The 102,822-nt window shown below is 74.8% G+C and carries 100 protein-coding genes and 1 tRNA gene; 56 read left to right on the top strand and 45 right to left on the bottom strand.

Annotated elements, in window-relative coordinates:
• Positions 1-315: helix-turn-helix domain-containing protein (locus tag BLS21_RS21765; RefSeq protein WP_139177001.1), on the bottom strand; the 315-nt coding region annotated here is incomplete at its 3' end.
• Positions 316-528: 213 nt separating this feature from the next.
• On the opposite strand from BLS21_RS21765, the gene BLS21_RS21760 reads away from it, so the two are divergent.
• The 4 genes from BLS21_RS21760 to BLS21_RS21745 all read left to right on the top strand — a co-directional run bounded on the left by BLS21_RS21760 (position 529) and on the right by BLS21_RS21745 (position 4,797).
• Complete coding sequence (locus BLS21_RS21760) at positions 529-2,034, top strand: AlkA N-terminal domain-containing protein (RefSeq protein ID WP_091223421.1); 1,506 nt, start codon at positions 529-531, stop codon at positions 2,032-2,034.
• Complete coding sequence (locus tag BLS21_RS21755; RefSeq protein ID WP_091223419.1) at positions 2,031-2,552, top strand: methylated-DNA--[protein]-cysteine S-methyltransferase; 522 nt, start codon at positions 2,031-2,033, stop codon at positions 2,550-2,552. The genes BLS21_RS21760 and BLS21_RS21755 overlap by 4 nt, the downstream gene beginning before the upstream one ends.
• Positions 2,553-2,661: 109 nt before the next feature.
• Positions 2,662-3,780 carry a DNA recombination protein RmuC gene (locus tag BLS21_RS21750; RefSeq protein ID WP_091223418.1) on the top strand — a complete coding sequence of 373 codons (1,119 nt, stop codon included), beginning with the start codon at positions 2,662-2,664 and terminating at the stop codon, positions 3,778-3,780.
• A gap of 222 nt (positions 3,781-4,002) precedes the next feature.
• Positions 4,003-4,797, top strand: a complete 795-nt coding sequence (locus BLS21_RS21745) for a DUF6542 domain-containing protein (RefSeq protein ID WP_091223416.1) — start codon at positions 4,003-4,005, stop codon at positions 4,795-4,797.
• Positions 4,798-4,972: 175 nt separating this feature from the next.
• Here BLS21_RS21745 and BLS21_RS21740 read toward each other — a convergent pair whose 3' ends face one another.
• Positions 4,973-5,947, bottom strand: a complete 975-nt coding sequence (locus tag BLS21_RS21740; protein WP_091223414.1) for a 4-hydroxy-3-methylbut-2-enyl diphosphate reductase — start codon at positions 5,945-5,947, stop codon at positions 4,973-4,975.
• A 205-nt stretch (positions 5,948-6,152) separates the two neighbouring features.
• On the opposite strand from BLS21_RS21740, the gene BLS21_RS21735 reads away from it, so the two are divergent.
• The 3 genes from BLS21_RS21735 (at position 6,153) to BLS21_RS21725 (ending at position 9,223) form a co-directional block, all read left to right on the top strand.
• Positions 6,153-7,679: a hypothetical protein gene (locus tag BLS21_RS21735; RefSeq protein WP_091223412.1), complete on the top strand. Its 1,527-nt coding sequence runs from the start codon at positions 6,153-6,155 to the stop codon at positions 7,677-7,679.
• Between the two features lie 108 nt (positions 7,680-7,787).
• Entirely contained in the window at positions 7,788-9,002 is a 1,215-nt protein-coding gene (gene xseA, locus BLS21_RS21730; RefSeq protein ID WP_091223410.1) for an exodeoxyribonuclease VII large subunit, read from the top strand.
• A gap of 2 nt (positions 9,003-9,004) precedes the next feature.
• Positions 9,005-9,223 (top strand): exodeoxyribonuclease VII small subunit, encoded by a 219-nt coding sequence (locus BLS21_RS21725; protein ID WP_091223443.1) that lies wholly within the window; start codon positions 9,005-9,007, stop codon positions 9,221-9,223.
• On the opposite strand, the gene BLS21_RS21720 is transcribed toward BLS21_RS21725, so the two are convergent.
• Positions 9,211-9,804, bottom strand: coding sequence for a DUF4245 domain-containing protein (locus BLS21_RS21720; RefSeq protein WP_091223408.1), 594 nt, complete (start codon positions 9,802-9,804; stop codon positions 9,211-9,213). The genes BLS21_RS21725 and BLS21_RS21720 overlap by 13 nt on opposite strands.
• 72 nt (positions 9,805-9,876) lie before the next feature.
• Between BLS21_RS21720 and glpX the strand changes: the two genes are divergently transcribed.
• The gene (gene glpX / locus BLS21_RS21715; protein WP_217636236.1) at positions 9,877-10,929 is read left to right on the top strand and encodes a class II fructose-bisphosphatase; all 1,053 of its coding nucleotides are present in this window, start codon (positions 9,877-9,879) and stop codon (positions 10,927-10,929) included.
• Positions 10,930-11,171: 242 nt separating this feature from the next.
• Here the strand turns inward: glpX and BLS21_RS21710 are convergent, their stop codons facing one another.
• The gene (locus tag BLS21_RS21710) at positions 11,172-11,858 is read right to left on the bottom strand and encodes a DUF1707 SHOCT-like domain-containing protein (RefSeq protein ID WP_091223406.1); all 687 of its coding nucleotides are present in this window, start codon (positions 11,856-11,858) and stop codon (positions 11,172-11,174) included.
• 216 nt (positions 11,859-12,074) lie between these two features.
• Between BLS21_RS21710 and BLS21_RS21705 the strand changes: the two genes are divergently transcribed.
• From BLS21_RS21705 to BLS21_RS21690, 4 genes are all read left to right on the top strand, one after another.
• Positions 12,075-13,493 (top strand): class II fumarate hydratase, encoded by a 1,419-nt coding sequence (locus BLS21_RS21705; RefSeq protein WP_091223404.1) that lies wholly within the window; start codon positions 12,075-12,077, stop codon positions 13,491-13,493.
• A 91-nt stretch (positions 13,494-13,584) separates the two neighbouring features.
• Positions 13,585-14,901 (top strand): citrate synthase, encoded by a 1,317-nt coding sequence (locus BLS21_RS21700; RefSeq protein ID WP_091223402.1) that lies wholly within the window; start codon positions 13,585-13,587, stop codon positions 14,899-14,901.
• A gap of 172 nt (positions 14,902-15,073) precedes the next feature.
• Complete coding sequence (locus BLS21_RS21695; protein ID WP_091223400.1) at positions 15,074-15,334, top strand: hypothetical protein; 261 nt, start codon at positions 15,074-15,076, stop codon at positions 15,332-15,334.
• 114 nt (positions 15,335-15,448) lie between these two features.
• Complete coding sequence (locus BLS21_RS21690) at positions 15,449-17,455, top strand: NlpC/P60 family protein (RefSeq protein ID WP_091223398.1); 2,007 nt, start codon at positions 15,449-15,451, stop codon at positions 17,453-17,455.
• Positions 17,456-17,766: 311 nt separating this feature from the next.
• On the opposite strand, the gene BLS21_RS21685 is transcribed toward BLS21_RS21690, so the two are convergent.
• From BLS21_RS21685 to BLS21_RS21645, 9 genes are all read right to left on the bottom strand, one after another.
• Positions 17,767-18,525 (bottom strand): hypothetical protein, encoded by a 759-nt coding sequence (locus BLS21_RS21685; protein WP_091223396.1) that lies wholly within the window; start codon positions 18,523-18,525, stop codon positions 17,767-17,769.
• Positions 18,522-18,866 (bottom strand): hypothetical protein, encoded by a 345-nt coding sequence (locus BLS21_RS21680; RefSeq protein ID WP_091223394.1) that lies wholly within the window; start codon positions 18,864-18,866, stop codon positions 18,522-18,524. The genes BLS21_RS21685 and BLS21_RS21680 overlap by 4 nt, the downstream gene beginning before the upstream one ends.
• 136 nt (positions 18,867-19,002) lie before the next feature.
• A complete protein-coding gene (locus BLS21_RS21675; protein WP_091223392.1) occupies positions 19,003-20,103 on the bottom strand; it encodes a sigma-70 family RNA polymerase sigma factor in 1,101 nt (366 codons plus the stop codon).
• Positions 20,104-20,225: 122 nt separating this feature from the next.
• Positions 20,226-20,693 carry a hypothetical protein gene (locus tag BLS21_RS21670; protein WP_091223389.1) on the bottom strand — a complete coding sequence of 156 codons (468 nt, stop codon included), beginning with the start codon at positions 20,691-20,693 and terminating at the stop codon, positions 20,226-20,228.
• A gap of 201 nt (positions 20,694-20,894) precedes the next feature.
• Entirely contained in the window at positions 20,895-21,242 is a 348-nt protein-coding gene (gene csrA / locus BLS21_RS26475) for a carbon storage regulator CsrA (protein ID WP_425431625.1), read from the bottom strand.
• A gap of 69 nt (positions 21,243-21,311) precedes the next feature.
• Entirely contained in the window at positions 21,312-21,716 is a 405-nt protein-coding gene (fliW, locus tag BLS21_RS21660) for a flagellar assembly protein FliW (protein ID WP_091223387.1), read from the bottom strand.
• Complete coding sequence (gene flgL, locus BLS21_RS21655; protein ID WP_091223385.1) at positions 21,713-22,609, bottom strand: flagellar hook-associated protein FlgL; 897 nt, start codon at positions 22,607-22,609, stop codon at positions 21,713-21,715. Before flgL ends, fliW begins: the two co-directional genes overlap by 4 nt.
• A gap of 4 nt (positions 22,610-22,613) precedes the next feature.
• Positions 22,614-24,062, bottom strand: a complete 1,449-nt coding sequence (flgK, locus tag BLS21_RS21650) for a flagellar hook-associated protein FlgK (protein WP_091223383.1) — start codon at positions 24,060-24,062, stop codon at positions 22,614-22,616.
• Entirely contained in the window at positions 24,059-24,544 is a 486-nt protein-coding gene (locus tag BLS21_RS21645) for a flagellar protein FlgN (RefSeq protein ID WP_091223381.1), read from the bottom strand. Before BLS21_RS21645 ends, flgK begins: the two co-directional genes overlap by 4 nt.
• 182 nt (positions 24,545-24,726) lie before the next feature.
• Here BLS21_RS21645 and BLS21_RS21640 point away from each other — a divergent pair, with 182 nt between their 5' ends.
• Positions 24,727-25,728 (top strand): sigma-70 family RNA polymerase sigma factor, encoded by a 1,002-nt coding sequence (locus tag BLS21_RS21640; protein WP_091223438.1) that lies wholly within the window; start codon positions 24,727-24,729, stop codon positions 25,726-25,728.
• A 136-nt stretch (positions 25,729-25,864) separates the two neighbouring features.
• Here the strand turns inward: BLS21_RS21640 and BLS21_RS21635 are convergent, their stop codons facing one another.
• A complete protein-coding gene (locus BLS21_RS21635) occupies positions 25,865-26,650 on the bottom strand; it encodes a class I SAM-dependent methyltransferase (protein ID WP_139177247.1) in 786 nt (261 codons plus the stop codon).
• Positions 26,651-26,686: 36 nt separating this feature from the next.
• Entirely contained in the window at positions 26,687-27,766 is a 1,080-nt protein-coding gene (locus BLS21_RS21630; protein ID WP_091223379.1) for a glycosyltransferase family protein, read from the bottom strand.
• Positions 27,767-28,130: 364 nt separating this feature from the next.
• Here BLS21_RS21630 and BLS21_RS21625 point away from each other — a divergent pair, with 364 nt between their 5' ends.
• The 31 genes from BLS21_RS21625 (at position 28,131) to BLS21_RS21475 (ending at position 55,867) form a co-directional block, all read left to right on the top strand.
• The gene (locus BLS21_RS21625) at positions 28,131-28,967 is read left to right on the top strand and encodes a flagellin N-terminal helical domain-containing protein (RefSeq protein ID WP_217636235.1); all 837 of its coding nucleotides are present in this window, start codon (positions 28,131-28,133) and stop codon (positions 28,965-28,967) included.
• 105 nt (positions 28,968-29,072) lie between these two features.
• The gene (fliD, locus tag BLS21_RS21620; protein WP_091223377.1) at positions 29,073-30,479 is read left to right on the top strand and encodes a flagellar filament capping protein FliD; all 1,407 of its coding nucleotides are present in this window, start codon (positions 29,073-29,075) and stop codon (positions 30,477-30,479) included.
• 61 nt (positions 30,480-30,540) lie between these two features.
• Positions 30,541-30,927, top strand: coding sequence for a flagellar export chaperone FliS (gene fliS / locus BLS21_RS21615; protein ID WP_091223375.1), 387 nt, complete (start codon positions 30,541-30,543; stop codon positions 30,925-30,927).
• Entirely contained in the window at positions 30,924-31,283 is a 360-nt protein-coding gene (locus BLS21_RS21610) for a hypothetical protein (protein WP_091223373.1), read from the top strand. The genes fliS and BLS21_RS21610 overlap by 4 nt, the downstream gene beginning before the upstream one ends.
• Before the next feature lie 375 nt (positions 31,284-31,658).
• Positions 31,659-32,006 carry a flagellar basal body rod protein FlgB gene (flgB, locus tag BLS21_RS21605; protein WP_091223371.1) on the top strand — a complete coding sequence of 116 codons (348 nt, stop codon included), beginning with the start codon at positions 31,659-31,661 and terminating at the stop codon, positions 32,004-32,006.
• On the top strand, positions 32,006-32,410 hold the full coding sequence (locus BLS21_RS21600; protein ID WP_091153373.1) for a flagellar basal body rod protein FlgC: 405 nt from the start codon (positions 32,006-32,008) through the stop codon (positions 32,408-32,410). The genes flgB and BLS21_RS21600 overlap by 1 nt, the downstream gene beginning before the upstream one ends.
• 2 nt (positions 32,411-32,412) lie before the next feature.
• The gene (gene fliE / locus BLS21_RS21595) at positions 32,413-32,742 is read left to right on the top strand and encodes a flagellar hook-basal body complex protein FliE (protein ID WP_091223369.1); all 330 of its coding nucleotides are present in this window, start codon (positions 32,413-32,415) and stop codon (positions 32,740-32,742) included.
• On the top strand, positions 32,742-34,337 hold the full coding sequence (gene fliF / locus BLS21_RS21590; RefSeq protein WP_091223367.1) for a flagellar basal-body MS-ring/collar protein FliF: 1,596 nt from the start codon (positions 32,742-32,744) through the stop codon (positions 34,335-34,337). The genes fliE and fliF overlap by 1 nt, the downstream gene beginning before the upstream one ends.
• A complete protein-coding gene (fliG, locus tag BLS21_RS21585; protein ID WP_217636234.1) occupies positions 34,334-35,419 on the top strand; it encodes a flagellar motor switch protein FliG in 1,086 nt (361 codons plus the stop codon). The genes fliF and fliG overlap by 4 nt, the downstream gene beginning before the upstream one ends.
• 223 nt (positions 35,420-35,642) lie before the next feature.
• Entirely contained in the window at positions 35,643-36,263 is a 621-nt protein-coding gene (locus BLS21_RS21580; protein ID WP_245700649.1) for a FliH/SctL family protein, read from the top strand.
• Entirely contained in the window at positions 36,260-37,564 is a 1,305-nt protein-coding gene (locus BLS21_RS21575; protein WP_091223365.1) for a FliI/YscN family ATPase, read from the top strand. The genes BLS21_RS21580 and BLS21_RS21575 overlap by 4 nt, the downstream gene beginning before the upstream one ends.
• Positions 37,561-38,016 carry a flagellar export protein FliJ gene (locus BLS21_RS21570; RefSeq protein ID WP_091223364.1) on the top strand — a complete coding sequence of 152 codons (456 nt, stop codon included), beginning with the start codon at positions 37,561-37,563 and terminating at the stop codon, positions 38,014-38,016. Before BLS21_RS21575 ends, BLS21_RS21570 begins: the two co-directional genes overlap by 4 nt.
• Complete coding sequence (locus BLS21_RS26290) at positions 38,004-38,969, top strand: lytic transglycosylase domain-containing protein (protein WP_091223362.1); 966 nt, start codon at positions 38,004-38,006, stop codon at positions 38,967-38,969. Before BLS21_RS21570 ends, BLS21_RS26290 begins: the two co-directional genes overlap by 13 nt.
• Positions 38,966-40,279, top strand: a complete 1,314-nt coding sequence (locus BLS21_RS26285) for a flagellar hook-length control protein FliK (RefSeq protein WP_091223359.1) — start codon at positions 38,966-38,968, stop codon at positions 40,277-40,279. The genes BLS21_RS26290 and BLS21_RS26285 overlap by 4 nt, the downstream gene beginning before the upstream one ends.
• Positions 40,280-40,295: 16 nt before the next feature.
• On the top strand, positions 40,296-40,718 hold the full coding sequence (locus tag BLS21_RS21555) for a flagellar hook capping FlgD N-terminal domain-containing protein (RefSeq protein ID WP_091223357.1): 423 nt from the start codon (positions 40,296-40,298) through the stop codon (positions 40,716-40,718).
• Positions 40,719-40,810: 92 nt separating this feature from the next.
• Positions 40,811-42,037, top strand: a complete 1,227-nt coding sequence (locus BLS21_RS21550) for a flagellar hook protein FlgE (RefSeq protein WP_091223355.1) — start codon at positions 40,811-40,813, stop codon at positions 42,035-42,037.
• Positions 42,038-42,315: 278 nt separating this feature from the next.
• On the top strand, positions 42,316-42,600 hold the full coding sequence (locus BLS21_RS21545) for a flagellar FlbD family protein (RefSeq protein WP_091223353.1): 285 nt from the start codon (positions 42,316-42,318) through the stop codon (positions 42,598-42,600).
• Positions 42,601-42,603: 3 nt separating this feature from the next.
• Complete coding sequence (locus BLS21_RS21540; protein ID WP_091223351.1) at positions 42,604-43,374, top strand: flagellar motor protein; 771 nt, start codon at positions 42,604-42,606, stop codon at positions 43,372-43,374.
• A complete protein-coding gene (locus BLS21_RS21535; protein ID WP_091223349.1) occupies positions 43,371-44,312 on the top strand; it encodes a flagellar motor protein MotB in 942 nt (313 codons plus the stop codon). Before BLS21_RS21540 ends, BLS21_RS21535 begins: the two co-directional genes overlap by 4 nt.
• Positions 44,305-44,784: a flagellar basal body-associated FliL family protein gene (locus BLS21_RS21530; protein ID WP_091223347.1), complete on the top strand. Its 480-nt coding sequence runs from the start codon at positions 44,305-44,307 to the stop codon at positions 44,782-44,784. Before BLS21_RS21535 ends, BLS21_RS21530 begins: the two co-directional genes overlap by 8 nt.
• A 121-nt stretch (positions 44,785-44,905) precedes the next feature.
• Positions 44,906-45,859 carry a flagellar motor switch protein FliM gene (locus BLS21_RS21525; protein WP_091223345.1) on the top strand — a complete coding sequence of 318 codons (954 nt, stop codon included), beginning with the start codon at positions 44,906-44,908 and terminating at the stop codon, positions 45,857-45,859.
• Positions 45,856-46,605: a flagellar motor switch protein FliN gene (fliN, locus tag BLS21_RS21520; RefSeq protein ID WP_091223342.1), complete on the top strand. Its 750-nt coding sequence runs from the start codon at positions 45,856-45,858 to the stop codon at positions 46,603-46,605. Before BLS21_RS21525 ends, fliN begins: the two co-directional genes overlap by 4 nt.
• 5 nt (positions 46,606-46,610) lie before the next feature.
• Positions 46,611-46,991, top strand: coding sequence for a flagellar biosynthetic protein FliO (gene fliO / locus BLS21_RS21515; RefSeq protein ID WP_245700651.1), 381 nt, complete (start codon positions 46,611-46,613; stop codon positions 46,989-46,991).
• Entirely contained in the window at positions 46,991-47,827 is an 837-nt protein-coding gene (gene fliP, locus BLS21_RS21510) for a flagellar type III secretion system pore protein FliP (protein ID WP_091223338.1), read from the top strand. The genes fliO and fliP overlap by 1 nt, the downstream gene beginning before the upstream one ends.
• On the top strand, positions 47,824-48,099 hold the full coding sequence (gene fliQ / locus BLS21_RS21505) for a flagellar biosynthesis protein FliQ (RefSeq protein ID WP_091223336.1): 276 nt from the start codon (positions 47,824-47,826) through the stop codon (positions 48,097-48,099). Before fliP ends, fliQ begins: the two co-directional genes overlap by 4 nt.
• Before the next feature lie 5 nt (positions 48,100-48,104).
• Complete coding sequence (fliR, locus tag BLS21_RS21500; protein WP_091223334.1) at positions 48,105-48,869, top strand: flagellar biosynthetic protein FliR; 765 nt, start codon at positions 48,105-48,107, stop codon at positions 48,867-48,869.
• A 77-nt stretch (positions 48,870-48,946) separates the two neighbouring features.
• The gene (locus BLS21_RS21495) at positions 48,947-50,080 is read left to right on the top strand and encodes an EscU/YscU/HrcU family type III secretion system export apparatus switch protein (protein ID WP_091223332.1); all 1,134 of its coding nucleotides are present in this window, start codon (positions 48,947-48,949) and stop codon (positions 50,078-50,080) included.
• 161 nt (positions 50,081-50,241) lie between these two features.
• Complete coding sequence (gene flhA / locus BLS21_RS21490; protein ID WP_091223330.1) at positions 50,242-52,284, top strand: flagellar biosynthesis protein FlhA; 2,043 nt, start codon at positions 50,242-50,244, stop codon at positions 52,282-52,284.
• On the top strand, positions 52,265-54,499 hold the full coding sequence (locus tag BLS21_RS25365; protein ID WP_175479695.1) for a hypothetical protein: 2,235 nt from the start codon (positions 52,265-52,267) through the stop codon (positions 54,497-54,499). Before flhA ends, BLS21_RS25365 begins: the two co-directional genes overlap by 20 nt.
• Entirely contained in the window at positions 54,496-54,723 is a 228-nt protein-coding gene (locus BLS21_RS21480; RefSeq protein ID WP_091223328.1) for a hypothetical protein, read from the top strand. Before BLS21_RS25365 ends, BLS21_RS21480 begins: the two co-directional genes overlap by 4 nt.
• Positions 54,724-54,943: 220 nt before the next feature.
• The gene (locus BLS21_RS21475; protein ID WP_091223326.1) at positions 54,944-55,867 is read left to right on the top strand and encodes a type IV toxin-antitoxin system AbiEi family antitoxin domain-containing protein; all 924 of its coding nucleotides are present in this window, start codon (positions 54,944-54,946) and stop codon (positions 55,865-55,867) included.
• A gap of 107 nt (positions 55,868-55,974) precedes the next feature.
• Here the strand turns inward: BLS21_RS21475 and phoH2 are convergent, their stop codons facing one another.
• The 4 genes from phoH2 to BLS21_RS21460 all read right to left on the bottom strand — a co-directional run bounded on the left by phoH2 (position 55,975) and on the right by BLS21_RS21460 (position 59,721).
• Entirely contained in the window at positions 55,975-57,273 is a 1,299-nt protein-coding gene (gene phoH2 / locus BLS21_RS21470; RefSeq protein WP_091223324.1) for an RNA 5'-3' helicase PhoH2, read from the bottom strand.
• A 233-nt stretch (positions 57,274-57,506) separates the two neighbouring features.
• Positions 57,507-57,698, bottom strand: coding sequence for a hypothetical protein (locus BLS21_RS24780; protein ID WP_139177246.1), 192 nt, complete (start codon positions 57,696-57,698; stop codon positions 57,507-57,509).
• 15 nt (positions 57,699-57,713) lie between these two features.
• Positions 57,714-58,928 carry a DUF885 domain-containing protein gene (locus BLS21_RS21465; RefSeq protein ID WP_091223322.1) on the bottom strand — a complete coding sequence of 405 codons (1,215 nt, stop codon included), beginning with the start codon at positions 58,926-58,928 and terminating at the stop codon, positions 57,714-57,716.
• Positions 58,929-58,941: 13 nt separating this feature from the next.
• Positions 58,942-59,721, bottom strand: coding sequence for an isoprenyl transferase (locus tag BLS21_RS21460; protein ID WP_091223320.1), 780 nt, complete (start codon positions 59,719-59,721; stop codon positions 58,942-58,944).
• Positions 59,722-59,855: 134 nt separating this feature from the next.
• Between BLS21_RS21460 and trhA the strand changes: the two genes are divergently transcribed.
• Complete coding sequence (gene trhA / locus BLS21_RS21455) at positions 59,856-60,668, top strand: PAQR family membrane homeostasis protein TrhA (RefSeq protein ID WP_175479694.1); 813 nt, start codon at positions 59,856-59,858, stop codon at positions 60,666-60,668.
• A 120-nt stretch (positions 60,669-60,788) separates the two neighbouring features.
• Here the strand turns inward: trhA and BLS21_RS21450 are convergent, their stop codons facing one another.
• The 4 genes from BLS21_RS21450 to BLS21_RS21435 form a co-directional block, all read right to left on the bottom strand.
• On the bottom strand, positions 60,789-62,042 hold the full coding sequence (locus BLS21_RS21450; RefSeq protein ID WP_091223318.1) for a geranylgeranyl reductase family protein: 1,254 nt from the start codon (positions 62,040-62,042) through the stop codon (positions 60,789-60,791).
• A gap of 42 nt (positions 62,043-62,084) precedes the next feature.
• Positions 62,085-62,747, bottom strand: a complete 663-nt coding sequence (locus tag BLS21_RS21445) for a maleylpyruvate isomerase N-terminal domain-containing protein (protein ID WP_091223316.1) — start codon at positions 62,745-62,747, stop codon at positions 62,085-62,087.
• A gap of 78 nt (positions 62,748-62,825) precedes the next feature.
• Positions 62,826-63,440, bottom strand: a complete 615-nt coding sequence (locus BLS21_RS21440) for a hypothetical protein (RefSeq protein WP_217636233.1) — start codon at positions 63,438-63,440, stop codon at positions 62,826-62,828.
• Positions 63,441-63,496: 56 nt separating this feature from the next.
• Positions 63,497-65,494, bottom strand: coding sequence for a thioredoxin domain-containing protein (locus BLS21_RS21435; protein ID WP_091223314.1), 1,998 nt, complete (start codon positions 65,492-65,494; stop codon positions 63,497-63,499).
• 212 nt (positions 65,495-65,706) lie between these two features.
• Between BLS21_RS21435 and BLS21_RS21430 the strand changes: the two genes are divergently transcribed.
• Both BLS21_RS21430 and BLS21_RS21425 read left to right on the top strand, forming a co-directional pair.
• Positions 65,707-66,489, top strand: coding sequence for a DUF899 family protein (locus BLS21_RS21430; RefSeq protein WP_091223312.1), 783 nt, complete (start codon positions 65,707-65,709; stop codon positions 66,487-66,489).
• Between the two features lie 398 nt (positions 66,490-66,887).
• Complete coding sequence (locus tag BLS21_RS21425; RefSeq protein WP_091223310.1) at positions 66,888-67,448, top strand: AMIN-like domain-containing (lipo)protein; 561 nt, start codon at positions 66,888-66,890, stop codon at positions 67,446-67,448.
• Positions 67,449-67,472: 24 nt separating this feature from the next.
• Here BLS21_RS21425 and BLS21_RS21420 read toward each other — a convergent pair whose 3' ends face one another.
• Together BLS21_RS21420 and mca are read right to left on the bottom strand one after the other, a co-directional pair.
• Positions 67,473-67,799: a hypothetical protein gene (locus tag BLS21_RS21420; protein ID WP_091223308.1), complete on the bottom strand. Its 327-nt coding sequence runs from the start codon at positions 67,797-67,799 to the stop codon at positions 67,473-67,475.
• Positions 67,796-68,683 carry a mycothiol conjugate amidase Mca gene (mca, locus tag BLS21_RS21415; protein WP_091223306.1) on the bottom strand — a complete coding sequence of 296 codons (888 nt, stop codon included), beginning with the start codon at positions 68,681-68,683 and terminating at the stop codon, positions 67,796-67,798. Before mca ends, BLS21_RS21420 begins: the two co-directional genes overlap by 4 nt.
• A gap of 218 nt (positions 68,684-68,901) precedes the next feature.
• On the opposite strand from mca, the gene greA reads away from it, so the two are divergent.
• Both greA and BLS21_RS21405 read left to right on the top strand, forming a co-directional pair.
• Complete coding sequence (gene greA, locus BLS21_RS21410) at positions 68,902-69,405, top strand: transcription elongation factor GreA (protein WP_091223304.1); 504 nt, start codon at positions 68,902-68,904, stop codon at positions 69,403-69,405.
• 13 nt (positions 69,406-69,418) lie between these two features.
• Positions 69,419-69,745 (top strand): RNHCP domain-containing protein, encoded by a 327-nt coding sequence (locus tag BLS21_RS21405; protein ID WP_091223302.1) that lies wholly within the window; start codon positions 69,419-69,421, stop codon positions 69,743-69,745.
• A gap of 127 nt (positions 69,746-69,872) precedes the next feature.
• On the opposite strand, the gene BLS21_RS21400 is transcribed toward BLS21_RS21405, so the two are convergent.
• The 4 genes from BLS21_RS21400 to ilvA all read right to left on the bottom strand — a co-directional run bounded on the left by BLS21_RS21400 (position 69,873) and on the right by ilvA (position 75,240).
• A complete protein-coding gene (locus BLS21_RS21400) occupies positions 69,873-71,924 on the bottom strand; it encodes a M3 family metallopeptidase (RefSeq protein WP_425431624.1) in 2,052 nt (683 codons plus the stop codon).
• 100 nt (positions 71,925-72,024) lie between these two features.
• The gene (locus tag BLS21_RS21395) at positions 72,025-72,834 is read right to left on the bottom strand and encodes an ABC transporter permease (RefSeq protein WP_091223298.1); all 810 of its coding nucleotides are present in this window, start codon (positions 72,832-72,834) and stop codon (positions 72,025-72,027) included.
• Positions 72,831-73,829: an ATP-binding cassette domain-containing protein gene (locus BLS21_RS21390; RefSeq protein ID WP_091223296.1), complete on the bottom strand. Its 999-nt coding sequence runs from the start codon at positions 73,827-73,829 to the stop codon at positions 72,831-72,833. Before BLS21_RS21390 ends, BLS21_RS21395 begins: the two co-directional genes overlap by 4 nt.
• A gap of 175 nt (positions 73,830-74,004) precedes the next feature.
• The gene (ilvA, locus tag BLS21_RS21385) at positions 74,005-75,240 is read right to left on the bottom strand and encodes a threonine ammonia-lyase (protein WP_217636232.1); all 1,236 of its coding nucleotides are present in this window, start codon (positions 75,238-75,240) and stop codon (positions 74,005-74,007) included.
• 84 nt (positions 75,241-75,324) lie between these two features.
• On the opposite strand from ilvA, the gene BLS21_RS21380 reads away from it, so the two are divergent.
• Positions 75,325-76,779 (top strand): sigma 54-interacting transcriptional regulator, encoded by a 1,455-nt coding sequence (locus BLS21_RS21380; RefSeq protein ID WP_245700646.1) that lies wholly within the window; start codon positions 75,325-75,327, stop codon positions 76,777-76,779.
• A gap of 81 nt (positions 76,780-76,860) precedes the next feature.
• Positions 76,861-78,843, top strand: coding sequence for a VWA domain-containing protein (locus tag BLS21_RS21375; RefSeq protein WP_245700644.1), 1,983 nt, complete (start codon positions 76,861-76,863; stop codon positions 78,841-78,843).
• A 63-nt stretch (positions 78,844-78,906) separates the two neighbouring features.
• Here BLS21_RS21375 and BLS21_RS21370 read toward each other — a convergent pair whose 3' ends face one another.
• Complete coding sequence (locus BLS21_RS21370) at positions 78,907-80,241, bottom strand: DUF2252 domain-containing protein (RefSeq protein WP_217636231.1); 1,335 nt, start codon at positions 80,239-80,241, stop codon at positions 78,907-78,909.
• A gap of 68 nt (positions 80,242-80,309) precedes the next feature.
• Here BLS21_RS21370 and BLS21_RS21365 point away from each other — a divergent pair, with 68 nt between their 5' ends.
• Positions 80,310-81,332: an SGNH/GDSL hydrolase family protein gene (locus tag BLS21_RS21365; RefSeq protein ID WP_175479693.1), complete on the top strand. Its 1,023-nt coding sequence runs from the start codon at positions 80,310-80,312 to the stop codon at positions 81,330-81,332.
• A gap of 87 nt (positions 81,333-81,419) precedes the next feature.
• Complete coding sequence (locus BLS21_RS21360; protein ID WP_091223287.1) at positions 81,420-82,640, top strand: acetyl-CoA C-acetyltransferase; 1,221 nt, start codon at positions 81,420-81,422, stop codon at positions 82,638-82,640.
• 155 nt (positions 82,641-82,795) lie between these two features.
• Here BLS21_RS21360 and BLS21_RS21355 read toward each other — a convergent pair whose 3' ends face one another.
• The 5 genes from BLS21_RS21355 to BLS21_RS21335 all read right to left on the bottom strand — a co-directional run bounded on the left by BLS21_RS21355 (position 82,796) and on the right by BLS21_RS21335 (position 87,883).
• A complete protein-coding gene (locus tag BLS21_RS21355) occupies positions 82,796-83,641 on the bottom strand; it encodes a Bax inhibitor-1/YccA family protein (protein ID WP_091223285.1) in 846 nt (281 codons plus the stop codon).
• Between the two features lie 151 nt (positions 83,642-83,792).
• Entirely contained in the window at positions 83,793-85,430 is a 1,638-nt protein-coding gene (locus BLS21_RS21350; protein ID WP_091223283.1) for a M28 family metallopeptidase, read from the bottom strand.
• A gap of 114 nt (positions 85,431-85,544) precedes the next feature.
• Positions 85,545-85,621 (bottom strand) — tRNA-Leu (locus BLS21_RS21345).
• 23 nt (positions 85,622-85,644) lie between these two features.
• Positions 85,645-87,027 (bottom strand): NAD(P)/FAD-dependent oxidoreductase, encoded by a 1,383-nt coding sequence (locus tag BLS21_RS21340; protein WP_091223281.1) that lies wholly within the window; start codon positions 87,025-87,027, stop codon positions 85,645-85,647.
• A 10-nt stretch (positions 87,028-87,037) separates the two neighbouring features.
• Entirely contained in the window at positions 87,038-87,883 is an 846-nt protein-coding gene (locus BLS21_RS21335; RefSeq protein ID WP_091223279.1) for a uracil-DNA glycosylase, read from the bottom strand.
• A 59-nt stretch (positions 87,884-87,942) separates the two neighbouring features.
• On the opposite strand from BLS21_RS21335, the gene BLS21_RS21330 reads away from it, so the two are divergent.
• Positions 87,943-88,245 (top strand): DUF4235 domain-containing protein, encoded by a 303-nt coding sequence (locus BLS21_RS21330; protein ID WP_091223277.1) that lies wholly within the window; start codon positions 87,943-87,945, stop codon positions 88,243-88,245.
• Here the strand turns inward: BLS21_RS21330 and BLS21_RS21325 are convergent.
• The 7 genes from BLS21_RS21325 to mfd are packed head-to-tail and all read right to left on the bottom strand — an operon-like array spanning position 88,226 to position 97,152.
• Positions 88,226-89,197, bottom strand: coding sequence for a Ppx/GppA phosphatase family protein (locus tag BLS21_RS21325; protein ID WP_091223275.1), 972 nt, complete (start codon positions 89,195-89,197; stop codon positions 88,226-88,228). The genes BLS21_RS21330 and BLS21_RS21325 overlap by 20 nt on opposite strands.
• Positions 89,194-89,697, bottom strand: a complete 504-nt coding sequence (locus BLS21_RS21320) for a DUF501 domain-containing protein (protein ID WP_217636230.1) — start codon at positions 89,695-89,697, stop codon at positions 89,194-89,196. The genes BLS21_RS21325 and BLS21_RS21320 overlap by 4 nt, the downstream gene beginning before the upstream one ends.
• Positions 89,694-90,278 carry a septum formation initiator family protein gene (locus tag BLS21_RS21315; RefSeq protein ID WP_091223273.1) on the bottom strand — a complete coding sequence of 195 codons (585 nt, stop codon included), beginning with the start codon at positions 90,276-90,278 and terminating at the stop codon, positions 89,694-89,696. Before BLS21_RS21315 ends, BLS21_RS21320 begins: the two co-directional genes overlap by 4 nt.
• Positions 90,279-90,294: 16 nt before the next feature.
• Positions 90,295-91,584 (bottom strand): phosphopyruvate hydratase, encoded by a 1,290-nt coding sequence (gene eno, locus BLS21_RS21310; RefSeq protein WP_091223271.1) that lies wholly within the window; start codon positions 91,582-91,584, stop codon positions 90,295-90,297.
• A 44-nt stretch (positions 91,585-91,628) separates the two neighbouring features.
• Positions 91,629-92,543 (bottom strand): nucleoside triphosphate pyrophosphohydrolase, encoded by a 915-nt coding sequence (locus tag BLS21_RS21305; RefSeq protein ID WP_091223269.1) that lies wholly within the window; start codon positions 92,541-92,543, stop codon positions 91,629-91,631.
• Positions 92,544-92,547: 4 nt separating this feature from the next.
• Positions 92,548-93,540, bottom strand: coding sequence for a SurA N-terminal domain-containing protein (locus BLS21_RS21300; protein ID WP_091223267.1), 993 nt, complete (start codon positions 93,538-93,540; stop codon positions 92,548-92,550).
• A gap of 51 nt (positions 93,541-93,591) precedes the next feature.
• The gene (gene mfd / locus BLS21_RS21295) at positions 93,592-97,152 is read right to left on the bottom strand and encodes a transcription-repair coupling factor (RefSeq protein WP_091223265.1); all 3,561 of its coding nucleotides are present in this window, start codon (positions 97,150-97,152) and stop codon (positions 93,592-93,594) included.
• A gap of 209 nt (positions 97,153-97,361) precedes the next feature.
• Here mfd and BLS21_RS21290 point away from each other — a divergent pair, with 209 nt between their 5' ends.
• Positions 97,362-98,513, top strand: coding sequence for a YveK family protein (locus BLS21_RS21290; RefSeq protein ID WP_091223263.1), 1,152 nt, complete (start codon positions 97,362-97,364; stop codon positions 98,511-98,513).
• Between the two features lie 4 nt (positions 98,514-98,517).
• Complete coding sequence (locus BLS21_RS21285) at positions 98,518-99,741, top strand: hypothetical protein (RefSeq protein WP_091223261.1); 1,224 nt, start codon at positions 98,518-98,520, stop codon at positions 99,739-99,741.
• 348 nt (positions 99,742-100,089) lie between these two features.
• Here the strand turns inward: BLS21_RS21285 and BLS21_RS21280 are convergent, their stop codons facing one another.
• From BLS21_RS21280 to BLS21_RS21270, 3 genes are all read right to left on the bottom strand, one after another.
• Positions 100,090-100,749, bottom strand: a complete 660-nt coding sequence (locus tag BLS21_RS21280) for an SIMPL domain-containing protein (RefSeq protein WP_091223259.1) — start codon at positions 100,747-100,749, stop codon at positions 100,090-100,092.
• 81 nt (positions 100,750-100,830) lie between these two features.
• Complete coding sequence (locus tag BLS21_RS21275) at positions 100,831-102,087, bottom strand: hypothetical protein (RefSeq protein WP_091223256.1); 1,257 nt, start codon at positions 102,085-102,087, stop codon at positions 100,831-100,833.
• A gap of 7 nt (positions 102,088-102,094) precedes the next feature.
• On the bottom strand, positions 102,095-102,822 hold a 728-nt coding region (locus BLS21_RS21270), incomplete at its 5' end, for a polysaccharide deacetylase family protein (protein WP_091223254.1).

Genomic DNA, 102,822 nt, shown 5'->3' with positions numbered 1-102,822 from the left:
CCGGTGCACGGTGGAGGCGGCGCAGCCGACCCGACCGGCGATGCCCACCGGGCCCAGCCGCTGCTTCCAGCGCAGATGCACGATTCGACGCACCACCGGAGCCGGCGTGCGCCGCGGGCTGCGACGTGGCCGGCTGGAGCGGTCGGCCATGCCGGCCGATCCGTGCTCGCGGTAGCGGTCTGCCCAGCGGGTGGCCGTGGGCCGAGAGACCTGGAACCGCTCCGCGGCGCGGGCGACCGGCCAGCCGTCCTCGACGATGCAGCGGGCCAGCCGCAGCCGACCGGTCTCGGTCAGCGGCGCATTACGGTGGACCACGAGGGACCTCCTGGGGTCTGGGTGAGTGCTTGGCGGCTCTCACACCGAACCCGGAGGTCCCTCCCCACATCAAGATCGACCGTTCACCACGCGGTGCACCAACCTGCCCGATCAGTACACCTAGCCGGGCTCCCTGCCGTCGCGCCCGCCCGGACCCACGGCCGCGTCCGGAAACCGCCAGTCCCCCGGCCCCGGCGCTGTCATGCTCGTCGCGTGACCCCGCCCCTGGACGCCGAACGCTGCTACCGCGCGGTCGCCAGCCGGGACGCCCGGTTCGACGGCTGGTTCTTCACCGCGGTCGCCACCACCGGCATCTACTGCCGCCCGTCCTGCCCGGCCCGCACGCCGCTGCCGCACAACGTCGCCTTCTTCTCGACCGCGGCTGCCGCCCAGGGCGCCGGGTACCGGGCCTGCCGCCGTTGCCGCCCCGACGCCGTCCCCGGTTCGCCGGAGTGGGACACCCGCGCCGACGTCGTCGCCCGCGCCGTCCGGCTCATCGGCGACGGCGAGGTCGAGCGCTCCGGCGTCCCCGGCCTGGCCGCCCGGCTGGGCTACTCCGAGCGCCAGCTGCACCGGCTGCTCGTCGGCGAGCTGGGCGTCGGTCCCCTGGCGCTGGCCCGGGCACAGCGCGCGCAGACCGCCCGGCTGCTCATCGAGACCACCGACCTGCCCATGGCCGACGTCGCCTTCGCCGCAGGGTTCGCCAGCATCCGGCAGTTCAACGACACCGTCCGCGAGGTCTTCGCCGCCACCCCGACCGAGCTGCGGCGGACCGCGCCGGCCGGCCCGCCCGGCACTCCCGGCCGGCTGACGCTGCGGCTGGCCGCGCGCGCCCCCTACGAGGCCGCCGAGGTGCTGCTGTTCCTCGGCGTGCACGCCGTCCCCGGCCTGGAGGAGTGGGACGGGACGACGTTCTCCCGGGTGCTCGACCTGCCGCACGGGCCCGGGGTCGTGCACCTCTCCCCCGCCCCGGACGGCGGCCCCGCGGTGACCGCCCGGCTGGAGCTGCCCGCGCTGCGCGACCTGGGGACGGCGGTGGCCCGCTGCCGCCGCATGCTCGACCTCGACGCCGACCCGGCCGCGGTCGACGGCGTCCTCGGCGCCGACCCGGCGCTGGCCGGGCTCGTCGCCGCCGCGCCCGGCCGCCGGGTGCCCGCCTCCCCCGACGCCGACGAGCTGGCCGTGCGCGCCGTCCTCGGCCAGCAGGTCTCCCTGGCCGGCGCCCGCACGCTCACCGCCCGGGTGCTGCGGGCCGCGGGCACGCCGCTGCCCGAGCCGGTGGGCACGCTGACCCACGCCTTCCCGCGCCCGGCCGCCCTGGCCGACGCCGACCTCACCGCGGTCGGCCTGACCGGCGCCCGCCGGCGCACCGTGCACGCGCTCGCCGGCGCGCTGGCGGCCGGGGCGGTGACGCTCGACCCCGGTGCCGACCGCGAGGAGGCCGGCCGCGCGCTGCGCGCCGTCCCCGGGATCGGCCCGTGGACCGCCGCACTGGTCGCGCTGCGCGGCCTGGGCGACCCCGACGTGTGGCTGCCCGACGACCTGGCGTTGCGGCGCTCGCTGGCCACTCTCGGCAGCTCCGACACCGACGCCGCCACCCGCTGGCGGCCGTGGCGGTCCTACGCCGTGATGCACCTGTGGGCGCTCGCCGTGCCCGCGCTCTCGACCCGCCCGACCGCCCGCACCCGCCCACTCCCCCTCGAACGGAGCGCCTCATGACCCCGCTCCCCGCCCGCTCCGCCACCGTCGAGACCCCGCCCGGGCCGTTCACCGTGGTCGTGGCCCGCGACGGCGCCGTCCTCGCCAGCGGCTGGACCGCCGACGTCGCCGACCTCCTCCCCGTCGTCCACCGCGCGCTGCGGCCGGCCTGGGTCGAGCCCGTCGAGCACCTGCCGGTGCTCGACGCGGTCGAGGCCTTCGTCGCCGGCGACGTCACCGCCATCGACGAGGTCCCGGTGCGCCAGCGCTCCGGCCCCTTCCTCGAGGACGCCTGGGAGGTGCTGCGCACCGTCCCGCCCGGGGAGCCGGACACCTACGCCGCCTTCGCCGCGCGCTGCGGGCGGCCGGCGGCGGTCCGCGCGGCGGCCAACGCCTGCGCCCGCAACGCCGCGGCGCTGTTCATCCCCTGCCACCGGGTGCTCGGCTCGGACGGCGGGCTGGGCGGCTTCCGCTGGGGGACGCCGGTCAAGCGCTGGCTGCTCGACCACGAGGCGGCCCACGCCCCCGTCCCCGTCTGAGCAAGGACCCGGCCCCCTGCAGGGTCCTCCCTCCACGCGCGTGGGAGGGCCCCGGCAGGGGGCCGTGTGTCTGCCGGGAAGTGTCGGTCACGTCCGGCACCCTCTGGGTGTGGACGCCGCCTCGCTGCTCACCGGTCTGTTCGTCGGCGCGCTGCTGGCCACCGCGGTCACCCTCGGCGCCGTCGCGCTGGTGTCCCGGCGCCGCCCGGCCGACGACGGCCTGGAGCCGGTGCACGAGTCGCTCGACCACCTGCACCGGCTGCTGGCCGGCATCGAGCGCGACCGCGCCACCGCTCACGGCGAGCTGCGCGAGCAGATGGGCACCGTCGGGCAGACCTCGGCGCTGCTCCGGCAGGAGACCGCCGCGCTGGTGACCGCGCTGCGCACCCCCCACGTGCGCGGCCGGTGGGGCGAGGTGCAGCTGCGCCGGGTGGTCGAGGTCGCCGGCCTGCTCGAGCACTGCGACTTCGTCGAGCAGCCCTCCAGCACCAACGACGCCGGCGCCGGCGTGCGCCCCGACCTCGTGGTCACCCTCTCCGACGGCCGACAGGTGGTGGTCGACGCCAAGGTGCCGTTCACCGGCTACATCGAGGCGGTGCAGGCCGAGGACGTCGCGGTGCGCGCCGAGCGGGTCGCCGCGCACGCCCGGCAGCTGCGCGCCCACGTCGACGCCCTCGCCGCCCGCCGCTATCCCACGGCGTTCCGGCCGGCCGCGCCGTTCACCGTCCTCTTCGTGCCCTCCGACGGGTTCCTCACCACCGCCCTCGAGGCCGAGCCCGGGCTGCTGGAGTACGGCTTCGCCCGTGACGTCGTGCTGGCCACCCCCAGCACGCTGCTGGCGCTGCTGCGCACCGTCGCCTACTCGTGGCGGCAGGAGCGGCTGGCCCGCGACGCCGACCAGGTGCTCGAGGTGGGCCGCCGGCTGCACGCCCGCCTGTCCACCCTCTCCGGTCACCTCACCCGGCTGGGCTCGGCGCTGTCCTCGACGTTGACCCGCTACAACGAGACGGTCGGCTCCTACGAGGGGTCGGTGCTCGTGGCCGCCCGCCGCTTCGACGACCTGGGGGTCGCCGAGTCGCCGGTGCCCACGCCGCCGCCGGTCGAGGCCACGGTCCGCACGCTGCGGCCCACCGAGCTGCCGCTGCCCGGGGAGCTGCCCCGGCCGACGGAGCTGTCGCCGCGGGACGACGGGTCCCGTCCCGTGGAGCGCGACGGCACGACCGGCTGAGCCCGGGCACGACCCGGGGTGCCACCGTCGTCACGTCCGCACCGTTGCGTCACAGGGACCCCGCGGTCCTCACCGGATGTGCATCCGGGCCTGCGGTTTTGGCACTTGTGCACAGCGCGCACCGGTGCCGTCCTCCGTCGTGACCGCCTCGGCCGTCGTTACCGTTGCCCGTGACAGGGACCCCCGTGCGGAGGTCTGCCACGAGGGGACGGGAGGTCCGCCATGGCCTCGGTGAGGACCGCCGACACCTGGCGCGAGTCCGGGAGGCGTGCCGACCAGCGCGTCGCCGCCCGTCCCGAGGGGGCGGACTACGTCTCGCGCATCGGCCGCCCGCCGGTCCCGCCGCCGCCCCCGCGGATGCGGTCGACCGACCTGCCGCCGTTCCCCGAGGACATGGCGCGCACCGGGCGCCGCCGCGACGACCGTCCCGCTCCGCTGCCGCCCCGCCCGTCCGCCGACCGCAGCGCGCGGCCCGCACCCCGGGACGCCGAGCGCGGCCGTCCCGCTGCCCGCGACGCCGACCGGCCGCGGGGCCGTGAGGACCGCCCGCGCGACCTGCCCGACCTCGACGTCGACCGTCGCCGCGCTCCCCGCTCGCCCGAGCCCCGGCCCGCGGGCCGCCGTCCGAGCGGTCGCGGGGCGACGGCGCGGACGTCCGAGAGAGGCGGCCGGGTGCGCGGCGCGTTGGCCGTCCTCGCCGTCTTCCTGGTCACCCTGGCCGCTGCGGCCCTCGAGTCCTGGATCGGCACCGGCCTGGGCCTGGCCACGCTCGGGACCCTGACCGCGGCCAGCGTCGTGGCCACCCTGGTGGTCCGCCGCAGCGACCTGCTCACCACGGTGACCGCCCCGCCGCTGGTCTACGTGGCCGTGGCCGCGCTGAACACCGCGCTGGCGCCGTCGGCCTCGCTGAACCTCGCGTCGGTGGCCACCCTGCTGATCCGCGGCTTCCCGGCCATGGCGGTCGCCACCGCAGCCGCGGCGGTCGTCGGGCTGATCCGCTGGGCCGCCCGCCGCTGAGCGGAGGGCCCGCCCTCCGCACCGGGGAAGGACCCCGTCCTCCCCGCCCTCCGCGAGCTCAGGGCGGTGCCCTGGACGGGGCCCGGCGAGCCTCCGCACGGGCCGCCATCCCGACGGACGAGCCCCCTCCCGGGATCGGGAGGGGGCTCGTCCGCCAGGAGGACGGCGTCCTCGCTCAGGCCGGGTCGGAGGCGGACCTCTGGACGCGCTTCGCGCGCAGCTCGTGCGGCAGCGCGAACACCAGGCGCTCCTCGGCGGCCTTCACCGTCTCGACGTCGGGGTAGCCGCGCTCGGCCAGCCAGTCGAGCACCTCGCCGACCAGCACCTCGGGCACCGAGGCACCGCTGGTCACACCGACGGTGCCGACGCCCTCGAGCCAGGCCGGGTCGATCTCGGAGGCGAAGTCCACCAGGTGCGCGGCCCGGGCGCCGGCCTCCAACGCCACCTCGACCAGCCGGACGGAGTTCGACGAGTTGGTCGACCCGACGACGACCACCAGGTCGCACTCGCCGGCCATCTGCTTGACGGCCTGCTGCCGGTTCTGCGTGGCGTAGCAGATGTCGTCGCTGGGCGGCGACTGCAGGCCGGGGAAGCGGGTCTTGAGCTGGTCGACCGTCGTCAGCGTCTCGTCGACCGACAGCGTGGTCTGCGACAGCCAGACGACCTTCTCCGGGTCGCGCACCTGGACGTTCGCCACGTCCTCGGCGCCGTCCACGAGCTGGATGTGCCCGGGCGCCTCGCCGGAGGTGCCCTCGACCTCCTCGTGCCCGCGGTGGCCGATCAGCAGGATGTCGTAGTCGTCGCGGGCGAACCGCTTGGCCTCCTGGTGCACCTTGGTCACCAGCGGGCAGGTCGCGTCGATCGTCCTCAGCTGCCGGGCCGCGGCCTCCTGGTGCACCGCCGGGGAGACGCCGTGCGCACTGAAGACGACGACCGAGCCCTCCGGCACCTCGTCGGTCTCGTCGACGAAGACCGCCCCACGCCGCTCGAGCGTCGCCACCACGTGCTTGTTGTGGACGATCTGCTTGCGGACGTAGACCGGGGCGCCGTGGATCTCCAGAGCGCGCTCGACGGCGACCACCGCCCGGTCCACGCCGGCGCAGTAGCCCCGGGGATCGGCCAGCAGGACACGTCCGCGCTGATCAGCCATGGCCCCATGGTAGAGAAGGGGCCCCCTGCCCCCGGTGTTCGCAGGCTCACACCGGGCCCCTGCAGCGGCGCCGCCCCCCGGGTGTCAGCAGGGTCACACCGGGACTCCGCAGGGAGCACCGCCAGGAGCGAGACGCGTACCACCATCGGTGTGGTCCGCGCCAGAGCGGGGTGTCGGGCGCGGCGATTCGGGGCAGGGTGGGGCCATGTCGCGTGAGATCCCACAGGTCGTCCGTGCGGTGGTCGGGCTGGCCGCCACCGTCCTCGACGACGCCCTCCACCTGCCCCGGGCGCTGCCGAGCCTCCCCGTGCGCGTGATCGGGCTGGCCATGCAGGCCACGATGAAGGTGCAGCAGCACTACTCCGGCCTGGTGGCCCGCGGGGACGAGGTCTTCACCGGGCTGCGCGGCGAGGCCGAGCCCGGCCTGGCGACCTTCGACGAGGACCTCCCCGAGCAGACCCCCGGGCGCACCTCCGCCTTCGACCGCGCGCCCGGGTTCGACGAGCCGACGTCCTTCGACCGCGCCTCCGCGCCGGTGGACGACGAGGAGGTCGCCGAGGAGGTCGCCGCGCTGATCGACGACGAGGTCTCCGGGCTGCCCGCCGAGCCGGCGCCCGAGGAGGTCGTCGAGGCCCTGGCCGACATCACCGACGAGGTGGCCGCCGCCGACCTCGACGTCGACCGCGCCGAGCCCGGCCTCACGACCGAGGACGCGCTGGAGACCGCGCTGCTGGAGGCCGACGGCGCACCCGACAGCGCGCTGGTCGACGGCGGCTCGGGGGACACCGGGACCGTCGACACCGACGAGATCGCCGAGAGCCCCACGACCCCGCCGGCGTCCCTGCTGGACGCCGAGGCCACCGAGTTCGACGTCCACCCGTCGGCACCCACCGAGGCCCCGGCGCCGAGCGACCCGGGCGGCTCGCCCGTCGGCGAGGCGGCCGGCGCGCCCGACGTCACCACCGAGGTCGACGTCCTCACCCCGGACGGCGGTGTCGCGACCGTCGAGGGCACGGTGACCGACGAGGGCGTGGCCGCGCCCGAGGCGCCCACCGAGAGCGCGGCCGCGCCCGAGGCGCCCATCGAGAGCGCCGCCGCGCCCACCGACCAGGCACCCGCCGCGACCGAGGCGCCGGCCGACGACACCCCCGGCGCACCGGCCCAGGCCGACCGGCAGGAGACCGGTGTCGACGAGGCGCTCGGCAGCGAGGTCAGCGACGCCGACACCCGTCCCTCCACGGAGGGCACCCCGGCCGGGGTCGACCACGAGGCGACCGGCCGCGGCGACGAGGTCGTCACCGCCGCGGGCGCGCAGGTCGACGACCAGGTCGGCGGGGGCGAGGACACGAGCGCCTCTGCCGTGACCGACGAGGCACCCACCGCCCAGGCCGGCACCGAGGAGGCGGTCGCCACCGACGAGGGCGGCGGCGAGGTGGCGGCGGCGACCGGCGTCCGCACCGACGTCGACGAGTCGGCGACCGCCGACGAGGCCGAGGACACCACCGGCGCCGCGGCCGCCGGCACCGCCCCCGTCGAGGGCTACGACAGCTTCACCATCGCCCAGCTGCGCGGCCGGCTGCGCGGCTACCAGCTGGCCACCGTGGCGGACCTGGTCGCCTACGAGGAGGCCACCCGGGCCCGCGAGCCCTACCTGCGGATGCTGCGCAACCGGCTGGAGAAGCTGGAGCGCCAGGCCGTCGAGGACAGCCCGCTGGCCCCTCGGGGCGCCTGAGGGAGAGCCCCGTCCCGGATCCCGCCCTCCGCGCGCTCAGGGCGGGATCCGGGACGGGCCGCCCGGGCGGCTCTCCGGGGCGTCGGAACCGTTTGGCACGCTCGGGGGGTGACCTCCCCCTCCACGCCGGAAGCCCCCTGGCCGGTCCGCACGGTGGCCCGCAAGGTCGCCGAGTGGATCGGCCGGCTGGGTGAGGTCTGGGTCGAGGGGCAGATCGCCCAGCTGTCCCGGCGCGGCGCGGCGACGGTGTTCCTGACCCTGCGCGACCCGGCCGCCGACCTGTCGGTTCCGGTCACCTGCAGCCGGGACGTCGCCGACCGCCCCGGCCTGGAGCTGACCGAGGGCGCCCGCGTCATCGTGCGGGCGCGGCCGGACTACTACATCGCCCGCGGGTCCTTCTCGCTGCGCGCCACCGAGATCCGCGCCGTCGGCCTCGGCGAGCTGCTGGCCCGCATCGAGCGGATCCGCCGGCTGCTGGCCGCCGAGGGCCTCTTCGACGCCGCCCGCAAGCGGCCGCTGCCGTTCGCCCCCGCCGTCGTCGGGGTGGTCACCGGGCGGGACAGCGCCGCCGAGCGCGACGTCCTGGTCACCGCGCGCCGGCGCTGGCCCGCCATCCGGTTCGCCGTCCACCACAGCCTGGTGCAGGGGCCGTCGGCCGCCGCGTCGGTCATCGAGGGGCTGCAACGGCTCGACCGGGACCCCGAGGTCGAGGTCATCGTCGTCGCCCGCGGCGGCGGCTCGGTCGAGGACCTGCTGCCCTTCTCCGACGAGGGCCTGGTCCGCGCCGTCGCCGCCTGCCGGACGCCGGTGGTGACCGCCGTCGGCCACGAGACCGACACGACGCTGGTCGACCACGCCGCCGACGTCCGGGCCGCCACGCCCACCGACGCCGCGCACCGCGTGGTGCCCGAGATCGGGGAGCAGCGCCGGCTGGTCGACGGGCTGCGCGCCCGGGCCCGCCACCTGGTCGGCGCCCGGCTGGAGCAGCAGGAACGGTGGCTGGAGAGCGTCCGCAGCCGCCCGGCCCTGGCCGACCCCCAGCGGCTGCTGCACGGCCGGGCCGACGACGTCGAGCAGCTGCGCACCCGCGCGCGACGGACCCTGGTGCACCGGCTGGAGGGCGCCGAGCGCGACCTCGAGCACGCGCGCGCCCGGGTCGCCGCGCTCTCCCCCGCCGCGACGCTGCAGCGCGGCTACGCCGTCGTCCAGCGGGCCGACGGCTCCCTGGTCCGGGAGCCGGGCGAGGTGGCCGACGACGAGCGGCTGTCGGTGCGGGTGGCGGGCGGCCGGCTGCCGGTGCGGGTGACCAGGGAGGATGGGTGACCGTGAGCGCGAAGCCCGACGAGCAGCCGACGACCACCTACGAGCAGGCCCGCGAGGAACTCGCCGACGTCGTCCGGCGGCTGGAGGCCGGCGGACTCACCCTCGAGGAGTCGCTCGCCCTGTGGGAGCGCGGCGAGCAGCTGGCCGAGCTGTGCCAGCACTGGCTGGACCGGGCCCGCGAGCGCCTCGCCGCCGCGACCTCCGGCGATCAGCCCGAGTAGGGCCGCACCGCCCCGGCGACGGTCTCCAGCTCCTCGTCGGGAGCCGACCCGGTGACCAGCACGGTGACGTCGCCGTCGGTCCGGGACAGCACCGTCTCGCCGCGCTCCGTCGTCCCCCGGGTCCAGGTCTGGCCGTCGAGGTCGACGGTTCCCTGCTCCTGCGCGCCGCCCAGGACGTCGTCCACCGCGTTCACCCGCGCGTCGTCGCTGACCACGAAGCCGGCGTACTCCGACGAGGGCGTCAGGTAACCGATCTCCAGGGTGACCGGGTCGCCGGCGTCCGCGTCACCGGCGTCGGTGCGGGCGCTGGTCGGGCGGTAACCGTCGGGCAGGCCCTCCGGGGCGACCACCGGGTAACCCGCGCGGGCCGCGGCGAGCTGCACGGTGCTGGCCGGGTCGACCTCGCGGACGGGGTCGACGTCGGACTGCTTGAACGACATCCAGCCCACCAGCGCCAGGCAGATCAGCACCAGCGGGCCCAGCGAGCGCAGCATGTTGGCCGCGCTCAGGCGGTTGGCCCGCTCGATCGCCGGCGAGGGCGCCTGCGCGGGAGGCTGACTGGTCCGACCGGCTGAGCTCACCCCCCTAGGATGACAGGACTCATCGCCCCACCCCGCCGCCCAACGTCCGTGCGGCGGACACAGGAGGTCCGCGTGTCCCTGCCCCTGCCCGACGGCTCCGCGACCCACAGCGGCGGCAGCTTCCGCTCCGACCGTCCGGCTCCTGACCGCAACCTCGCCCTCGAACTGGTGCGGGTCACCGAGGCCGGTGCGATGGCCGCCGGCCGCTGGGTGGGCCGCGGGGACAAGAACGGCGGCGACGGCGCCGCGGTCGACGCGATGCGCGCCCTCATCGGCACGGTGAGCATGAAGGGCGTCGTCGTCATCGGGGAGGGCGAGAAGGACCAGGCCCCGATGCTCTTCAACGGCGAGCAGGTCGGCGACGGCAACGGCCCCGAGTGCGACGTCGCGGTCGACCCCGTCGACGGCACCACCCTCATGGCCAAGGGCATGCCCAACGCCATCGCGGTCATGGCGGTCGCCGACCGCGGTGCGATGTACGACCCGTCGGCGGTCTTCTACATGGAGAAGATCGCGGTCGGCCCGGCCGCGGCCGACGTCGTCGACATCACCGCGCCCGTCGCCGAGAACATCCGCCGGGTCGCCAAGGCCAAGCACAGCTCCGTCGGCGACGTCACGGTCTGCATCCTCGACCGCCCCCGCCACGACCAGCTGGTCCACGAGGTGCGGGAGGCCGGCGCGCGGATCAAGTTCATCACCGACGGCGACGTCGCCGGCGCGATCGCCGCCGCGCGCGAGGGCACCGGCGTCGACCTGCTCATGGGCATCGGTGGCACGCCGGAGGGCATCATCGCCGCCTGCGCCCTGAAGTGCATGGGCGGTGCGCTGCAGGGCAAGCTGTGGCCCAAGGACGACGACGAGCGGCAGAAGGCCCTCGACGCCGGTCACGACCTCGACCGGGTGCTGCAGATCGACGACCTGGTGCGCGGCGACGTCTTCTTCGTCGCCACCGGCATCACCGACGGCGAGCTGCTGCGCGGCGTCCAGTACCGGTCCGGCGGGTGCACGACCCAGTCGCTGGTCATGCGCTCGAAGTCCGGCACGATCCGGCTGATCGACAGCCTGCACTCGCTGGAGAAGCTGCGCGCCTACTCCGCGGTGCCCTTCGACCGCTCCGAGGGCTGAGCCCCTCGTCGGCCTACCGGCCGACACCGCGGCCAGGTGCCGTCCCCCGCTCCAGCGGAGCCGCCGCGTCGCTCGATCACGGGGTCCCTCCTTTCCCCCACTCCTCCGGCCGACACCGCGGCCAGGTGCCGTCCCCCGCTCCAGCGGAGCCGCCGCGTCGCTCGATCACGGGGACCCTCCGGGTCCCCACTCCTCCCGACGACACCGCGGCCAGGTGCCGTTCCAGGACGATGGGCGACTCCCTATCGCGGCGGCAGTGGCGGCGGCGGGGGGATCGGCGGCAGGGGCGGGAGCGGTGGAGGTGGCGGCGTCAGGTGGCGGGCGGCGAGACGGTCGATCATGGCCCGCCACCGGCTCGCCGACTCGCCCGGTGCCAGGCTGCGCAGCCGCAGGTCACCGAACACGCTGCGGGCGTGGACGACGATCCGCGGTGTGCCGGCCAGCCGCGGCACCGGGGCCAGCTGCGTCCTGCGGTCGCCGAAGACCGTGCGGCCCTGCAGCTCGGCGTCCACCCCCTCGGCGACGACCACGTCGACGTCGCCGAACACCGTGCCCAGGCTGATCTCGATGCGGTCGAGGTCGGTGCGCAGACCGCGCAGGTCCAGCCGGACGTCACCGAAGACGGTGCTCACCCGCCGAGGTGGGTTCGGGCCGGCCAGCTCCACGTCGCCGAAGACGGTGGTGAGCTCCTCGGGGACGCGGGTGCCGACGATCTCCACCGGGGGTGGGGCGTCCGGCGGCAGGTCGGCGACGAGCGCGGCGAGGTCGTCGTGCGTGCCCGCTGCGTAGGCGGCCTCGACCCGCTCGCCGAACTCGGTCAGGTCGATCCGCCCCTCGGCGACCGCGCGCTGCAGGCGCGTCACCGTGGCCTCGCGGTCGGCGTCCGAGGCGCGGACGACGGGCCGGGCGGGGACGGCGTCGGGCTCCACGCGGCCGACCGTAGCCGAGCCACCCGCCGACCCCGTCCCGGGAGCCCGCCCCGGCCGGGACGTGCGCTCCCCTCTGAGCGGGGCGGACGTCCCGTGCCGGGTCCGCGCTCGCCGCCCGGGCCGCTCCCACGTCGGATCGGTCCGGACCGTGACCTCGCGGGCATCTAGGGTCCTGAGTCGGAGCACTGTCACCAACGAACACCGGGAGCCGCAGCAATGCCCGCTGAGACCCAGGTCGCCGCGCAGGACGGCGCCGACTACCGCATCGAGCACGACTCCATGGGCGAGGTCCGGGTCCCCGCGTGGGCGAAGTGGCGGGCGCAGACGCAACGCGCCGTCGAGAACTTCCCGATCTCCGGCACGCCGATCGAGCGGGAGCTGATCGCCGCGCTGGCCGCCATCAAGGGTGCGGCCGCCGCCGTCAACGCCTCCCTCGGCGTCCTGCCGCAGGAGACCGCTGACGCCATCGGCACCGCCGCCGCCTCCGTCGCCCGCGGCGAGTGGGACGAGCACTTCCCCATCGACGTCTTCCAGACCGGCTCGGGGACGTCGAGCAACATGAACACCAACGAGGTCGTCGCGACCCTCGCCACCGAGGCGCTCGGCTCACCGGTGCACCCCAATGACCACGTCAACGCCTCGCAGTCGTCCAACGACGTCTTCCCGTCGGCGATCCACGTCGCGGCGACGAAGGCCATCGTGCGCGACCTCGTCCCCGCACTGGAGCACCTGGCCGGCTCGCTGGAGCGCAAGGCCGAGGAGTTCGCCGAGGTGGTGAAGAGCGGGCGCACCCACCTGATGGACGCCACCCCGGTCACCCTCGGCCAGGAGTTCGGCGGGTACGCCGCGGCGGTGCGCTACGGCATCGAGCGGCTGCAGGCCTCGCTGCCGCGGATCGGCGAGCTGCCGCTGGGCGGCACCGCCGTCGGCACGGGCATCAACACCCCGCCCGGCTTCGCCGCCGCCATCATCGAGCGGCTCGCCGGCGAGCTGGACCTGCCGCTGACCGAGGCGCGCAACCACTTCGAGGCGCAGAGCTCGCGCGACGCGCTGGTCGAGGGCTCCGGGCAGCTCAAGACCATCGCCGTCGGCCTGGTGAAGATCGCCAACGACCTGCGGTGGATGGGCTCCGGCCCGCGCACCGGCCTCGGCGAGATCCAGCTGCCGGACCTGCAGCCGGGCAGCTCGATCATGCCCGGCAAGGTGAACCCGGTCATCCCGGAGGCGGTCATCCAGGTGGCCGCCCAGGTGATCGGCAACGACGCCGCCGTCACGTTCGCCGGCACCACCGGCGTCTTCGAGCTCAACGTCACGCTGCCGCTGATGGCGCGCAACGTGCTGGAGTCGATCCGGCTCCTGACCAACGTGAGCCGGATCCTGGCCGACCGCTGCGTCGACGAGATCGTCGCCAACGTCGACCGGTGCCGGGAGTACGCGGAGTCCTCGCCGTCGATCGTGACACCGCTGAACAAGTACATCGGCTACGAGGAGGCGGCGAAGGTCGCCAAGCAGTCGCTGGCCGAGCAGAAGACGATCCGTCAGGTCGTGGTGGAGCGCGGCTACGTCGAGCAGGGCAAGCTCACCGAGCAGCAGCTCGACGAGGCCCTCGACGTCCTCTCGATGACCCATCCGTGACGCCCGGCGGGGCGGGTCCCGACGACGGATCCGCCCCGCCGTCCGGCGGGGCGTGGTGGTACCCCCCGGAATCTGGGTAGCGTCCCGACTGATGAGCGAGACAGCGAGCGCACCCGCGGCCGGCAACCCCGACGCAGCCCTGCGCTATCCCGGTGGAGAACTGCCCCTGCGAGTGGTCCCGGCCACGGAGGGGGCGGACGGACTGGACACAGGCAAGCTGCTGGCGACGACCGGACGGGTCGCGCTGGACATCGGCTTCGTCAACACGGCGGCGTGCACCTCGGCGATCACCTACATCGACGGTGACGCCGGGATCCTGCGCTACCGCGGCTACCCGATCGACCAGCTCGCCGAGAAGGCCAGCTTCGTCGAGGTCAGCTACTTGCTGATCTACGGCGAGCTGCCGACGGCCGAGCAGCTGGCCGACTTCGACTCCCGGCTGCGGCGGCACACGCTGCTGCACGAGGACCTCAAGCAGTTCTTCAAGGGCTTCCCGCGGGATGCGCACCCGATGCCGGTGCTCTCGTCCGCGGTCAGCGCCCTGTCGACCTTCTACCAGGACTCCCTGGACCCGTTCGACCCGCAGCAGGTCGAGATCTCCACGCATCGGCTGCTGGCCAAGCTGCCCACGATCGCGGCCTACGCCTACAAGAAGTCGGTCGGCCAGCCGTTCCTCTACCCGGACAACTCGCTGGGTCTGGTGGAGAACTTCCTGCGGATGACCTTCGGCTTCCCCGCCGAGCCCTACGAGGTCGACCCGGAGCTCGCCGCGGCGCTGGACATGCTGTTCGTGCTGCACGCCGACCACGAGCAGAACTGCTCGACGTCGACCGTGCGGCTGGTCGGCTCCTCGCAGGCCAACCTGTTCGCCTCGGTGTCGGCCGGCATCAACGCGCTGTTCGGCCCGCTGCACGGCGGGGCCAACCAGTCGGTGCTGGAGATGCTCGAGTCGATCCAGCGCGAGGGTGGGGACATCCCGGCGTTCGTCGAGCGGGTGAAGAAGAAGGAGCCCGGCGTCAAGCTGATGGGCTTCGGGCACCGGGTCTACAAGAACTACGACCCGCGCGCGGCCATCGTGAAGAAGACGGCCGACCAGGTGCTCGCCAAGCTCGGCGGCAACAACGAGCTGCTGGACCTGGCGCGGCAGCTCGAGGAGATCGCCCTCTCCGACGACTACTTCGTCGAGCGCAAGCTCTACCCGAACGTCGACTTCTACACCGGGCTGATCTACCGGGCGATGGGGTTCCCGACGCGGATGTTCACCGTGCTCTTCGCCCTCGGCCGGCTGCCCGGCTGGATCGCCCAGTGGCGCGAGATGATCAACGACCCGGCCACCAAGATCGGCCGTCCCCGGCAGGTCTACACCGGGGCCACCGAGCGCGCGTTCGTGCCGATCGAACAGCGCTGAACCGGCCCCGCTGCAGAGTCCCGCCGCGAGCCTGCGAGCGGCGGGGGGCAGCGGGGTCCTCTCTCACCCCGACCGAGGTCCCGTCGTCCGCCCCCGGACGACGGGACCTCGGCGTCTCCGGCAGCATGGGGCCCGCCACGTCCGTCCGCACCACCACCCGGAGGGAGTCCCCATGGCCGAGTCGCCACCCGAGGACGACCTGGTGCTGCCCCCCGTGCCGCTCGCGACGGGTGGAGCGGTGCAGGTGGGCGGCACCGGCCGCCGGGTGAGCCGGGTGGAGCTGGTCGTCTCCACCGACGACGGCGAGGAACTGCGCATCCCGCTCGAGCACCGCCACGGCGCCTGGTGGCCGCCGGCCGAGCGCACCTCCCTGCCGGCGGGCGTGTACGCCGATCGGGTGCCACCTGCGGATCACCCTCCCCCGGAGGGGTGAGACCGCCTCCCCCTCCCTCCGGGGACTCCCCCGCCCCGTCGATACGAGGTCTGAGCGCACCGCGGAACCCCGCGGAGCCGGCCACGTAGGACGAGACAGCCCGGGGGACCCGCAGTGCCCGCACCACGCACGTCGGCCCCCCGCACCACCGCCCGTCCCACCGCCGGCCGGGGCACCGCCCCCCGCACCGGCGCCCGTCCCACCGGAAGCCGGACCGCCGCCACCCGCAGCACCACTCGCCCGCCGCTGACCCCGCAGGAGGCGCAGGCGCTGCGCGCCGTGCTCGCCGCCCGCGCCGCCGCAGCTCCGGACGGCGCTGCGGCGGCCCGCCGAACCCCCTCATCCGGCCCCTCCGCCGCTCGCGGCACCCGGGGCCGCACCGGCCGTGCGCGGCGGCGCAGGCCCTCGGCCCGCCGGGCGCCCACCCGGCGCTGGCTGCCCGCAGCCGACGGCCGCCGCTGGCGGGTGCGCCTGTCGCTGACCGCCCTCGGCCTCGTGCTGCCGGTGCTCGCCGGTCTGGTGGCCCCGGGCGCCCAGGTGCCCGGCACCGCCGCCGAGCCGACCGACGCCACGGGCCTGGCCCTCGCCGCGCAGAGCACGATGCTCGACGCCGCGGCCCGCTACCGCGGCCTGGAGCAGTCCCTCGCCGCCCGGCAGGCCGAGCTGGCGGCGGCCCGCGCCGCGGAGCAGTCCGCGCAGCAGCAGGTGACCGCCACGCGCACGACCGTGGGCACGGGCGCGGCCGCGCTCTACCGGTCGCCGGTCGGGGCGCGCACCCCGCTCGTGGCCCTCGACGTCCACGCGGCCGACACCGCCCCCGACGTCCTCCACCTGACCGCGATCGCCGAGCGTGCCGCGCAGGGCCTCGAGGCCGACGTCGTCCGGGCCGAGCGCGCCGTGGTCGACCTGACGCTGGCCACCCGTCGCGTGGCGGTGGCCGAGGCCGCCCTGGCGACCGTGCACGCGCAGGCCACCGCCGTCCTCGACGAGGTGCGCACGGAGGTCGGCGGGCTGCGGACCGACGTGGCCGCCCAGCTGGCCGCTCTGGGCACCGGCCGGGCCGCGGCCGCCCAGCAGGAGGTCAACCAGCGTGCGCTGCGCCGCTGGCAGGACCACCTCACCGAGCTGGCGCTGGCCGGCATCGTGCCGCCGCCCGCGGCCGCCCTCACCGACCCGACGGCGCTGCCGGCGGGCCTGTCCCCCGCGCTCGACGGCGCCGGGCAGCCCGTCCCGGGCGTCGCCTGGGCCGTGGCCGGCAACCGCCCGGTCACCGTGCTGCCGGCCGAGACGGTGGCCGCGGTGAGCTCTGCGCTGGCCCAGCTGGGCAAGCCCTACGTGCCCGGTGGCGCCGGCCCGGACGCCTACGACTGCGGTGGCCTGACGGCCACCTCCTGGCTGCTCGCCGGGTACGCGATCCCGACCGCCTCGGGCGACCAGTGGACGCACGGCGCCGCCGTCCCGCTCGCGCAACTGCAGGTCGGCGACCTCGTCTTCGCCGACGGCGGCGACGACGTGGGCATCTACCTCGGCGAGGGCCAGGTCGTGGCCGCGTCGGCCGCCGGCTACCAGGTCGGCGTCCGCCCAGTCGCCGACGGCGTCGCCGCGGTGCGGGTCACGCTGCCCGCCCCGGCGCAGCCGAACGCCGCGCTGCCCGCCGGCACCGCCGGACGTGGCGCGTGCGGCGCCCCGCCCCCGCCGGTCGGTCCGGTGAGCCCCGCCTGGGGTGGCTGGGCGAACGGCCGGATCCCGATCACCGCCCTGTGCGCGATCGCCCGCGGCCACGCGCTGCGCTGCGACGCCGCAGCCGGCTACGCGGCCCTGGCCGACGCCTACCGCGCGGCCTTCGGCAGCCCGCTGTGCATCACCGACTCGTACCGGTCGTTGGGCGCTCAGGTCACCGCCTTCCGCGCCAAGCCGGGGCTCGCCGCGGTGCCCGGGACGTCGAACCACGGCTGGGCGCTCGCGGTGGACCTGTGCGGCGGGATCAACATCGCCGGCACCGCGCAGTCGGCCTGGATGGCGGCCAACGCCAGCCGCTTCGGGTTCGTGCAGCCGGACTGGGCGCGGCAGGGCGGCGAGAAGCCGGAGCCGTGGCACTGGGAGTTCGGCCACCTGGCCTGAGAGGCCCCGCGAGCTCGCGGCAGGACCCCGGGGAGTGGCGGGTCCCGTACGTCACCAGGCTCGCGGACCGTCCCCTGCACGGGAGCGGAGCACCGGGAGGGAGGCTCCCCCAGCGACCTCGGGCGCTGCTCACAGGAGGGAGCAACGCGTGAGGTCGCGGGAGGAGACCCTCGGTCCCTGCGACGGCTGCGTCCGGTCACCAACGGGGCGCCGCCGGCCTCACGCGGCGGAGGGTTCCCGGGGCACGGCCCGGGTCGGCCCCGTCGCGAGGCTCGCCGCGAGCCTGCGAGCGGTGGGGGGGACGCGGTCCTTCAGATCCAGCGCAGGCGGGCCACCTGCCGCCAGGGCAGGCGCTGGCAGGCCTCGCCGGTCTCCCCCGCGAGGCGGGCGGCGACGGGGGCCCCGGCGCAGGCCAGGGGCGAGTGCGGCGTGACGACGACGTGCGGGTCGTGCAGGTCCAGGCCGGCCGCGGCGATCCGGTCGAGGAGCAGCTGCGGCGCAGCCAGCACGGCGGAGGCGAACGCCGGCACCTCGGGGTGCGACCACAGGGCCACCGGGCCCTCCACCCGCAAGTCCCCGCCGACGGTGGCGGCGCGCTCTCCGGCGCCGGCGCGCACCCGCTCGACGGCGCGCCGGTCCAGGCCGGACGACGGCGTCCACGGCAGCGCGCGGTCCCCCCGGCGGACGACGACCCGCCAGCCGACCGCGGTCTCGGTGCGGTCGGTCCAGTCGAGCACCGCGACGCCGGTCTCGGCGGCCACCGCGTCGGGGACCGGCCGGTCGTGCACCCACGCCGTCAGCGCGGCGGCGAGCTCCTCGGGCGTCGAGCCGACGCGGGCGTCGGTCATGTCCTCGGCCAGGTCGCGCAGCGGCGTGCGCACCCGGCGTTCGTCCTCCTCCAGGACCACGACCGGGCCGTCGACGCGGTCATCGGCGAGCGTGATGCGCAGCCGGCCGGTGGCCAGTTCGGGCAGCACCTCGTCGGCCGTCCGCTGCAGGTCGGCCACCGCCACCGGGACCGAGCGCAGCCGCTGCAGGAGCCCGGAGCCGGCGAACAGTCCCCCGCTCACGGGCGGTCCTGGCACAGCGCGATGCGCACCGCCGGCGCGAGCGCGGGGAGGGTCAGCACGCTGGAGAGCTCCCGGGAGGACAGCCGCACCGGCAGGACGTCAGCGCCCCAGCCGGTCACGCGGCGCACGCGGGCCGCGGAGGCGGGCCACACGGCGTCGCGCGCCGCGGCCACGTGCAGCTCGGTCAGCACGTCGGTGAGGTGGATGGCGGCCACCGGGTGCAGCGACTCGTCCGCGAGGGCGGCGCGCACGACGGCGGCCAGCTGCTCGCGCTGGGCGGCGGTCAGCCAGTGCGGGACCAGGACGTCGGGCGCGGGGCCGCCCGCGGCGAGGGCGCTCACCGCGTACCCGCCGCGGCCCGGGCGAGCACTGCACCGCGGTGGCGGTGGGCTCCCCTGCGCTCTCTCACACCGGAGATATCGGCAGGCCGGCGCGGCGTTCGACCCGGATCCACCCGATTTCCCGTGAATGGACGGATCAGTCCGCGAGCTCGGCCAGGTGCGTCTTGAGCGCCCGCTCGACGCGGTCGGCGTGCACGTTCATGTTGCGCACCGAGGTCCCGAGGTCGGCCGACAGCTGCGTCTTCGTCCGGCCGCCCCAGGTGGTCAGGTACCACGTCGCCCAGCCCAGGACGTTGGGCTGCCCGGCCCGCTGGTCGGGCCGCGCGTCGGGGTCCGGCGCGCACGCCGCGGTCAGCGCGTGCGAGAGCAGGGTCTGCTCGGCCTCGCCCATGATCTCGTCCGGCGCCTCGTGCGTGTCCGGCAGCATGATCTCGGTGCCGTCCGGGCCGACGCCGTCCAGGGACTGCAGGTTGCGCAGCCCGTTGAGGGTCGCCACCGTCTGCGAGTTGCGGCGCAGGGTCGCCACGCTCTGCCCCATGTACGCGGCCAGCTCCTTCTCGCTGGGCCGCCGCTGGTGCTCGGCGAGGAAGGCGGCGACCGCCTTCTGCTGCTTGTTCTCGGTGTCGGCGGCGGTGCGGCCGTGGGCGTTGCGGCCCAGGTCGTGCACCCACTTCGACAGCTGGGTGGCGAGGAAGGCGCCGAAGGGCACGCCCTTGCCCTCGTCGAACTGACCGACCGCCTTGAGGATCCACTCGCTCACCTGCTGGGTGAGGTCGTCGGGGTCGGGCACGTGCAGCCGCAGCGTGCTGGAGTTGCGCTGCAGCCGCTTGAGGCTGACCGGGAGGTAGTGCCGGCACAGCTCGTCGAGGAAGGCCGGCGGCAGGTCGCGCGGCGCGCGGCGGCGGACGTCGGTCTCCGCGCGCAGCCCCACGGTCGCCGTCCCCCGCCCGGCGCACCAGGCCTTGACCCACTCGGCGAGCACGGAGGCGGTGCCGCAGGCGCCGTCGACGCGGTACAGGCCCTCGCCCTGGTCGTAGCTGACCGTCACGCCGTCGGGCAGCCCGCGGCGGAACTCCTCGAGGGGCAGCTCGCGGTCGGTCCGGAAGTGCACCCGGTCGCGGGCCGTGATGGGCGCGAGGGCCCAGCCCTCGGCCTCGGGGATGCCGCCGAAGACCAGCGGCTCGCGCGGGCGGCCGGGGGCGGTGTCGGGGGCGGGGCTGGCAGGGAGGTGGTTCACCGGGACTCCTCGGCGCTGTGGGGAAGACGGCGGCCGCCCTGCAGGAGCCCGCCGCGAGCCTGCGAGCGGTGCGGGGCAGGGGGTCCTTCTCCGGGCGCCGGAGGACGGCGCCCGGGAGTGCGCTAGGCCGGGATCGTCTCGACCGCGGCGGGCTGACGGGGCGCGGGGACGGCGGCCTCGGTCGCCGGGCCGGCCGCGAGACGGGCCATGAGGTCGGCGGCGGCGGCGCGCTCGGCCTCGCCCGGCTCCACGGTGTAGACCGGCATGTGGTCGTACAGCGTGGTGAACACCGAGCTGACGAACGCGTAGGCGGCCTGCGCCTGCGGCGAGAAGCGCGCGACGGCGGCCCGCGGGCCGAGCTCGACGCCGACGGTCACGCGCACGACGCGGTCGTCCTTGCTCAGACCGGTCAGCGTGAAGGACACCTCGGGGTGCGCGCCGGCCAGCTCGGCCAGCGCCGCGAGGCACCGGCGAGCGGCCCCGCGGCGCGGCCGCAGCTGCACGTGCACGACGACGGTGTCGGACTCCGTGCCGGAGCCGACGACCGCGGCGACCTGGTCGCCGGACTCAGTGATAACGCTGTGCTGCATCGTGATCGCCCCCTGTGACGTGCTTGGGGCAACTGTCGCGCATCCACGAGCCGGCGACCGGCACAACTCTCGCTGTGCCGTACGCAATGTCAGGGCATCTCTTCGGCAGGTCTTGCCCGTGTCGATGGACCGCCCGACCTCCCCGATGCGGTGATCAGCAGGAGTTCACAAGGGCGAGGGGCCGTGGCCCGGCCAGTTCTGTCAGCCGACGGAGCCCTTCGTGACCTGCCCGTGACCGGCCGGGGCGGCCGCGGCGGGCGAGGCCGTCGGCTCGGCGCCGGGACCGTCCTGGGCGACCGGCTCCGCCGTGTCGGCGGAAGCCGACGCGGGGGCGAAGGCGGCCAGCGCGCCGAGGGTGTCTGCGGTGACCTGCGCCGCGAGCATGTTGGCCTCGGCGATCTGCCGGTAGACCTCCTCGCGGTGGATGGTCACCTCCCGCGGGGCCTTGAAACCGAGGCGGACGGTGCCGCCGCGGACCTCGACGACGTGGACCTCGATGTCGTCGCCGATGCGGATGGTCTCGCCGACGCTGCGGGTGAGAGTGAGCACGGGGAACCCCTCCATGGGTGTGTGGTGGCCGTCCGTGGCTGGGCGGTCCTGGCCGGGCCGCCTGAGTGGTTATCGGCGCAGGGGACGCCGGATGGGATGCGATCCGTCGAGCAGCACGACCTGCGCGGAGCGCCAGTTGGCCGGGTTGACCACCAGCGGGGCCCGCAGGTTGGCCGTGGCCGCGGCAGGGCCCTCGGCCGGCACCGTCACCAAGCAGTACAGCCGCGCCTGCGCCGGGTCGTCGAGCGCCAGGTCCGCGCACACGGCCGGGGGCAGGGCCGGTGCGTAGTCCGGGAAGTACCTGCCCGGGTCGACGGCGAGGAAACGCGGGCCCTCCGGCGCCATCGACTGCAGCCAGAACAGCCGGCCGTCGCCGTCGGCGGTCACCAGCACGTAGTCGCGGTGACCCGGGAAGCCCGGCAGCGCCTCGGTCATCGAGAGCAGGGGCAGGGTCGCGACAGCCGAGAGCGTCATGCCAGGAAGTCCACGAGCGTCGGCTGGATCACCTGGGCGGTGGCCTGCAGCGCCGCCTTGTACCCGACCTCGGTCTGGCTGAGCTCCATGATCGTCTTGGCCAGGTCGATGTCCTCGACGTCCACGAGCTGCGAGGCGAGGGTCAGCTGCAGGTCGGTGTTGACCTGGCCGGCGGCCTCCATCCGGGCCGCGCGGGCGCCGACGGAGGCGGCGGCCCCGAGCAGCCGCTCGAGCGCCACGTCGAGCTTCTCGAGGTCGGCCGACAGCGCGTCGGGGGCGCTCTCGACGTCGGTGGCGATCTTCCCGACGAGCCCGAAGAGGTCGGGCTCACCGGCGCTCGGCACACCGAAGGCCTCGTGTCCGGTGACGTCGATGCGGATCCGGTCGGCGTTGGACACCCGTCGGGTGATGCCCTCGCCGACGGGCGGCGCGCCGACGTAGGTGCCGTCGCTGGCGTACGCCGCCGAGCCCTGGGTCACGCCACCGAAGAGGGCGCGGTCGTTGATGCTCGAGTTGGCCACGCCGAGGAGGCTCTCCCGCAGGGCAGCGACCTCGACGGCGATCGCCTTCTGCGAGCTGGTCGACGTCGCGCCCTCGTTCATGGCCTGCACGGTCAGCGCACGGACCCGCTGCACCTGGCCGATGGCCGTGTTCAGCGCGGTGTCGGTCGCGTCGAGCCAGCTCTGCCCGTCGGAGATGTTCTTGGCGAACTGCTGCACGGCGCTCTGGTCCTGACGGACCTGCAGCGCCTTGTTGGTGCCGGTCGGCGAGTCCGACGGCGCACTGATCAACTTGCCCGAGGTCAGCTGCTGCTGGAGCTTCGCCACCGACGAGAGGTTGTTGTTCAGGCCGAGGAGGGCGGTCTGGGTGACGGCCCGGTGGGTGATGCGCATCAGGTCACCGCCCCACGACGCCGGTGCGGTTGATCAAGGTGTCCAGTGCCTCGTCGATCGCGGTCACCATGCGGGCGGCCGCGCTGTAGGCGTGCTGGAAGGACAGCATGTTGGTCATCTCCTCGTCGAGGTTGACGCCGGACACGGACTCGCGGGCGGCGTCCACCTGCGTGGAGATCACCTTCTGCACCTGGACGTCGCGGCTCGCGACCGAGGCCTCCACGCCGAGGGCGACGACGAGCGACCGGTAGGTGGCGTCCACGCCACCGGCCTCGAGGCTCAGGTCGAAGAACGCGTCGGCGTTGTCGCCGTCCGCGGAGGGCTGACCGAGGGCGCCGGGGGCGGTCCGGGCCGCGGCGATGAGCTCGGGCCTGGTGACGCGGACGCTGATGTTGCCGGCGTTGACCTTGGTCAGGTCGACGACGGGGTTGCCCGAGCCGTCGTCCATCAGCGGCTCGGCCGCCCCGGACGCGCCGGAGACGTCGTAGCCCTGGGCCTGGACCGCGTTGATCCTGCCGACCAGGTCGCGGGCCAGGCCGTCGAGCGCCCGCCGGTAGCTGGGCAGGGTCGTCGACAGCACGGTCAGCTGGCCGCCGGCGGTGCCGCCGACCGCGAGCGTGGTGCTCCCCGGGACGGTGACCAGCCGCGGGTCGTCCCCGGTGCCGACCGTGTCGGGGTCGTCGACGCCGGCCACGCGCACGCCGAGGGCCGAGTTGCCCGCGACCAGCGTCGTGCCGCCGACGAGGACGTCGACCATGCCGTCGTCCGCGGCCACGGAGGTGGCCCCGACCTTGTCGGACAGCTGCATGACCAGCAGGTCCCGGCGGTCGGAGAGCTCGTTGGTGGGCAGCCCCGACCGGGTGGCCTGGCGGATCTGGTTGTTCAGGTCGGCGATGGACGCCGCCGTCGTGTTCACCTCGGCGGCGAGGGCCACGACGTTGTCGCGGGTCTGCTGCCACTGCTGGTCGAGGGTGGCCCGCGTGGTCTGCATGCCCGAGGCCAGGATGTCGAGCCGCTCGAGCACCTGGCTGCGCACGGCCGGCTCCATCGGGTCCGTGGCGTTGGCCAGTGCGCTGAAGCCCGCCCACACGTCGTCCAGCATGCTGCGGACGCCGGTCTCCCCCGGCTCGCGGAAGGCGGCCTCGACCTGGGCCAGCGCCTCGTTGGCGACGGTCAGCTGCGCGGTGCGCGCCGACTCGACCTGGCCGCGCCGCTCCAGGAACACGTCCCGGATGCGGTTGACCTGGTCGGCGTCCACGCCGTTGCCCACCGGGCTGCTCACCGAGTGGATCGCCGGGACGGCGGTGCCGCCCATGGCGCGCAGCTCGACGCGCTGCCGCGAGTAGCCGTCGGAGTTGACGTTGGCGATGTTCTGGCCGGTGACGTCCAGCCCGCGCTGCGAGGCCCACAGCGCCGTCCGGGCGGTGTTCAGCCCGCCGAAGGTGGAACTCACAGGGCACCGTCCAGGGTGACGGCGCGGTGCGCGCGCTCGTCGCTGCGGCCGGTCGAGCCGTAGGTGCCGGCCGACGGCGCCCTGACCGACAGCAGGGCGTCGCCGATGGCGGACAGGCCGCCCTCGATCAGCTCCCGGTTGGTGTCGGCCAGCCCGCGCAGTTCCGTCACGAGCACCAACAGCGTCTCGTGGTGCTTGGCGTACAGGTCGTTCCACGGGGCCGGCGCGGCGTCGGCGAGCTTGCGCAGCGAGGGGTTGACGCCCACGCCCAGCCGCTCGGCGAGCACCTCGGTGGCGGCCGCCCGTTCGACCTCCAGGGTGCGCAGCTGGTCGAGCACGACCTCGATCTCGTGCGCGATCCGCGACAGCCAGCGGGTCTTGCCCGTGACGATCAGGTACTGCTTCTCCTCCGCCTTGAACAGCAGCAGGTCCAGCAGCTCCTGTTCGCGCCACAGCAACGTCGACAGGTGCTGGTAGTCCACGCCCCCACCGTCCTTCCGCTCTCCCCGCGGCAGGCGTCGGTGCTGCCCGCGGGTTCTCACGAGCACCTTCGGCATCCCCCGGGACGCCTTGAGCCGAGCGCTCGAGTCCGGACGGGTCCGTGCCGACCAGGGGTGCCGACCAGGGGGTGCCGACCGGGCCCGAGCCTGCCGAGAAGGGGGACGTGAGCCCATCGCGTGCCCAGGCGACCGTGCGGTCCCGTGCCTCTGCCTCGCGCCACCCCGTCGCCCCGGCTGCCGGCGTCCCCGCCCGGCCGGTCGCGACGCGGGACACCACTCGCAGCGCCGTCCCCGCGAGGGACGTCGACGCCCTGGTGACCGAGCACCTGCCGCTGGCCGCCTTCGCGGTCAACGCGGTCGCCTCGCGCATCTCGCTGCCCGCGCACGTCAGCCGCGAGGACCTGCTGTCCTGTGCGCGGGTGGCGCTGGTCGAGGTGGCGCGGCGGTTCGACCCGTCCGCGGGCGCCTCGTTCGCGACCTACGCGCTGGCCCGGCTGCAGGGCGCCGTCCTCGACGAGCTGCGCTCCGGTGACTGGGCCAGCCGCTCGGTGCGGGCCGCCGCCCGGCGCACCGACGCCGCGGCCGATGCGCTGGCCATCCAGCTGGGCCGCCCGCCGACGCGCGAGGAGCTCGCCGCCAGTCTCGGCATGGCGACCAGCGACCTGGACTCGCTGCAGGTCGACGTCCACCGCGCCGTCATGGTGAGCATCGACGCCGAGACCGGCCCGGACGGCACCTCCCTCGACCTCCCCGACACCGGGGAGTCGCCGGAGCGGGCCCTGCTGCGCAGCGAGCGGTCCCGGTACCTGCACGAGGCGATCCGCCAGCTGCCCGACCGGCTCGACGAGGTCGTGGAGCGCAACTTCTTCGGGGGCGAGTCGCTCACCGACATCGCCGCCGACCTCGGCGTCACGCTCTCGCGCGTCTCGCAGATGCGCGCCCGCGCGCTGACCCTGCTGCACGCGGCGATGAGCGAGGTGTGGGAGGGCCGGGCCGTGCCGGCCGACGGCGGGGTGCGCGCACGCAACCAGCAGCGCTCCTACGTCGACCGGGTCGCCGGTCGCAACGCCCCGCCGGCCGCGGCCCCGCCCCTCCCCCACTCGCGGCCCGTCGTCGTGCCGCCGCACCGCAACCCGTGGGTGACGGCGACCGGTCGGAGCGCCTGACCCCACCACACGACGCAGCGCCCCGGGTCCTCGTCGAGGACCCGGGGCGCTGTGCTCCGTGAGGGGGCGGGTCGCAGGGCGGAATGCCGAGGAGGGCGTGCACCGGCAGAGCCGGCGTACGCCCTCCTCGGGGTCCTCAGCGCTGGAAGGCGAAGGGGGCCTGCTCGGCAACGGCGGCACCCGACCGCAGCGCGGTCCAGTCCTGAGCCGCGAGCTCCGCGGCGAGGGAGCCGGCCGGCACACGCCCCTGGCGCTCGGCCACGAGGGTCTCCCACCACCCGCACTCCATCAACCGCTGCGGATCGACCGCGTGGGTCCGGCGCAGCACGTGCTCGGGCACGTCCTGCGGGTCGGTGTCGGCCACCATCGCGGCCTCGATCGCGGTGTAGTGCTCCGCCAGCGTCGTCGACCGGGCGTCAGGGAGGAGCACGACGACGGTCCCGGTCGGCTGGGTGTCGACCTCCAGGACGACGAGGTCGGGCCGCAGCCGCTGGAGGACGTGGGTCACCTTGAACACGTCCCCGGTCCAGGAGACGGTCTGCCGGTCCCGCGCCGCCTCGATCACGCTGCGGGGCAGCGTGTCGTCGAAGACCACCACGCTGGTCCGGGTGGTGTACGCCTCCACGTAGATGAAGTCCCGGAGGGCGAACTCCGCGAGGTGCATCCCGTCGATGAAGGCCAGGTCCAGCGGGTCTCCACCGAAGCGCTCGGTCGGGTTGTTCTGACGGAAGTAGTCGTCACTCGTCGCCCGCACCAGCTGGACGTCGCAGTTCAGCTCGGAGACCACGGTGAAGGCCGGGTCGATGCCGATGCTGGGGACCCGCGACAGGGCCAGGCTGACCCCGGTGTCGATGCCGATCTCCAGGTAGTTGCGGGGGTGCAGCTGTGCGTGCAGCGCAGTGAGCAGCTCGTGTCGTTCCACGGTGGGTCTCCTCGGTGGGATCGATGGGTGTGGCTCTCAGGCGCCGATGCGGTCCTTGCGGCTGCGGATGTCGCGGGCCCGCCGCCAGGCGGTGGCCCACAGCTCGGCGGTGTGCTCCGTGAGGTGGTGCGCCAGCACCTGCTCCCGGTTCGCGGCGGCGACCTCGCGACGCCAGTCCGCGTCCTCGACGGCCCGGGTGATGCCCACGGCCCAGTCACGGGGCCGCTTGGCGCGGTAGCCGATGCCGAGCCGCTCGTACTCGGCGCTCGGCGAGGAGATGGCGAAGACCCCGCGCGCGGAGTACTCGAGGACCTTCAACCAGCTCTTGCAGTTGTTGAACGTGTCGATGCGCAGGGGTGCGACGCCGATGTCGAACCGTTCGCCGATCGTGGTGGCGTAGGCGTCGACGTCCTCGACCCAGGAGATCTGGATGGGGTCCTCGGCCAGTCGCAGCCGCTCCCTCGCGTCCTCGCCCTGCCCCATGATGGCGAACTGGCTGCGGCCACGGGTGCGGTCGAGTGCCTGCTGCAGACCCGACCCCATCTCCTGCAGGTCGTAGGGGTGCGTGCCGACCGTGCCGGTCCAGCCGATCGTCACGACGTCGGGCTCCCGCTCGTAGGCCGGGGGGAGTTCGGCGAGCCGGCGCGGGATCGCGTTCGGGACCACCATCCCGCGGCCGCCGGCCCCGTACTCCTTGAGCAGGTTGGGCGTCGAGACCGTGACGAGGTCAGCCTCCTGTGCACAGGTCTCGGCGATCTTCCCGACGCCCTTGCGGATGAGGACGTCATGCCCTTGGTGGCCAGGCGGCAGGGCCGTCAAGTGGTCGTCGAGCTCGACGACCACGGCCACCCCTTGGGCCTGCAGCAGCCGGAGGCAGTCCAGCATCTCCCGGGTCTTCGGCAGCTGCATGACGACGACGTCTGCGCCCTGCGCATCGACCTCCCCGACCACGAGGGCCCCGGCCGGATCGTCCGGGTCGCGGTACATCGTCGTCTTCAACCCGCGCTGGACCGTCACGTTGATCCCGAGGTCGGCCTCCTCCACCGCCCGCGCCGGCTCGGCCATGCGGTGGAACAGGGACCCGAGGAAGACGGTGGTGCACAGCAGCACGTTCATGGTCGGGAGACGTCCTTCCGGCGCCCGTTGCCGGGCGCGGTGCCATCGCCCGGCGGCAAGGCCGCTGGGCAGAGGGGTCAACAGGAGCGGAGGGGCGTCGACCGGACGCCGCCACCCACCCGGCCACCATCCCGGCGGCTCCCCCGCTCCGCCGTCTCCGCGCCGCGGACACGCCGACTCGCGTCCCGTTCGTCCCACGCACCCCGTCCCGCCTCACCGGGAGCCGCCCCCGTTCGGAGGCGCGCGAGCGATTTTCTCGGGGTTCGCCTCAAGGTCATCCCGACCGCGGCCGAAACCACCTCTGCAAGGCCGCAGCACGGATGCAGCGGTTACCGGATACGACCCGCTTCCAAGGAGGAACACCATGGGTCTGCGCGTGAACAACAACATCGCCGCGTTCAACGCCTACCGCAACCTGAACGTGACGGACAACGCGATGGGCAAGTCGCTGGAGAAGCTCTCCAGCGGGCTGCGCATCAACCGGGCCGCCGACGACGCCGCCGGCCTGGCCATCTCGGAGGGCCTGCGCTCGCAGATCGGTGGCCTCAAGGTCGCCGTCCGCAACTCGCAGGACGGCATCTCGGTCGTCCAGACCGCTGAGGGTGCGCTCACCGAGACGCACTCCATCCTGCAGCGCATGCGCGACCTCGCGGTGCAGGCGTCCAACCACGGTGCCCTCACGGACACCGACAAGGCCAAGGCGGACGAGGAGTTCCAGGCCCTGGCCAAGGAGCTCGACGACATCGCGAGCAAGACCACGTTCAACGGCACCAAGCTGCTCAACGGCAGCTACTCGTCGATGAACTTCCAGGTCGGGTCGAACGCCGGCGAGACGCTGACGGTCACCATCGGCAACATGGCCGCCAGCGGCGCGAGCTCGCTGTTCGGTGCCACCGGCGCCGGCAACATCTCCTCGGCCTCCTCCGCCAGCGCCGCGATCACCGCCGTCACCAGCGCCATCGGCACCGTCTCCACCGAGCGCGCCAAGCTGGGTGCGGTGCAGAACCGGCTCGAGCACAAGATCAACAACCTGAACGCCACCATCGAGAACCTGACCGCGTCGGAGAGCCGCATCCGCGACACCGACATGGCCGAGGAGATGGTGTCCTTCACCCGGTCGCAGATCCTGTCTCAGGCCGGTACGGCGATGCTGGCCCAGGCGAACCAGAGCTCGCAGGGCGTCCTGCAGCTCCTCCGGTGACCTCGGTCCCCGAGCGCCTGGACGTCTAGCACCACCCGGTGAGGGGGGAGGCCCAGCCTCCCCCCTCACTGGCGTACCCACCCCTGACCCCGCCTGGAGGAACCCATGGTCAGCCTGAGCGTCGACGGCCTGATCTCCGGCCTGGACACCACCACCCTCGTCTCCCAGCTCGTCGCGGCCGAGGCACTGCCGCAGACCCGGCTCAAGACGCAGATGAGCGCGGCGCAGGCCGCGGCCGACGCCTACCGGGCGGTCAACACCAAGGTCGACGCGGTGCGCACCGCCGCCGCGGCGCTCACTACCGACGGGCTCGCCGCGGCCCGGACGGCGAAGAGCAGCGCCGCCTCGGTGACCGCGAGCGCCACGTCGACCGCCGTTCCCGGCAGCCGGCTCAGCTTCACGGTCGAGTCGCTCGCCTCGACCGCGAGCTTCATGAGCGGCGCCACCTGGGCCACGACGGGCACCGACGTCCGGAAGCCCGTCGGCCCCGACGCCACCACCCCCGGGCCGTCGCCGTGGCCGCTGACGATCAGCCGGCCGGACGGCACCTCGACGACCGTGGAACCTCCTGCCGGCGCGACCCTCGCCCAGACCGTCAGCTACATCAACGGCCTCGAGGACCTCGGCGTCCGCGCCACCGCGGTGAACACCGGTAACGGGTACCGCCTCCAGATGACCAGCAACACCCCAGGCGCCAAGGGCTACTTCGACGTGCAGTCCGCGGCGGGCGAGCTCTTCACGGTGGTGTCCCCCGCGAAGGACGCCACGCTCGACGTGGGCGGTGTCGCGGTGACGTCACCGACCAACACCTTCGCCGACCTGATGACGGGCGTCTCCATCACGGTCACCGAGGAGAGCGACACGTCCGTCACCGTGGAGGTGGGCGAGGACCTGAAGGCCGTCGCCACCAAGGTGAAGACGCTGGTCGACGCGGTCAACGCCGCGCTGGGCAACATCGCGACCAACACCAGCAGCGAGACCGGCAGCACCGCCGTCCTCAAGGGCGACTTCGCCCTGCGCGAGCTGGCCAGCCGGCTGCTCACCAAGGTCTCCGACGCCGTCCCCAACGCCGTCCCCTCCGCCACCGCCCCCGGCACCTTCACCGCCGGCTCCCCCGCTGTCGCGGGCATCCAGCTGACTCGCGACGGCACGGTGACGTTCGACGAGGCGACCTTCCTCAAGAGCATGCAGTCCAACCCCGAGGCGGTCCACCGGCTGATCGGCGGCGCGCCCGCGAGCGGCGGTGTGCCGGCCGTGGAGGGACTCGCCCAGCGGCTGGAGACCATGGCGAAGGACGCCACGAAGTCCACCAACGGCACGCTGACCCTCCTGGTACAGGGCCGGGAGACCCTGGTGCAGGACTTCAAGTCGCGGATCGCGGACTGGGACCTGCGCCTGGCCACCCGCAGGGAGACGCTGACCCGCCAGTTCACCGCCATGGAGACGGCGCTGAGCGCGCTGAAGAACCAGTCCAGCTGGCTGGCCGGCCAGCTCGGATCGCTGTCCGGCTGAAGACGAGGCCCGCCCGGCCGATCCTCCTAGTACTCCCCCCTTCCCCCAGGAGACGCACCTGATGAGCACCGCCTCCCTCCGTTCCCGCTACCTCGGCGACTCGGTCGCGACGGCGTCCCCCCAGCGGATCCTCGTGATGCTCTACGACCGGCTCGTGCTCGACCTCGAGCGCGCCGAGATGGCCCTCGACACCGGGGACCGCACCGAGGCCGCCGTGCAGATCCAGCACGCGCAGGACATCGTCTTCGAGCTCCGCGAGAGCCTGCGGGTCGACGCCTGGGAGGGCGGACCGCGGCTGGCCGCGCTCTACAGCTGGATGATCACCGAGCTGGTGCAGGCCGGCGTCAAGCGCGACCGCAACCGCGTCGCCGCCTGCCGGCAGATCGCCGAGCCGCTCCGCGACGCGTGGCGGCAGGCCGCCGCCACCCTCGCCACCTCCAGCGCATGACCCCCGGTCGCCCCGCGGCGGCCGGCAGCGGGGACGGGTCCCGCGACTGGGCCACCGTCCTCGACGCGCTCGAGGGCGAGGTGCTGGCCGCCGAGTCCACCCTCAGGGCCGACCGCCGGGACGAGATCGCCGCCTGGGGACGCCGGGCCGCGGACTGGGTCCCGCCCTCGTCGTCCCTGGGCCCGGTGCCCGAGGACCTCCGCGAGCGCGCCGCGCGGCTGCTGCAGCACCAGCTGGCCGTCGCCGAGGAACTGGTCGAGCGGATCATCCAGTCCCGGCGGCAGCGCGACGTCGCCGCCCGGATGTCCTACGGCCCGCCCCGACCGGTCGCCTCCTACATCGACCGGGCCCTCTAGCCCCCGGCTCCGTCCCGAGGCTCACCCCACGCGTGCGAGGGGTGAGGAGGACGGGGTCCTCTTCCCACGCCCCCCGTGGCGCCGGCACCCGGCGCTCCGGGGGGCGTCGTCGTCGCTGGGGCGGGACGGCGCTGTCGTGACCTGCCCGCCCGTGACGCACCGTGAGTCACAGTCGGCACGTCCACCCCACCGGCGTACTCGCACCCCTCCCGTGGGACCCGGTCGGTCAGGGGCCCGCCGGGCCGTGCCGATGACTGCAGAGCACGGAAAGCGCACCTCTCGCCACGGATCGGCGAACCACTCACTCGCTCGCGAGTGTCTCCTGCGTACCCGGAGGCCGATCGTGTCCTGCTGCCCTGCCCGAGGAACCGCCCGGTGATCGGCGACGTCACCTCGTCGGCCCTGCACTCCGCCCTGACCGGGCTCGCCCAGCGGCAGCGGGTCACCGCCGACAACATCGCGAACCTGCAGACCCCCGGCTTCCTGGCCGGCCGCGTCGACTTCGAGAGCGGCCTGCGCGGCGCCCTCGCGAGCGGTCAGACGCCGACCGCCACGACCGGCACGGTCCGCCGCTCCCTGGAGCCGACCCGGATGGACGGGAACAACGTGAACCTCGACGCCGAGACCGTCATCGCCACCGAGACGGGGCTGCGCTACCAGCTGGCGCTCAACGCCCTCGGCGGCAAGTACGACGTGCTGCGCACCGCCCTGCGGACCGCGTGATGAGCACCTTCGACTCGTTGGGCATCTCCGGGTCCGGGCTGCTCGTCCACCGCAAGTGGCTGGACGCGGTCTCGGACAACATCGCCAACATCAACAACGTCACCTCGACCGACCAGGACGCGTTCCAGGAGCGGCTGATCGTGGCGCAGGCCGTCGACTACGGCTCCGGCGAGGGCGGCGTCCGCGTGGCCCGGGCCGAGTACGGCAGCGCGGAGGGCCGGATGGTGTACGAGCCGGACCACCCGCTCGCCGACGCCAACGGCTACGTGAGGTACCCGGACATCGACCTGGGCGACCAGATGACCCAGCTGATCATGGCGCAGCGCGGCTACCAGGCGAACCTCGCCGTCGTCGAGCGGGCCACCACCGCCTACCAGGCCGCACTCCAGCTCGGGAAGGGCTGATCATGACGTCCCCCATCGGCGGCATCTCGTTCCCCACGGCGATCACCGGCCTGTCCGGGGTCACCGGGGCAGCGGCCACGCCGGACGTTCCGCAGACCACCGCGGCCGGCGGCGACGGCTTCGCCTCGGCCCTGGTGTCCTCGCTGGAGGAGCTGCAGGCCAAGCAGTCGACCTCCGACGGCCTCGCCGTCCAGGCCGCCACCGGCGACCTGCGTGACGTGCACGACTACATGATCGCGGCCAACGAGGCCAAGCTCGCCACCGACATGGTCGTGACCATCAAGAACAAGGCCGTCGAGGCCTTCAACGAGATCATGAGGATGCCGGTCTGATGCCTGCTGCCCTCGCCGGGCCGCTGGAGCGGATCCGCTCCGCGCTCTCCACGATCAGCCTCGGCCAGAAGGTCGTCATCGGCCTGCTCGGCCTCGGGCTGGTCCTCGGCGGGTTCTTCTTCTACCGGTGGATCACGGCCCCCACCTACGCCCCGCTGTTCTCGAACCTGGCCTCGACCGACGCGTCGGCGATCGTCGACGAGCTCAACGCGGCCGGCGTCTCCTACGAGCTCGCCGACGGCGGCGGGACGATCATGGTCCCGAACGAGCAGGTCTACGACCTGCGGCTGTCGATGAGCGGCAAGGGCCTGCCCGCGGGCAACGACACCGGGTACGCGCTGCTCGACGAGCAGGGCATCACCACCAGCGAGTTCCAGCAGCAGGTCACCTACCAGCGGGCCCTGCAGGACGAGCTGTCGGCGACCCTGGAGTCGCTGGAGGGTGTGCGCACCGCCGTCGTCCACGTCGCCCTGCCCGAGGAGGAGGTGTTCGCCTCCGACGAGGCCGAGCCCACCGCCTCGGTGCTGCTCGACCTGGCGCCGGGCACCACCCTGGACAGCGGCCAGGTGCAGGCGGTGACCAACCTGGTCTCCTCGAGCATCGAGGGCATGGACCCCGACCAGGTCACCGTCGCCGACGCCACCGGCACGGTGCTCTCGGCGCCCGGCCAGGGCGTGACCACCGCGGCCGGCGACGCCCGCTCGCAGCTGGAGCAGGACTACGAGGACCGGCTGGCCGCCAACGCGCAGGCCGTCCTCGACCCCATCCTCGGCCCCGGCCGCGCCAAGGTGTCGGTCCGGGCCGACGTGGACCTCGACCAGCGCAGCACCACCTCGGAGACGCACACCTACGAGGAGGGCACCCCGCCCATCTCGTCGAGCACGACGACCGAGGAGTACAACGGCACCGGCGCCGCCGTCGGCGGCATCCTCGGCCCCGAGAACCAGGCCGACGCCGGGGCCGGCACCGGGGACTCCACGTACAACAAGGAGTCGACGACCGCGAACAACGCCGTCGGCACGACCGTCGAGACCGTCGAGGGCGCGCCCGGGCGGATCAACCGGCTCACCGTCTCCGTCGTCATGGACGACGCCGTCGCCGGCAACCTCAACCAGGCGCAGATCCAGCAGCTCGTCGGCAACGCCGTCGGCCTCGACGTCGCGCGCGGCGACGACATCACCGTCGCCGCCATGCAGTTCGACACGACCGCCGCCGACGCCGCGGCGGCCGAGCTCGAGGCCGCCCAGGAGGCCGAGAAGCAGGCCCAGATGTGGTCGCTGATCCGCACCGGCGGCATCGCCCTCGGCATCGCCCTGCTCGTCCTCGTCGTCTGGCTGCGCTCGCGGCGCAAGCAGGACGACGACGAGGAGGACTACGAGGCGCTGGAGCTCGCCGACGACGTGATGGCCGAGCTCGACCGGATCCGCATCGAGAGCACGCGGGCCGTGCCGGTCGTCGACGACGCCACCCGGGAGCTGGAGGCCGCCGAGCGGGCCCGGGTCCGCGGCGAGATCTCCACGATGGTCAGCGAGAAGCCGGACGAGGTGGCCGCCATGCTGCGCGGCTGGCTGAGCGAGAGCGGTGTGAAGTCGTGACCCTGGCGTCCGTCGAGCAGATGGTCGGCATGGCCCCCGCGGCCGCGCAGACCGCCGTCCTCCCCGCGGTGCGGGAGCGCAAGGAGCTGCCGGGCCTGCGCAAGGCCGCGGTCTTCATCGCCCAGCTGTCCAAGGAGGAGGCCGGCGCGCTGCTGGCCAAGATGCGCCCGCGCGAGGTCGAGATGCTGACCCGCGAGCTGATGAAGCTCGGCTCGGTCGAGCCGGACGACGTCGACGGCGTCCTCGAGGAGTTCCACCACCTCATGACCGCCCAGCGGTTCGTGGGGCGCGGCGGCGTCGAGTTCGCCCGCGAGATCCTCGCGGCCGGCCTCGGCGAGGACAAGGCCGACGGCATCCTGTCCCGGCTCAACGTCGTCTACACCGAGGTGCCCTTCGCCTCGCTGCGCAACGCCGACGTCCGCCAGCTGGTCACCTTCCTCAAGGACGAGCACCCGCAGGTCATCGCGCTGGTGCTCGCGCACCTGACCGCCGCGCAGTCGGCCGAGGTGCTCTCCGGGTTCGCGCCGGAGCAGCAGGCCGCCGTCGCGCACCGGATCGCGACCATGGACCGCACCTCCCCGGAGATGGTCCGCCTGGTCGAGGAGGAGCTCGGCCGCCGGATGGGGTCGCTGCTCGCCCACCAGGACATGAGCACCGTCGGCGGCGTCGAGACCCTCGTCGAGATCATCAACCGCTCGCCGCGGCCGACCGAGCGCTCGATCCTCGAGTGGCTCGACAGCACCGATCCGGAGCTGGCCGAGCAGGTCCGCGCGCAGATGTTCGTCTTCGAGGACATCGTCACCATCGACGACCGCTCCCTGCAGCTGGTGCTGCGCGAGGTGGAGGCCAACGACCTGGCCACCGCGCTCAAGGGCGTGCGCCCCGACGTCCGCGACAAGGTCGTCCGGAACCTCTCCGAGCGTGCTGCGGAGAACCTCGCCGAGGAGATCGAGCTGCTCGGCCCGGTCCGCACCCGCACGGTCGAGGAGGCGCAGGCCAAGGTCGTCGGTGTGATCCGCACCCTCGAGGAGCAGGGCGTGCTGACCATCTCGCGGGGCGGTGAGGACGATTTCGTCGCCTGACGGAGGACCCCGTCCCCCCTCGCGAGCTCGGGGCGGGACCCTGGACGGGGCCGCCGGGACCATCGCAGCGAGCGCCGGCGCCAGCCGCACCACGCGGGAGTCCGCGCTGCTGCGCGGCGGGACCGCCGCGCAGGCCGCACCCCGTGCGCCGTACACCCGCGCGGCGCCGGTCCCGCCGCAGCCGACCGGCGAGCGACGGGCGACCGGCGAGCGGCGGACGACGGTGCGCCGGGCGGCCGACGTGCCGGTGCCCGACCGGACGTCGTTCCGGCTCGGCGACGTCTACGCCGAGGAGCTGGCCCGGCTGCGCGAGCACGCCCGCCAGGAGGGGTACGCCGCCGGCCACGCCGAGGGCTGCGCGGCCGCGGAGACCGTGGTCGCCGAGGCCGAGCGGGCCGCCCAGGCGCGGCTGGCCGAGGTCCAGGCCCGCTGGGAGCGACGGATGGTCTCGGCCACCGCGGCGCTCGGTGCGGCGGTCACCCAGCTCGAGCAGGCGGCCCTGCCGGTCGCCGAGGACGTGCGCGACTCGGTGATCACCATCGTGCTGACCCTGGTCGAGGACGTGCTGTGCCGCGAGCTCGCGCTCGCCGACTCCCCCGTGGTGGACGCCGTCCGCCGGGCGCTGACGCTGTGCCCGGCCGACGCGCCCACCGTCGTCCGGCTGCACCCCGACGACCTCGCCGAGCTGCCCGCCGAGGCGCTGGCCGAGCTGCCGGACACGGTGCGGGTGGTCGGCGACCTCTCCGTCGAGCGGGCGGGCGCCGTCGCCGAGACCGGTCCCACGCGGGTCGACGCCCAGCTGGGCGCCGCGCTGGAGCGGGTGCGGGCGGTGCTGGCGCCATGACGCTGGGCCTGCTCGACCGCGCCCGTGCGGCGGCCCGCCCGCAGGTGACCGGCTCGGTCGTCGGCGCGATGGGCCTGACGCTCTCCGTCGAGGGCGTCGTCGCCGCCGTCGGTGACCTGGTGGAGATCAACCCGTCGCCGCGCGGCGGCCTGCTGGCCGAGGTGGTCGCCGTCTCCCGGGAGCGGCTGACCTGCATGCCGCTCGGTGAGCTCTCCGGCGTGCACGCCGGCGCGCGGGTGCGCGCCACGGGCATGCCGCTGCAGGTGCCGGTGGGCGAGGCGCTGCTGGGCCGGGTGCTCGACGGCCTCGGCCGGCCGGTGGACGGCGGCCCGCCGCTGGACCAGTCGCTGGAGTGGGTCGACCTGGCCAGCGAGACCCCGCACGCGCTGACGCGCACCCGCGTCGAGGAGCCGCTGACCTCCGGCGTCCGGGTGCTGGACACGATGGTGCCCCTCGGCAAGGGCCAGCGGCTGGGCATCTTCGCCGGCTCCGGCGTGGGCAAGTCGACGCTGCTGGCCCAGATCACCCGCGGCACCGACGCCGACGTCCGGGTCATCGGCCTGATCGGCGAGCGTGGCCGCGAGGTGCGCGAGTTCCTCGAGGAGAACCTCGGTGAGGAGGGCATGGCGCGCACCGTCGTCGTCGTCGCGACCTCCGACGAGCCGCCGCTGGTGCGGCTGAAGGCGGCGTTCGTCGCCACCCGCATCGCCGAGGGCTTCCGCGACCAGGGCCGCGACGTGCTGCTGATGATGGACTCGATCACCCGCACCGCGATGGCCCAGCGCGAGGTCGGCCTGTCGGCGGGCGAGCCCCCGGCGACCCGCGGCTATCCGCCGAGCGTCTTCGCGATGATGCCCAAGCTGCTGGAGAAGGCCGGGACGGCGTCGGTCGGCTCGATCACCGGCCTCTACACCGTGCTGGTGGACGGCGACGACCACAACGAGCCGATCGCCGACACCGCCCGCTCCATCCTCGACGGGCACGTCGTCCTCACCCGCAAGCTCGCGACCGCCGGCCACTTCCCGGCGATCGACGTGCTCGAGTCGATCTCCCGCGTGGCCACCGCCGTCGTCCCGCCGGCGCAGATGGCCGACGCGCGCGAGGTGCGCCGGCTCATGGGCGCGCTGCGCGACGTCAAGGAGCTCATCGAGATCGGCGCCTACCAGGCCGGCTCCGACCCGCTGGTCGACCGCGCCCGGCAGCTGGCGCCGGCCATCGAGGCGTTCCTGCAGCAGCCCACCGGTGAGCTCACGCCGGCCGGCGACTCGTGGGCCTGGCTGAACCGCATCGTCCGCTCGTGAGGCGCGCCGCCTTCCGGCTGCAACCGGTCCTCGAGCTGCGCCGCACCGAGGAGCGGGCGGCCGCCCTGGCCGCGGCCGAGGCCGCGCGTGCCGCCGCCGACGCCGACCGCCGCGCCACCGAGGCCGAGGCCGCGGTGGCCGCGGTGCTGCCCACGGGCCCGGTCTCCCCCGGCGCCTTCGCCGCCGCCATGGTGCTCGGCCGGCTGGCCGCCGAGGACGCCGCCGCGGCCCGGGCCCTCGCCACCGCGTCCGCCGAGCAGGCCGAGCTGGTCCGCGCGGCCTGGACGTCGGCCGCCCAGCGCACCAAGGGCCTCGAACGACTGCGAGAACGACACCTCCAGGCGGTGCGACTGGCCGAGCAGGCTGCCGAGGAGAGGACCGTGGACGACCTCGTCACCGGCCGCTCCGGCCGCCGCACCCGCCCCGACGGGGAGGCGGCGTGGACGGACTGACCGCGGTGCAGTCCCGGATCAGCGAGATCCAGGCCCGCTTCCTCGTCGCGCCCCGCCCGGCGGCCTCCGCCGACTGGACCGCGGCCGCCACCGCCGCCGGGCTCACCGGCACCGGCGCGACCGCCGCGGCGACCGCCACCGCAGGCGCCTCGTCGGGCAGTGCCCTCGAGGACAAGGCCGTGGCCGAGGCGCGCAAGTACCTCGGCGTCCCCTACCTGTGGGGCGGCACCGACCCGGCCAAGGGCCTGGACTGCTCCGGCTTCACCAAGCTCGTGTACGGCAACCTCGGCATCGACCTGCCGCGCACCTCCTCGCAGCAGGCCACCGCCGGCACCGCGGTCGCCTCGCTGGCCGACGCCCGCCCGGGCGACCTGGTGTTCTTCGACCACTCCCCCGGCCGGCCGGGGATCGACCACGTCGGCATCTACGTCGGCGACGGCAAGATGATCGCCGCCCCGCAGGCCGGCGAGGTCGTCAAGGTGCAGGACGTCGGCAACCCGGCGGTCATCCGGCGGGTGCTGCCCGCGGGGTCGGCGTCCGCGGTGTCCGGGACGGCGGGCGGCGCGTCGCTGTCCGGGGTGCCGTACGCCGACCTGTTCACCCGGGCCGGCAGCCGGCACGGCGTCGACCCGGCGCTGCTCGCCGCGGTGGCGCAGCAGGAGTCCGGCTTCGACGCCTCGGCGGTCTCCCCCGCCGGCGCCCAGGGCCTCATGCAGTTCATGCCCGCGACCGCCCGGGGTCTCGGCGTCGACCCGTTCGACCCGGCCTCGGCCGTCGACGGCGCGGCCCGCTACCTCGCCGACCTGACGCGGCAGTTCGGCTCGACCGAGCTGGGCCTGGCCGCCTACAACGCCGGGCCCGGCACCGTCCGCCGCTACGGCGGCATCCCGCCCTACTCCGAGACCCAGGACTACGTGCGCAGCGTGATGAGCAAGGCAGAGGCCCTCCGATGACCACACCCCTGGTGATGGCCGCACCGGCGCCCGCGCCGGCCGCCCCGTCCTCCCCCACCGACCCCACGGCCGCGACCGACGCCCCCGGCAGGGCCGAGCGCTTCGCCTCCGCCCTCGACGACGCGGTGTCGCGCGGGCAGGACGGCCCCCGCGGCCGCGAGCGCGCCGCGGAGACCGACGGCACCCCCGCCGAGCCGGCCCCCGAGGCCCCGGACGGCGAGCAGCCCGCTCCCGAGCAGCCCGGCGCCGGGCAGCCCGCCGTCTCCGGTTCCGGCATGCCACCGGGCCTGTGGGCGCTGCTCACCGGCATCGGACCGGGCGCCTCCGGACTCGCGAACGCCGCCGACCACGCGGCCGCCGGTTCCGCGGTCGTCCCGGTGACCGACGCCGTCGCGGCCGGCACCGTGGTTCCGCCGCCCGTCGTCCCCGGCGGCGTCCCGGACGGCGTCCCCGCGGTGGTACCGCCCGCCGACGTCCCCGCGCCCACCCCGACCGGCCTCCCGGCGGGTGCGGTCCCCGCCCCGGACGCGCCGGCAGCCGACGCCGTCCTGCCCGCCACCCCCCGGCCGACCCCGGCGACCGCTCCGGCCGATCCGCTCCCGGGGGTTCCGGTCGTGCTCGCCGCTGCGGACGCACCCGGGATCCCGACGGCGCCGGAGCTCGTGGCCCCGGACAGCGTCGTCCCGCTCCCCCAGCCGGCCGCCGCCCCCGCTCCGGCCGAGGGTGCGGGCACCGACGCCGACGCGACCCCCGACCAGGACGCCCCGGCGCCCGCCCCGGCCCCCACCGCCGCGCCGACCGCCCCCGTGCCCGCTCCCGCCGTCCCGGCGGCGACCCCGGTCGCGACCGCCGAGCCGGCCGCCCCGGCGGCAGCGCCGGTCGCCGGTCAGGTCGCGCAGCACGTCGCCGTCCTGCGCTCCGCCCCGGACGGCACGCACACCATGACCCTGGTGCTCACCCCCGAGACCCTCGGGCCGGTCGAGGTCCAGGTGACCCTGAGCCAGGGCTCGGTCGACCTCGCCCTGAAGAGCGCCACCGAGGCCGGCCGCGTCGCCCTGCTCGACGCCCTGCCCGACCTGCGCCGCGACCTGGCCAGCGCCGGCCTGACGTGCACCAACGCCTCGGTCGACCGGGACGCCGGCGCGTCGTGGGCCTCGGCCCAGCAGCACGCCGCCGGCGACCGGGCCGGCCAGCAGGGGCAGCCCGACGGCCGCGGCCGGTCGTGGCTGCGCGGCGCCGAGGCCGACCCGGGCCGCCCCGCCCCCGGGACCACCGCCATCCCGTCGTCCGGCCTGGACGTCCGGGTCTGAGAGGAGCGACCGACCGATGACCACTCCCCTGACCGGGGTGGGCGGCGCCGCCGGCACACCCGCCACCAGCACGGTGACCCGCACCGACCAGATGGGCAAGGACGTGTTCCTGCAGCTGCTGGTCGCCCAGATGCGCTACCAGGACCCGAACAGCCCGGCGAGCACCACCGAGTTCATGTCGCAGACCGCGACGTTCACCCAGGTGGAGAAGCTCGAGGAGATCGCCGCGCAGAACGCCTCCCTGGTGGCGCTGCAGCGCTCGCTCTCCGCCGGCGCCCTCGTCGGCCACACGGTGAGCTACACCGGCGAGGACGGCACCACGGTCACCGGCACCGTCAGCTCGGTCAAGATCAGCGGCGACGAGCCCAGTGCGGTCGTCGACGGCGTCGACGTCCCGATGGGCCGGCTCACCGAGGTCTCGCTGCCCGGCGCGAGCTGAGCAAGGACCCCCTTGCCCCCCACCGTTCGCACGCTCACGGCGGGGCCCTGCAAGGGGGCCACCCCTGATCACCCTGTTGAGAGGAGCACCCCGTGCTGCGTTCCATGAACTCCGCGATCGCCGGTCTGCGCGCCCACCAGACCAAGCTCGACGTCACCGGCAACAACATCGCCAACGTCAACACCGTCGGCTACAAGAGCAGCACCACCGTCTTCGAGGACACGCTGTCCCAGGTCATCCGCAACGGCTCGGCTCCGACGGCGCAGACCGGTGGCACCAACCCGGCCCAGGTCGGCCTCGGCGTGAAGGTCGCCGGCATCACCACGAACTTCGAGCAGGGCTCGGCCCAGAACACCGGCCGCTCGACCGACTTCATGATCAGCGGCGACGGCTTCTTCATCACCCAGGCCGGCAACGAGCAGCTCTACACGCGCGCCGGCTCGTTCAGCTACGACGGCGCGGGCAACCTGGTCACCCCCGACGGCGCCCTGCTGCAGGGCTGGATGGCGACCGACGGCGTCGTCGACACCAACGGCCCGATCCGGCAGCTGACCGTGCCGTTCGGCGACGTCATGCAGCCCACCGAGACCGACAACGGCGCGGTGGTGGGCAACCTGTCCAGCACGACGGCCACCGGCACCGGCGTGCAGACCCAGATGACCATGTACGACGCCCTGGGGACGGCGCACCAGATCAGCCTGTCGTTCACCAAGACCGGCGACAACACCTGGAACGTCGTCGCCCGGGACGAGAACGACAACGTCCTCGCCAGCACCGCCGGCCCGCTGGCGTTCGACCCGGTCGCGGGCACCCTGCCGCCCGCCTCGCGGACCTTCCAGATCACCCCGCACGCCTCCATGGCCGGCAGCTGGCCCGGCCAGATCACCATCGACCTGGCCGACCTGCGGCAGTTCGGCGGACCGTCCGGGCTGACGCCGGCGCGGGTGGACGGCAACGCCATGGGCAGCCTGCAGTCGATCTCGCTCAGCGGCGACGGCACGATCATGGGCGTCTACTCGAACAACCTGCGCGAGCCGATCGGCAAGCTGGCCCTGGCCACCTTCGCCAACCCGGCCGGCCTGGCGAAGGCCGGCAACAGCTCCTTCCGGGTCGGCGACAACTCCGGGCAGCCGGCCATCGGCGAGCCCGCCGGTGGCGGCCGCGGTTCGCTCATCGCCGGCGCGCTGGAGATGTCCAACGTCGACCTGGCCGAGGAGTTCACCGGGCTGATCGTCGCCCAGCGCGGGTTCCAGGCGAACAGCCGCGTCATCACCAGCTCCGACGAGGTGCTGCAGGACCTGGTGAACCTGAAGAGGTAGAGGACCCTCCTGCCCCCCACCGCTCGCAGGCTCGCGGCGGGCCCCTGCAGGAGGGCCGCCTCCACGGGCGCCGTACGGCCCGGCCCCTCGTTCGCGGGGGCCGGGCCGCCGTCGTCCGTGCGTCCCGGGATCCCCGCAGGTCACCCGCCTCACCCGCGGGGGTGAGGCGCCCTGTTCGGCTCAAGGCGCGCCCGCGCCACGCCGAAGACAACTGCAGACCGGCAGCCTGCCCGAGCGGTCGCCGTCTCCCCCTCCCCGAACGAGCAAGAGGACCTCCCGTGATCCGTGTGACGCGCCTGAACGGAGAGCGGTTCGCGCTCAACCCCGACCTCGTCGAGCGGGTGGAGGGCCACCCCGACACCGTCGTGTTCCTGGTGGACGGCACCAAGTACGTCGTCTCGGAGAGCGTGGAGGAGGTCCTCGTGGAGATCCGCGAGTACCGCGCCAGCATCCTGGCCACCGCCTACGAGATGGACCGCGGCACCTACCGCTCGCCGTCCCGCGCGGAGGAGGCCGACGCGAGCGCCGCCGTCGTCCCCTTCCCGGCCCGCGAGGAGCGCTGACCCGTGGATCCCGCCACCCTGATCGGGTTCGTCGTCTCGCTGGTCGCCCTCCTGGTGTTCATGGTCATGGAGGGCTCCGACCCGTCGTCGCTGCTGTTCCTCCCGGCCATCGTGCTGGTCATCGTCGCCACCTTCGGCGCGGCGATGTCCGGCCAGACGATGGACGACCTCAAGAAGCTGCCCGGCTGGTTCAAGCTGGCCGTGATGCCGGCCAAGGTGCCGCCGGCCACCGACCAGATCCAGACCCTGGTCAGCCTCGCCGAGAGGGCCCGCAAGGAGGGCCTGCTCGCCCTCGAGGCGCAGGTCAAGGCCATCGAGGACCCGTTCCTCAAGCGCGGCCTGCAGATGGGCATCGACGGCACCGACCCGGAGGAGCTGCGCGCCGTCCTCGAGAGCGAGATCTCCGCCAAGAAGGCCGAGGACAAGGTCGCCGCCAAGTTCATGAACACGATGGGCGGCTACGCCCCGACCATCGGCATCGTCGGCTGCATCGTCGGCCTGATGAACGTGATGGCCAACCTCAACGACCCGTCGTCCCTGGGCCCCATGATCGCCTCCGCGTTCGTCGCCACGCTGTGGGGCGTCATGGCCGCCAACTTCTGGTTCCTGCCGATGGGCGCCAAGATCCTGCGGGTCAGCGAGCTGCAGGCCGCGCAGATGGAGCTGCTGGTCGAGGGCATCACCGAGATCCAGGCCGGCACCAGCCCGCGCGCCGTCCGGCTCAAGCTCAACTCCCTCATCCCGCCCAGTGAGCTGGCCAAGGAGGCCGCGTGAGCGGCGGCGGGCACGGCGGCCGCCGCCGCGGCAAGAAGCACGAGGAGGAGGAGCACGAGAACCACGAGCGGTGGATGGTGTCCTACGCGGACATGATGACGCTGCTCTTCGTGCTGTTCGTGGTGCTCTTCGCGATGAGCCAGGTGGACAAGGAGAAGTTCGCCGCCCTCGCCCAGGGCCTGTCCGCGAGCCTCGGCGGCCCCATCACCGCGCAGCCCGGGGCGACGCCGGAGGGCTCGGTGCTCGACGGCCTGCCCGGCGCGATAGACATCGCCTCGGCGATCGCCCCCGACCAGACGGTCCAGCAGGCGGAGGTCGACGCCGCCGCGGCACAGGCCGCGCTCGCCGAGGCCCAGCAGGTCGCGGCCGAGGCGCAGGCCGAGTACCAGGACCTGTCCGAGGTGCGGGAGCGGATCGAGGCCGCGCTGACCGCCGCCGGCCACGCCGGTGCGGCGCGCTTCGAGATCGACGAGCGCGGGCTGGTCGTGCACATCGTGGCCGACCAGGTGCTGTTCGACGCCGAGCAGGCGGTGCTGCGGCCCGAGGGCCGGCAGATCCTCGACGCGATCGCCCCCACGCTGCGCGACGTGCCCAACGACCTCGGCGTCGAGGGCCACGCCAACCACCTGCCGGTCACCCCGGGCGGGCCGTGGCCGTCGAACTGGGAGCTGTCGGCCTACCGCGCCACCACCGTCGTCCGGTACCTGACGACCGACGGCGTCCCGGGCGCCCGGATGGTCGCCAACGGCTACTCCGACACCCGGCCCCTCATCCCGCCGACGGACCCGAACTCCATCTCCGTGAACCGCCGCGTCGACGTGGTGGTCCTCTCCGACGCCTCGGCCGAGGCCAAGGAACTGCTCCCCGGCCTCGACACCGGGACCACTGACGCCGGGACGACCGACGCCGGCACCGCCCAGGAGGACACCCATGGCTGACAAGAAGAGCAAGAAGGACGAGACGCCCGAGGACGACGAGGCTCCCGGCGGGGGCAGGAAGAAGCTGCTGGTCATCGGCCTGGCCGCGGTGCTCGCGGTCGCCGGTGCGGCGTACTTCTTCCTGTTCGCCGGCAGCGGCGAGGCCGAGGCCGCCGCGGAGCCCGTGCACGGCGGGTACACCGCCTTGGAGCCGGTCGCCGTGAACCTCGCCGGCGGCGGCTACCTCAAGATCGGCATCACCCTGGAGTACACCGCGGACGCCGCCGCCGGCGGGCACGGCAGCGGCGGGGTCGACGGGTCCAAGGCCCTCGACCTGCTGATCTCGACCTACTCCCAGGCCCAGCCGGCCGACGTCGTGGGCGCCCGCGACGCGCTCAAGGAGGCCCTGGAGCAGAAGATCATCGAGGCCTACACCGAGGACGGCGTCCCGATGGTCATGCACGTCTACCTCACCGAGTACGTCACCCAGTGACCACCGGGGGGCGCCCGCTCGGGGAGCCCCTCTCGCACCACCCGTCACACCCGTCCGCCCTGACCGGCAGCGCCCCGCGCCGCCGGTCAGGACGGACTCGTTCCCCGCCGATGAACCTGGCGTGACCCGCCCCGAGAACGGAACCGCCCCCACCGGGCGCAGCCGCCGCGGCGAACCCCGCACCTACGACTTCCGCCGCCCCACCAAGCTCTCCCGCGAGCACGTGCGGGTGCTGCAGATCGCCCAGGAGGCGTTCGCCCGGCAGACGACGACGGTCCTCACCACGATGCTGCGGGCCGGCGCGCGACTGGAGCTGCTGGGCATCGAGCAGCACTCCTACGACGACTACGTCGCCTCGCTGCCCGACCCGTGCTTCATCGCGACCTTCACGATCGAGCCGCTGGCCGGCAAGGGCGTGCTCGCCTACCCGCTCGACATCGCGATGGCCGCCGTCGACCACATGCTCGGCGGCTCGGGTGCCGCTGACCAGCCGGACCGGCCGATGACGGTCATGGAGACGGCGATCACCAACCACCTGCTCACCCGGCTGCTGCAGGAGTTCGCCGGGGCCTTCTCGCACATCGTCGAGCTGCAGCCCGAGCTCAGCGAGGTCGAGTACAACCCGCAGCTGGCCCAGGCCGCGTCCGGCTCGGACACCGTCATGGTGGCCTCGTTCACCATCGGGATCGGCGGCCGCACCGGCGAGGCCACGCTGGTGCTGCCGTTCTCCTCCTTCCAGGTGCCGCTGAACAACGCCGCCTCACCGCAGCTGTCGGAGTCGGCGCAGGCCAAGCGGCGGCGCGCCTTCGAGGCCCTCAACGAGCGGCTCACCCACGTGCCGGTGGACGTCGGCGTGCGGTTCACCCCGCTCGAGGTCTCCTCCGAGGACCTGCTCTCCCTCGCGGTCGGTGACGTGCTGCTGCTGCGCCACCCGCAGGACGCGCCGCTCGAGGTCACCACCAACGACGTGACCTTCGCCTACGCGATCGCCAGCAACCACCGCCGCCGGCTGGCCGCCGCCATCGTCCCCACCCCGGCCACCTCCCAGCACCCAGCCCAGAAGGACACCGCATGACCGCCACCGTGGACCACTCGCAGGCATCCGAGACCGTGATCGCCGTCGTGGCCTCCGCCGCCCGGGCCGCGGCCGCGCTGGTGCCGGCGACGGCCGAACTCGTCCCCGGCGCGCCGGTCAGCGACCCCGACGCCGTCCTCGCGCCGGCCACGGCCGCCGCCGCGGTCGCGGCGAGGCTCTCCGGCGAGGTCAGCGGGGACGTCGTCCTCGTCCTCTCCGCCGAGGTCGTCGACGCCCTCGCCAACTCCCCCGTCGGTCCGATGGACGTCGCCACCGCGCTGCGCCCTGCCCTCGAGGCCGCCGCGGCCACGCTGGGCCGGGTGCGCGTCGACGCCGAGCGCACCGAGGACCCGGACACCGCGATGGACGGGCTGCGGGACAAGGGGATGTTCGTCGCCGTCCCGCTGATGGGCGCCGGCGGCACGGTCGAGGCGGTGTTCGCGCTGCAGGTGACGCTGCCCCAGGCGCGCACCCAGCGCGGCAGCCTGGACCTGCTGCGGCACGTGGCCATGGAGGTCACCGTCGAGATCGGCCGCACCCGGATGACCGTCGGCGAGCTGCTCTCCCTGCACCCCGGCGAGGTGGTCGAGCTCGACCGCGCCGCCAGCGCCCCGGCGGACCTGCTGGTCAACGGCACGCTGATCGCCCGCGGCGAGGTCGTCGTCGTCGACGAGGACTTCGGTCTGCGGATCAGCGAGATCATCACCGACGCCGCCGCCTCCGAGATCGGAGGTCAGCAGCCGTGACGTGGATGGTCATCCGGCTGGTGCTCTCACTGGCCTTCATCGGCGCCGTCCTGTGGTTCGCCGCGCGGTTCGCGCAGAAGCGCGGCCTGGGCCAGGGCAACGGCCTCATCGAGGTCGTCGCCCGGCAGCGCATGGGCCGGGCCAGCAGCGTCAGCGTCATCCGGATCGCCGACCGCGTGCTGGTCGTCGGCTCCACCGAGGAGCAGGTCACCCTGCTCGCCGAGGTGGACGGCGACGTCGTCGAGGAGGCCATCGCCGAGCGGCGGGTGGCTCCCGCGCAGCCGGCCGTGGCCGGCAGCCCCGGCGCGCTCGCCGGCTCGGTGTTCGACCGCAACGGGTGGACGTCGTTCGTCTCCCAGCTGCGGGAGCGGACGGTCCGCCGCTGATGACCGCCTCCCCCGCTCCCGTCCGGGGCGTCCCGGTCGCCCGGCGCGTGGGGCTGGTCCTGCTGCTCGCGGCGCTGCTCGGCGTCGTGCTCGCACTGCTGGCCGGCCCGGCGTCTGCCGCCCCCACCGCGCCGGTCGAGCCGACGGCCCCGACCGCGCCCGTGGTCCCCACCGTCGACGGCGGCGTGGACATCTCGATCGGCGGCGGCAGCCCCAGCACCTCGATCACGCTGATCCTCGCGATCACCGTGCTGTCGGTGGCGCCGGCGGTGCTGCTGCTGGCCACGTCGTTCACCAAGATCATCGTGGTGCTGTCGCTGACCCGGAACGCGCTCGGCATGCAGATGTCGCCGCCGAACACCGTGCTCACCGGCATCGCGCTGTTCCTGACGCTGTTCGTGATGGGCCCGGTGTTCTCCGACATCAACGCAAGCGCCGTCCAGCCGTACCTCAACGGCACCATGACGGTGTCGCAGGCCTACGACGTCGGCGTGGTCCCGCTGCGGGAGTTCCTGCTGGACAACACCCGCGAGGACGAGCTGTCGCTGATGGTCGGGCTCTCCGGCGAGGAGGCCCCGACCGACGCCGCGGCCGTCAGCATGACGACGCTGGTGCCGGCGTTCGTGCTCTCCGAGCTCAAGAGCGCGTTCATCATCGGCCTGGTCGTCTTCATCCCGTTCCTGGTGCTGGACATGCTGGTCAGCGCCGCGCTCATGTCGATGGGCATGATGATGGTGCCGCCGGTGATCGTCTCCCTGCCGTTCAAGCTGCTGCTGTTCGTGGTGGTCGACGGCTGGGCGCTGATCACGACGGCGCTGGTGGGGAGCTACGGATGAGCGACGCGGACGTCACCGAGATCGCCGTCCAGACGATGCTGGTCGCCGCCAAGGTCGCCGCCCCCGTGCTGCTGACCGCCCTGCTGGTGGGCTTCCTCATCTCGCTGTTCCAGGCGGCGACGCAGATCCAGGAACCGACCCTGTCCTTCGTGCCGAAGGTCATCGCGGTCGCGATCGCGCTGCTGGTCACGGGCAACTGGGTGCTCTCCGAGCTGGTCAGCTTCACCCAGTCCCTGTTCGACTCGCTGCCCCGCCTGCTCGACCGGACGTAGCGGCCGTGGACCTCGAGGTCCCGGCGGGCACCCTGGCCGCGCTGCTGCTCGGCACCGCGCGCGCCACCGGCTTCGTGCTGCTGGCCCCGCCGTTCAACTCCAAGAGCATCCCGGCCCCGGTGAAGGGGGCGCTGGCGCTGGCCCTGTCGGTCGCGCTCATGACCCGCATCGCGCCGGGACTGCCCGAGCCGACCACCGGCTTCCTCGTGGTCGGCTCGATCACCGAGGTCGCCATCGGCGCGGCGCTGGGCTTCGTCGTCCACGTGCTGTTCGCCGCCGTCCAGTACGCCGGCGACCTCATCGACCTCACCGGCGGCTTCTCGCTGCAGCCGGCCTACGACCCGCTGTCGATGACGACCAGCTCCTCGGTCGGCCGGCTGCACTACCTGCTGGCGACGACGCTGCTGTTCACCAGCGGCGGCCACCTGCTGATCGTGCGCGGCTTCGCCACCTCCTACGAGGGGATGCCGGTCGGCGGTTCGGTGCCCACCGAGCAGCTGGCCCAGGTGCTCATCACCGCGCTGTCGATGATGTTCCTGGCCGCGCTGCAGATCGCCGGGCCGATGGTGGCGGTGCTGCTGCTCGCCGACGTGGCGCTCGCGCTGCTGTCGCGCGCCGCGCCCGCGCTCAACATCTTCTCCTTCGGCTTCCCGGTGAAGATCCTGCTGACGATGGCCCTGCTGGGCCTGACCTTCCCGCTGCTGCCCCCGGCCCTGGACGCGCTGCTGGAGCACGCGGCCCGGGCGATGGTCTCCCTCCGGAGCGGGTGATGCGGCGCGGACAGCGGACGGCGCCGTCCCCGGCGTGCGGGAGCGCCGGTCCCGCCGGTCCCGGGAGGAGGTGAGCCGTGGCCAAGGACGGACCGGGTGGGGAACGGACAGAGGACCCCACTCCGCAGCGCCTCAAGAAGGCGCGCAAGGACGGCCAGATCCCGCGGACCCAGGAGCTCGGGACGTGGGCCGGCGCCGCGGCGGCCAGCTTCCTGCTGCCGATGCTGGTGGGCAACACCTTCGACGAGGTCGGCCGGATGTTCGTGCAGGTCGGCGTGGTGGTGGACGACCCCGAGGTCGAGAAGGTCACGGCCCTGTTCACCCAGGCGCTGAGCACCTTCGTCACCGTGGCGCTGCCCATGGCGGTGGCCCTGATGGTGGTCGGCGTCGCCGCCTCGGCGGCCCAGGGCGGGGTCACCGTCAGCAGCAAGCCGGTGAAGCCGACGCTGAAGAAGCTCAACCCCCTGCCGGGGATCAAGCGGATGTTCGGCGGGCACGGCCTGTGGGAGGCGACCAAGGCGGTCATCAAGACCGCGGCGCTGGGCACGGTCGTCGTGGTCACCAGCGACAAGGCCCAGCAGCTGGTGTCGTCGTCCGGCGCGCTGCCGCTGTCGGCGGTCACCGCCACCTTCACCGACTCCGCCGTCCTGATGATCCGCGTCGTGGCGGTCACCGGCCTGGTGATCGCGGTCGCCGACTACGTCGTCGTCCGCCGGCAGACGATGAAGCAGCTGAGGATGACCAAGTACGAGATCCAGCAGGAGCACAAGAACTCCGAGGGCGACCCGCACGTGAAGGCGCAGCGCCGGGCCACCCAGATGGCGATGTCGCGCAACCGGATGATGGCCGAGGTCGCGACCGCCGACGTCCTGCTGGTCAACCCCACCCACGTCGCCGTCGCGCTGAAGTACGAGGCCGACCGCGGCGCCCCCCGGGTGGTGGCCAAGGGCGCCGACGAGGTCGCCGCGAAGCTGCGCGAGCGGGCCGCGGAGGCGCGGGTGCCGCTGGTGCAGGACGTCCCGCTGGCCCGCGCGCTGCACGCCTCCTGCGAGATCGGCCAGGAGGTGCCCGCGCAGCTGTTCACCGCGGTCGCGCGGGTGCTGGCGTTCGTCATGCAGCTGTCGGCGCGCGGCGTGCGCGGCGGCTTCCACCGGCCCGGCTTCGCCGCGCCGGACGTCGAGGGGCTCCCCCGGGCCGGGCGCCGCCGCTGAAAGAGGACCCTCCTGCCCCCCACCACTCGCAGGCTCGCGGCGGGGCCCTGCAGGAGGGCCGGCGGCGGGTCGCAGGGCCGCTGACGGGGCGGTTGGGACGGACGTGACGGCTGGGGTCGACGGCGGTGCCCCCGGGTGGGCGCTGTGCCGATGAGGGGTCCGTGCAGAAGCTGACGAAGGCCGCCGTCCCCATCGGCGTGGTGGCCATCGTCCTCATGCTGGTCGTGCCGCTGCCCGCCGCGGTGCTGGACCTGCTGCTGGGACTCAACGTCACCGCGTCGCTGCTGATCCTGCTGGTCGCCATGCAGATCAAGCGGCCGCTGGACTTCGCCGTCTTCCCGTCGCTGATCCTCATCGCGACGCTGTTCCGGCTGGCGCTCAACGTCTCCTCGACGCGGCTGGTGCTGACCGACGGCTACGCCGGCAAGGTCATCGAGGCCTTCGGGCACTTCGTGATCGGCGGGTCGCTGATCGTCGGTCTGGTGATCTTCGTGATCCTCACGATCATCCAGTTCGTCGTGATCACGAACGGTGCCGGCCGCGTCGCCGAGGTCGGCGCCCGCTTCACGCTCGACGCGATGCCCGGCAAGCAGATGGCGATCGACGCCGATCTCAACGCCGGGCTGATCAACGAGAAGCAGGCCCGCAGGCGGCGCACCGAGGTCACCGCCGAGGCCGACTTCTACGGCTCGATGGACGGTGCCTCGAAGTTCGTCAAGGGGGACGCCATCGCGGCCATCATCATCACGCTGATCAACCTCATCGGCGGGATGGCCATCGGCGTCATGCAGCTGGGCATGGCCCCGGGGGACGCCGTCTCCACCTACTCGCTGCTGACCGTCGGCGACGGCCTGGTGTCCCAGATCCCCGCGCTGCTGCTGTCCACGGCGACCGGCATCATCGTCACCCGCTCGGCCTCCGACGGGGACATGGGCTCGGACCTGCTCGCCCAGCTCGGCCGCTTCAAGCAGCCGGTGCGCATCGCCGGCGGCGCCGCCTTGGCGCTGTGCCTGATCCCCGGCCTGCCCAAGCTGCCGTTCCTCGTCATCGGTGGACTCTTCCTGCTCATGGCCTCGCGCATGCAGGAGACCCCGGAGGTCGACGAGGACGCCGACCCGCAGGCCGCTGCGGACGACGAGCCCCGCCCGGACTCCCCCGAGGCGATCGCCGAGAAGATGCGGGTCGACCCGCTGGAGCTCGAGGTGGCCTTCGACCTGGTCGACCTGGTGGACGCCTCCCGCGGCGGCGACCTGCTCGACCGCGTCAAGGCGCTGCGCCGGAAGGTCGCCATGGAGACCGGCCTGGTGATCCCGCTGGTGCGCACCCGCGACAACCTCGACCTGCCCGCCTCGCAGTACGTCATCTGGCTCAACGGCGTCCCCGCGGCCAAGGGCACCTCGCCCGCCGGCACGGTCCTGGCGATCGGCGACATGCTCGACGGGCTGCCCGGCCGGGCCACCCGCGAGCCGGTGTTCGGGCTGCCCGCGAAGTGGGTGCCGGTCGAGCTGCAGCGCCAGGCCGAGATGGCCGGCGCCACCGTCGTCGACCGCTCGTCGGTCATCACCACGCACCTGGCCGAGGTCGTCCGGCAGAACGCGGCCGGCCTGCTCGGCCGGGAGGACGTGCGGCTGCTGGTCGAGATGGTCAAGCGGACCCACCCGATCGTCGTCGAGGAGCTGACCCCGACGCTGCTCACGCTGGGCGAGATCCAGCGGGTGCTGCACGGGCTGCTCGAGGAGAACGTCTCCATCCGCGACCTGGTGCGCATCTTCGAGGCGCTCTCGGTCCGGGCGAAGGTCTCCACCGACGTCGACGGCCTGGTCGAGGCCGCCCGCTCGGCACTCGGGTCGGCGATCAGCCACCCCTACGTCACGCCCGACGAGCGGCTGCACGTCATGACCCTCGACCCGGCGTTCGAGCAGCGCCTGCTCGAGGCCGTGCGGCAGAGCGAGGCCGGTCAGGTCCTCGCCCTGGACGCCGGCACGGTCGACGCGCTGGTCAACGGGTGCAGCGGCCTGCTCGGCGACGCCGAGCGGATGGGCCTGGCCCCCGTGCTCGTGTGCTCGCCCCAGGTCCGGGCCGCGCTGTCCCGCCTGATGCGTCAGGTCCTCCCCCGCCTGCCGGTGATCTCCTACACGGAGGTCTCCCGCACGGCCCAGATCGAGTCACTGGGAGTGGTGAACGGTGCCGTTGCCGTCCGTTGAGGCCGCCTCCCGCGAGGGCGCCATCGCCGCAGCGCGGGAGAAGTACGGCTCGTCCGTCCGGATCGTCGGCATCCGCCGCATCCGCACCGGTGGGGTGATGGGCTTCTTCACCACCGAGCGCTTCGTCGCCGAGGTGGAGGAGGTCGCCCCGCCGCCCGTCGTCGAGCGCCGGCCGGCGTCGAAGGCCGAGTCGATGGCCCGCATCGAGGCCGCGCTGCGCCGCGACCCGGTGCTGCCCGACGCGGTCGACGAGGTCGCCGACCTGCTCGGCGGTGGCGGCGCCGGCCAGCCCTCCGTGGGGCTGTACTCGCGGACCTCCGCGCCGCGCGCCGCCCGCCCGGCTGCTCCGCGGGGCAACCGCCGGGCCCCGGCCGCGGCTCCCGCCGCTCCGCCGGCTCCCGCACCGGCCCCGGCACCGGCCGTGCCCGTGGTGGCCGACGCCGCGCTGCCGCCGTCGCCGTTCACCGCCGCGCTGGCGCAGATGGTGGCCCGGGACGCCGACGTGCGCGAGGCCGTGGACGAGGCGATCGCCGCCGCCGCGCCCGCTCCGGCGCGGACCGCTGCCCCGACGCCGGCGGCTCCTCCCGCTCCCCCGGTGGCTCCTCCGGCTGCTCCGGCTCCGGTGGCTCCTCCGGCGGCGCCGGTGGCTCCTCCTGCTCCCGCGGCTGCCGCGCCGGTGCCGGCCCCGGCTCCGGCGCCCGTCGCCGCCCCCGCTGCGGCCGTCGACCTCGACGACGAGGACGACGACCAGGACGCGGGGCTCGACATCCTCTGGGGCCCGGCTCCCACGCCCGCCCCCGCTCCGCGACCGGCCGCCGCCGTCGTCCCCCCGGCCCCCGCGCCCGCTCCGGAGCCGGCCGTCGCCGTCCTCCCGCCGGTGCCGGTCCCGGCGCCGCAGCCCGAGCAGGTCCCCGTGCCCGAGTGGGTGCACGAGCCGGACTTCAGCACCGGGCCGATCACCTCCCGCGAGGAGGCGGTCGCCGAGGTGCTGCGCGCCGCCCTGGCGCACGACACGTCCGACGCGGCGCTGACCCAGCTGCTGCGCGGCGTGCTCGCCGGCTCCCCGTCGGACGAGCACGACGCCGCCGTGGCCGACGACGCGTGGGCCGAGGCCGACGCCTGCGCGCACACCGCCGAGATCCCGGCGTGGGTCGACGCGACCGCCGAGGCCGACGAGTGGGAGGTGGAGGCCGAGGTCCTGGCCCCGACCGCCAGCGACCCGGCGCCCCTGCCGCTGCCCGCCGACGCCACCACGATCCTGCCGCCGCTGTCGCTGCTGCCGCCGCCGGCGCCCGGCACCGCGCTCGCCGTCCCGCCGCTGCTGGGCCGCCCGCCCGTGCCTCCGGCGATCGGCCGCACCCCGGGGCAGTCGGTCGCCCGGGTGGCGACGCCGTCCGCGGACGCCCGCCTGGCCACCGTGACCCGGCTGCCCGTGGACAAGCGCGCCGCCGCCTGGCGCCGGTCCGCGCCGATGGTGGTGCCCTCGGTCCGCGGTCGGTCGACGTCCGGCGGCACCGGCGGACCCGTGTCCGGTGCTGCCGAGGACGCCCTGATCCTGCAGCTGCTGGAACTCGGCGTGCCCGAGCGGCTGCTCGGCGAGGACTTCGCCGCGGAGGTCGCCCGGCTCGGCGCCTACGCCGCGCTGACCCGCTCGCTGGCCGCCGGCCTGCCGGCCGCTCCCGGGCTGCCCTCCGGGGCCGGCGAGGTGCTGCTGGTCGTCGGCCCGGGCGTGGAGACCCTCGCCGCCGCCCGCTCCCTGGCCGCCTCGATGCGGCTGGACGGCGAGCAGCTGCAGTGGGCCTCCCGCGGTGACCTGGCCGCGCTGGCCCCGCGCAGCAACCGGATCACCAGCATCGACACGGCCCTCGAGCGCAAGCAGGAGGCCGACCGGTCGAGCGCATTGACGATCGTCGCCGTCGACGTCCCGCTGCGCGCCGGTGGCGGTGCCTGGCTGGAGCAGATGGTCGCGGTCTTCGCGCCGGTCGGGGTGTGGGCGGTCGTCGAGGCCACCCGCAAGCCCGAGGACGTCGGCCCGTGGCTGGACGCGCTGCCCCGCGTGGACGCGCTCATGGTCCAGGACACCGACCTGACCGCCGACCCGGCCGCGGTGCTCGGCCGCACCTCCACCCCCGTGGCCCTCCTCGACGGCGCGCGGGCGACCGCCCACCGCTGGGCCTCGCTGCTCTGCGAGCGGCTGGAGAGCTCCGGGGCATGAGCCCGCTGCGCTGGGACGTGCTGGCGGTGTCCTTCCTCCTGGCCCTGCCGGTGCTCGCCCTGGGTCTGCGCGGCGACCTGGGCGTGCACGACGTCGTCACCCGGCTGCCGTGGTGCCTGGCAGCGGGCTGGGGTGTGGTGGCGCTGCTGCGCTGGGCCGCCGCCCCCCGCCCGTCGGCTCCCTCCTCCCCCACCGACGAGGACGCCGACCCCGCAGCGCCCTGACCCCGGCGCCCACGCTCCGCCCACGCTCGTCCCCTCGGCCCCTGCCCTCGCCCCCCGACCTCGCCCCCGACCAATTGCCGGGGTTCCTCGTCCATTGCCGGTCCTGCAGGGCCCGCGATGCACGAGGGACCCCGGCATCGCGCTGTCCACAGGTGCTCCCGCCGTCCACCGATCAGGCCGAGCGCGTCGGACGGGTGATCGGCCGGGCCACGGTGCCGGCATGGACACCGATCGACTGGTACTGCGGAGGCTCGCCCTGACCAGAGGGTGGAGCGACGACGAGCTCGCCCGGCACGTGCGCGGCGGTGACCTCACCCGGCTGCGGCGGGGGGCCTACGTCATCGGGGCCGACGCGTTGACGGTGGAGGCACGCCACCGTCTGCTCGTCTCCGCCACCATGGCCTCGCTACGCCGTCCCGCAGTGGTCAGCCACCAGTCGGCCGCCGTCCTCCACGGGCTCCCGCTGTGGGGGGTCCGTCTCGACCGTGTGCACGTCACCCGCCGACGTCCGGCCTCCAGCGAGGTGGGCCGCTTCCTGCACGCCCACGTGACCCGCCTCGCCGACCACGAGGTGACGGAGGTGGACGGTCTTCCGGTGACCGACCCGGTGCGGACGGCGCTCGACCTGGCCCGCCCACTGCCGCTCGAGCCGGCTGTGGTCCTCCTCGACGCCGCCCTGCACCACGGGCTCGTGCAGCAACCGCTCCTCGCCGGCCGGGTCCAGGAGATGACCGGCACGCGAGGGAGCCGAGCCGCCGCTCGGGCCCTCGACTTGGCCGACGCGCGCAGCGAGAGCGCGGGTGAGAGCCGCAGCCGGGTCCTGCTGCACCGGCTGGGCCTGGCGCCGTCGACCCTGCAGCGGATCATCCGCTCGGAGTCCGGGCGGGAGCTGGGGCGCGTGGACTTCGCGTGGGAGGAGGAGCGCGTCGTCGGTGAGTTCGACGGTCGGATCAAGTACGGACGCGGCCTCCGGCCGGGCCAGGATCCCGGTGAGGTCGTCTTCGAGGAGAAACGCCGCGAGGACGCCATCCGCGACGAGGACTGGGGCGTCGTGCGCTGGATCTGGGCTGAGCTCGTGCCCGGCACGGTGGTCGGCGAGCGGGTGCGACGGGCACGCGCCCGCGGACGTCGCCGACGCGGCTGAGCCATTGCGGGGGTTCCTCGTGCACTGCCGGGCTTGCTGGACCCGCGATGCACGAGGAACCCCGGCAATGCGGCCGGTCGGCCGCGCGGCCGCGCGGACGCGCCGGGTCAGCGCGGGAGGTCCTCCAGCATCTCGGTGACCAGCGCGGCGATCGGCGAGCGCTCGGAGCGGGTCAGCGTCACGTGGGCGAACAGCGGGTGGCCCTTGAGCTGCTCGACCACCGCGGCGACGCCGTCGTGCCGGCCGACCCGCAGGTTGTCGCGCTGGGCGACGTCGTGGGTGAGCACCACCCGCGAGCCCGAGCCCAGCCGCGACAACACGGTCAGCAGCACCCCGCGCTCGAGGGACTGCGCCTCGTCGACGATCACGAACGAGTCGTGCAGCGACCGCCCGCGGATGTGGGTCAGCGGCAGCACCTCGATGAGGTCGCGCGAGGCGATCTCGTCGAGCACGTCCCTGGACACCAGCGCGCCGAGGGTGTCGTAGACCGCCTGCGCCCAGGGCGACATCTTGTCGCCCTCGCTGCCCGGGAGGTACCCGAGCTCCTGGCCGCCGACGGCGTAGAGCGGCCGGAAGACGACGACCTTCGCGTGCGCGCGCCGCTCCATCACCGACTCCAGGCCCGCGCACAGCGCCAGCGCCGACTTGCCGGTGCCGGCCCGCCCGCCGAGCGACACGATGCCGATCTCCGGGTCGAGCAGCAGGTCCAGCGCGATCCGCTGCTCCGCGGAGCGGCCGTGCAGCCCGAAGGCCTCGCGGTCGCCGCGCACCAGCCGCACGTGCTTGTCCGGCGTCACCCGCCCGAGCGCCGAGCCGCGGGAGGACAGCAGCACCAGCCCGGTGTGCGCGGGCAGCTCGGCGGCGGCCGGCACGTACGCCTCGCCCTCGTCGTACAGGCCGGCGAGCTCGGCGTCGTCGAGGGAGAGCTCGGCCATCCCGGTCCAGCCGGCGTCGACGGCGTCCAGCGCCCGGTACTCGTCGGTGTCCAGCCCCACGGCCGCGGCCTTGACCCGCAGCGGCACGTCCTTGGTGATGAGGCAGACGTCCTGCCCCTCGGCGCGCAGGTTCAGCCCCACCACCATGATCCGGCTGTCGTTGCTGTCGTTGCGGAAGCCGGCCGGCAGCACCGACGGGTCGCTGTGGTTGAGCTCGACGTGCAGCGTGCCGCCGTCCTCGCCGACCGGCACCGGGGCGTCGAGCCGGCCGTGCTGCACCCGCAGGTCGTCGAGCAGCCGCAGCGCCTGCCGGGCGAACCAGCCCAGCTCCGGGTGGTTGCGCTTGTCCTCGAGCTCCCCGATCACGACGAGCGGGAGGACCACGTCGTGGGCACCCATGCGCAGCAGCGCGCCGGGGTCGGACAGCAGGACGGAGGTGTCCAGGACGAACGTGCGGCGGTGAGTGGTCACGGTCGACTCCCGTGGGGGCGCGGCACGCGCCCCGGCTCGAAGGTGGCCGGGCCCCGGCCGAGGGGCCGGGTGCCGGCCCCCCCTGGTCGACGAGATCGTCAGCACCAACCGGGCCTCCCGTGGTCGGCGAGGTGAGCTCGCCGTCCACCGCGGACGTTAGGCCCGGGAGGTGACAGGAACATGTCGAACGGGCGGCGTGTCCCCCCTTCGGGGCACCACCGGTCCCGGCCGTCTCAGCGGCGACGGCGCGGCCGGAGGGCGACCAGCACCCACACCAGCGGCACCAGCAGGACCGGCCACTGGACGCGCAGGTCGCCCAGCCACCACAGCCCGCCGACCAGCAGCACGGCCAGCCAGCCCGCCGTCCACAGGCCCAGGTCCCGGGCCTCCTCCGGGCTGTGCCGCGCCATGTCACCCCCCGCCACGTCCCACCCGCCTGCTCAGCCCGCCCGCAGCTCGCCGGCGACGGCGGCCGGGGTGAGGGGCTCGTCGAGCAGGCGGACGAAGCGGTCGGCCACCGGCTGGTCGGCCGGGCGGGCGTCCAGCCACCGCGAGAGCAGGTCGAAGCCCTCGACGTAGGTGGTGGTGTAGGCCCGCCACAGCGGGTGGGTGAGGAAGCGCAGCTGCTGGCGGGCCCGGTCACCGCTGACCAGCGACCAGCGCTGGATGAAGGCGGCCACCTCGTCGGTGGAGGCGCCGCGGTCGTGCAGCAGGACGGCGGCGTCCTGGCGCACCCGGTTGAGCGGCGCGGTCGCCGCGGCGACCCGCTCGGCGAGGTGCCCGTCGAAGTGCAGCCCGAGGTCGCCGAGCACCTCGGCCGCCCAGGGGCCCCAGCCGTCGCCGATCGCGGCCTGCACGCCGAGGTCGGCCAGTCCCTCGGCCATGAGGCACTCGGGGGTGTTGACCAGGAAGACGGTGTGCTCGAGCCGCGAGCCGCGCTCGACCAGGCCCAGCTCCTTGCGGCAGTGCTCGGTGTGGTGCCCCGGATAGGCCTCGTGGGCCACCAGGTGCGGCAGCTGGCCCAGCCGGTGCGGCAGGTCGGCGTTGATCGCCACGCGGGAGCGGTAGTCGCCCTCGTAGTAGTTGAAGCCCGACCACGGCTGGTCGGTGACCACCTCGTAGCGCACCGTCTCCACCTCGGGCAGCCCGTAGTCGGCGCGGGCCCGGTCGCGCAGCGCGCTGGACAGGGCGTGCACCGCCTCGGCCAGCCGCTCCGGCGGGCACTCCTCGCGGCGCCGGTGGGCGGCGTAGCGGTCGGCCAGCGGGCCGTTGCCGGGCAGCAGGGCGTCGAGCTCGGCGTGCGCGGCGGCGTAGGCGGCCGGGTCGCCGAGGGTGAGGTCGACCTGGAAGTAGCTGCGCACCTCGTCGAGGAAGGGCACCGGCTCGCCGGCCAGCTTGCGGGCGCTGCACTCCAGACCGGTGAGCTGCCCGCGGAGGAACCCGGCGCGGTCGGCCGGCAGGTCGGCCGACGTCAGCTCGGCCAGCAGCCCGCGGGCCTGGTCGCGCAGCCCCTGCGGGGTGGGCGCCGACTCGTCCTCCACCTCGGCGCGGACCCGCTTGTCACCGGTGTACGCGTCGACGAAGCCGCGCTCGAGCCGGTCGAAGCGCAGCCCGAGCCGCACGTACTCCAGGGGGACGTCGAGGACGGAGGCCATGACCAGCAGTTTCTCAGCCGCCGAAGCGCCGGTGCCGGGCGGCGTAGGCGCGCAGCGCCCGCAGGAAGTCGACGCGGCGGAAGTCGGGCCAGTAGACGTCGGTGAAGTGGAACTCCGAGTGCGCGGTCTGCCAGAGCAGGAAGCCCGAGAGCCGCTGCTCCCCGCTGGTGCGGATGACCAGGTCGGGATCGGGCTGGCCGCGGGTGTAGAGGTGCTCGGCGATGTGCTCGACGTCGAGCACGCTGATCAGCTCGTCCAGCGTCGTCCCCCGCTCGGCGTGCTCGGCCAGCAGCGAGCGGACGGCGTCGGCGATCTCCCGGCGTCCCCCGTAGCCCACGGCGAGGTTGACCGTCGCGCCCGGCCGGTCGCGGGTGTCCTCGGCGGCCTGCTTGAGGACGGCGACCGTCTCGGCGGGCAGCAGCTCCAGGGCGCCCACCGGGCGCAGCTGCCAGCGCCGGTCCGGGGCGGCGAGGTCCTCGGCGACGCCCTCGATGATCCGCAGCAGCGGCACCAGCTCGGGCTCGGGGCGGGACAGGTTGTCGGTGGAGAGCAGGAAGAGGGTGACCACCTCGACGCCGGCCTCGTCGCACCAGCCGAGGAAGCCGGCGATCTTGTCCGCGCCGCGGCGGTGGCCGGCGTTGGGGTCCTCCAGGCCGATGGCCCGCGCCCACCGCCGGTTGCCGTCGACGATCACCCCGACGTGCCGCGGGATCGCCGCGCCCTCGAGCGCCCGGGCCAGCCGGCGTTCGTACACCTGGGTGAGGACGTCGCGTGCCCACTGCCGCACCCCCACGGTGGGTCACAGTAGGCCCACTCCGCGAGGTCGTGCGCACCCGTCCCCGACCTGCACGAAGGTCCACGGGACTGCCGGGGACCTCACACCCCGGTCCCGTCGCCGCCCTCCCTACGCGTGCGTAACCTCGGCCCATGAGCGTCCCCCGCAGCGAGGGCGAGACCGTCCGCGTCGAGGCCGACGGCGCCCGGATCGAGGCGCCTCCCGGCCCGGCGGTGGCCACCGTCCTCCGGGAGGGCGAGCAGGTCGAACGCGCCTGGACCGCCGAGGACTTCGGCGACAGCGACTGGGACCACCCCGACACCCGGCCGCGGATGCGCGGCTGGCTGCACCTGTTCTCCTTCTTCGGCGCGATCGTCGCCGGGGCGGTGCTCGTCCCGCTGGGCTTCGCGCTCGGTGCCCGCGCCGGCCTCTCGGTGACCGTCTACTGCCTGACCATCTGCGGCCTGTTCGGCATCAGCGCGCTCTACCACCGCCGCCGCTGGTCACCGCGCGGCTGGAAGATCATGAAACGGCTCGACCACTCGATGATCTTCCTGTTCATCGCGGGCACGTACACGCCGTTCTCGCTCCTGGCGGTCGACCAGCCCACCGGCTACTGGGTGCTCGCCGGCGTCTGGGCCGGCGCACTGGCCGGCGTCTCGCTCAAGCTCACCTGGCCGACCGCGCCGCGCTGGGTGGGCGTGCCCCTCTACATCGGCCTGGGCTGGGTCGCCGTCTTCATCCTCACCGACATCCTGCACATCGCCGGCGTGACCTCGCTGGTGCTGCTGGCCGTCGGTGGGGTGCTCTACACGCTGGGCGGGGTGGCCTACGCGGTCAAGAAGCCCAACCCCTGGCCCGGCGTCTTCGGCTACCACGAGGTCTTCCACGCGATGACCGTCGTGGCCGCCATCTGCCACTACATCGCCGTCTACTTCGCGATGTACTCGAGCCCATTCGTGTGATCTGTCGGCCTACCGGCCGACACCGCGGCCAGGTGCCGTCCCCGGCGTGCGCTGAGCCGCTGCGTCCCGCCTGCGCGGAGCCCTCCGGGCCCCACTCGGCGTGACCCCTCGTCGGTCGCCTCAGCTGAACGGCGGGCGGTGGTCGATGCGGGTCGACAGCCGGCCGGCGGTGCGCCAGGCGCGGGCGACGAGGTCGCGGTCGGCGTCGGTGACCAGGTTGCCCATGACCCGCAGCGCGACGGTCATCAGCGCCCGCGAGCGCATGCCGACCGGGCCGGCGGCCGGCAGGAGGCGCGGGACGGTGAGCAGGCCGGCCAGGCGCCGGGCGATGGAGAACGCCTCGCCGTAGTGCCGCCGCAGCTCCGCCGGCCAGGCGGCGGTCCAGTCCTCCTCGCCGAGGAGGCCGACCACGCTGCGACCGGTCTCCAGGCCGTAGTCGATGCCCTCGCCGTTGAGCGGGTTGACGCACCCGGCCGCGTCGCCGACCAGCGCCCAGTTGCGGCCGGCCACCCCGGAGACCGCGCCACCCATGGGCAGCAGCGCCGACGCCGGCGCCTCCACCGGCCCGTCGAGCCGCCAGTCCTCCCGGCGGGCGTCGGCGTAGACCTCCATCAGGGCCTTGAGCTGCACCCCGGCGGGACGGCGGGCGGTGGCCAGCGTGCCGACGCCGATGTTGACCTGCCCGGCCTCCGCACCGAGCGGGAACACCCAGCCGTAGCCGGAGAGCAGCTCTCCCTCGGCGCCGCGCAGCTCCAGGTGCGAGGAGATCCACTCGTCGTCCGCACGGCCGGAGCGGACGTAGCCGCGGGCGGCCACGCCGTAGGCGGTGTCGCGGTGCCACTCGCGGCCGAGCACCCGGCCCAGCGGCGAGCGGACGCCGTCGGCCACGACCAGCCGCCGGCAGCCGACCGTGACCGTCTCCTCGTCGGCGAGCTCGAACACCACCCCGGCCACCCGGTCGCCGTCCCGCTCGACGTCGACGGCCCGTGCCCCCTCCAGCGGGACGGCGCCGTCGGTCAGGGCCACCTGGCGGATGCGGGCGTCGAGCTCCGTGCGCGGCACCGCGCTGCCGTGGTCGGGGAACTCGCCGCCGGGCCAGGGCAGCTCCCACGTCCGGCCGAAGCCGGCGGCACGCAGCCCGCGGTTGCGCGCCCGCGAGCGCGCCCAGTCCCCCAGGCCCAGGAGGTCGAGCTCGGCGATCGCCCGCGGGGTCAGCCCGTCGCCGCAGGTCTTGTCGCGGGGGAAGACGGCCGCGTCGGCGAGCACGACGTCGTGCCCGGCCCGCGCGGCCCATGCGGCGGCCGCCGCACCCGCCGGGCCGGCACCCACCACGAGGACGTCGGTGTCGATGGGGACGGCGGCGCTGGCTGGCACGGCCCCAGTGTCCCTGGCTGCGCGGAACGGGGCCGCGACCCCTCAGCCGAACAGGGGGAAGCGCTCCGCCGACGCGCCCAGGACGGCGCGGTCGGCGTCGTCCAGAGGCTCCCGGCCGGTGCCGCGCCGAGCTGCCGTCGCGTCGTCCCACCCGGCCGGCAGCGGGTCGCCGAGCAGGCCCTCGAGCACCCGGCGGACCTCGGCGAGCGCCTCGGGTGCCGGACCGGGACGGTCGAGGCAGGTCACCAGGTCCAGGTGGTGCACGGCAGCCTCCACGGCCAGCGTGGACAGCAGGTCGTCGGTGCGCAGCACGTGCCCCTGGGTGCCGACCAGGTCCTCGGGCCGGGACCGGCCCGCGGCCACACCGACCGCCGCCACGAGCTCGGCGTACACGCCGGACAGCTCCGCCGGCCCGCCGGCCACGCTGGCGCGGACGCGGGTGCGCCAGGCGACGTCCGCGTCCTGCGCCGCGGTTGGCTGCCAGGCCCGCCAGTAGGCGACGGCGTCGCTCGTGGCCGGCGGGGCCGCCGGGGTGGCCAGCGCGACCAGGCCCCGGCGGGCGTCGTCGACCAGGTGCAGCGTCAGGTCCAGGACCGCCCACCCGGTGCACCCGGTCGGCTGCCAGGCCTCCTCCGGCCGCAGGTCCCTGACCAGGGCGGACAGGGCGCGGTAGGTGGCCTGGAGCAGCTCGGTGGACGACGGCACGCCGGCAGCCTGGCAGAGCCGGCCCTCCTGCAGGGTCCCGCCCCGAGCGAGCGAGGGGTGAGGGGCAGGAGGGTCCTCCTACTGCGGGCCCCGGGCGCGGACCTCCTCGACCGCGGCCATCGCCGCGCGCAGCTCACCGAGCCACTCGTCGGTGTGCTGGGCGACCAGCCGTACCGCCCAGGCCAGCGCCTCGGACCGGGACCGGGCGACCCCGGCGTCCACGAGCGTGTCGAGGACCAGCCGCTCGGGCTGCCGCAGCCGGGTCATCACCGGCACCGAGAGGTTGGTGAACACCTCCCGGACGTCGCCGCAGGCCGCGCCCCACGCGACCGACCGGCCGTAGCGGGCCTGGGCGGCGTCGGCGACGGCCATGCGCTGCTCGCGGGTCTCCTCGCGGAAGCGGGCGATCCGCCCGGCCCGCGCCGCGGCGGCGTCGCCCTCGCCGGCCTCCGGCTCGGCCAGGGTGCCGACGACGGTGATCTCGTCGCGGTCGACGGTGAGCTCGACCGGCCCGGTGAACCAGTCGTCGGGCAGCCGCCCGGCGAACCAGCCGGCGACCTCGGCCCGCTCCACCGGGGGCGGGGCGTCCGGCCCCCGGCCGCGACCGCCGGGACCGCGGCCGCGCGGGCCGCGGAACCCGCCGCGCATGCCTGCGAAGGGGTTGTCAGCGAAACGGTGGTGCTGTCCGTGCACGACGGCCTCCCGAGTGGGGTGATTACACACTTACACGGTAAGCCGCTGTGGCGCGGTCAGGAAGGGGCCATCGCTGCGCCGAGAGCGGACACGTTGGTGACCGGCGCGGAGCAGACGAAGCCACGGCACACGTAGGCAGCCGCCCGGCCGCCCACCAGGGGGCGGTCGGCCAGCAGGGGGACGCCGGGCGCGTCCGGCTCGCCGACCACCACGACCGCACCCGGGCTGGTCGAGGCGCGGGCGGCGACCGCGAGGGCGTCGCGCTCGGGCCCGGCCGGCCCGCTGACCGCGACCTCGAGCGGGCCGGCCAGCAGGGCCTCCCCCACCGCGAGCGCCCAGCCCACCGCCCGCGGGGCCCGCTCGGCCAGCTTCGCCAGCTGCCCCACGGCCGCCTCCCCCAGCTCCCGGTGCCGTGGCGCGCCGGCCAGCGCGGCGTACGACACGGCGGCACCCGCGACGGCGGCGGTGCCGGACGGCGTCGGACCGTCGGCCGGGTCGAAGGGCCGGTGCACGAGCGCCTCGGCGTCCGCGGCGGTGTCGTGCCAGCCGTCGGCGTCCACGAACTGCTCGGCGACGACGTCGAGCAGGTCGCCGGCCAGCTCCAGCCAGCGCCCCTCGCCGGTGGCCTGGTGCAGCGCGAGCAGCCCCTCGGCCGCGTCGCCGTAGTCCTCGAGCACCCCGACCGGGGCGCCGGCGACGCCGTCCCGCGAGGCCCGGCGCAACCGCCCGTCGACCCAGTGCACGTCGGCGAGCAGCTCCGCCGCCCGCCGCGCCGCCTCGACCGAGGGGGGTGACCCGGTGAGGACCCCGTGCTCGGCCAGCGCGGCGATCGCCAGCCCGTTCCAGGCGGTGACCACCTTGTCGTCGCGTGCCGGCTGCGGGCGCTGAGCCCGCGCCGCGGTCAGCCGCTCGCGCACCGAGGCCAGCCGGGCGGGGTCGTCGGGGTCGCGCAGCAGCTGGAGCGTCGAGGTGCCGTGCTCGAAGGTCCCGGTGTCGGTCACCTCGAACACCTCGGCCGCCCACCGGCCGTCGTCCTCCCCGAGCACCTCGACCAGCTGCGCAGGCGTCCAGACGTAGGTCAGCCCCTCGACACCCTCGGTGTCGGCGTCCAGCGCCGAGGCGAAGCCGCCCTCCGGGGTGCCGAGGTCGCGGACGAGGAAGGCCGCGGTCGCGTCGGCGACCCGGCGGGCCCACTCCTCGCCGGTCGCCCGCCACAGGTGCAGGTAGCCCCGCAGCAGCAGCGCGTTGTCGTAGAGCATCTTCTCGAAGTGCGGCACGACCCACCGCGCGTCGACGGAGTAGCGGGCGAAGCCGCCGGCGAGCTGGTCGTGGATGCCGCCGCGGGCCATCGCCTCGAGCGTGCCGCGCGCCATGCGCAGCGCCCGGTCCTCCCCAGTGCGGGCGGCGTGGCGGAGGAGGAACTCCAGCAGCATGGACGGCGGGAACTTCGGGGCACCGCCGAAGCCGCCCCAGCGCTCGTCGAGGTCGGCGGCCAGCGCGGCGACGGCGCGGTCGAGCACCTCGGGCGTCAGCGGGACCGGTGTGCCGAGGTCCAGCCGGGCCGAGATCCCCTCGGCGATGCGCGTGCCGGCCGTCTCCAGCTCCTCGCGCCGCGTCCGCCACGCATCGCTGACCGCGGCGAGCAGCTGGCGGAACGACGGCATGCCGTGCGCGGGCCGGGGCGGGAAGTAGGTGCCGCAGTAGAACGGCCGGCCGTCGGGCGTGGTGAAGACCGTCATGGGCCAGCCGCCCTGCCCGGTCAGCGCCTGGGTGGCGGCCATGTAGACGCTGTCGACGTCCGGCCGCTCCTCGCGGTCGACCTTCACGCAGACGAAGTCGGCGTTCATCTGCGCCGCCGTCGCCTCGTCCTCGAACGACTCGTGCGCCATGACGTGGCACCAGTGGCAGGCGGCGTAGCCGACGCTGAGCAGGACCGGCACGTCGCGGCGACGGGCCTCGGCGAAGGCCTCCTCCCCCCACTCCCGCCAGTCGACCGGGTTGCGGGCGTGCTGCAGCAGGTACGGGCTCGTCGCGCCGGCGAGACGGTTCGGCATGCCCGTCTCCTTCCCACACCGGTCCGGGTGCGAACGGACGCCGGGAGCCTCGACGCCGTCACGGGCGAACCCGGAGCCTGCCGCCGGAGCACTGCCGGTCCGCCGGGATCGTCCCCGACCGCGATGAGTTCCGGCCGGCGCGCCGGTCTGCTCTGGTGACCGTCGCAGGACGTCGTCCGACGCCGCCCGGCACAGATCCCGCGGAGGACTCCATGACCACCACTCCGGACCGCCCGACCACCGCGCTGCCCGGCCGCCCGCCCGTCGTCGACCTGGCCACCTGGCAGGCCGCCAGGAACGAGCTCCTGGTCCGCGAGAAGGCCCACACCCGTGAGGGCGACGCCCTCGCCGCGGCCCGCCGCCGGCTGCCGATGGTGGAGTTCGACGGGACGGTGGGGGTCGTCGGCCCCGACGGCCCGGTCCCGTTCCTCGACCTGTTCCAGGGCCGCGACGAGCTCGTGGTCTACAAGCACATGTGGTACGACGGCGCGCCGCACCAGGGGCAGTGCGAGGGCTGCACGATGACGACCTGGCAGCTGAGGGACACCGTGTACCTCGACGCCCGGGGTGTCTCGTTCGCCGTCCTCACCACAGGCCGGTGGGACGAGGTGGCCGCCTTCGTCGAGTTCATGGGCTACACCCAGCCCTGGTACTCCGTGCGCGACCTGGCGGAGCCGGTCGGCGGGGAGATGGGGTACCTCACCTGCTTCCTGCGCGACGGCGACCGCACGTTCCTCACCTACTCCACGACGGGCCGCGGCAACGAGCCGGTCGCCGCGTCCTTCGGCCTGCTCGACAGGACGCCCTACGGCCGCGGCGAGGCGTGGGAGGACAAGCCCGAGGGCTGGCCCGAGGGGCGCCACGCGTGCTGGTACTGGCGCTCGGACGCGGACGGGAACGCCACCTGGGGCCCGACCAGCCGCCCCGTGCCGCAGTGGACCCGCCCCGGCGCGACCCCCGTGGAGACCCTCGGCCGGCACGGCCCCCACCACTGACGCTCGGCGTCCGCCGCGGGACCTGCCGGCCGGCTGCCCACCGAACCGGGGTCGCTCCCGGGCGCAGAGCTCCTGCGCCACGTCCGCGCGCATGACCTCCTCAGGCGGCAGCGGCGCCGGCAGGTCGCAGTGGTCCCCGAAGACCCGGCCGATCGACGGGGAGTCGCCGCGCCCGGGCCACCACCCTCGACGGATCACACACGGCAGCCGAGTGGTGACGCGGACGGGCTGATAACACAGGTTGCCACCGGAGCGGGGAAGGCGCACCGGTCACGGTTGGCAAAGTCTGCCCGCGACTCCCGGGGTACTTCATCGAGTCGACATGTCGACGCCCATGGCGCGGACGGTCGCGTCGGGCAGATCCTGCCGTCGGCATCGATTCCTCAAGGAGGTCCGCCATGAACCGATCCCGGTTCCTCGTCCTCGCCGTCTCCGCCCTCGCCGCGCTGGGGGTGGCCGCACCCGCCTCGGCGAGTGCGGCTCCCTCCTGCGGCGTCACCTGGGGCTCCCAGCCAGAGGTGGCCGGCCGCGCCGCACCTGGGGACGACCTCGTCCAGGACGTCCGCGCCGGGCGGCACGAGTGCTTCGACCGGATCGTCGTCGACGTCGCAGAGGTGTCCGGCTTCGACTCCTGGTCGGTCCGGTACGTGGACTCGGTGCGCGAGGACGGCAGCGGGACGGTGGTCCCGCTGCGCGGCGGCGCGGACCTGCAGGTGACCCTCGGCGCGGTGGCCTACGACGACCGGGGCCGCCCGACCTACACCCCGGCGAACCGGCGCGAGGTCGTCGACGTGAGCGGGTACCGCACGCTGCGGCAGGTGGCCTGGCTGGGCTCGTTCGAGGGCCACACCGGCCTCGGCATCGGCACCCGCGCCCGGCTGCCGTTCCGCGCCTTCGTCCTCGAGGGCTCGTCCGCCGGTGTCGACCGGCTGGTCATCGACGTCGCCCACCGCTGGTAGCCCGGCCCGGCGGCGGCCGGCCGGTCAGCCCTCCGTGGCGTCCGGCCGGCCGTCGTCCCGGCGTGGGCCTTCGATCGCCCGAGGCGCCCGCCGCAGCGTGTCCAGCAGCTCCTGCCCCGGCGCGGGTGCCGGGTCCACCAGCTCGGCCGGGGTGTCGGGGACGACGACCCGCGGGCCGTCGTCCCCGCGCTCGAAGCTGCGCGGCACCCGCTTGAGGTGGGTGGTCATCGACCTCACCAGCAGCAGGATGGCGATGAAGAGCAGCACGGTCAGCAGCGCACCGATGGGGCCGGCCTTGCCGACGTCCTCGGGCAGCTGCTGCTCGGCGGCGAGGAGCACGAGCCCGTTCATCGCACGACCACCTCACTGCGGACCCCGGCGAAGAGGTCGTCCTCGGGCGCCGGCGAGTCGACGACCGACCGGGCCAGCTCGTAGTCCTCGGTCGGCCAGACCCGCTGCTGGACCTCCAGCGGGCAGGCGAACCAGCGGCCGTTCGGGTCGATCTGGGTGGCGTGCGCGATCAGCGCGGCGTCCCGGACGGCGAAGTACTCCGCGCACGGCACCTTGGTGGTGACCCGGTGCGACATGTCCCGCTCGGGGTCCCAGTTCTCCAGCCACTCGGCGTAGGGCGACTCCTGGCCCGAGGCGAGGATCGCCTCGTGCAGCGCCCGCGTCCGGGGCAGCGTGAAACCCATGTGGTAGTAGAGCTTGAGCGGCTGCCACGGTTCCCCGAGGTCGGGGTAGCGGTCGGGGTCGCCGGCGGCGTCGAAGGCGTGCACCGAGACCTCGTGGGTCTTGATGTGGTCCGGGTGCGGGTAGCCGCCGCGCTCGTCGTACGTGGTGATCACGTGCGGCTTGAACCGGCGGATCAGCTCGACCAGCGGCGCGGCCGCCTCCTCGGTCGGCACCAGCGCGAAACAGCCCTCGGGCAGCGGCGGCAGCGGGTCGCCCTCGGGCAGGCCGGAGTCCACGAACCCGAGGAACTCCTGCTCGACGCCGAGGACCTCGCGCGCCCGGGCCATCTCCTCGCGGCGGATCTCCGGCAGGCGCTCCCAGACGTCGGGCCGGTCCAGCGCCGGGTTGAGCACCGAACCGCGCTCACCCCCGGTGCAGGTCGCCACCATGACGCGGACACCCTCCGCGACGTACTTGGCCATGGTCGCGGCGCCCTTGCTCGACTCGTCGTCGGGGTGGGCGTGCACGGCGAGCAGGCGCAACGGGTCCGCTTCGGTCACCGGCCCATCATCCACCGGCGAGGAGGGGCGCCGCCGCCGCCGAGGCCCTCGATCGGGTGTTCGTGGCGCTCGTCACGCTGCGGTCCGCTACCGTTCCGCATCCCGGAGGCCCGGGTCCCGGTGGAACACCGGACCCGGGCGACGGTGTTACGTTGGCCGTTCTGAACGCGGCCGTTCCCCGGGCGGGGAGCGGCCACCGACATTTCAGGAGCACTGCCGTGTCCACCCCCACTGACGAGCAGGACCAGGGCGTCTGGCTGACCCAGGAGGCCCACGACCGGCTGAAGGCCGAGCTCGACCAGCTGGTGGCGGGCCGTCCGGCCATGGCCGCCGAGATCAACGCCCGCCGCGAGGAAGGCGACCTCCGCGAGAACGGCGGCTACCACGCCGCCAAGGACGAGCAGGGCCGGCAGGAGGCCCGCATCCGCCAGCTGGAGGACCTGCTGCGGAAGGCCCGCGTCGGCGACGCGCCCACGACGGCGACGCACGCCGCCACCGGCACCGTGATCACCATCCGCTTCCAGGGTGACGACGAGACCGAGAAGTTCCTCCTCGGCTCGCGGGAGATCGCCGGGACGACGGGGCTGCAGGTCTACTCCCCCGAGTCGGCGCTCGGCTCGGCCATCCTCGGCGCGAAGCCCGGGACGACGGTGACCTACCAGGCGCCCAACGGCCGCGACATCACCGTCGACGTCGTCGCCGTCGAGCCGTTCGTCCCCTGACCGGGGCGCGGCCGTGAGCCCCGTCCGCTCCCGGCGGGCGGAGAACACCGGGTTCGCCTGCGTGCACTGCGGGTCGGCGGTGCCGGCCAACAGCGACGGGCACTACCGCAACCACTGCCCGGTGTGCCTGTGGTCGCTGCACGTCGACGACCTCCCCGGCGACCGGGCGAGCACCTGCCGGGCGCCGATGGCGCCGATCGGCCTGGTGGAGAAGTCGGGCAAGGGCTGGCAGGTGGTCCACCGCTGCACAGCGTGCGGCCACCGCCAGCCCAACCGGCTGGTCCGCGAGGGCGAGGGGCCGGACGACCTGGACGTCGTCCTGTCCCTGCCCTGGTTGTAGCAGGGCGGTTCGTAGCAGGGCGGTGTCGTGACGAGTGGGGGCCCGGAGGGTCTCCGCGAGGAACGACGCGGCGGCTCAGCCCGGCCGGGGACGGCACCTGGCCGCGGTGCGGTCCGGAGGACCGCGGTCAGCAGAGCCCGCGGCGGCGGAGCAACGGGGTCGGGTCGGCGTCCCGGCCGCGGACGGCGCGGAAGGCCTCCAGCGGGTCCACCGCCCCGCCGACGGACAGCAGCCGCGACCGGAAGACCTCGCCGTTCTCCCGGCGCAGCCCCCCGTTCTCCCTGAACCACTCCACCGTGTCGGCGTCGAGCACCTCCGACCAGATGTAGGAGTAGTAGCCGGCCGCGTAGCCCCCGGCGAAGACGTGCTGGAAGTACGTCGTCCGGTAGCGCGGCGGCACCAGGTCGTGGGCGACACCGGCCGCCTCGAGCGCGGCCCGCTCGAACCCCTGCGGGTCGCCGACCTCGGTCTCCGGCGTGATCCGGTGCCAGGCCTGGTCGAGCAGCGTGGCCGCCAGGTACTCCAGCGTCGCGAAGCCCTCGCCCCACAGCTGGGCGGCCTCGATCGCCTCGACGACGCTGGCCGGCAGCGGCTCACCGGTCTCGACGTGCCGGGCGTAGCCGGCCAGGACCTCCGGCCACAGCGCCCACATCTCGTTGACCTGGCTCGGGAACTCGACGAAGTCGCGCGGCACGCTGGTGCCGGAGAAGCGCGGGTAGGTGACGGCGGAGCTCAGGCCGTGCAGCGTGTGGCCGAACTCGTGGAACAACGTGTTGACCTCGTCGAGGGTCAGCAGGGTGGGCTGCCCGTCGGCGCCACGGGTGACGTTGAGGTTGTTCACGACGACCGGCCGGGTGTCCAGCAGCCGCGACTGGGTGACGAACGAGCTCATCCAGGCCCCGCCGCGCTTGCCCTCGCGGGCGTAGAAGTCGCCGAGGTAGAGGCCGATGGTCTGCCCGTCCGCGTCGGAGACCTCCCAGACCCGGACGTCGGGGTGGTAGCCGCCGAGGTCGGGCCGCGGCGTGAACCGGTAGCCGTAGAGCCGCTCGGCGGCGGCGAAGACGCCGTCGACGAGCACCCGGTCCAGCTCGAACCACGGTCGCAGCGCCGCGGTGTCGACCGAGTACCGCTCGGCGCGCACCCGCTCGCTGTAGAAGGCCCAGTCCCAGGGCGCCAGGTCGGTCACGCCGTCCCGCGCGGCGACCTCGCCCAGCGCGGCCGCCTCCGCCTGCGCGTTGGCCAGCGACGGCCCCACCATCCGGCCGAGCATCGCGTCGACCGCCGCCGTGCTGCGCGCGGTCTGGTCGGCGAGCACCAGGTCGGCGTGGGTGTCGAAGCCGAGCAGCCGGGCGCGCTCGGCGCGCACCCGGGCGATCCGGACGGCGACCGGCCCGTTGTCGTGCTCGCCGCCCGACGCCCGCCCCACCGAGGCCTCGAACACCCGGCGGCGCAGCTCCCTGTTGCGCAGCTTGGTCAGCACCGGCTGACCGGTGGGCAGCAGCAGCGGGATGAGGAAGCCGGCCACCCCTCGGTCGGCGGCGGCGCGGGCTGCCGCGGCGACCTCCTCCGGGCCCAGCCCGTCGAGCTCGGCGACGTCGCCCACCACGACCGCGGCGGCCTCGGTGGCCAGCTGCAGGTTCTGCCCGAACCTCGTCGACAGCTCCGACAGCTCGCGGTTGAGCTCGGTCAGCCGGGCCCGGCCGGCCTCGTCGAGCCGCGCGCCGGCGAGCACGAAGTCCAGGTGGTAGCGCTCCACCAACCGGACCGCCTCGGCGTCCAGGCCCGAGTCGTGCCGCTGCGCGTGGACGGCGTCGATGCGGGCGAACAGGGCGGGGTCCAGCCGCAGGGCGTCGCCGTGCGCGGACTCCAGCGGGGCCAGCTCCCGCTCCACCTCACGCAACCGGTCGGTCGCGACCGACGAGGCGAGGTTGTGGAACACCGCGCCGGCGCGGCGGTACAGCCGCCCGGACCGCTCCAGCGCGACGACGGTGTTCTCGAACGTGGGCGGCTCGGGCGACCCGACGATGGCGGCGACCTCGGCACGCTGCTCGGCCATCCCGGCCAACACCGCCTCGCGGCAGTGCTCGAGGGTGATCTCCGCGAAGGGCGGCAGCTGCAGCGGCAGCCGGGACGGCTCGAGCAGCGGGTTGTCGGCGGACGGGGCGGCGGAGGCGGGCACGAGGTCCATCCTGGCGCGCACGGGTCGTACGCCGCGCGGGGTGTCCGGTGGTGCCGAGCTCAGCGTCGGTCGGGGACGGCACCTGACCGCGGTGTTCGCCTCACCGCGTCGCGGTGCGCTGGTAGAGCCGCACCGACAGCGGCACGAAGACGGCCAGGATGACCGCCGTCCAGACCAGCGTGTAGAGCACCGGGTTCTGCAGCGACCAGACGTCGGGCACCGGGGTGCCCGGTGGCACGTTGCCGAACAGCTCCCGCGACGCCAGGGTGACCGTCGAGACGGGGTTCCACTCGGCGAAGACCCTCAGCACCGAGGGGAAGGTCTCCAGCGGCACGAAGGTGTTGGCGATGAACGTCAGCGGGAAGATGACGATGAAGCTGGCGTTGTTGACGACCTCCGGCGTGCGGACCAGCAGCCCGACCACCGCCATCAGCCACGAGATCGCGTAGGCGAAGACCAGCAGCACGAGGAACCCGGCGAGCGCCTCTCCGAGCGAGGAGTTGATCCGCCAGCCGACGACCAGGCCGGTCAGGGCCATGACGGCGATCGAGATGACGTTGAGCCCGGCGTCGGCGACCGTCCGACCGACGAGTACGGCCGAACGGGACATCGGCAGGGAGCGGAACCGGTCGATCAGCCCCTTCTGCAGGTCGTCCGCGAGGCTGGCGCCGGTGATCGTGCTCCCGAAGACCACCGTCTGGGCGAAGATCCCGGGCAGCAGGAACTCGGCGTAGCTGATGCCCGGCGGCAGCCCCCCGATGGCGCCGCCGAACACGTAGCGGAACAGCACCACGAACATGATCGGCGAGAGCGTCGCGAAGACGATCAGGTCGGGCACCCGTCTGACCTTGATCAGGTTGCGCTTGGTGATCACGACGCTGTCGGACAGCGTCGTCGCGAGGGTGTTCATGCCATCCCCCCGGTCGCGGCCGGCTGGGCCGGCCGGTCGTCGTCGCCGGCGGTCTCCTCGGCGGCGTGCCCGGTGAGGGCGAGGAAGACGTCGTCGAGGTCAGGACGGCGCAGACCCACGTCGAGGATGTCGGGGGTGAAGCCGTCGAGCCGCTGCAGTGCCTCGGCCAGGATCTCTGCGCCGCCGCTGACCGGCAGGCTCAGCCGGCGCGCCTGCTCGTCGACCTGCGGTTCGTCGACGGCCATCCCCCGCAGCCGCTCCAGGACGTCGGGCAGCACGGCCGCCGTCGTCACGGTGAACTCCAGCCGCTGACCGCCGACCTGTGCCTTGAGGTCGTCGGCGGTGCCGCGGGCGATGACCCGCCCCCGGTCGATGACGACCATCCGGTCGGCCAGCCGGTCGGCCTCCTCCAGGTACTGCGTGGTCAGCAGGATCGTCGTCCCCCCGTCGGCGAGGTCGGCGATGAACTCCCACATGCCCAGCCGGCTGCGCGGGTCCAGGCCCGTCGTCGGCTCGTCGAGGAAGAGGATCCGCGGCCGGGCGATCAGCGACGCGGCGATGTCCAGCCGCCGGCGCATGCCGCCGGAGTAGGTCTTGGCCGGTCGGTCGGCCGCCCCGGTGAGGTCGAAGCGCTCGAGCAGCTCGCCCGCCCGCGCCCGCGCCTCGCGCTTCCCCAGCCGGTAGAGCCGCCCCACCATCTCCAGGTTCTCCAGGCCGGTGAGGTACTCGTCCACGGCGGCGTACTGGCCGGTCAGCCCGATCGAGGCGCGCACCGCGTCGGCGTCCTCCACCACGTCGAGCCCCGCCACCCGCACCCGCCCCGCGTCGGCCCGCAGCAGGGTGGTGAGGATCCGCACCACCGTCGTCTTGCCCGCGCCGTTCGGACCCAGCAACCCCAGGACGGAGCCCTCGGCCACGGTCAGGTGCACCCCGTCGAGGGCCGTGGTGGCGCCGAAGCGCTTCACCAGGCCCTCGACGACGATCGCGTCGCTCATGACCGGGAAACTATGTGACGGGGCCGACACTTCCCGACCGGTTTTCCGGTCCCCCTGCAGGGGTCCGCCGCCGGCCCCGTCCCGAGGCTCCGGCCCCGTCTCGGGTCCCGCCCCGAGCTCGCGAGGGGTGGGGAGGACGGGGTCCTTCCACGGTGGGGCGCAGGGGGTCCTTGCCTCAGCCGGTGGTGACGGCGTAGCCGGCCCGGTGCAGCCGGGCCAGCACCTCCTCGGCGTGCTCGGGACCGCGGGTCTCCAGGACGACGAACACCTCCACCTCGCCCAGCCCGAGCCGGGTCGCCGTCCGCTCGTGCTCGACCTCCAGCACGTTGGCACCGACCTGCGCCAGTTCGCCGAGCACCGCGGCCAGGGACCCCGGCCGGTCGGGCACCCGCAGCCGCAGCGACAGGTAGCGGCCGGCCGCGGCCATGCCGTGCTGCACGACCTTGAGTAGCAGCACCGGGTCGATGTTGCCGCCGGAGACGACCGCGACCACGGGCGGCGGGAAGGCCGCGGGCTCGGCGAGCACGGCGGCCACCGCGGCCACGCCGGCCGGCTCCACGACGAGCTTGGCCCGCTCCAGGCAGAACAGCAGCGCCTGGGAGAGGTCCTCCTCGCTGACCGTGCGCACCTCGTCGACCAGCTCGCGGACGTGCGCGAGGGTCAGCTCCCCCGGCGCGCCGACGGCGATGCCGTCGGCCATCGTCGTCATCCCCGACAGCGCCACCGGCCGGCCGGCGGCCAGCGACCCGGGGAAGGCGGCGGCCGCGGCGGCCTGCACGGCGACCACCCGGACGTCGGGACGACGGGAGCGCACCGCGGCCGCGATGCCGGAGACCAGCCCCCCGCCCCCGGTGCAGACGACGACGGTGGCGACGTCGGGGCACTGGTCGAGGACCTCCAGGCCGACCGTCCCCTGCCCGGCGATCACGTCGGGGTGGTCGAACGGGTGGATGAACACCGCGCCGGTGCGCTGCGCGTGGTCGGCGGCCGCGGCCAGGGCCTCGGTCAGCGAGGCGCCACCCAGGCGGGCCTCGGCGCCGTAGCCACGGGTGGCCGCCACCTTGGGCAGCGGCGCGCTCTCGGGCATGAACACCGTGGCCCGGATGCCCAGCAGCTGCGCGGCCAGGGCGACCCCCTGCGCGTGGTTGCCCGCGCTGGCCGCGACGACGCCGCGGGCCCGCTCCTCCGGCGTGAGCCGGGCCAGCCGGGTGTAGGCGCCGCGGATCTTGAACGAGCCGGTGCGCTGCAGGTTCTCGCACTTGAGCCAGACCGGGCCGCCGACCCGCTCGGCCAGCGCGCGCGAGTGCTCCAGCGGCGTGCGCCGGACGACCCCCTCCAGCAGCGCCGCCGCGGCGTCGACGTCCGCCCCGCCGACGAGCAGTCCGGTCCTCCCCGCCTCCGCAGCCGCCATGCCGTGATCCTCGCAGGGACGGCGCCCAGGTGGCAGCGGCCGAACGGGTGACCAGCGAGGCGCCTGCGTCGTACCGTGGCGGGGGTGACGGACCCTGGCTCCCCCGCCTCCGCTCCCCCCGCCCCCACGACCCTGGGCGAGCTCCGCGCCAGCGGGGCCACCTTCCGGCCGGTCAAGGCCGAGATCCGCGCCAACCTGCTCGCCCGCCTGGCGGCCGGCGAGCCCTCCCTGCCGGGCATCGTCGGCTTCGAGGACACCGTCGTCCCGGAGGTCGAGCGCGCTCTCATCGCCGGCCACGACCTGGTCCTGCTCGGCGAGCGCGGGCAGGGCAAGACCCGCCTGATCCGCACGCTGGTCGGCCTGCTGGACGAGTGGACGCCGGTGCTCACCGGCAGCGAGCTCAACGAGCACCCGCTGGCCCCGATCAGCGTGTGGGCGCACCGCCAGATCGCCGAGCACGGCGACGCCACCCCGGTCGGCTGGCTGCACCGCAGCGACCGCTTCGGCGAGAAGCTGGCCACCCCCGACACCAGCGTCGGTGACCTCATCGGCGACGTCGACCCGATCAAGGTGGCCGAGGGGCGCACGCTGGGCGACCCCGAGACGGTGCACTACGGCCTGGTGCCGCGCACCAACCGCGGCATCTTCAGCGTCAACGAGCTGCCCGACCTCGCCGAGCGCATCCAGGTCGCGCTGCTCAACGTGCTGGAGGAGCGCGACATCCAGATCCGCGGCTACCGGGTGCGGCTGCCGCTGGACCTGCTGCTGGTGGCCAGCGCCAACCCCGAGGACTACACCAACCGCGGGCGGATCATCACCCCGCTCAAGGACCGCTTCGGCGCCGAGGTGCGCACCCACTACCCGATCGAGCTGGCCGACGAGGTGCGCCTGCTGCACCAGGAGGCGCACACCAGCTGGTCGGGCGGGGGGCAGCTGGAGACGCCGCTCGTCCCCGAGCACCTGGTGGAGATCGTCGCGCGCTTCACCCGGCTGGTCCGCGACTCCAACCACGTCGACCAGCGCTCCGGCGTCAGCGCCCGCTTCGCCATCGCCGGGCTGGAGACGGCCGCCGCCTCCGCCGTCCGCCGGGCCGCCGTCGCCGGGGAGACCCGGCCGGTCGCCCGCGTCGTGGACCTGCCGGCCGTCGTCCCGGCCAGCCGCGGCAAGGTGGAGTTCGCCGACTCCGGCTCCGACCCGGACGACGAGCGGGAGCTGGAGGTGCTCGAGCACCTGCTGCGCCAGGCGACCGCGCAGACCTTCCGGGCCCGCTGCGCCGGGCTGGACCTCACCGGCCTGCAGGAGCACTTCACCGGCGGGGAGACCGTCGAGTCCGGCGAGCTGGTGCCGGCCGCGGCCCTGCTCGGTCAGCTCGGCACGATCCCGAAGCTCGCCGAGCTGCTCGGCCGCCTCGGCGTGCCGGAGGGCGAGCAGTCGGCCGAGCAGGCCGCCGCCGCGGTGGAGTTCGCCCTCGAGGGCCTCTACCTGACCCGCCGGCTGGCCAAGGACACCGACGGCCCGCGCACGGTCTACGGGGCCTGACGTGAGCGAGCGTGCGAGCTCACGCACGAGCACAGCGTGCTGCACCACTGCTCGGACGAGCGCCGGCGAGGAGGAGCAGTGGTGAGGCGGCCCGGCAAGGGCTACCGGTACGGGCGCTGGCGCGGCGGGCCCGACCCGCTCGCCCCGCCCTACGACCTGGGCAGCGCGGTCGACGAGATCGGCGACTCGGTGCTCGGCGGCAGCGGCGTCCGCGAGGCGCTGCGCGAGCTGCTGCGCCGCGGGATGGACGGCCGGCGCGGGCTGGACGAGCTGCGCCGGTCGGTCCGCGAGCGGCTGCGGCAGGCGCGCAACGCGGGCCGGATGGACGGCACCCTGCAGGAGGTCCGCGAGCTGCTCGACCGCGCCGTGGAGGCCGAGCGGCGGGAGCTGTTCCCGGACCCGGACGACATGGCCCGGCTCAAGGAGGCCGAGCTCGACGCGCTGCCCGAGGACACCGCGGGCGCCGTCCGGGCGCTCAAGGAGTACGACTGGCGCTCGGACGAGGCCCGCCAGGCCTACGAGCAGATCCAGGACCTGCTGCGCCGCGAGGTGCTCGACAGCTCCTTCGCCTCGATGAAGCAGGCGCTGGAGAACGCCTCCGCGGGCGACATGCAGGCGGTCAAGGACATGGTGGCCGACCTCTCGCAGCTCATCGACGCCCACAACCGCGGCGAGGACACCGACGAGCGGTTCCGCGACTTCATGGACAAGCACGGGCAGTTCTTCCCGGAGGACCCGCAGTCGGTCGAGGAGCTGATCGACCAGCTGGCCCGCCGGGCGGCCGCCCAGGAGCGGATGATGGCCGGCCTCTCGCCCGAGCAGCGGGCCGAGCTGTCCGACCTGATGGCCCAGACGATGCAGGACATGGGACTGGCCAGCGAGATGGCGCACCTGCAGGACGCGCTCCGCCAGGCCCGGCCCGACCTGCCCTGGGGGCAGCGCGGGCAGGTGCCCGACGGCGAGCAGTCCCTCGGCATGGGCGACGCCACGAGCGCCGTCGCCGAGCTGGCCGACCTGGAGGCGCTGTCCAACCAGCTCTCCCAGGGCTACGCGGGCGCCTCGCTGGCCGACGTCGACGAGGAGCTGCTCGAGCGGGCGCTGGGCCGGCCCGCCGTCGACGACCTCGGTGCGCTGCGCCAGCTGGAGCGGGAGCTGGAGCGGCAGGGCTACCTCAACCGCTCCGACGGCAAGCTCGAGCTCTCCCCCAAGGCCGTCCGCCGGCTGGGCGCGACCGCGCTGCGCCGGGTGTTCGCCGAGCTCGACGCCACCGGCCGCGGTGAGCACGACGTCGCCGACGCGGGAGCGGCCGGCGAGCTGACCGGTGGCTCCCGGGAGTGGCGGTTCGGCGACGAGCAGCCGCTGGACGTCGTCCGCACGGTGCGCAACGCCGTCCTGCGCACCGCCCACGAGCCACGTGCGGACGACGACCGCGCGGTGCACATCGCCGTCGAGGACTTCGAGGTCGTGGAGACCGAACGGCGCACCGGGGCCGCGGTCGCGCTGCTGGTCGACCTCTCCTACTCGATGGCGCTGCGCGGCACGTGGGGCGCGGCGAAGTCGACGGCGATGGCCCTGCACTCGCTGGTGACCACCCGCTTCCCGCAGGACGCCATCCAGATCATCGGCTTCTCCTCCACCGCCCAGGTGCTGCGGCCGGAGACCCTCGCCGAGCTGAGCGTGGACACGCTGCAGGGCACCAACCTGCAGCACGGGCTGATGCTGGCCCGCCGGTTCCTCGCCCGGCACCGGGACGCCGAGCCGGTGGTGCTGGTGGTGACCGACGGCGAGCCGACCGCCCACCTGGAGGACGACGGGACGCCGTTCTTCTGCTGGCCGCCGATGCCCGAGACCATCGCCCGCACCGTCGCCGAGGTGGAGCGGGTGGCCCGGTCCGGGGCGGTGATGAACGTCTTCGCCCTCGACCCGGAGCCCGGGCTGGTGCACTTCGTCCACGACATCACCCAGCGGGCCGGCGGGCGGGTGTTCACCCCCGACAGCGAGCGGCTCGGCGAGTACGTCGTCGCCGACTACCTGCGCACGCGGCGGGGACGCCGGGCCCGCTGAGGCGGCCCTCCCGCAGGGGCCCGCCCCGAGCCTGCGAGGGGTGCGCCCCTGCAGGAGGGTCCTTCACCCGCTGGAGCTGATCCCCGGGATCCGCCCCGCGCGGAACGCGTCGACGAACAGCCGGAAGTCGTCCTGGGTGCGGCGGGCGTAGGAGTGCGCGAAGTCGACCAGGTCGGCCACGAACTCCTCCCGACGGCTGCCGACCATCTCGGTGATCGCCTCCTCGGTCTGGAACGGCACCAGGGTGTGGTCGCTGTCGGCGTCCCCGACGCAGTGCACCTTCGCCGTGGCCCGGCCCAGCTGCGCCAGCACCGGGGCGATCTCCTCGGGCTCGGTGAGGTCCTCCCAGTCCAGGTCCAGCTCGTAGGGCGAGAGCTCCTGGACGACGAACCCCACCCCGTCGACCTCGGTGTGACCCAGGAACTGGGAGGCGTTGGCCTGCAGCGCCCGCTGCGACACCGCCGTCCGGTGCCCCTCGTGCTCGAAGGCCGCCCGGATCTGCGGGTCGCGGACGACGCGGCTGGGCGCCGGCACGTTGCCCTGCTTGAGCGAGAGGACGACGTCGTTCTCCAGCGCCTGGTCGTAGCCCTCGATCAGCACGTTGTAGGCGGGCAGGCCGGCGCTGCCGATGCCGAAGCCGCCCGTGGCGACGACGTCCTTGACGTCGTAGGCGACGTCGCGGCGCCGGCGGGGCGGGGAGACGGTCCCCCGCCAGCGGTCCAGCGCCGCCAGCACCCGGTCCCGCTCGGTCTCGTCCAGCCGCCGGGTGCGCCGGCCGTCGGCGAAGCGCCGCTGGAAGTCCTCGACGACGGTCATCCGGTCCAGCAGCCGCGACCGGCTTCGCGCGCTGGTCTCGAGGACCACCCGGTGCACGGCGCCCTCGGTGTTCTCGCGGACGAGGGCGAAGGACTTGTCGTCGTCGAGCCGGGTGAAGTGCGCGACCTGGTCGAGGTAGGCGTGCAGGTAGCCGCCGAGCAGCTCGGCGATGACCTCGTCGGAGAACGCCTTGCGCCAGGCCAGCAGGGCGAAGCTCGCCGCGAACCGGCGCAGGTCCCAGCTGACGTGACCGACGTAGGCCTCGTCGAAGTCGTTGACGTCGAAGACGATCCGCCCGGCGCCGTCCATGTACGTGCCGAAGTTCTCCGCGTGCAGGTCCCCCTGGATCCACACCCGGCTGGTGCGCTCGTCGCACCACCGGTCCTCCAGCTGCGCCATGTCGGCGTAGAAGAGGCAGGCGGTGCCCCGGTAGAAGGCGAACGGGTCGGCCGCCATCTTGCGGAACTTGGTGCGGAAGGCGTCGGCGTCGGCGGTCATCAGCTCGGAGAAGGCGTCCACCAGCACGTCGACGATCTGCTGGGCGCGGTCACCCTGGGTGACCCCTGCGGGGGATTCGGCCACGGAGGGACCGTAGGGGGCGGTTAGCCTGCTGGGACAGGTGTGTTCTCCATCCGAGGGACGGGGTGGCGGTGACTCGAGCGACCACGGCATGGCGGCTGGCCACGGGGGCCGCCTACGGCGGCGGCGGGCTGGGGCTGGCCGGCGCCGGGGTGCTCGCCCTGCTCCGTCAGCAGGCCCGGTCGGCCCGGCGCCACGTCGAGTCGCGCACCGTCAAGGCGGCCCCGCCCCCGGGAGACGGGGTGTACGGCCGCGGGCGCGGCCGGCCGATCGTCCTCGCCGTCCTCGGTGACTCCACCGCGGCCGGCCTCGGCGTCGAGCGCGCCGCCCAGACCCCCGGCGTGCTGCTCGCCGCGGCGCTCGCCGAGCTGGCCGAGCGCCCGGTCCGGCTGGTGCGGCTGGCCGTGTCCGGCGCGAAGTCCTGGCAGCTCGACGAGCAGGTCGACGAGGCACTCCTGGAGCAGCCCGACGTCGCCCTCGTCATGATCGGCGCGAACGACGTCACCAGCCGCACCGCGCCCGCGGTCTCCGTCCGGCACCTGCGCGACGCCGTCAGCCGGCTCACCGAGGCCGGCACGCAGGTCGTCGTGGGCACCTGCCCGGACCTGGGCAGCGTGCGCCCCATCGGTCGGCCGCTGCGCTGGCTGGCCCGCCGGTGGAGCCGGCAGCTGGCCGCCGCGCAGACCATCGCCGTCGTCGAGGCCGGTGGGCGCACCGTGTCGCTGGGCTCGGTGCTCGGGCCGTCCTTCGCCGAGGACCGGGACCTGTTCAGCGTCGACGAGTTCCACCCCAGCGCGGCCGGCTACGCCGCGGCGGCCGCCGTCCTGCTGCCCTCGATCGCCGACGCCCTCGGCGTCTGGCCGGCCGCGGCCGACCGGGGGCTGCGCAACCTGCGCCGCGACACCGTCCGCCCGGTCGCCCGGGCCGCCGCCCGGGCCGCCGGCCGCACCGGCACCGAGGTCCAGGCGACCGCGGTCCGCGGTCGGGACACCGGGCCGCAGGGTCCGTGGGCCCGGCTGCGCCGGCGCCGGCCGCCGGACCTCCCGACGCCGGAGCAGGCCGAGCGCGCCGCGGAGACGACACCCCTCGGCTGACGGTGGAAGGCTCCCTACCGGGGAGTAGGTTCGGGGGTGACCGACGTCCGGCGACCTGTCGTCGGAGCCCCTCATCGTGGAGGACCCATGCCCGAAGCCGTCATCGTCGCGACCGCGCGCTCCCCCATCGGCCGCGCGTTCAAGGGCTCGCTCAAGGACCTGCGGCCCGACGACCTCACCGCCACCATCGTGCGCGCGGCCCTCGACAAGGTGCCCGCGCTCGACCCGACCAACATCGACGACCTGATCCTCGGCTGCGGCCTCCCCGGCGGTGAGCAGGGCTTCAACATGGGCCGGGTCGTGAGCGTCCTGCTCGGCATGGACCACCTGCCGGGGACGACGATCACCCGCTACTGCTCCTCCTCGCTGCAGAGCACCCGCATGGCCATGCACGCCATCAAGGCGGGCGAGGGCGACGTCTTCATCTCCGCCGGCGTCGAGATGGTCAGCCGGTTCGTGAAGGGCAACAGCGACTCGCTGCCCGACACGAAGAACCCGGTGTTCGACGACGCCGAGGCGCGGGTGGCCAAGACCGCCGAGAGCGGCGCGGACGCCTGGACCGACCCGCGGCAGAACGGCGAGGTGCCCGACATCTACATCGCGATGGGGCAGACCGCCGAGAACCTGGCGCTGCTCAAGGACGTCTCCCGACAGGACATGGACGAGTTCGCCGTCCGGAGCCAGAACCTGGCCGAGCAGGCCATCGCCGACGGCTTCTGGGAGCGCGAGATCACCCCGGTCACCACGCCGGACGGCACCGTGGTCAGCACCGACGACGGCCCGCGGCCGGGCACCACGCTGGAGGGCATCTCCGGCCTCAAGCCGGTCTTCCGCCCCGACGGCCGGGTCACCGCGGGCAACGCCTGCCCGCTCAACGACGGCGCCGCCGCGGTCGTGGTCATGAGCGACGCCAAGGCCCGCGACCTGGGGCTGACCCCGCTGGCCCGCATCGTCTCCACCGCGGTCACCGGCCTCTCGCCGGAGATCATGGGCTACGGCCCGGTGGACGCCTCCAAGCTCGCGCTGCAGCGCGCCGGGATGAGCATCGGCGACATCGACCTGGTCGAGATCAACGAGGCCTTCGCCGCGCAGGTCATCCCGAGCTACCGCGACCTGGGCATCGACATCGACAAGCTGAACGTGCACGGCGGGGCGATCGCCGTCGGCCACCCCTTCGGCATGACCGGCGCCCGCATCACCGGCACGCTGATCAACGGCTTGCAGACTCGGGACGTGACCTTCGGCCTGGAGACGATGTGCGTGGGTGGAGGCATGGGCATGGCGATGGTCCTGGAGCGCCTCTCCTGAAGGAGGACCCCCTGCCCCACGCCGTGTGAGGCCCCGTCCAACGGCCAGTGGCCCGGCCCCCTCGCGGGGACCGGGCCACTGGTGTGTGCTACGGCCCCGTCCCGGGTCCCGCCCTGCGCTCGCGAAGGGTGGGGAGGACGGGGTCCTTCACCAGATCACTCGCTGCTCTGCAGGTAGGACAGCAGCCGCAGGATCTCCAGGTACAGCCAGACGACCGTGATGAGCAGGCCGAAGGCGATGTACCAGGCGAACTTCGCCGGGGCGCCGCGGCGGATCGCCTCGTCGGCCATGTCGAAGTCGAGCAGCAGCGAGAACGCCGCGACGCCGATCACGACCAGGCTGAAGACGATCGACAAGGTGCCGCCGTCACGCAGGCCCAGGCCGCCGGGGACGAAGAACCCGACCACCAGGTTGACCAGGACCAGCGCCAGGACACCGAACATCGCGCCGACGATCCAGCGGGTCAGCTTGGGGGTGACCCGGATGGCGCCGGTCTTGTAGACGACCAGCATGCCGGCGAAGACACCGAAGGTGCCGACCAGCGCCTGCATCACGATGCCGGGCCAGACCTGGTTGAAGGCCTCGCTGATGGCACCGAGCGCGATGCCGTACAGGGCGCCGTAGGAGAGCGTGGCGACCGGGTTGGCGATCTGCTTGAACGAGATGACCAGGCCGAGCACCAGGGCCACGAGGACCGCGGGCAGGGCCAGCCCGAACGCCAGCTCCTGCGGGAGCAGCGCCCAGGTGACGGCGGCCGAGAGGACGGTGACCAGGAAGGAGAGGCCCGTCTTCTGGACGACGTCGTCCATCGTCATGTAGCGGGTGGCCGACGGGGCGTACGGCGACTGCGCGTACGGCGACGGCGCGGCGTACGGGTCCTGCGTCCCGTAGCCGTACTGCGGGGCCCCGTACTGGGGCGCGCCGCCCCACGGGGACTGCTGGCCGTAGCCGGGGCCCGCGTTCTGGAGTCCCCGGCCGAAGACCGGGTTGGAGCTGGGCATCGTCATCTCCTCGAGGTGACCTGGCTGTCGTGGGGCCCACGGTCCTGCACCCCACTCGTCCAGGTCAACGCCTGAGGGGCCCTGCGCGTTCCTGGACGTCTCCCGGACACCCGGACGGGGGGTGCGCAGACCACCGGGGCCGGGGCCTCGTTCAGGCGGTGTCACCCCCGTGGTCGTGGTCGTGCCCGCCACCGCCGCCCTCGGCTGCCGGCGGGGGCGGCGTGAGCCGGTACTGCCGGGCCTGCGGGTCGCCCTGGTACGTGCCACCGGGGACCGGCTCGCCGACCACGCCGTTGACCCGCTGGGTGTCGTACGCCAGCGTCAGGACGGCGTAGGCGATGGCGTCGGAGTTCTGGTCGAGCGCCGCGGGGTCGAGGTTGGCGATGTCGTCACCGGCCTGGTGGTAGTTCGGGTCGTACGCCACGCCGGCCTCACCGCCGTAGGCCGCGACCTGGTACTCCTGCTTGAGCTGCTCGGCGCCGGTGAACAGGCCGCCGGAGGGGATGCCCGCACCGATGAAGGCCTGGTAGTCGCTGCGGCCGTTGAACTCGGTGCCCTCGTAGAAGAGCCCCTGCTCCTCGTAGAAGTCCTCGAACACGTACTCGATCTGGTCCGAGCCCGCCGGCACCGGCACGCCCTCGGGAGCGGGGAAGGTCGACTGGTCGCCGTCGTAGGTGAGCCGGGCGAAGTTCGGCGAGCCGACCATGTCGAAGTTCAGGTACAGGGCGACGTCCTCGCGCTGTTCCGGGGTCAGCGACGTCACGTAGTGGGTCGAGCCGAGCAGGCGGAGCTCCTCGGCTCCCCACCAGGCGAAGCGCACGGTGTTGGGCAGCTCGGCCTCGGCCAGGTTCTCGGCCACCTCGACGAGGGCGGCGCTGCCGCTGCCGTTGTCGTTGATGCCCGGGCCCGCGGGGACCGAGTCGAGGTGGGCACCGGCCATCACCACGTTGTCCGAGGTGTTCCCGGGCAGCTCGGCGATGACGTTCTCGGTGTCCCGGAACTCGCTCACGGCCTGCACGGCGACGCGGAGGGTGTCCCCGTCGAGGGTCGACCCGAGGGCGTACGGGACGCCGATCGCCGGGATGGTGGCCCCTGGCGCGCCCAGGGTGCCCTGCACCACGTCCGTGCGCCCCTCCTGCCCCTCGTTGAACACCACGACCGCCGAGGCTCCGGCGGCCTGGGCGTTGGCGACCTTCTGGCCGAAGGGACACGTGCCGCGCTGGACGAGCGCGATGTTGCCCGCGGTGAAGCCCTCGAAGTCGGCGGCCTCGCAGCCGCTGGTGCTGCTGTTGACCACCGCCGGTGGCGGGACCACGACATCGACCGCCTGGGCGGTCGCGGTGACGTCGCCGGATGCCGAGTAGGTCATCACGGCGTAGTCGGTGCCCTCGGCGTACGTGGCCACATCCGGGGCGACCTGGGCGAAGGCGCTGCTGGTCTGCTGGAAGAACGCGAACTCGAACGGCTGCCGGGTGACCGTCCAGCCGGCGGACTCGAGTCGCTCCTGCACGTAGTCGGCGGAGGCGGTGTACCCGGGCGTCCCCGACGCCCGCGTGCCGCCGTTGGCGTCCGCGATGCCCTGGAACTCCCGCAAGTGCTCCATGACCCCGTCCAGGGTCACGCACCCGGTCAGCTCGGCGACCGTGTCGTTCGTCCGTTCCTCGCACGCCTTGCCGCCGTGCGGCGTCGCGCCGGCCGCGCCGGCGAGGGCGACGGTGCCGGTCAGCGTGAGTGCGCCGGCAGCGCCGAGCGCGACCACACGCGCCCGGCGGGAGTCGGTTCGGGTCATGCAGGGTCCCCCTCCGCTCACGGGTGCCTCGACGCTGGGACACCCGGTGTGACCTGTGTGACTCTCCGTCGGGTGACGACGCACGGTCAAGGCTCGACGCGCGCACCGTCGCAGTGGTGCCCCCGGTCGGGTTCGAACCGACACTGGGACCCTTTTAAGGGGCCTGCCTCTGCCAGTTGGGCTACGGGGGCCGCCGAGCACGCCAGCCCGGCGGTCAGCCTGCCCGCAGGGAGCCCGACTGGGCCTTGTCCTCCGCCGAGGGCGGCGGCAAGGAGCCGGTCCGGCCGGTGTTCGCCGCCTGGACGAACTCGCGGCGCGGGTCCTGCAGCTGGCCCAGCGAGATGACCTCGCGGCGGAACACCGCGGCCAGCGTCCAGTCGGCGACCACCCGCGCCTTGCGGTTGAAGGTGGGCACCCGGCTGACGTGGTAGGTGCGGTGCATGAACCAGGCCGGCCAGCCCTTGAGCTTCACGCCGTAGACCTGGGCGACGCCCTTGTGCAGACCCAGGCTCGCCACGGAGCCGGCGTAGGCGTGCCGGTAGGGCTCCGGCTCGCGGCCCTCGAGCGTCGCCACGATGTTGTCGGCCAGCCGCTTGGCCTGCCGGACGGCGTGCTGCGCGTTGGGCGCGGTGGTCGCGCCGGGGGCCTCCTTGGTGAGGTCCGGGACGGCGGCGAGGTCACCGGCCGACCACGCGTCGGGCACCCCGCGCACCTGCAGCGTGGGCTCGCAGACCACCCGCCCGCGCTCGTCCACCGGCAGGTCGGTCCGGGTCAGCATCGGGTTGGGCTTGGTGCCCGCCGTCCACACCAGGGTGTCGCTGGCGAACTCGTCGCCGTCCGACAGCGTCACCACGCACCCGTCGGAGATCGACTCCAGCCGGGTGTTGAGCCGCACGTCCATCCCGCGCGCGGTGAGCTGCTTGACCGTCCAGGCGGCCATGTCCAGGTCGACCTCGGGCAGGATCCGGCCCATCGCCTCGACCAGCACCCAGCGCATGTCGGCCGTCGAGAGCCGCGGGTAGTAGTGGGTGATCGCGTAGCGCGCCATGTCCTCGAGCTCGGCGAAGGCCTCGACCCCCGCGTAGCCGCCGCCGACGAACGTGAAGGTCAGCGCGCGGCGGCGGACCTCCGGGTCGTCGGTCGAGCTGGCCGCGTCCAGCCGGGCCAGCACGTGGTTGCGCAGGTAGATGGCCTCGCCGACGTTCTTGAAGCCGATGCCGTGCTCGGCCAGCCCCGGGATGGGCAGCGTGCGGGCCACCGAGCCGGCGGCCATCACCAGGACGTCGTAGGAGAGCTCGTACGGCTCACCCTCGATCGGCGCGATCCGGGCCCGCTTCTCCGCGTGGTCCAGCCCGGTCACCGCCCCGGTGACCACCCGGCACCGCGGCAGCGTCCGCCGCAGCGGCACGACCACGTGACGCGGCTCCACCGAGCCGGCCGCCGCCTCCGGCAGGAACGGCTGGTAGGTCATGTGCGGCTGCGGGTCGACCACGACGATCTCCGCCCGTCCCCGGGAGAGGCGCTTCTGCAGCCGCAGGGCGGTGTAGAGGCCGACGTAGCCGCCGCCGACGACCAGGACCACGGGTCGCTGTGCCATGGGCCCGAGCCTAGGGCCGGGACCGCACCTCGGGCAGGTCGGCGAGCTCGGTGGCCCGGGTCAGGACGGCGTCCAGCATCGGCTCGGTGAGCTTGCCGGTGAAGGTGTTCTGCTGGCTGACGTGGTAGCTGCCCAGCAGGGTCAGCGGCCCGCGCGGCCCCTCCAGCGACACCTCGACGCCGTGCCCGAACGCCGGCCGCGGCCGCGGCAGCGCGTAGCCGGCCTCGGCCAGCACCGGCCACAGCGCCGTCCAGCCGAACCCACCGAGGACGACGGCGACCCGCAGCCACGGCAGCAGCGCCAGCTCGCGCGCCAACCACGGCGAGCAGGTGTCCCGCTCCTCCGGGGTCGGCGCGTTCGCCGGGGGCGCGCAGCGGACCGCGGCGGCGACCCGCACGCCGGTGAGCTCCAGCCCGTCGCCGACGTGGGTGGACGTCGGCTGGTTGGCCAGGCCGGCCCGCCACAGCGCGGCGAAGATCCAGTCGCCGCTGCGGTCGCCGGTGAACACCCGGCCGGTGCGGTTGCCCCCGTGCGCCGCCGGCGCCAGCCCGACGACGGCGATCCGGGCGTCGGCCGGGCCCAGCCCCGGCACCGGCCGGCCCCAGTACTCCTCGTCGCGGAAGGAGGCCCGCTTCACGCGGGCGACCTCCTCCCGCCAGGCCACCAGGCGCGGGCAGGCGCGGCAGCCGGAGACCCGGGCGTCGAGGACGGCGAGGTCGCGGGCGCCGCGCGCCGAGCGGACGACCCCGGCCGGGCTGCGGGTGACCGGGAAGCCGGCTGCGTCGCCAGGGCGGGCCCCTGCAGGGAGGCCGTGGGGGCAGGAGGGTCCTCCACGGGGGGCAGCGGGGTCCTTCATGGGCACCAGCAGACCACCTGAGCGCGCGCGGGGGCGCCACGGGGCGGCATGATCGCCGGGTGGCCCGGAAGAGGAAGCAGAAGGCACCGCTGACCTGGAAGCTCCTGGGCACCGGTATGGCCGTCCCCGCGGGGATCGCCGTCCGGAAGCTCAGCGACGCCGCCTGGTACGCCGTGCGTGGCACCCAGCCGCCCAAGAACCCGGCCGCGCCGGGCGTCGGCTGGGGCGAGGCCCTGGCGTGGGCGGCGGTGTCGGGGGTCGCCGTGGCGGCCGGCCGGCTGGTCGCCGCCCGCGGCGCGGCGGCGGCCTACCAGTCGCTGACCGGCAAGCTGCCGCCCGGGCTCAACGAGGGCTCTCCCTGACCGGTCCGCGGGCCAGCTGCAGCGCGATGCCGTCGAGGATGTCGTGCTCGCTGACCACGACGTCGTCGAGCGCGAAGGCGTCCATGAGCACCCGCAGGATGAGCGAGCCGGCGCCGATGACGTCGACCCGGCCCGGGTGCATGACCGGGTACGCGGCGCGCCGCTCCCGGGTGGCGGTGAGCAGCCCGGCGGTCACCGCGCGGACGGCGGACACCGGGATCCGCGAGCCGTGGATGGCCACCGGGTCGTAGGCCGGCAGGTCCAGGGCGAGCGCCGCGACGGTGGTCACCGAGCCGGCCAGACCCACCAGGGTGGCGGCCTCCCCCACCGGGACGACGGCGGCGACGTCGGCCAGCGCGGCGCGGATGTCGGCCTCGGCGCGCTGGATCTCGTCGGCCGAGGGCGGGTCGCCGTGCAGGTGCCGCTCGGTCAGCCGCACGCAGCCGACGTCGACCGAGCGGGCCGCGCGCACCCCGGCCGCGTCGCCGAGCACGAACTCGGTGGAACCACCGCCGATGTCGACGACCAGGTACGGCGGGCGGGGGCGGGCCTGGCCGTGCGCGGCGACCGCGGCGTCCAGCGAGGCGGTGGCGCCGAGGAAGGACAGCCGCGCCTCCTCGTCGCCGGGGACGACGTCGGGCAGCTGGCCGAGGGTGGTCAGGACCATCGCCTCGAAGTCGGCGCGGTTGGCGGCGTCCCGGCTGGCGCTGGTGGCGACCATGCGGACCGCCGTCGCGCCGAGGTCGCGGGCCTGGGCGGCGTACTGCTCCAGGACGACGCGGGTGCGCTCGATGGCCTCCGGGGCGAGCCGGCCGGTGGCGTCGACGCCCTGGCCCAGCCGGACGACCTCCATCCGGCGCAGCAGGTCGGTGTGCGGCCCCTCCGGCGGGACGTCGGCCACCAGCAGGCGGATGGAGTTGGTGCCGCAGTCGATCGCGGCGACGCAGGTCATCGGTCGACCCCCTCGGGGAGCGCGCAGGGGCCGTTGGCCCACCACTCCCCCATCTCGGCCACCGCGCGGTCGCCGACCGGGTTGACCCCCGGGCCGGCGGCGAGCGCGTGCGCGGCCAGGGCGTGCAGGCACTTGACCCGGTCGGGCATGCCGCCGGCGGTGTTGCGGGTCGGCAGCTCGCCGAGGGCGTCGCGCTCGGCCAGGTAGGCCTCGTGGGCGGCGCGGTAGCCCGCGGCCAGCTCCGGGTCGGTGCCCAGGTCGGCCTGCCACTCCCGCATCCGGCCGGTGGACTCCAGCCGGCTGGCCGCGGCGCTCGCGCGCGGGCAGGTCAGGTAGTACAGCGTCGGGAACGGGGTGCCGTCCTCCAGCCGCGGGGAGGTCTGCACCACGTCGGGCTGGCCGCACGGGCAGCGGTGCGCGACCGCGCGCAGGGCACGCGGCGGCCGGCCGAGCTGGCGGGCCACGACCTCCCGCTCCTCCGGCGTCATCGGTTCGCTCACTCGCTGGGCTCCTCGTCGCCGTCGGCCACCGCGACCGACTGCAGCAGCGCCTCGTACCAGGGCAGGTCGCCGTCCTCGGACTCCGGCACCGTGCCGGCGTCCCCCTCGACGGCCTCGCCGTCCACCACGACCACCAGCCGGTCACCGGGCAGGACGTACGCCAGCCGCTCGCGGGCCTGCCGTGCCTGGTAGTCCGGGTCGGCCTGCCGCTCCAGCTGCTCCTGGAGCTGCTCGGCCCGCTGGTCGAGGGCGGTTCCCTCCGCGGCCAGCCGGGTCAGCTCGGCGCGACCGGCCAGGAACTGGCGCACCGGACCGGCCAGGGTGAGCAGCAGCACCAGCACCAGGCCGGCCAGCAGCACCGCGCGGCCGGTGACCAGCGGACGCCGGGGCGCACCGCCGGCCGGGGCCGTCCGCGGCGAGCGGCGGACGGCCCGCTTCGGCTCCGGCCGGCTGCCCGCACCGGAGCGGGAGCCGGCCGGCACGGGGCGGGATGCCGCACCCGACAGCGGGCGTCCGGTGGCGCGCCGTCGTCCGGACGGCGCCGCGCCCGACCCGCCGCGGCGGCCGCGCGCCGCGCTCATGGGCGGGCGCGACCGGTCACTCGCCGGCCGCCGCGCCCAACCGCGGGAAGGCGGCCGCACCGGCGTAGCGGGCGGCGTCGTCCAGCTCCTCCTCGATGCGCAGCAGCTGGTTGTACTTGGCGACGCGCTCGCTGCGGGCCGGCGCACCGGTCTTGATCTGCCCGCAGTCGGTGGCGACGGCGAGGTCGGCGATCGTGGTGTCCTCGGTCTCGCCGGAGCGGTGGCTCATCATGCAGCGGTAGCCGCTGCGGTGCGCCAGGTTGACCGCGTCGAGGGTCTCGGTGAGCGTGCCGATTTGGTTGACCTTCACGAGCAGCGCGTTGGCGGCGTCCCGGCTGATGCCGTCGGCCAGCCGCGCCGGGTTGGTGACGAACAGGTCGTCGCCGACGAGCTGCACGTGCTCGCCGAGCGCGGCGGTCAGCGCGATCCAGCCGTCCCAGTCCTCCTCGGACAGCGGGTCCTCGATCGAGACGATCGGGTAGGAGTCGACCAGGCCGCGGTAGTAGTCGATGAGGTACTCCGCCGAACGGGTCTGGCCCTCGAAGTCGTAGCCGCCGTCGGCGTGGAACTCGGTGGCGGCGACGTCGAGGGCGAAGGCGATGTCGCGGCCGAGGGTGTAGCCGGACTTCTCGACGGCCTCGGCGATGAGGTCGAGCGCGTCGCGGTTGCTGGGCAGGTCGGGGGCGAAGCCGCCCTCGTCGCCCAGGCCGGTCGACAGGCCGCGGCCCTTCAGCACCGACTTCAGGGCGTGGTAGGTCTCGGTGCCCATGGCCAGCGCCTCGGCGAAGGTCGGCGCGCCGATCGGGGCGATCATGAACTCCTGCACGTCGACGTTGCTGTCGGCGTGGGCGCCGCCGTTGAGGATGTTCATCATCGGCACCGGCAGCAGGTGGGCCGAGGGCCCGCCGACGTAGCGGAACAGCGGCAGCCCGGCGGACTCGGCGGCGGCCTTGGCCACCGCGAGGCTCACGCCGAGGATCGCGTTGGCGCCGAGGCGCTCCTTGTTCGGCGTCCCGTCGAGGTCGAGCAGCCGCTGGTCGACCAGGCGCTGCTCGCTGGCGTCGTAGCCGACCAGCTCGGGGCCGATGACGTCGAGCACGTTGTCGACGGCCTTGGTCACGCCCTTGCCGCCGTATCGCTCACCGCCGTCCCGCAGCTCCACCGCCTCGAAGGCGCCGGTGGAGGCGCCGCTGGGCACGGCGGCCCGCGTGATCGTCCCGTCGTCGAGGGCGACCTCGACCTCCACGGTGGGGTTTCCGCGCGAGTCGAGGATCTCCCGCGCGCCTACGGCGTCGATGCTGGGCACGGGAGCAGCCTAGCCAGCCCGCGACGCTCCGGCGGGGTGCCCCGCTACCCCGCCGGCCGCTCGGCCGCCTCGGCGTCGAGCTCCCCTGCGTAGCGGCGGACCGCCTCGCGCAGCGCGTCCTCGACGTCCCAGCCGCGCTGCTCGGCGGCGGCGACGACGGCCAGCAGCCGCTCCCCCAGCGCCTCGGGGCTGGACGAGCCGAGCTCCGCGGGCTCGGGGGTGGTCAGGCCGGCGCGGGCGGCACGGCGCACCAGCGCCGCCCCCCACGAGGCCGCGGGCTGCGACCGGGAGACGCCCTCGGTCGGCGAGCGCCGCTGCTTCTCGGCCTTCTTGATCTCCTCCCAGCCCGCCTCGACCTGCGCCACGTCGCGCGGGCCGGCGTCGCCGAACACGTGCGGGTGCCGCCGGACGAGCTTGTCGACGAGGTCGCCGGCGACGTCGTCCACGTCGAAGCGCCGGCCGGGTGGCGCCTCCGCGGCGACCCGCGCGTGGAAGACAACCTGCAGCAGCACGTCGCCGAGCTCCTCGCGCATGCCGGCCGGGTCGTCGTCGACGATCGCGTCGTAGGCCTCGTGTGCCTCCTCGAGCAGGTAGCCGCGCAGCGAGGCGTGCGTCTGCTCGGCGTCCCACGGGCAGCCGCCGGGCGAGCGCAGCACGTCCATCACCCGGACGACGTCGAGCAGCCGGCTGCCGGGCAGCGGCGGGGCGTCGACGACCTCCCCGGCGTCCACCTCGACCCCTGCGGGGACGAGGGCGACGACGCTGTCGGGGCGGGCGGCGGCGGCCGCGGCGTCGGGGACGTCGTCCACCGCCCGGCCCTCGGCGCGCAGCGCGTCGGCGGTCGCGGCGGTGCCGGGCAGCGCGACGACCGGCCGGCCGCTGGCGACCGCCCGCCAGGCCGCGGGGGCGAGCAGGCCCGGGAGGGCGGGGTGGACGACGACGGCGAGCGCGACGGGCACCCGGTCAGTCTCCGGCAGCCGCCGGCGCGGTGCCGCCCGCCTCCTCCAGGAGGTCGACGACCCCGTCGTCGGACGGGACGACCGCGCCGTCCTCGATGGCGCCGTAGCGCGGGTTCACGGTGACGTCGATGCCGGCGCGGACGTCGGCGACCAGCTCCTGGGCGGCGGCGTCGGCGTCGGCCAGGGCGGCCTCCTCCAGGTCGGGGCGGGCCTCCTCGAAGCTCGGCACGGCCGGCTCGCCGACGAAGACGACCAGGACGCCGGGCAGGTCGGGCACCGTGAGCGAGGTGGCCGAGTTGGGCGCGGCGCTGCCCACCACGTCGGCCAGCGGCGCCGGCACGTCCGCGGGCGCGCGCGTCGTCACCTCGGGCAGCGTCGCCTGGCCGGGGTACTGCGCGGCGATCGCCGGGTAGGTGCCCGGGTCCGCGTTCAGCGCGGCGACCGCGGCGTCGGCGGCGGCCTGGTCGGGGACGTTGACGTAGCCCAGCCGGACCTGCGCGAGCGACGGCGCCTGCTGCTCGTACGCCGCGCGCAGCTCCTCCTCGCCCAGCTCGCCGGCCAGCCCCTGGGACTCGGCGACCCGCTGGCGCAGCAGCTGCTGGCGGACGGTCTCGAAGACGTCGGCCCGCGCGACGCCCTGGGCGGCGGCCTGCGCGTAGACGGCCTCCGGGTCCTCGCCGGCGAGCAGCTCGTCGAGGCGCGCCTGCACGTCGGCGTCGTCCACCGTGACGCCGTAGCGCTGCGCCACCCGGTCGTAGAGCTCGGCGGTGACCAGCCGGGTGAGGACCAGCCGGGTGAACTCGTCCTCCCGGCCCGTGGCGGCCTCGGCCAGCGCCGGGTCCTGCAGGCGGGTGTCGACCGCCGTCTGCAGCTCGTCGACGGTCACCTGCTCGTCGCCGACGTACGCGGCCACGCTCGGGTCGCTGCGGCAGCCGGCCACCCCGGCCAGCGCGACCAGGCCCACGGCCAGCGATGCGGTCAGGCGACGCTTGTGCACGGTTCGGAGCGTGCCACACACGGTGTGACCCGCGGCGCAGGCGCCCGTGGCTCAGCTCGCCTTGGCGACCGGCTGCTCGAGCAGTGCGGCGAGCAGCGAGTGCAGGTGGTCCAGCAGGGCGACGTCCCGCAGCGGCGTGCGCCGGTCGGGGCCGACGGGCACCTTGAGCGAGATGGTGTCGACGGCGGACTTGTAGGTCGCGCCGTCGGCCAGCCGGGCCAGCCGCATCTGCTTGGACTCCGGCAGCGGCACGGGGCTGATCCGGATCGCGCGGCCCTGCATCGACACCTCGGTGATGCCCCACTGCCGGACGGCGGCCCGGAAGCGCGCCACGGCCAGCAGGTTGAGCACCGGCGCGGGCGGGGCGCCGTAGCGGTCGGTGAGCTCGTCGAGCACCGCCTGCGCCTGCTCGTCGGACTGCACCGAGGCCACCTTGCGGTAGGCCTCCATCCGCAGCCGCTCGCCGGGCACGTAGTCGTGCGGCAGGTGCGCGTCGACCGGCAGGTCCACCCGGACGTCGGCCGGCTCGGCCGGCGGCTCCTCGCCGGCCAGCTGCGCCCGGTAGTCGGTGACCGCCTCGCCCACCAGCCGCACGTAGAGGTCGAACCCGACGCCGGCGATGTGCCCGGACTGCTCGCCGCCGAGCAGGTTGCCCGAGCCCCGGATCTCCAGGTCCTTCATCGCCACCGCCATGCCGGCGCCGAGGTCGGTGTTGTGCGCGATGGTGGTCAGCCGGTCGACCGAGGTCTCCGTGAGCGGCCGCGAGGGGTCGTAGGTGAAGTAGGCGTACGCCCGCTCCCGGCCGCGGCCGACGCGGCCGCGGATCTGGTGCAGCTGGGAGAGGCCGAAGGTGTCGGCCCGGTCGACGATCAGGGTGTTGGCGTTCGGGATGTCCAGGCCGGACTCGACGATCGTCGTCGCGACCAGGACGTCGTACTCCTTCTCCCAGAAGCCGACCATGATCCGCTCGAGCTCGTGCTCCTTCATCTGCCCGTGGCCGACGGCGACGCGCGCCTCGGGCACCAGCGCGCGGATCTTGGCCGCGGCCTTGTCGATGGACTGCACCCGGTTGTGGATGACGAAGACCTGCCCGTCGCGCAGCAGCTCCCGGCGGATCGCCGCGGCCATCTGCTTGTCGTCCCAGGCGCCGACGTAGGTCAGCACCGGGTGCCGCTCTTCGGGTGGGGTGAGGATCGTCGACATCTCGCGGATGCCGGTCAGCGACATCTCCAGGGTGCGCGGGATCGGGGTGGCCGACATCGACAGGACGTCGACCGCCGTCCGCATGGTCTTGAGGTACTCCTTGTGCTCGACGCCGAAGCGCTGCTCCTCGTCCACGATGACCAGGCCGAGGTCCTTGAACCGGGTGGTCGGCTGCAGCAGCCGGTGGGTGCCGACCAGCACGTCGACCTCCCCGGCGGCCAGCTGCCGCAGCGTCTCGGCGCTCTCGGCGTCGGACTGGAACCGGGAGAGCACCTTCACGGTCACCGGGAACTGGGCGAACCGCTCGGAGAAGGTCTTGTGGTGCTGGTTGGCCAGCAGCGTCGTCGGCACCAGGACGGCGACCTGCTTGCCGTCCTGCACCGCCTTGAAGGCGGCCCGCACGGCGATCTCGGTCTTCCCGTAGCCGACGTCGCCGCAGATGATCCGGTCCATCGGGACCGGGTTCGCCATGTCGGCCTTGACCTCGTCGATCGCGGCGAGCTGGTCGGGGGTCTCCTGGAACGGGAAGGCGTCCTCGAGCTCGCGCTGCCAGACGGTGTCCGGGCCGAACGCGTGCCCCTTGGTGGCCATCCGCGCCGAGTACAGCCGGATGAGCTCCGCGGCGATCTGCTTGACCGCCTTGCGCGCCTGGCCCTTGGTCTTCTGCCAGTCCGCGCCGCCGAGCTTGGACAGCGCCGGGGCCTCGCCGCCGACGTAGCGGGTGAGCTGGTCCAGGGCGTCGGTGGGCACGAACAGGCGGTCCGGCGGCTGGTTCCGCTTGGACGGCGCGTACTCGACGATGAGGTAGTCGCGCTGCCCGCCGTTGATGGTGCGGCTGACCATCTCGATGTACCGGCCGATGCCGTGGTGCTCGTGGACGACGAGGTCGCCGGGCTGCAGCTGCACCAGGTCGACGGCGTTGCGGCGGCGCGCGGGCATCTTCACCGCGTCGCGCATCGTCGTCCCGCGCTGCCCGGTGAGGTCGTGCTCGGTGAGCAGCGCCAGCCCCACACCGGGGAAGGCGAAGCCCGTCTCCAGGTTGCCCTGGGTGACGTGGGCAAGCCCCTGCTCGGGCGCCGTCGCGATGTCCGGCACGAGCCTCGCGCCGAGGTCGGCCTCGGTGAACTGGTCGGCGGCGCGCTGCGCGGGCCCGGGACCGGCGAAGGTGACCACCACCCGCCAGCCGTCGCGGGACCAGGCCCGCAGCTGCTCGACCGCCCGCGGGACGTCGCCGGCGAAGCGCTCGACCGTGGTCGCGTCGAGGGTGACGTGGGTGTCGTCGTCCTCGGTCTGCAGGGTGAAGGCGCCGGTGCTCCACCACGGCAGGCCGCGGCCGCGGGCGGCGGCCTCGACGTCCTCCAGCGTCCGGAACGACGAGGCACCGAGGTCCAGCGGGGCCTCGCCGGCCTCGGCGGCGGTCGCCCACGAGGCGGCGAGGAACTCCTCGGCGGTGCGGACCAGGTCCGCGGCGCGGCTGCGCACCCGCTCGGGGTCGCAGACCAGCACGTGCGTGCCGGCGGGCACCAGGTCGGTGAGGAGCTGCAACTCCCCCTCTATCAGGGCGGGGGTCAGCGACTCCATGCCCTCGACGGCGATGCCCTCGGCGAGCTTGCCGAGGATGTCGAGCAGGCCCGGGTGCTCCGCAGCCAGCTCGGCCGCGCGGGCCCGCACCTCGTCGGTCAGCAGCAGCTCGCGGCACGGCGGGGCCCACAGCCGCTCCGGGCGCTCGTCGAGGGAGCGCTGGTCGGCGGCGGAGAAGTAGCGCAGCTCGTCGACCTCGTCGCCCCAGAACTCCACCCGGACCGGGTGCGGCTCGGTGGGCGGGAAGACGTCGAGCAGGCCGCCGCGGACGGCGAACTCGCCGCGCTTCTCCACGAGCTCCACGCGGGTGTAGGCGGCATCGGCCAGGGCACGCGCGACGTCGTCCAGCTCGGCGGTGTCCCCGGGCTCCAGCTCGACCGGCACCAGATCGCCCAGGCCGGGGGCCAGGGGCTGCAGCACACTGCGCACCGGCGCGACCAGGACGTCGACCGCCCCGTTGGCGCCGGGGTGGGTCAGGTCGCGCAGCACCGCGAGCCGGCGGCCGACGGTGTCCGCACGCGGGGAGAGCCGCTCGTGCGGCAGCGTCTCCCAGGCGGGGAAGACCTCGGTGCGCCGGTCGGGCAGGAAGCAGCGCAGCTGGTCGGCGACGGCGTCGGCGTCCCGCTCCCCCGCCGTGACGACGAGGACGGGCACGCCGGCACCGGCGCTCCGTCCTGCGCCGCGCCCACCCCCGGCGAGCGCCGCGGCGACCAGCGGCTGCACGGACGGCGGCGCGGTGACCGCCAGCTCCGCGTTGCCGGCGGCGGCCACGACACGGGCCACCCCGGGGTCGGTGAGGACGACGTCGAGCACGCCGCGGAGGGTCACGAAGGGGTCTCCTGAGGTCGGGTGGCCACGCACGACGCGCCGGGTGCGCGGGGGGCCGGACCCCCAGGTTAGTCCCGCCGCGACCGCCCCGCCGCCGCCGTCGGCCACCCCCCGATGGGGTGACCGGCCCGGCCGGACCCGGGTCCCGGGCGCCTCGCGGACCTACCGTGCGCTGCGGAGATCCGGACGAACGGCGGGGGACAGACGGCATGGAACTGCGGGACTACGGGGTGGCGCTGCGCCGTCACTGGCGGGCCGGCGTGGGCGTGGCACTGGCCTGCCTGCTCGCCGCGGTCGTCGTCGTGCTGGCCACGCCGGCCACCTACCGGGCCACCGCGCAGGTGTTCGTCGCCAGCACCGGCGAGGGCACCAGTGGCTCGCAGTTCGTCAACCAGCGCGTCACCAGCTACCCCGACGTGGCCCGCAGCCGCGCCGTCCTGGACCCGGTGATCCAGCGCCTCGGCCTGGACGAGTCCTTCGCCGACCTGCGGGAGCGCGTCGAGGCGACCAACCCGCTGGAGACCTCGCAGATCGACGTCGCCGTCACCGGCCGGGACGCCGCCGAGGCCGCCCGCGTGGCCGACGCGGTCGCCGAGGAGTTCGGCACCGTCGTCGAGCGGCTCGAGCGGCCCGCCGGCGCCGCCTCGCCGGTCGACCTCACCGTCACCAACCCCGCGACCGTGCCGACGTCCCCGGCCTCGCCGCAGACGGGCCTGCTGCTCGCGCTCGGACTGGTCGTCGGGCTGGCGCTCGGCGCGGCCGCCGCGGTCGTCCGCGCCCGGCTGGACAGCCGGCTGCACACCGCCGAGGACGTCCGCACGGCGTGGACCGGGGCGGGGGGCGTCCCGGTGGTGGCCCGCCCGTCCGGCCGTGCCCGGCGCAGCGCGCTGGCCGGCGAACCGGTGGCCGTCCTGGCGCGGCGGCTGGAGGGCGTGGCCGAGGACCGGCCGGTGTCGGTCGCCCTCGTCTCCCCCTCCCCCGACCTGGTGCCGTGGTCGCTGGTCGAGGAGCTGGCCGTGCGGCTGCGCGCCGCCGGCCTCACGACCGCGGTCGTGGACGCGGCCGGGAACGACACCGGCGACGCGCCGGCCCGGGTCCGGCTGTCGGTGGTCTCCCCGCTGCTCGCGCTGCACGACTGGCACCGGCTGGCCCCCACCACCGACGTGGTCGTCGCCGTCGGCCGGGGGAAGGCACAGCGGGCCGACCTCGCCGAGCTCGGCACGGTCCTGACCGGCGCCGGCATCCGGCCGCTCGCGCTGGTGCTCACCCGCATCCGCTCCGGCGGGGCCACCCCGCCGCGGGTCGCCCGCCCCGAGGCGACGCCGGCCCGCCCGGCCGCCCCGGTGCCCACGCCGCGCTGAGCCCGTGACCGCCTTCGCCCCCCTCGCGCCCGGCCCGGCTCCGGCCCCGCCGGCCGACGCGCGCCGTCCGGGCGTGCTGGCGGTCGCGCTGCTGCTCGTCGTCGTGACGGTCGGCTGGCGGCGCGGCGAGTACTTCACCGGCTCGCTGGACCCGGTCGTCCTCGCCAAGGCCGGGCTGAGCGCGCTCGCGCTGGCCGGGGCCTTCCTCCTGGCGTCGTCCGGTCCGCGGCGGCGGGTCGGCACGGCCTGGCTGTGGTGGCTCGGCGTCGTCCTCGGTTGCTCGGTGTTCGGCGCGCTGACCAGCGGCGACCTGGTGGCGGGCGGCGCGGTCGCCGTCCGCGTGGCCGTGCTGGGCGCCACCGTGCACCTGCTGCTGCGGGCCGCGCCCGGCCTGCAGGTCCTCACCAGCCTGGCGGTCGCGTGCGGCGCGGTGGCCGCCGTCGCCGCGGTCACCGGGCTGCCCACCCTCGCCGAGGGCCGGCTGGCCGGCGGGGTGCCGGCGCTGAGCCCCAACGAGTTGTCGCTGCTGGCCGGGGTCGTCGTGCTCGTCCTGGCCTGGCGGACGGTGCTCGGTCGGGCCGGCTGGGCCGACGCCGTCACGGGCGCGGCCTTCCTCGGCGTCATCTGGGCCACCGAGTCGCGCACCGGCCTGCTCATGCTGCTCGTCGCCCTGGCGGTCATGGCCCTGTACCTGCGCCGCCCCCCGGTCGGGCTGGTGGTCGGCGGGCTGATGCTCGGCGCGCTCGCGGTGGTCGGGGCGGCCGCGACGGGCGTCGTCAGCGCCTTCGTCACCCGCGACGGGGACGGCGTGGGCACCCTGGAGTCGCGCTTCATCGCCTGGCGGGCCGCGCTGGACCTGCCGCAGTCGGCCTGGCAGGAGGTCTTCGGCAGCGGCATGGCGCTCAAGGTCATCCCGATCAAGGGGCAGTGGTGGGACGAGCAGCCGCTGGACAGCAGCTGGGTGTCCCTGCTCGTGCAGGCCGGCGTCCTCGGGCTGGCGGTCGGCCTCGGCTGGGTGCTGTGGGCGCTGCGCGGCGTGACGCGGACGCCCCGGCCGGTGCGGGTGCTCTTCCTCGGCCTGCTGGTCTTCGTGGTCGGCCGCAGCACCGTGGAGAGCGGGATGTTCGACGCCACCCCGGCCTACCTGCTGCTCGCCGCGGTCTCCGCGCTGGCCGAGCGCGGATCGGCCGACCGGCTGGCCGCCGAGGCCGAGGCGCTGCCCGACTGAGAGCGGTGTTCGCCTCGGTCGACCCGGCGGGGCGAGTCGGCGGGGTCGGGTCGGCCGGCGACACCGGGTCAGGGTCTCGCCCGCCCGGCGCGGAGCGGGCCCGACTGCGTCCCGAGACGCGCTGCCGAACACCTTCCGTGGGAGCTCCACCCCTGCTTCCCCCTGGAAGCAGGGGTGGAGCTCCCCCGGAGGGGACTGCACCCGGCGGCCCCGTCGGTGCCCGACCGGGGCGTGGGCCGGCTGTCCGATGGGGTCCAGGCCGCACGACGTGTACCGGGTGAGCCCGCACCTCCGGACGACACCCGAGCCCACCAACCCGCCCGAGGAGCGCTGTGAGGCAGCGGGACCTCAGCCGAAGTCGGGCTGGGTCAGCGTGAAGCGGGCCTCCACCGCGGCGTGCACGGTCTGGGGCACCGGCTCGACGTCGAAGGCGAGCGCCTCCTGCCGGGCCCCGCTGAGGAAGGCGGCCGGCGCGACGGGGACGGGGCCGCCGGACAAGCCGGTGTCGGCGATCTCCACCAGGCCGGTCAGCCGGGACCCGGCCGCCGCGGCGTACTCCTCTGCCCGCCGCCGCGCGTCACGGACGGCCTCCGTGCGCGCCCGCCGGTGCACCTCGCTGTCGGGCCGCAGCGCCCACTCCGGGCCGGTCAGCTCGACCATGTCCCGGTCGGCCAGCCGCACGAGCAGGTCGCCGAGCACCTCCGGGTCGACGACCACCACGGTCAGGTGCTGGCCGGCGACGTAGCCGGTCACCCGCTCCCTCGGCCGGCCGTCGCGGAACTGCGGCCGCACGCGCAGCGGCGACGCCGCGACCGACTCGACGGCCGCGCCGGACGCGTCCAGCGTGGCCCGCACCTCCTCGACCCGACGGGCCAGGTCGCGCAGCGCGGTGGCCCGGTCGGCGGAGCGGGCACCCACGGCCACCCGGAGCCGCGCCAGCTCGGGCGGCACCTCCGCCGTCCACTCACCGCGGACGGCGACGGTCGGGGCGGCGGGCGGGGTGCTCATGGCCGCGACCGTGCCGTGCGACGCCGCACGTCGCAACGGTCGTCCGGCGCTGTCCCCCGCCGCGTGCTCCGGCAGGCGGTGTCAGGCGGGGACGGCGACCGGGGTGGGAGTGCGCGTGCGCGTCGTCGGCACGACGACCCGTTGCCGGACGGCGACCGCGGCCAGGACCGGGCCGAGTGCCAGGGCGAGCGGCGTCCAGGTCACGCTCCCGGGCGCGAGCAGGACGAGCGCGGCGACCGCGCCCAGCGCGCCGAACTCCAGCGCGCGCAGCGCCAGCACCCGGCGCTGGCCGCCGTGCACCGAGGCCAGCGAGGAGTACGGCAGCAGCACCGCGCCGGCGACGGCGTAGACCGACCAGCCCGCGACGGCGGCGGCGGGCACCGCGTAGTCCCCGCCGGTGAGCAGCGGGCCCAGCCACGGCAGGACGAGCAGCCCGGCGATCCCGATCGCACCGACGCCCGCGGCCAGGCCCGCCGCGGCGCGGTCGGCGACGCGCAGGCTCTCGGCCATAGGCCGGGCACGCAGCCCGACGAAGTGGGGCAGCAGGAACGAGCCGATGCCGGCGACCAGGGTCAGCGTCGGGGCGGTGTAGACCCGGGCGGCCTCCAGCGGCCCGTAGGCGGCGGCACCGGCCGTCGCCATGACCAGCACCCGCAGCAGGGTGAGCGAGCCGGGCCGCACGGTCTGCGCGGCCGCCCGCCAGGTACCGAAGGCGGCCACGCCGCGCAGGTCGGGACGGCGCCACGGGCCACGCGGCCGCTCGCCCGCCGGCACGCACCACCACGCCACGACCGCAGCCGCGGCCTGGCCCACGAGCAGCGCCACCACGAAGGACGCGAGGGTGATCCCGCCGGCCAGCCCGGCGACGCCCAGCGCCGCGAGCGCTCCGGCGAGGCTGGTCAGGTCGACCAGCGGCAGCGCGCGGTACCGGCCGGTCGCCATCAGCAGCCGGCGCAGCGTGTCCTCGACGACGAACGCCGCGCAGGCCGGCCCGAGCAGCAGCCCGGCCCACACCGGCACCAGCCCGCTGGCCAGCGCCGCGGCCGCGCCGGCGAGCCCCACGGCGGTGGCGACCACCGCCGTCCACACGTGCAGGCCGGCCCGGGTGCCGCGGTCGGCGCGGTCCAGCACGGTCAGCGAGTCGCCGACCAGGCCGCTGCAGACCGCCGTCCCCAGGACCAGCGCCCCGTAGACGAGGGCGAAGACGGCCAGGCCACCGGCGCCGAGCAGCCGCGCGGCGGCCACCTGCAGCGCCAGCCCGGCCAGCGCCTGGGTGCCCTGCCCGAGCACCGCCGCGGTGGCACGGCGGCCCAGCAGCCGCGCGAGCCTCCCCCTCACCGCCGGCTCAGTCCCGGGACGAGGCGGACCGCAGCCGCACCGCGTGCCGGGCGAGCCGGGCCACGACGTGTGCCCGGGTGTCGCGCGGGCTGACGTAGCAGCGCGGCAGCGTGACCCGGTCACCGGGTGAGTAGTCGCCGGTGACGCAGGCGTTGTCGTAACCGGCGGCCCGGACGGCGTCGGCCGCGGCCTCGTCGTAGGAGCCGTAGGGATAGCAGAAGCCGGTCACCTCGGCCTGCAGCACGTCCTCCAGCACCCGGCGGCTCCCCCCCACCTCGGCGGCGAGGACGGCCGGCTCGGCGCCGGCCAGCCGGGCGTGGGTCAGCGTGTGGCTGCCCACCTCCTGGCCGGCCGCGGCCACGGCACGCACCTGGTCGGCGTCCATGATGGCCAACCGCGGGCCGGTGTCCCACTCGTTGTGCCCGCCCAGGCGGCCGGCGACGACGTAGACGGTGCCGGTCATCCCGTGCCGCCGCAGCACCGGGACGGCGAAGTCGAGGAAGTCGGTGTAGCCGTCGTCGAAGGTGAGCCCGACCAGGCCCGCGGCCGCGCCCCGGTCGGCGGCGCGCACCAGCTCGGTCAGCGAGACGCCCCGCAGCCCCAGCCGGCGCAGCAGCCGCAGGTGCCGGTCCAGCCGGTCGGGGTGCACCCGCAGCCGGTGCGGGTCGGGCGCGGCCGACGGGCTGATCGAGTGGTACATGAGCACCGGGGGGAGCGGCAGCCGCACCCGGGCGG

Source organism: Geodermatophilus siccatus, assembly GCF_900103785.1.
GTDB classification, from domain to species: Bacteria; Actinomycetota; Actinomycetes; order Mycobacteriales; family Geodermatophilaceae; genus Geodermatophilus; species Geodermatophilus siccatus.
This window is presented reverse-complemented; position numbering and strand designations above follow the sequence as displayed.

Excerpts from the sequence above, each read along its gene's own strand:
- BLS21_RS21755 (WP_091223419.1), top strand. The coding sequence starts at position 2,031 with ATGACCCCGCTCCCCGCCCGCTCCGCCACCGTCGAGACCCCGCCCGGG.
- BLS21_RS21745 (WP_091223416.1), top strand. The coding sequence starts at position 4,003 with ATGGCCTCGGTGAGGACCGCCGACACCTGGCGCGAGTCCGGGAGGCGT.
- BLS21_RS21740 (WP_091223414.1), bottom strand. The coding sequence starts at position 5,947 with ATGGCTGATCAGCGCGGACGTGTCCTGCTGGCCGATCCCCGGGGCTAC.
- BLS21_RS21735 (WP_091223412.1), top strand. The coding sequence starts at position 6,153 with ATGTCGCGTGAGATCCCACAGGTCGTCCGTGCGGTGGTCGGGCTGGCC.
- BLS21_RS21705 (WP_091223404.1), top strand. The coding sequence starts at position 12,075 with ATGCCCGCTGAGACCCAGGTCGCCGCGCAGGACGGCGCCGACTACCGC.
- BLS21_RS21700 (WP_091223402.1), top strand. The coding sequence starts at position 13,585 with ATGAGCGAGACAGCGAGCGCACCCGCGGCCGGCAACCCCGACGCAGCC.
- BLS21_RS21695 (WP_091223400.1), top strand. The coding sequence starts at position 15,074 with ATGGCCGAGTCGCCACCCGAGGACGACCTGGTGCTGCCCCCCGTGCCG.
- BLS21_RS21670 (WP_091223389.1), bottom strand. The coding sequence starts at position 20,693 with ATGCAGCACAGCGTTATCACTGAGTCCGGCGACCAGGTCGCCGCGGTC.
- fliW (WP_091223387.1), bottom strand. The coding sequence starts at position 21,716 with ATGACGCTCTCGGCTGTCGCGACCCTGCCCCTGCTCTCGATGACCGAG.
- flgL (WP_091223385.1), bottom strand. The coding sequence starts at position 22,609 with ATGCGCATCACCCACCGGGCCGTCACCCAGACCGCCCTCCTCGGCCTG.
- BLS21_RS21630 (WP_091223379.1), bottom strand. The coding sequence starts at position 27,766 with ATGAACGTGCTGCTGTGCACCACCGTCTTCCTCGGGTCCCTGTTCCAC.
- BLS21_RS21625 (WP_217636235.1), top strand. The coding sequence starts at position 28,131 with ATGGGTCTGCGCGTGAACAACAACATCGCCGCGTTCAACGCCTACCGC.
- fliD (WP_091223377.1), top strand. The coding sequence starts at position 29,073 with ATGGTCAGCCTGAGCGTCGACGGCCTGATCTCCGGCCTGGACACCACC.
- fliS (WP_091223375.1), top strand. The coding sequence starts at position 30,541 with ATGAGCACCGCCTCCCTCCGTTCCCGCTACCTCGGCGACTCGGTCGCG.
- BLS21_RS21610 (WP_091223373.1), top strand. The coding sequence starts at position 30,924 with ATGACCCCCGGTCGCCCCGCGGCGGCCGGCAGCGGGGACGGGTCCCGC.
- BLS21_RS21600 (WP_091153373.1), top strand. The coding sequence starts at position 32,006 with ATGAGCACCTTCGACTCGTTGGGCATCTCCGGGTCCGGGCTGCTCGTC.
- fliE (WP_091223369.1), top strand. The coding sequence starts at position 32,413 with ATGACGTCCCCCATCGGCGGCATCTCGTTCCCCACGGCGATCACCGGC.
- fliF (WP_091223367.1), top strand. The coding sequence starts at position 32,742 with ATGCCTGCTGCCCTCGCCGGGCCGCTGGAGCGGATCCGCTCCGCGCTC.
- BLS21_RS21575 (WP_091223365.1), top strand. The coding sequence starts at position 36,260 with ATGACGCTGGGCCTGCTCGACCGCGCCCGTGCGGCGGCCCGCCCGCAG.
- BLS21_RS26285 (WP_091223359.1), top strand. The coding sequence starts at position 38,966 with ATGACCACACCCCTGGTGATGGCCGCACCGGCGCCCGCGCCGGCCGCC.
- BLS21_RS21555 (WP_091223357.1), top strand. The coding sequence starts at position 40,296 with ATGACCACTCCCCTGACCGGGGTGGGCGGCGCCGCCGGCACACCCGCC.
- BLS21_RS21530 (WP_091223347.1), top strand. The coding sequence starts at position 44,305 with ATGGCTGACAAGAAGAGCAAGAAGGACGAGACGCCCGAGGACGACGAG.
- fliN (WP_091223342.1), top strand. The coding sequence starts at position 45,856 with ATGACCGCCACCGTGGACCACTCGCAGGCATCCGAGACCGTGATCGCC.
- fliO (WP_245700651.1), top strand. The coding sequence starts at position 46,611 with ATGGTCATCCGGCTGGTGCTCTCACTGGCCTTCATCGGCGCCGTCCTG.
- fliP (WP_091223338.1), top strand. The coding sequence starts at position 46,991 with ATGACCGCCTCCCCCGCTCCCGTCCGGGGCGTCCCGGTCGCCCGGCGC.
- fliQ (WP_091223336.1), top strand. The coding sequence starts at position 47,824 with ATGAGCGACGCGGACGTCACCGAGATCGCCGTCCAGACGATGCTGGTC.
- BLS21_RS21480 (WP_091223328.1), top strand. The coding sequence starts at position 54,496 with ATGAGCCCGCTGCGCTGGGACGTGCTGGCGGTGTCCTTCCTCCTGGCC.
- BLS21_RS21475 (WP_091223326.1), top strand. The coding sequence starts at position 54,944 with ATGGACACCGATCGACTGGTACTGCGGAGGCTCGCCCTGACCAGAGGG.
- BLS21_RS21465 (WP_091223322.1), bottom strand. The coding sequence starts at position 58,928 with ATGGCCTCCGTCCTCGACGTCCCCCTGGAGTACGTGCGGCTCGGGCTG.
- trhA (WP_175479694.1), top strand. The coding sequence starts at position 59,856 with ATGAGCGTCCCCCGCAGCGAGGGCGAGACCGTCCGCGTCGAGGCCGAC.
- BLS21_RS21435 (WP_091223314.1), bottom strand. The coding sequence starts at position 65,494 with ATGCCGAACCGTCTCGCCGGCGCGACGAGCCCGTACCTGCTGCAGCAC.
- BLS21_RS21430 (WP_091223312.1), top strand. The coding sequence starts at position 65,707 with ATGACCACCACTCCGGACCGCCCGACCACCGCGCTGCCCGGCCGCCCG.
- BLS21_RS21425 (WP_091223310.1), top strand. The coding sequence starts at position 66,888 with ATGAACCGATCCCGGTTCCTCGTCCTCGCCGTCTCCGCCCTCGCCGCG.
- BLS21_RS21420 (WP_091223308.1), bottom strand. The coding sequence starts at position 67,799 with ATGAACGGGCTCGTGCTCCTCGCCGCCGAGCAGCAGCTGCCCGAGGAC.
- BLS21_RS21395 (WP_091223298.1), bottom strand. The coding sequence starts at position 72,834 with ATGAACACCCTCGCGACGACGCTGTCCGACAGCGTCGTGATCACCAAG.
- BLS21_RS21390 (WP_091223296.1), bottom strand. The coding sequence starts at position 73,829 with ATGAGCGACGCGATCGTCGTCGAGGGCCTGGTGAAGCGCTTCGGCGCC.
- ilvA (WP_217636232.1), bottom strand. The coding sequence starts at position 75,240 with ATGGCGGCTGCGGAGGCGGGGAGGACCGGACTGCTCGTCGGCGGGGCG.
- BLS21_RS21360 (WP_091223287.1), top strand. The coding sequence starts at position 81,420 with ATGCCCGAAGCCGTCATCGTCGCGACCGCGCGCTCCCCCATCGGCCGC.
- BLS21_RS21355 (WP_091223285.1), bottom strand. The coding sequence starts at position 83,641 with ATGCCCAGCTCCAACCCGGTCTTCGGCCGGGGACTCCAGAACGCGGGC.
- BLS21_RS21350 (WP_091223283.1), bottom strand. The coding sequence starts at position 85,430 with ATGACCCGAACCGACTCCCGCCGGGCGCGTGTGGTCGCGCTCGGCGCT.
- BLS21_RS21340 (WP_091223281.1), bottom strand. The coding sequence starts at position 87,027 with ATGGCACAGCGACCCGTGGTCCTGGTCGTCGGCGGCGGCTACGTCGGC.
- BLS21_RS21335 (WP_091223279.1), bottom strand. The coding sequence starts at position 87,883 with ATGAAGGACCCCGCTGCCCCCCGTGGAGGACCCTCCTGCCCCCACGGC.
- BLS21_RS21325 (WP_091223275.1), bottom strand. The coding sequence starts at position 89,197 with ATGACCTGCGTCGCCGCGATCGACTGCGGCACCAACTCCATCCGCCTG.
- BLS21_RS21315 (WP_091223273.1), bottom strand. The coding sequence starts at position 90,278 with ATGAGCGCGGCGCGCGGCCGCCGCGGCGGGTCGGGCGCGGCGCCGTCC.
- BLS21_RS21290 (WP_091223263.1), top strand. The coding sequence starts at position 97,362 with ATGGAACTGCGGGACTACGGGGTGGCGCTGCGCCGTCACTGGCGGGCC.
- BLS21_RS21280 (WP_091223259.1), bottom strand. The coding sequence starts at position 100,749 with ATGAGCACCCCGCCCGCCGCCCCGACCGTCGCCGTCCGCGGTGAGTGG.